Annotated in this window: 101 protein-coding genes and 2 pseudogenes (1 of these 103 only partly in view); 70 read left to right on the top strand and 33 right to left on the bottom strand. The window is 72.2% G+C overall.

What is annotated here, in order from left to right; all coding sequences use genetic code 11:
- Positions 1–157: the 5' end (the start) of an acyl-CoA synthetase gene (locus ACLZOT_RS07495; RefSeq protein ID WP_416967959.1), read on the bottom strand. The gene continues 1373 nt to the left of window position 1, outside the view; only the first 157 of its 1530 coding nucleotides appear in the window; its start codon is at positions 155–157; its stop codon lies beyond the left edge, outside the window.
- Positions 158–423: 266 nt separating this feature from the next.
- Here ACLZOT_RS07495 and ACLZOT_RS07490 point away from each other — a divergent pair, with 266 nt between their 5' ends.
- From ACLZOT_RS07490 to ACLZOT_RS07480, 3 genes are read left to right on the top strand one after another with little or no spacing between them, the layout of a single operon-like run.
- Positions 424–1128, top strand: a complete 705-nt coding sequence (locus ACLZOT_RS07490) for an enoyl-CoA hydratase/isomerase family protein (protein ID WP_416968313.1) — start codon at positions 424–426, stop codon at positions 1126–1128.
- A gap of 14 nt (positions 1129–1142) precedes the next feature.
- Positions 1143–2201, top strand: coding sequence for an alcohol dehydrogenase catalytic domain-containing protein (locus ACLZOT_RS07485; RefSeq protein ID WP_416967958.1), 1059 nt, complete (start codon positions 1143–1145; stop codon positions 2199–2201).
- A 1-nt stretch (position 2202) separates the two neighbouring features.
- The gene (locus ACLZOT_RS07480; protein ID WP_416967957.1) at positions 2203–3357 is read left to right on the top strand and encodes an acyl-CoA dehydrogenase family protein; all 1155 of its coding nucleotides are present in this window, start codon (positions 2203–2205) and stop codon (positions 3355–3357) included.
- Here the strand turns inward: ACLZOT_RS07480 and ACLZOT_RS07475 are convergent.
- Entirely contained in the window at positions 3326–4057 is a 732-nt protein-coding gene (locus ACLZOT_RS07475) for a TetR/AcrR family transcriptional regulator (protein ID WP_416967956.1), read from the bottom strand. The genes ACLZOT_RS07480 and ACLZOT_RS07475 overlap by 32 nt on opposite strands.
- 104 nt (positions 4058–4161) lie before the next feature.
- Between ACLZOT_RS07475 and ACLZOT_RS07470 the strand changes: the two genes are divergently transcribed.
- On the top strand, positions 4162–6159 hold the full coding sequence (locus ACLZOT_RS07470; RefSeq protein ID WP_416967955.1) for an alpha-ketoacid dehydrogenase subunit alpha/beta: 1998 nt from the start codon (positions 4162–4164) through the stop codon (positions 6157–6159).
- 131 nt (positions 6160–6290) lie between these two features.
- Here the strand turns inward: ACLZOT_RS07470 and ACLZOT_RS07465 are convergent, their stop codons facing one another.
- The gene (locus ACLZOT_RS07465) at positions 6291–7337 is read right to left on the bottom strand and encodes a cyclase family protein (RefSeq protein ID WP_416967954.1); all 1047 of its coding nucleotides are present in this window, start codon (positions 7335–7337) and stop codon (positions 6291–6293) included.
- Between the two features lie 184 nt (positions 7338–7521).
- Here ACLZOT_RS07465 and ACLZOT_RS07460 point away from each other — a divergent pair, with 184 nt between their 5' ends.
- Positions 7522–7920: a nuclear transport factor 2 family protein gene (locus ACLZOT_RS07460; RefSeq protein ID WP_416967953.1), complete on the top strand. Its 399-nt coding sequence runs from the start codon at positions 7522–7524 to the stop codon at positions 7918–7920.
- A 26-nt stretch (positions 7921–7946) separates the two neighbouring features.
- Positions 7947–8339: a nuclear transport factor 2 family protein gene (locus ACLZOT_RS07455; RefSeq protein WP_416967952.1), complete on the top strand. Its 393-nt coding sequence runs from the start codon at positions 7947–7949 to the stop codon at positions 8337–8339.
- Between the two features lie 68 nt (positions 8340–8407).
- Here ACLZOT_RS07455 and ACLZOT_RS07450 read toward each other — a convergent pair whose 3' ends face one another.
- The gene (locus ACLZOT_RS07450) at positions 8408–10048 is read right to left on the bottom strand and encodes a flavin-containing monooxygenase (RefSeq protein ID WP_416967951.1); all 1641 of its coding nucleotides are present in this window, start codon (positions 10046–10048) and stop codon (positions 8408–8410) included.
- 181 nt (positions 10049–10229) lie between these two features.
- On the opposite strand from ACLZOT_RS07450, the gene ACLZOT_RS07445 reads away from it, so the two are divergent.
- From ACLZOT_RS07445 to ACLZOT_RS07420, 6 genes are all read left to right on the top strand, one after another.
- Entirely contained in the window at positions 10230–10619 is a 390-nt protein-coding gene (locus ACLZOT_RS07445) for a carboxymuconolactone decarboxylase family protein (protein WP_416967950.1), read from the top strand.
- A gap of 81 nt (positions 10620–10700) precedes the next feature.
- Positions 10701–11441: an SDR family NAD(P)-dependent oxidoreductase gene (locus tag ACLZOT_RS07440; protein WP_416967949.1), complete on the top strand. Its 741-nt coding sequence runs from the start codon at positions 10701–10703 to the stop codon at positions 11439–11441.
- Positions 11438–12622 carry an NAD(P)/FAD-dependent oxidoreductase gene (locus ACLZOT_RS07435; protein WP_416967948.1) on the top strand — a complete coding sequence of 395 codons (1185 nt, stop codon included), beginning with the start codon at positions 11438–11440 and terminating at the stop codon, positions 12620–12622. Before ACLZOT_RS07440 ends, ACLZOT_RS07435 begins: the two co-directional genes overlap by 4 nt.
- A 20-nt stretch (positions 12623–12642) precedes the next feature.
- The gene (locus tag ACLZOT_RS07430; protein ID WP_416967947.1) at positions 12643–12837 is read left to right on the top strand and encodes a ferredoxin; all 195 of its coding nucleotides are present in this window, start codon (positions 12643–12645) and stop codon (positions 12835–12837) included.
- Positions 12838–12864: 27 nt separating this feature from the next.
- The gene (locus ACLZOT_RS07425; protein WP_416967946.1) at positions 12865–14076 is read left to right on the top strand and encodes a cytochrome P450; all 1212 of its coding nucleotides are present in this window, start codon (positions 12865–12867) and stop codon (positions 14074–14076) included.
- 103 nt (positions 14077–14179) lie between these two features.
- On the top strand, positions 14180–15082 hold the full coding sequence (locus ACLZOT_RS07420) for an SDR family NAD(P)-dependent oxidoreductase (RefSeq protein WP_416967945.1): 903 nt from the start codon (positions 14180–14182) through the stop codon (positions 15080–15082).
- A 56-nt stretch (positions 15083–15138) separates the two neighbouring features.
- Here the strand turns inward: ACLZOT_RS07420 and ACLZOT_RS07415 are convergent, their stop codons facing one another.
- Entirely contained in the window at positions 15139–16581 is a 1443-nt protein-coding gene (locus ACLZOT_RS07415) for an MFS transporter (protein WP_416967944.1), read from the bottom strand.
- Positions 16582–16804: 223 nt separating this feature from the next.
- Here ACLZOT_RS07415 and ACLZOT_RS07410 point away from each other — a divergent pair, with 223 nt between their 5' ends.
- From ACLZOT_RS07410 to ACLZOT_RS07370, 9 genes are all read left to right on the top strand, one after another.
- On the top strand, positions 16805–18211 hold the full coding sequence (locus tag ACLZOT_RS07410) for a carboxylesterase/lipase family protein (protein WP_416967943.1): 1407 nt from the start codon (positions 16805–16807) through the stop codon (positions 18209–18211).
- Between the two features lie 143 nt (positions 18212–18354).
- Positions 18355–19014, top strand: coding sequence for a cupin domain-containing protein (locus tag ACLZOT_RS07405; protein ID WP_416967942.1), 660 nt, complete (start codon positions 18355–18357; stop codon positions 19012–19014).
- Positions 19011–20024: a hypothetical protein gene (locus ACLZOT_RS07400; RefSeq protein ID WP_416967941.1), complete on the top strand. Its 1014-nt coding sequence runs from the start codon at positions 19011–19013 to the stop codon at positions 20022–20024. Before ACLZOT_RS07405 ends, ACLZOT_RS07400 begins: the two co-directional genes overlap by 4 nt.
- Positions 20021–21157: a hypothetical protein gene (locus tag ACLZOT_RS07395; protein ID WP_416967940.1), complete on the top strand. Its 1137-nt coding sequence runs from the start codon at positions 20021–20023 to the stop codon at positions 21155–21157. Before ACLZOT_RS07400 ends, ACLZOT_RS07395 begins: the two co-directional genes overlap by 4 nt.
- 1 nt (position 21158) lies before the next feature.
- Positions 21159–21980: a hypothetical protein gene (locus tag ACLZOT_RS07390; protein ID WP_416967939.1), complete on the top strand. Its 822-nt coding sequence runs from the start codon at positions 21159–21161 to the stop codon at positions 21978–21980.
- A gap of 28 nt (positions 21981–22008) precedes the next feature.
- Positions 22009–22530 (top strand): hypothetical protein, encoded by a 522-nt coding sequence (locus ACLZOT_RS07385; protein WP_416967938.1) that lies wholly within the window; start codon positions 22009–22011, stop codon positions 22528–22530.
- A 45-nt stretch (positions 22531–22575) separates the two neighbouring features.
- A complete protein-coding gene (locus tag ACLZOT_RS07380; protein WP_416967937.1) occupies positions 22576–24270 on the top strand; it encodes an asparagine synthetase B family protein in 1695 nt (564 codons plus the stop codon).
- 15 nt (positions 24271–24285) lie between these two features.
- Entirely contained in the window at positions 24286–25635 is a 1350-nt protein-coding gene (locus tag ACLZOT_RS07375; RefSeq protein ID WP_416967936.1) for an aldehyde dehydrogenase family protein, read from the top strand.
- The gene (locus tag ACLZOT_RS07370) at positions 25632–25808 is read left to right on the top strand and encodes a hypothetical protein (protein WP_416967935.1); all 177 of its coding nucleotides are present in this window, start codon (positions 25632–25634) and stop codon (positions 25806–25808) included. The genes ACLZOT_RS07375 and ACLZOT_RS07370 overlap by 4 nt, the downstream gene beginning before the upstream one ends.
- Before the next feature lie 28 nt (positions 25809–25836).
- Here the strand turns inward: ACLZOT_RS07370 and ACLZOT_RS07365 are convergent, their stop codons facing one another.
- Positions 25837–27852 carry a caspase, EACC1-associated type gene (locus ACLZOT_RS07365; protein ID WP_416967934.1) on the bottom strand — a complete coding sequence of 672 codons (2016 nt, stop codon included), beginning with the start codon at positions 27850–27852 and terminating at the stop codon, positions 25837–25839.
- Positions 27849–28298 (bottom strand): effector-associated constant component EACC1, encoded by a 450-nt coding sequence (locus tag ACLZOT_RS07360; protein WP_416967933.1) that lies wholly within the window; start codon positions 28296–28298, stop codon positions 27849–27851. The genes ACLZOT_RS07365 and ACLZOT_RS07360 overlap by 4 nt, the downstream gene beginning before the upstream one ends.
- Positions 28299–28837: 539 nt before the next feature.
- Here ACLZOT_RS07360 and ACLZOT_RS07355 point away from each other — a divergent pair.
- The 4 genes from ACLZOT_RS07355 (at position 28838) to ACLZOT_RS07340 (ending at position 32732) form a co-directional block, all read left to right on the top strand.
- Positions 28838–29950 carry a hypothetical protein gene (locus ACLZOT_RS07355; RefSeq protein WP_416967932.1) on the top strand — a complete coding sequence of 371 codons (1113 nt, stop codon included), beginning with the start codon at positions 28838–28840 and terminating at the stop codon, positions 29948–29950.
- A gap of 47 nt (positions 29951–29997) precedes the next feature.
- Positions 29998–31356 (top strand): sensor histidine kinase, encoded by a 1359-nt coding sequence (locus ACLZOT_RS07350; RefSeq protein ID WP_416967931.1) that lies wholly within the window; start codon positions 29998–30000, stop codon positions 31354–31356.
- A gap of 93 nt (positions 31357–31449) precedes the next feature.
- Positions 31450–32103, top strand: coding sequence for a response regulator (locus ACLZOT_RS07345; RefSeq protein WP_416967930.1), 654 nt, complete (start codon positions 31450–31452; stop codon positions 32101–32103).
- A 119-nt stretch (positions 32104–32222) separates the two neighbouring features.
- Positions 32223–32732, top strand: coding sequence for a MarR family winged helix-turn-helix transcriptional regulator (locus tag ACLZOT_RS07340; protein WP_416967929.1), 510 nt, complete (start codon positions 32223–32225; stop codon positions 32730–32732).
- Positions 32733–32751: 19 nt separating this feature from the next.
- On the opposite strand, the gene ACLZOT_RS07335 is transcribed toward ACLZOT_RS07340, so the two are convergent.
- Positions 32752–33420, bottom strand: a complete 669-nt coding sequence (locus tag ACLZOT_RS07335) for a response regulator (protein WP_416967928.1) — start codon at positions 33418–33420, stop codon at positions 32752–32754.
- Positions 33417–35018: an ATP-binding protein gene (locus tag ACLZOT_RS07330; RefSeq protein ID WP_416967927.1), complete on the bottom strand. Its 1602-nt coding sequence runs from the start codon at positions 35016–35018 to the stop codon at positions 33417–33419. The genes ACLZOT_RS07335 and ACLZOT_RS07330 overlap by 4 nt, the downstream gene beginning before the upstream one ends.
- A 75-nt stretch (positions 35019–35093) precedes the next feature.
- On the opposite strand from ACLZOT_RS07330, the gene ACLZOT_RS07325 reads away from it, so the two are divergent.
- From ACLZOT_RS07325 to rox, 5 genes are all read left to right on the top strand, one after another.
- Complete coding sequence (locus ACLZOT_RS07325) at positions 35094–36050, top strand: Bug family tripartite tricarboxylate transporter substrate binding protein (protein ID WP_416967926.1); 957 nt, start codon at positions 35094–35096, stop codon at positions 36048–36050.
- A gap of 158 nt (positions 36051–36208) precedes the next feature.
- Positions 36209–37192: a Bug family tripartite tricarboxylate transporter substrate binding protein gene (locus ACLZOT_RS07320; protein WP_416968312.1), complete on the top strand. Its 984-nt coding sequence runs from the start codon at positions 36209–36211 to the stop codon at positions 37190–37192.
- The gene (locus tag ACLZOT_RS07315) at positions 37192–37689 is read left to right on the top strand and encodes a tripartite tricarboxylate transporter TctB family protein (RefSeq protein WP_416967925.1); all 498 of its coding nucleotides are present in this window, start codon (positions 37192–37194) and stop codon (positions 37687–37689) included. Before ACLZOT_RS07320 ends, ACLZOT_RS07315 begins: the two co-directional genes overlap by 1 nt.
- Position 37690: 1 nt before the next feature.
- Positions 37691–39172 carry a tripartite tricarboxylate transporter permease gene (locus tag ACLZOT_RS07310; RefSeq protein ID WP_416967924.1) on the top strand — a complete coding sequence of 494 codons (1482 nt, stop codon included), beginning with the start codon at positions 37691–37693 and terminating at the stop codon, positions 39170–39172.
- A 95-nt stretch (positions 39173–39267) separates the two neighbouring features.
- A complete protein-coding gene (gene rox / locus ACLZOT_RS07305) occupies positions 39268–40686 on the top strand; it encodes a rifampin monooxygenase (protein WP_416967923.1) in 1419 nt (472 codons plus the stop codon).
- 65 nt (positions 40687–40751) lie between these two features.
- Here the strand turns inward: rox and ACLZOT_RS07300 are convergent, their stop codons facing one another.
- On the bottom strand, positions 40752–42089 hold the full coding sequence (locus ACLZOT_RS07300) for a jacalin-like lectin (RefSeq protein WP_416967922.1): 1338 nt from the start codon (positions 42087–42089) through the stop codon (positions 40752–40754).
- 234 nt (positions 42090–42323) lie between these two features.
- On the opposite strand from ACLZOT_RS07300, the gene ACLZOT_RS07295 reads away from it, so the two are divergent.
- A complete protein-coding gene (locus ACLZOT_RS07295; RefSeq protein WP_416968311.1) occupies positions 42324–43091 on the top strand; it encodes a GNAT family N-acetyltransferase in 768 nt (255 codons plus the stop codon).
- Here the strand turns inward: ACLZOT_RS07295 and ACLZOT_RS07290 are convergent.
- Together ACLZOT_RS07290 and ACLZOT_RS07285 are read right to left on the bottom strand one after the other, a co-directional pair.
- Complete coding sequence (locus ACLZOT_RS07290) at positions 43063–44118, bottom strand: tartrate dehydrogenase (RefSeq protein WP_416967921.1); 1056 nt, start codon at positions 44116–44118, stop codon at positions 43063–43065. The genes ACLZOT_RS07295 and ACLZOT_RS07290 overlap by 29 nt on opposite strands.
- A 57-nt stretch (positions 44119–44175) precedes the next feature.
- Positions 44176–45075: a LysR family transcriptional regulator gene (locus ACLZOT_RS07285; protein WP_416967920.1), complete on the bottom strand. Its 900-nt coding sequence runs from the start codon at positions 45073–45075 to the stop codon at positions 44176–44178.
- Between the two features lie 197 nt (positions 45076–45272).
- Between ACLZOT_RS07285 and ACLZOT_RS07280 the strand changes: the two genes are divergently transcribed.
- Complete coding sequence (locus ACLZOT_RS07280; protein ID WP_416967919.1) at positions 45273–46661, top strand: glycosyltransferase 87 family protein; 1389 nt, start codon at positions 45273–45275, stop codon at positions 46659–46661.
- On the opposite strand, the gene ACLZOT_RS07275 is transcribed toward ACLZOT_RS07280, so the two are convergent.
- Entirely contained in the window at positions 46646–49864 is a 3219-nt protein-coding gene (locus ACLZOT_RS07275; RefSeq protein WP_416967918.1) for a S8 family serine peptidase, read from the bottom strand. The two genes, ACLZOT_RS07280 and ACLZOT_RS07275, sit on opposite strands and share 16 nt — an antisense overlap.
- A gap of 216 nt (positions 49865–50080) precedes the next feature.
- Complete coding sequence (locus ACLZOT_RS07270; RefSeq protein ID WP_416967917.1) at positions 50081–50779, bottom strand: LuxR C-terminal-related transcriptional regulator; 699 nt, start codon at positions 50777–50779, stop codon at positions 50081–50083.
- 401 nt (positions 50780–51180) lie between these two features.
- Here ACLZOT_RS07270 and ACLZOT_RS07265 point away from each other — a divergent pair, with 401 nt between their 5' ends.
- Positions 51181–53454, top strand: a complete 2274-nt coding sequence (locus ACLZOT_RS07265; RefSeq protein ID WP_416967916.1) for an ATP-binding protein — start codon at positions 51181–51183, stop codon at positions 53452–53454.
- Positions 53455–53518: 64 nt separating this feature from the next.
- The gene (locus ACLZOT_RS07260; protein ID WP_416967915.1) at positions 53519–54808 is read left to right on the top strand and encodes a UDP-glucose dehydrogenase family protein; all 1290 of its coding nucleotides are present in this window, start codon (positions 53519–53521) and stop codon (positions 54806–54808) included.
- Between the two features lie 9 nt (positions 54809–54817).
- Here ACLZOT_RS07260 and ACLZOT_RS07255 read toward each other — a convergent pair whose 3' ends face one another.
- Positions 54818–55801 carry a UDP-glucuronic acid decarboxylase family protein gene (locus ACLZOT_RS07255; RefSeq protein WP_416967914.1) on the bottom strand — a complete coding sequence of 328 codons (984 nt, stop codon included), beginning with the start codon at positions 55799–55801 and terminating at the stop codon, positions 54818–54820.
- Between the two features lie 406 nt (positions 55802–56207).
- Between ACLZOT_RS07255 and ACLZOT_RS07250 the strand changes: the two genes are divergently transcribed.
- The 4 genes from ACLZOT_RS07250 (at position 56208) to ACLZOT_RS07235 (ending at position 61870) form a co-directional block, all read left to right on the top strand.
- Positions 56208–59060 (top strand): AAA family ATPase, encoded by a 2853-nt coding sequence (locus tag ACLZOT_RS07250; protein WP_416967913.1) that lies wholly within the window; start codon positions 56208–56210, stop codon positions 59058–59060.
- A gap of 43 nt (positions 59061–59103) precedes the next feature.
- On the top strand, positions 59104–60063 hold the full coding sequence (locus ACLZOT_RS07245) for an alpha/beta hydrolase (RefSeq protein WP_416967912.1): 960 nt from the start codon (positions 59104–59106) through the stop codon (positions 60061–60063).
- A 61-nt stretch (positions 60064–60124) separates the two neighbouring features.
- Complete coding sequence (locus ACLZOT_RS07240) at positions 60125–61087, top strand: alpha/beta hydrolase (protein ID WP_416967911.1); 963 nt, start codon at positions 60125–60127, stop codon at positions 61085–61087.
- A gap of 69 nt (positions 61088–61156) precedes the next feature.
- Positions 61157–61870 (top strand): alpha/beta fold hydrolase, encoded by a 714-nt coding sequence (locus ACLZOT_RS07235; RefSeq protein WP_416967910.1) that lies wholly within the window; start codon positions 61157–61159, stop codon positions 61868–61870.
- 178 nt (positions 61871–62048) lie between these two features.
- On the opposite strand, the gene ACLZOT_RS07230 is transcribed toward ACLZOT_RS07235, so the two are convergent.
- Positions 62049–62753 carry an SDR family oxidoreductase gene (locus ACLZOT_RS07230; RefSeq protein WP_416967909.1) on the bottom strand — a complete coding sequence of 235 codons (705 nt, stop codon included), beginning with the start codon at positions 62751–62753 and terminating at the stop codon, positions 62049–62051.
- A gap of 128 nt (positions 62754–62881) precedes the next feature.
- Here ACLZOT_RS07230 and ACLZOT_RS07225 point away from each other — a divergent pair, with 128 nt between their 5' ends.
- Positions 62882–63673, top strand: a complete 792-nt coding sequence (locus ACLZOT_RS07225; protein ID WP_416967908.1) for a helix-turn-helix transcriptional regulator — start codon at positions 62882–62884, stop codon at positions 63671–63673.
- Here ACLZOT_RS07225 and ACLZOT_RS07220 read toward each other — a convergent pair.
- Positions 63639–64262: a TetR/AcrR family transcriptional regulator gene (locus ACLZOT_RS07220; RefSeq protein WP_416967907.1), complete on the bottom strand. Its 624-nt coding sequence runs from the start codon at positions 64260–64262 to the stop codon at positions 63639–63641. The genes ACLZOT_RS07225 and ACLZOT_RS07220 overlap by 35 nt on opposite strands.
- A 48-nt stretch (positions 64263–64310) precedes the next feature.
- Between ACLZOT_RS07220 and ACLZOT_RS07215 the strand changes: the two genes are divergently transcribed.
- Positions 64311–64868: an ABC transporter ATP-binding protein gene (locus ACLZOT_RS07215; protein WP_416967906.1), complete on the top strand. Its 558-nt coding sequence runs from the start codon at positions 64311–64313 to the stop codon at positions 64866–64868.
- A gap of 92 nt (positions 64869–64960) precedes the next feature.
- On the opposite strand, the gene tnpA is transcribed toward ACLZOT_RS07215, so the two are convergent.
- Entirely contained in the window at positions 64961–65392 is a 432-nt protein-coding gene (tnpA, locus tag ACLZOT_RS07210) for an IS200/IS605 family transposase (RefSeq protein ID WP_416967905.1), read from the bottom strand.
- Between the two features lie 23 nt (positions 65393–65415).
- On the opposite strand from tnpA, the gene ACLZOT_RS07205 reads away from it, so the two are divergent.
- The 6 genes from ACLZOT_RS07205 (at position 65416) to ACLZOT_RS07180 (ending at position 72320) form a co-directional block, all read left to right on the top strand.
- Entirely contained in the window at positions 65416–66741 is a 1326-nt protein-coding gene (locus ACLZOT_RS07205) for an RNA-guided endonuclease InsQ/TnpB family protein (RefSeq protein WP_416967904.1), read from the top strand.
- Between the two features lie 88 nt (positions 66742–66829).
- Positions 66830–67066: a hypothetical protein gene (locus ACLZOT_RS07200; protein WP_416967903.1), complete on the top strand. Its 237-nt coding sequence runs from the start codon at positions 66830–66832 to the stop codon at positions 67064–67066.
- Positions 67063–67566: an ABC transporter permease gene (locus ACLZOT_RS07195; RefSeq protein ID WP_416967902.1), complete on the top strand. Its 504-nt coding sequence runs from the start codon at positions 67063–67065 to the stop codon at positions 67564–67566. The genes ACLZOT_RS07200 and ACLZOT_RS07195 overlap by 4 nt, the downstream gene beginning before the upstream one ends.
- Positions 67553–68382 (top strand): IS5 family transposase gene (locus ACLZOT_RS07190; RefSeq protein WP_416968310.1). Its coding sequence is split into 2 segments (ribosomal slippage): positions 67553–67889 and positions 67889–68382, totalling 831 coding nucleotides; the frame shifts between segments, so codons are not numbered across the junction. Before ACLZOT_RS07195 ends, ACLZOT_RS07190 begins: the two co-directional genes overlap by 14 nt.
- A gap of 207 nt (positions 68383–68589) precedes the next feature.
- Entirely contained in the window at positions 68590–70506 is a 1917-nt protein-coding gene (locus ACLZOT_RS07185; protein WP_416967901.1) for a hypothetical protein, read from the top strand.
- Positions 70507–70634: 128 nt separating this feature from the next.
- A complete protein-coding gene (locus ACLZOT_RS07180) occupies positions 70635–72320 on the top strand; it encodes a sugar-binding protein (protein ID WP_416967900.1) in 1686 nt (561 codons plus the stop codon).
- Here ACLZOT_RS07180 and ACLZOT_RS07175 read toward each other — a convergent pair.
- Both ACLZOT_RS07175 and ACLZOT_RS07170 read right to left on the bottom strand, forming a co-directional pair.
- Positions 72317–74551: a zinc-dependent metalloprotease gene (locus ACLZOT_RS07175; protein WP_416967899.1), complete on the bottom strand. Its 2235-nt coding sequence runs from the start codon at positions 74549–74551 to the stop codon at positions 72317–72319. The genes ACLZOT_RS07180 and ACLZOT_RS07175 overlap by 4 nt on opposite strands.
- Positions 74552–74647: 96 nt before the next feature.
- Positions 74648–75037, bottom strand: a complete 390-nt coding sequence (locus tag ACLZOT_RS07170) for a MerR family transcriptional regulator (RefSeq protein WP_416967898.1) — start codon at positions 75035–75037, stop codon at positions 74648–74650.
- A 91-nt stretch (positions 75038–75128) separates the two neighbouring features.
- Here ACLZOT_RS07170 and ACLZOT_RS07165 point away from each other — a divergent pair, with 91 nt between their 5' ends.
- Positions 75129–76007, top strand: coding sequence for an NADP-dependent oxidoreductase (locus ACLZOT_RS07165; protein WP_416967897.1), 879 nt, complete (start codon positions 75129–75131; stop codon positions 76005–76007).
- Between the two features lie 23 nt (positions 76008–76030).
- Here the strand turns inward: ACLZOT_RS07165 and ACLZOT_RS07160 are convergent, their stop codons facing one another.
- Positions 76031–76768 (bottom strand): TioE family transcriptional regulator, encoded by a 738-nt coding sequence (locus ACLZOT_RS07160; RefSeq protein WP_416967896.1) that lies wholly within the window; start codon positions 76766–76768, stop codon positions 76031–76033.
- A gap of 58 nt (positions 76769–76826) precedes the next feature.
- Between ACLZOT_RS07160 and ACLZOT_RS07155 the strand changes: the two are divergent.
- From ACLZOT_RS07155 to ACLZOT_RS07145, 3 genes and pseudogenes are all read left to right on the top strand, one after another.
- Positions 76827–77964, top strand: a pseudogene (locus tag ACLZOT_RS07155) (erythromycin esterase family protein).
- 68 nt (positions 77965–78032) lie between these two features.
- Positions 78033–78932 carry a hypothetical protein gene (locus tag ACLZOT_RS07150; protein ID WP_416967895.1) on the top strand — a complete coding sequence of 300 codons (900 nt, stop codon included), beginning with the start codon at positions 78033–78035 and terminating at the stop codon, positions 78930–78932.
- 70 nt (positions 78933–79002) lie between these two features.
- Positions 79003–79413, top strand: a complete 411-nt coding sequence (locus ACLZOT_RS07145; RefSeq protein ID WP_416967894.1) for a VOC family protein — start codon at positions 79003–79005, stop codon at positions 79411–79413.
- Here the strand turns inward: ACLZOT_RS07145 and ACLZOT_RS07140 are convergent.
- On the bottom strand, positions 79396–80817 hold the full coding sequence (locus ACLZOT_RS07140; protein ID WP_416967893.1) for a hypothetical protein: 1422 nt from the start codon (positions 80815–80817) through the stop codon (positions 79396–79398). The two genes, ACLZOT_RS07145 and ACLZOT_RS07140, sit on opposite strands and share 18 nt — an antisense overlap.
- 172 nt (positions 80818–80989) lie before the next feature.
- Here ACLZOT_RS07140 and ACLZOT_RS07135 point away from each other — a divergent pair, with 172 nt between their 5' ends.
- The 3 genes from ACLZOT_RS07135 to meaB are packed head-to-tail and all read left to right on the top strand — an operon-like array spanning position 80990 to position 85928.
- Entirely contained in the window at positions 80990–82780 is a 1791-nt protein-coding gene (locus ACLZOT_RS07135) for a methylmalonyl-CoA mutase family protein (protein ID WP_416967892.1), read from the top strand.
- Positions 82780–84954 carry a methylmalonyl-CoA mutase gene (scpA, locus tag ACLZOT_RS07130; RefSeq protein ID WP_416967891.1) on the top strand — a complete coding sequence of 725 codons (2175 nt, stop codon included), beginning with the start codon at positions 82780–82782 and terminating at the stop codon, positions 84952–84954. The genes ACLZOT_RS07135 and scpA overlap by 1 nt, the downstream gene beginning before the upstream one ends.
- Positions 84951–85928, top strand: coding sequence for a methylmalonyl Co-A mutase-associated GTPase MeaB (gene meaB / locus ACLZOT_RS07125; RefSeq protein ID WP_416967890.1), 978 nt, complete (start codon positions 84951–84953; stop codon positions 85926–85928). The genes scpA and meaB overlap by 4 nt, the downstream gene beginning before the upstream one ends.
- Here meaB and ACLZOT_RS07120 read toward each other — a convergent pair.
- Positions 85922–86737: a class I SAM-dependent methyltransferase gene (locus tag ACLZOT_RS07120; RefSeq protein WP_416967889.1), complete on the bottom strand. Its 816-nt coding sequence runs from the start codon at positions 86735–86737 to the stop codon at positions 85922–85924. The genes meaB and ACLZOT_RS07120 overlap by 7 nt on opposite strands.
- 153 nt (positions 86738–86890) lie before the next feature.
- Here ACLZOT_RS07120 and ACLZOT_RS07115 point away from each other — a divergent pair, with 153 nt between their 5' ends.
- From ACLZOT_RS07115 to ACLZOT_RS07070, 10 genes are read left to right on the top strand one after another with little or no spacing between them, the layout of a single operon-like run.
- On the top strand, positions 86891–88612 hold the full coding sequence (locus tag ACLZOT_RS07115) for a fatty acyl-AMP ligase (RefSeq protein ID WP_416967888.1): 1722 nt from the start codon (positions 86891–86893) through the stop codon (positions 88610–88612).
- A 14-nt stretch (positions 88613–88626) separates the two neighbouring features.
- Entirely contained in the window at positions 88627–89544 is a 918-nt protein-coding gene (locus ACLZOT_RS07110; RefSeq protein WP_416967887.1) for an acyl-CoA desaturase, read from the top strand.
- A 4-nt stretch (positions 89545–89548) separates the two neighbouring features.
- Entirely contained in the window at positions 89549–90505 is a 957-nt protein-coding gene (locus ACLZOT_RS07105) for an acyl-CoA desaturase (protein ID WP_416967886.1), read from the top strand.
- Between the two features lie 25 nt (positions 90506–90530).
- A complete protein-coding gene (locus ACLZOT_RS07100; protein ID WP_416967885.1) occupies positions 90531–90830 on the top strand; it encodes an acyl carrier protein in 300 nt (99 codons plus the stop codon).
- A gap of 2 nt (positions 90831–90832) precedes the next feature.
- On the top strand, positions 90833–91924 hold the full coding sequence (locus tag ACLZOT_RS07095; protein ID WP_416967884.1) for a fatty acid desaturase: 1092 nt from the start codon (positions 90833–90835) through the stop codon (positions 91922–91924).
- Complete coding sequence (locus ACLZOT_RS07090; RefSeq protein ID WP_416967883.1) at positions 91921–92757, top strand: alpha/beta fold hydrolase; 837 nt, start codon at positions 91921–91923, stop codon at positions 92755–92757. Before ACLZOT_RS07095 ends, ACLZOT_RS07090 begins: the two co-directional genes overlap by 4 nt.
- Positions 92754–92942: a rubredoxin gene (locus ACLZOT_RS07085; RefSeq protein ID WP_416967882.1), complete on the top strand. Its 189-nt coding sequence runs from the start codon at positions 92754–92756 to the stop codon at positions 92940–92942. Before ACLZOT_RS07090 ends, ACLZOT_RS07085 begins: the two co-directional genes overlap by 4 nt.
- A 30-nt stretch (positions 92943–92972) precedes the next feature.
- Complete coding sequence (locus tag ACLZOT_RS07080; protein WP_416967881.1) at positions 92973–94208, top strand: cytochrome P450; 1236 nt, start codon at positions 92973–92975, stop codon at positions 94206–94208.
- Positions 94209–94220: 12 nt separating this feature from the next.
- Complete coding sequence (locus ACLZOT_RS07075) at positions 94221–95111, top strand: alpha/beta fold hydrolase (RefSeq protein WP_416967880.1); 891 nt, start codon at positions 94221–94223, stop codon at positions 95109–95111.
- 17 nt (positions 95112–95128) lie between these two features.
- The gene (locus ACLZOT_RS07070; RefSeq protein WP_416967879.1) at positions 95129–96142 is read left to right on the top strand and encodes a methyltransferase; all 1014 of its coding nucleotides are present in this window, start codon (positions 95129–95131) and stop codon (positions 96140–96142) included.
- 51 nt (positions 96143–96193) lie between these two features.
- Here the strand turns inward: ACLZOT_RS07070 and ACLZOT_RS07065 are convergent, their stop codons facing one another.
- Positions 96194–97006, bottom strand: a complete 813-nt coding sequence (locus tag ACLZOT_RS07065; protein ID WP_416967878.1) for a thioesterase family protein — start codon at positions 97004–97006, stop codon at positions 96194–96196.
- Positions 97007–97207: 201 nt separating this feature from the next.
- Here ACLZOT_RS07065 and ACLZOT_RS07060 point away from each other — a divergent pair, with 201 nt between their 5' ends.
- On the top strand, positions 97208–98611 hold the full coding sequence (locus tag ACLZOT_RS07060; protein WP_416967877.1) for an MFS transporter: 1404 nt from the start codon (positions 97208–97210) through the stop codon (positions 98609–98611).
- Positions 98612–98629: 18 nt separating this feature from the next.
- On the opposite strand, the gene ACLZOT_RS07055 is transcribed toward ACLZOT_RS07060, so the two are convergent.
- From ACLZOT_RS07055 to ACLZOT_RS07035, 5 genes are all read right to left on the bottom strand, one after another.
- Entirely contained in the window at positions 98630–99145 is a 516-nt protein-coding gene (locus tag ACLZOT_RS07055) for a winged helix-turn-helix transcriptional regulator (protein WP_416967876.1), read from the bottom strand.
- Positions 99146–99184: 39 nt separating this feature from the next.
- Positions 99185–100396 carry a PucR family transcriptional regulator gene (locus ACLZOT_RS07050; protein WP_416967875.1) on the bottom strand — a complete coding sequence of 404 codons (1212 nt, stop codon included), beginning with the start codon at positions 100394–100396 and terminating at the stop codon, positions 99185–99187.
- 377 nt (positions 100397–100773) lie between these two features.
- Positions 100774–101379, bottom strand: coding sequence for a lytic polysaccharide monooxygenase auxiliary activity family 9 protein (locus ACLZOT_RS07045; RefSeq protein WP_416968309.1), 606 nt, complete (start codon positions 101377–101379; stop codon positions 100774–100776).
- Positions 101380–101805: 426 nt separating this feature from the next.
- Positions 101806–102924 carry a fatty acid desaturase family protein gene (locus tag ACLZOT_RS07040; protein ID WP_416967874.1) on the bottom strand — a complete coding sequence of 373 codons (1119 nt, stop codon included), beginning with the start codon at positions 102922–102924 and terminating at the stop codon, positions 101806–101808.
- A 9-nt stretch (positions 102925–102933) separates the two neighbouring features.
- Positions 102934–103992 (bottom strand): ferredoxin reductase, encoded by a 1059-nt coding sequence (locus tag ACLZOT_RS07035; RefSeq protein ID WP_416967873.1) that lies wholly within the window; start codon positions 103990–103992, stop codon positions 102934–102936.
- Positions 103993–104102: 110 nt separating this feature from the next.
- Between ACLZOT_RS07035 and ACLZOT_RS07030 the strand changes: the two genes are divergently transcribed.
- The 3 genes from ACLZOT_RS07030 to ACLZOT_RS07020 all read left to right on the top strand — a co-directional run bounded on the left by ACLZOT_RS07030 (position 104103) and on the right by ACLZOT_RS07020 (position 106630).
- On the top strand, positions 104103–105242 hold the full coding sequence (locus tag ACLZOT_RS07030; protein WP_416967872.1) for a helix-turn-helix domain-containing protein: 1140 nt from the start codon (positions 104103–104105) through the stop codon (positions 105240–105242).
- 257 nt (positions 105243–105499) lie between these two features.
- Positions 105500–105946 carry a hypothetical protein gene (locus ACLZOT_RS07025; protein WP_416967871.1) on the top strand — a complete coding sequence of 149 codons (447 nt, stop codon included), beginning with the start codon at positions 105500–105502 and terminating at the stop codon, positions 105944–105946.
- A gap of 246 nt (positions 105947–106192) precedes the next feature.
- Entirely contained in the window at positions 106193–106630 is a 438-nt protein-coding gene (locus ACLZOT_RS07020; RefSeq protein WP_416967870.1) for a pyridoxamine 5'-phosphate oxidase family protein, read from the top strand.
- Positions 106631–107242: 612 nt separating this feature from the next.
- Here ACLZOT_RS07020 and ACLZOT_RS07015 read toward each other — a convergent pair.
- From ACLZOT_RS07015 to ACLZOT_RS07005, 3 genes are all read right to left on the bottom strand, one after another.
- A complete protein-coding gene (locus tag ACLZOT_RS07015; protein WP_416967869.1) occupies positions 107243–108637 on the bottom strand; it encodes a zinc ribbon domain-containing protein in 1395 nt (464 codons plus the stop codon).
- A 202-nt stretch (positions 108638–108839) separates the two neighbouring features.
- Positions 108840–109379: a YbhB/YbcL family Raf kinase inhibitor-like protein gene (locus ACLZOT_RS07010; protein ID WP_416967868.1), complete on the bottom strand. Its 540-nt coding sequence runs from the start codon at positions 109377–109379 to the stop codon at positions 108840–108842.
- Positions 109380–109502: 123 nt separating this feature from the next.
- Complete coding sequence (locus ACLZOT_RS07005) at positions 109503–110171, bottom strand: YbhB/YbcL family Raf kinase inhibitor-like protein (RefSeq protein ID WP_416967867.1); 669 nt, start codon at positions 110169–110171, stop codon at positions 109503–109505.
- Positions 110172–110299: 128 nt separating this feature from the next.
- On the opposite strand from ACLZOT_RS07005, the gene ACLZOT_RS07000 reads away from it, so the two are divergent.
- Together ACLZOT_RS07000 and ACLZOT_RS06995 are read left to right on the top strand one after the other, a co-directional pair.
- Positions 110300–110983 (top strand): GntR family transcriptional regulator, encoded by a 684-nt coding sequence (locus tag ACLZOT_RS07000; RefSeq protein ID WP_416967866.1) that lies wholly within the window; start codon positions 110300–110302, stop codon positions 110981–110983.
- 581 nt (positions 110984–111564) lie between these two features.
- Positions 111565–112683, top strand: a complete 1119-nt coding sequence (locus ACLZOT_RS06995) for a transposase (protein WP_416967865.1) — start codon at positions 111565–111567, stop codon at positions 112681–112683.
- Here the strand turns inward: ACLZOT_RS06995 and ACLZOT_RS06990 are convergent.
- On the bottom strand, positions 112677–113081 hold the full coding sequence (locus ACLZOT_RS06990) for an SH3 domain-containing protein (protein WP_416967864.1): 405 nt from the start codon (positions 113079–113081) through the stop codon (positions 112677–112679). The genes ACLZOT_RS06995 and ACLZOT_RS06990 overlap by 7 nt on opposite strands.
- A 222-nt stretch (positions 113082–113303) precedes the next feature.
- On the opposite strand from ACLZOT_RS06990, the pseudogene ACLZOT_RS06985 reads away from it, so the two are divergent.
- Positions 113304–113631, top strand: a pseudogene (locus ACLZOT_RS06985) (hypothetical protein); the annotation flags it as partial.

The raw sequence follows: 113631 nt of genomic DNA, 5'->3' as shown, positions 1-113631 counted from the left end.
CGCCGCGCCCGACGCCCAGGTCCGCGAGGCCCGCGGCGAGCCGGTCGACCCGGTCGTGCAGCTCCCGCACCGTCAGACGGCGGTCGTCCTGGGTCACGGCCACGGCGTCGGGCCGCTGGGCCAGGTGGTAATCGAGGATGCTCGCGAAATTGTGCACGGCTCACTCTCGGCTCTGTGGCGGGAATGTCCCGACCGGTCGGTTGCCTGCTCCCAAGATTTAGTGTACCTCTTGGTCTATAAAACTTGTGCCGAACTGTACGACGGTGTGTACGCATCGACAACCGTCCTCGCAGCGATCGGTGACCCGTCCCCGCAGCATCCGACGCGGACCGCTTCTCCGCAGACGAGGAGGCCCCTGTGCCACCACGCATCCGCCTCGGCACCGAGGCGGGCGTCGCCATCCTCCGCCTCGACCACCCGCCGATGAACGCCTTCGACACCCTCCAGCGCAAGGAACTCGCCGCCCGCGTACGCGAATTGGCCGACACCCGGGACGTCCGGGCCGTCGTCCTGTACGGCGGGGAGCGGCTCTTCGCCGCCGGCGCGGACGTCAAGGCGCTCGCCGCGATGAGCCCCGATGAGGTCCGCGGCTGGAACCGAGCCCTCCAGCGGACCTTCGAGGAGGTCGCCCGCCTCCCCATGCCGGTCGTCGCCGCGATCACCGGGTACGCCCTCGGCGGCGGCTTCGAACTCGCCCTCGCCGCCGACTACCGCGTCGCCGCCGACGACGCCGTGCTCGGCCAGCCCGAGGTGCAGCTCGGCATCCTCCCCGGCTCCGGCGGCACCCAGCGCCTGACCCGGCTGATCGGCCCGGCGCGGGCCAAGAACCTCCTGATGACCGGCCGCCGGGTGAGCGCCGCCGAAGCCCTGCGCCTCGGCCTGGTCGACGAGGTGGCCCCCGCCCCCGAGGTGTACGAGGCCGCCCTCGCCTATGCCCGGCAGCTCGCCCAGGGCCCGCCCGCCGCGCTGGAGGCGATCAAGGAGGCCGTCGACCACGCCGACGCCGGCATGACCGCCGGGCTCGCCCTCGAACGGTCCCTGTTCACCGGGGTGTTCGCGACCGCCGACGCCGCGCACGGCATCCGGTCCTTCCTGGAGCACGGGCCCGGGAAGGCGCGGTTCGAATGAGAGGGGTGGAGTCCATGCGGGCACTGCGCTGGCACGGCGCGCGCGACCTGCGCTTCGAGGAGGTGGCCGCACCGCCCGAACCCGGGCCGCACGAGGCCGTGGTGGAGGTCGCCTGGTGCGGGGTCTGCGGAACCGACCTCCACGAGTTCCTGGAGGGCCCGCACATGATCCGTACGGGGCCGCATCCGCTGACCGGCGCCCGGCCGCCGCTGGCACTCGGGCACGAACTCAGCGGCACCGTCGTCGCGTTGGGCGCCGAGGTGCCCGGCGTCGCGGTGGGTGACCGGGTCGCCGCCGATCCCGTCTGGCGGTGCGGCGTCTGCTACTGGTGCGTGCGCGGCGAGTACCACATCTGCCCCAAGAGCGGTTCCGTGGGCCTGGCTTCACCCGGCGGCTTCGCCGACCGCGTCACCGTACCCATCGCCGGGCTCACCAGGCTCCCCGGCAACGTCACCGACGAACTCGCCGCCGTCGCCGAGCCGATGGCCGTCGGCCTGCACGCCGTCACCCGCGCCGGGGTCCGCCCCGGAGACAACGTTCTCGTCGTCGGCGGCGGCCCCATCGGCGTCGCCGTCGTCCTCGCCGCGAGGCTCGCGGGCGCCGCCGGGCTGTTCGTCAGCGAACCCCTCGCCGCGCGCCGCGAGACGCTGCTCGGCATCGGCGTCACCGAGGCGTACGACCCGCGCGAGAGCGACGTACGCCGTGAAGTCTTCCTGCGCACCGGGCGCATCGGACCCGACGTCGTCATCGACGCGACCGGCATTCCCGCGCTCGCCGCGCAGGCCGTCTCCACCGTGCGCCGGGGCGGGCGGGTCGTGCTCGCCGGGGTCGGACACGGGAACGTGGAGATCGACCTCGGCCAACTCGTGTTCTACGAGCGGTCCGTGCTCGGCACGCTCGGCTACAACTTCGACATCCCCCGCGTGATCGACCTGATGAGCACCGGGCGCCTCGACGCCTCGCCCCTGATCACCGGACGCCTGCCGCTGGCGGACGGCGCGGAGGTCTTCGCCGACCTCGCCGCCGACCGCGCGAAGCACCTCAAGGTGCTGCTGACCCCGAAGGGACTGTGACATGGATTTCGACCTGCCCGAGGAGACCCGGGACCTCCAGGACATGGTCCGGGAGTTCGCGGCCAAGGAGATCACCCCGAACGCCGCCGAGTGGTCCGAGAACGAGTACTTCCCCACCCACGTCTTCACCAAGCTCGGCGACCTCGGCCTGATGGGCATGCTCGTCCCCGAGGAGTACGACGGCGCCGGCTCCGACACCGTCTCCTACGTCGCCGTCATGGAGGAACTCGGCGCCGCCGACCAGTCCGTGGCCTCCTCCTGGAACGCGCACTCCACCATCGCCACCCTGCCGCTGCTCGCCTACGGCACCGAGGAGCAGAAGCGGCGCTGGCTCGCGCCCCTCGCGCGGGGCGAGGCCATCGGCGCGTTCGGGCTGACCGAGCCCGGCGCCGGGTCCGACGCGGCCGGGATCACCACCACCGCCCGCCGCGCGGACGGCGGCTGGCTGATCAACGGCACGAAGATGTTCATCACCAACGCCGGCACCGACATCAGCCAGGGTGTCACCCTCCTCGCCACCACCGGCAAGGGGGAGGACGGGCGGAAACGGTTCGCCACGTTCTACGTGCCGACCGGGACGCCCGGCTACACCTGCGGCGCGAAGCTCAGGAAGCTCGGCTGGCACGCCATGGACACGCGCGAACTCGTCTTCGAGGACTGCTGGGTCTCCGACGACCACCTCATCGGGGAGGAGGGCAACGGGCTGCGGCAGTTCCTCTCCGTCCTCGACAAGGGGCGCATCAGCGTCGCCGCGCTCGGGCTCTCCCTCGCCAAGGCGGCCCTGTCCCTCGCCGTCAAACACGCCACGGAACGCCACCAGTTCGGGCGCCCGCTCGCCGACTTCCAGGCCGTCGCGCACAAGATCGCCGACATCGGCACCGAGTTCGAGGCGGCCCGCTGGATGGTCTACCGCGCCGCCTGGCTCGCCGACCGGGGCCGCCCGTACAGCACCGAGGCCGCCATGGCCAAGCTGTACGCCTCCGAGGTCGCCAACCGGGCCGCGTCGCAGGCCGTCCAGATCCACGGGGGGTACGGGTACGTGCGGGAGTCGGAGGTGTCGCGGTTCTACGCCGACGCGAAGATCCTGGAGATCGGGGAGGGGACGAACGAGATCCAACGGGATGTCATCGCGCGGGCGTTGGTGCGGCGGGGGTAGAGGCGTCGGGTTCCTGCCAGCAGGACTCGGGGTCGAGCGGCAGTCCCGGATGGGCCCGCTTGAACGCCGCCGCCTCCCGCTCCACGTCGGGCAGGAGCGCGCCCGGGGTGCCGAAGCCGCGCATCAGCGTCTCGCAGTACTCGCGGGACAGATACGCGGCGTCCCAGCGGCCCCCGGGCTTGACCCACTGGTAGGTGTGGTTGTGCAGGTTGAGGAACTGGAGGGTCGCCACCCTCGGGTCGACCGGCCGGAACCCGCCCCGCCCGACCGCCTCCTCGATCAGCCCCCGCACCAGCCGTTCGAACTCGGCCCGCTGCCCGAGCAGCGTCTCCAGCGCCTCCCCCGAGAGGCTGCGGTAGTCGTGCTCGTACACCCAGATGTGGTCCAGGCGCCGGAAGATGATCGTCAGCAGCGCCTCGGACAGCAGCCGCAGCCGCACCAGCGGGTCGGCGTCGAGGGACGCGATCTCCCGGGCCCGGGCCAGCAGCGGGTTCATCACCCGGGCCTGGATCTCGATCAGCAGGTTCTCCTTGGAGTCGATGTAGTAGTACAGCGCCCCCTTCGCGAGCCCCACCGCGCGGCCCAGGTCGTTGACGGAGGTCGCCGCGTAGCCCCGGCGGGCGAACAGCTCCGCCGCCGTATCGATGATCTTCTGGCGCCGGACCTCGAACCCCGGCCCGTGCCCCGGTGGTCTGGGCATGAATTCCCCTCCGTCGCAACAGTTTGCTAGACCAGACGGTACATTAAAAGAACGACTCAGGCGGAGCGGTATGTACCGCCCGCGCGAGCATTGCGAGGACGCGTATGACGACCGAGGCACCGCGGCGCACGACGGCGGAATTCGCCCCCCGCCCCGACGAACTCCTGGAGATGTACCGCCGGATGCGCCGCGTCCGCCGGTTCGAGGAACGGGCGGCCCAGCTCTACAAGGCGACGGAGATCCCCGGCTTCGTCCACCTCTCCATCGGCCAGGAGGCCAGCGCGGTCGGCGCCTGCTGGCCGCTCGGAGCGGCCGACGGCATCACCTCCACCCACCGGGGCCACGGCCACGTCCTGGCCAAGGGCCTCGACACCGCGTCGATGATGGCCGAACTGATGGGCAAGGAGGCCGGCACCAACCACGGCCGGGGCGGCTCCATGCACATCGCCGACCCGAACCTCGGCATCTACGGCGCCAACGGCATCGTCGGCGCCGGCCTGCCCATCGCCGCCGGCGTCGCGACCGCCTTCCGCCTGCGCGGCACCGGCGACGTCGTGGTCGCGTTCTTCGGGGACGGCGCGGTCGCGCAGGGCATGTTCCACGAGGCCGTCAACCTGGCCGCCGTCTGGGACCTCCCGGTCGTCTTCCTCTGCGAGAACAACCACTATTCGGAGTTCTCACCCGCCGAGAAGCAGCACCGCGCCCCCTTGTCCGCCCGCGCCGCCGGGTACGGCATCGGCTACGAGTACGTCGACGGGAACGACGTCGTCGCCGTCGCCCGCACGGTCTCCGGCGTCGTGGAGCGGCTGCGCCGGGGCGAGGGCCCGGTACTGGTCGAGGCGGAGACGTACCGCTGGCACGGCCACTACGAGGGCGACCCCGAGCGCTACCGCGACGAGGCCGAGGTCGCCGCCGCGAAGGAACGCGACCCGCTGATCGTCGCCCGCCGCCACCTCGCCGCAGCGGGCGTCCCGGAGACGGCCGTCACCGCCGTGGACACCGAGATCGACCGTGAGATCGACGCGGCCGTCGACCGCGCCAGGGCCCTCCCCGACCCGGCGCCCGAGACCCTCCACGCGTACGTCACGGCCCCCCGCCCCGCCCTGCCCGAACCGGCCGCCCCGACGGGCGAGGTGTTCCGCACCATGGACGCCGTACGCCTCGCCCTGGAGCACGAACTCGCCGCCGACCCGGCCGTGTTCGTCGCCGGGATCGACGTCGGTGAGGGCGGCAACGTCTTCGGGCTGACCCGGGGGCTCGCGCAGGCGTTCCCGGGGCGGGTGCGGGACACGCCGATCAGTGAGAGCGCGATCGTGGGGACGGCCGTGGGGGCGGCGATGGCCGGGATGAAGCCGGTCGTCGAGGTCATGTACATGGACTTCATCGGCGTCTGCTTCGACATGCTCCTCAACCAGGCGGCGAAACTCCGCTTCATGACCGGCGGCCGGGCCTCGATGCCGCTCGTCGTCCGCACCCAGTTCGGCGCCGGCCGCTCCTCGGGCAGCCAGCACTCCCAGAGCCTGGAGGCGCTCCTCGCGCACATCCCCGGCCTGACGGTCGTGATGCCGTCCAACCCCGCCGACACGTACGGCCTCCTGCGCGCCGCGATCCAGGACCCGAACCCGGTCGTGTTCGTCGAGAACCGCCTCCAGTACGGCTTCAAGGGCCCCCGGCCGCCCGTCGACCACCTGGTGCCGCTCGGCAAGGCGAAGGTCGTGCGCGAGGGCACCGACGTCACCCTCGTCTCCTGGTCGCGGATGGTCCAGGACAGCCTGGCGGCGGCCGAGTTGCTCGCGGCGGAGGGCGTCAGCGTCGAGGTGATCGACCTGCGCACGATCGCCCCGCTGGACCGGGACACCGTCCTCGCCTCCCTGGCCAAGACGAACCGCCTGGTCATCGCGCACGAGGCGGTACGGGACTTCGGCGTCGGCGCGGAGCTGTCCGCGCTGGCCGTGGACGAGGGCTTCTGGCACCTCGACGCGCCGGTCACCCGCGTCGCCGCGCCCCCGGTGCCGGCGCCGTACGCGCCCGCGCTGGAGAAGCTGTGGCTGCCGTCGAGGGACACGATCGCGGACACGGTACGGCGGATCGCGGCGGTGTGAGAGCGCGCCCGGAAACAGAAGGGGTGCCCCCGGGATGCAGTTTCCGGGGGCACCCCTCGGTGCGGTCCGCCGTCGGGTCGACCAGGTCGGCAGGACAGGGTGTGGTCCGACGGCGGACCGGTCCGGTGACGTCAGACGGTCGCCACCGGAGTCAGCGGACTGCCCTGCGTACCGGGCAGGTTCAGCGGGGGAGCGGTCAGCAGGAAGCGGCTGCGGTTGTGCTCGCGCAGCCACGCCGCGAGGGGTCCGAGGTTCCACATCTCGCCCATCGGCACGCCCAGCTTGAACAGGCACAGGTGGTGCAGGGGGAGCAGCGTGTGCGGGCCCTGGGCCTGGGTGACGCCCACCCCCTCGATCGCGTAGTTGTCGGAGGCGATTGCGGAGATCTGCGAGTCGGCGATCCACTTGAGGAGGTCCGGGTCGTCCGCGTCGAGGTAGGCGGCGGTCCGGTGGATCGCGACCGGGTCGGGGTTCTTCTCCCAGGCGAGGACCTGCGTCGCGAACCCGGTGTGGATCAGCAGGATGTCGCCGGGCTCCACGACGACGTCGTCGGCCGCCATGATCTCCTGGAGCTGCTGGAGGTTCACGCCCTGGTAGCCGGTGCCCAGGTGGTGCGCGATGTCGATCAGGACGCCCCGGCCCTGTACGCCGTGCTCCGCCATGTGCTCCAGGCCCAGGTGGCGCGCGAAGCTGAGGCTTCCGCTGCCGTCGCCCTTCGCGTCGTCCTGGGGGCCGACGAGGTCGGCGCCCGGGCGGAACCCGTTGTAGTAGACCGCCTCGGCCACGCCGTCGCCGTCCGCGTCGAACTCGGCGCCCTGGTGGGCGAGGGCGTCCCACTGGGTCGAGTACTGGAGCCACAGCGTCACCACGTCGTCCGACCAGACGTCGATCAGGTCGGGGGAGAAGTGCTCGCTGGCCTTGATGTTGTAGAAGACGTCCTGCTGGTGCTGGAGGTCCTCGGTGGGCCGCAGGACCGGCGGGTAGCGGCGCTGGTTGAGCGAGGTCCCGCCGGGATAGTCGAGCGGCAGGCTCAGGCTGAACGTGATGCCGTGCTCGACCTCGCGCACGCCCTGGAGGACCTTCTCGGGGGTCAGCAGGTTGATCCGCCCCAGCTCGTCGTCCTCGCCGAAGTCGCCCCAGGTCGAGCCGGGCGGCCGTTGCTTCCAACGCTTGGTCATGAAAAACGCCTCCTCAGGCGGACCGGTCTCCGTCGACTGGTCGACAGCAATCGCAGACTATTTGGATTGGACCGATCGGTCAACAAGCGAGGAAGGCTGTGAACGAGCCTTCAGATTGACGCCTTCGAAGTAATAGACTGACTGGTCGAAACGACTGCTTCGAACCACCACCTCTGGAGAGACGATGAGCGAATCCACACCGGCGTGGGTCGCCGCAGGCGTCCGCGCCGTGATCGGCGCGCACACCCAGGCCCAGGACGCCGGCCGCACCGACGAGATCGTCGCCCTGTACACCCCCGACGGCACGCTGGAGCTGCCCGGCACGGACCCCGTCCAGGGCCACGACGCCCTCCGCAAGGCGTTCGAGGGCTGGGCGCCGGAGAAACCGCAGCTCCACCTGGTCGCCAACACGACGGTCACCGTCCGCTCGGAGACCGAGGCGGACGCCGCGAGCGACGTCCTCTTCCTCCAGCGCGGCGACGACGGCTGGGCACCCCAGGTCGTCGGCCACTACGAGGACACCTTCCACCGCGTCGACGGCACCTGGCTGCTGCACCGCCGCACGACGACGTACCAGGTCTGACCCCCAACCCCGAGGAGCACCACGACATGACCGTCTCCGCCGAAGCCGCCCTCGCGGGCGTACAGAGCGCCATCGCCGCCTACACCCGGGCCCTCGACGCCGGCCGCACCGAGGAGATCCCCCCGCTGTTCACCGAGGACGGCGTCGCCGAGATCGTCGGCCAGGGCACCTTCGAGGGCCGCGAGGCCATCGGCAAGGCGTACGGCGCCTTCACCCCGCAGGTCCCCCAACTGCACCTCGTCGGCAACACGATCCTCACCTCCCCGCCCGGCGAGGAGGTCACCGCCCGCAGCAACCTCGTCTTCCTCGCGCGCGGCGAGCAGGGCTGGGCCGTCCAGCTCGTCGGCGCCTACGACGACACGCTCGTCCTCAGGGACGGCGCGTGGCTGTTCAGCAAGCGGGTCACGACGTTCGTGTAACCGCCGACTCCGGGAACCCGGAACGCCCGTACCGCAGGCGCGCGGTACGGGCGTTCCCCCTGTCGCCCTCAGCCCTCGGACTTCGTGAACCCGAACGCCGGGAAGCCGCCCTCGGCCGACTCCCGGATCAGCTCCTGGAGCTTCATGCGCCCCGTCGGGTTGAGGAGCTGGCGGATCGGCTTGCCGGGGATGTTCGCGCCGTAGAAGTAGCTGCTGCGCAGGAACGAGGACTGGCCCGCGTTGTCGTTGACCAGGTCCGTCCACTCGTCCTCGGCGTCGAGGGTGACCTCGACGACGTCGTGGCCGGTGTCACGCGCGTGGACGATCAGGTCCGTCACGTAGTCGACCTGGTCGCCGGAGTAGCGCGGGTTGTTGCCCAGCGCGCCGTGCGGGCCGCCGGGGAACCAGAAGTTGGGGAAGTGGGCGGTCGTCACGCCCAGGTAGGTGGAGGGGCCCGCCGCCCAGTGCTGCTCCAGGGCGAGCCCGTCACGGCCGCGCACGCCGAGGCGGTTGAGGGCGCCGGTGCCGAAGTCGTAGCCGGTCGCCCAGATGAGGATGTCGTACTCCTGGAGACCCTCGGAGGTCTCGATGCCGGTCTCCGTGATCCGGGTGATCGGGGTCTCGTTGAGGTCGACCAGCTCGACGTTCGGGTTGTTGTACGCCTCGTAGTAGCCGGTGCCGAAAGGAGGGCGCCGGCCGCCGTAGCCGTGGCCCTTGGGGATCAGCTTCTCGGCGGTCGCCGGGTCCTTCACGATGGAGCGGATCTTGTCGGCGATGAACGCGCACCACTCGTCGTTGACCTCGGTGTTCGTGGTCATGTCGTAGTAGTGCTCGGAGAGCTTGGTGAAGCCGGGGCCGTTCCACTTCTCCTCGAAGAAGTCCTGGCGCTGCTCCGGGGAGTCCTCCAGGCCCGAGCGCATCGTGATCTGGTGGAGGAACCCGCTGGGCGAGGTGTTCAGGGTCTCGCGGATCGACTCGAAGTCGGCCTTCAGGCGGGCCTGTTCCTCGGCGGTGATCGGGCGGTTGTTCAGCGGCGTCAGCCAGTCGGCGACCTTCTGGTACACCGTCAGATGCGCGACCTGGCCGGCGATGGCGGGCACGATCTGGACGCCGCTGGAGCCCGTGCCGATCTGCGCGACGCGCTTGCCGGTGAAGTCGACGGGCTCCTTGGGCCAGCGGCCGGTGTGGTACTGCTCGCCCCGGAACGTCTCGCTGCCGGGCGTCTCGGGGATGAACGGCACGGACAGGATGCCGGTCGCCGCGACGACGTGCCGGGCGCGGTGCGCGGCGCCGTCCTCGCCGGTCACGGTCCAGGTGCCGGACGTCCCGTCCCACACGGCGGAGGTGACCTTCGCGCCGAACACGATGTGTTTGCGCAGGTCGAAGCGGTCCACGACGTGGTTGAAGTACCGCTCGATCTCCGGCTGCCCGGCGAAGTGCTCGCTCCACTCCCACTCCTCCCACAGCTCCTTGGAGAAGAGGTAGCCGTAGGTGTAGCTCTCGGAGTCGAAGCGGGCCTCGGGGTAGCGGTTCCAGAACCAGGTGCCGCCGACGCCGTCCCCCGCCTCCAGGAGTCGCACCGAGAACCCGGCCTCCCGGGCCTGGTGGAGCTGGTAGATGCCGGTGACCCCGGCGCCGATGACCAGTATGTCGACGAGGTCGAGGTCGAGGCCCTGGTCCGCACGGTTCTGCTTGGTCGTCTCGCTCATGGTGCTCTCCCGCTGAGCCTGGATTGATTTGATCGACCGGTCGATCGAATATTGAGGGCGAGGGTAGAGGAGTGCGCGCATTCCTTCAACGCACGGGAAACTCTCACCCGGAGATTGATTGTACCGACCGTCTGGTCTAACTTTCCCTTCAGGGACGCGACGACGCTGACAGGAGTCAGGCATGAGCGACGAAGAAGTCGACACCACCGATCTGCGGGCCGCCGGCTGGAAGGCCATGCGCGCCGCACTGCCGGGCGTCTTCCCGGACGGTGACCTGGACCTGCGCGACGGCCGCCTCGGCGAGGACCTCGTCGACATCGGCCTCACCAGCGTCTGGGGAGCGCTGTGGGGCCGCGAAGGGCTCGCCCCGCGCGACCGCAGCCTGGTCACCCTCGGCATCCTCATCGCCCTCGGGGCGGAGACCGAGCTGAAGACCCACGTCAGGATCGCCCTGACCAACGGACTGACCGAGGATGAGATCGCCGAGGTCATCTACCACTCCAGCGGCTACACCGGCTTCCCCCGGGCCGTCGCCGCCCGGACCGCCGCCCGCGAGGCGCTGGAGGGCTGAAGCCCTGAACACGGGGGTCCGGGATCCCCGCAGCCGGCGCCTCGGGCACCGGCTCCCCCTGAGCACAACGAGGAGCACACCATGTCACTTGAGGGAAAGGTCGCCGTCGTCACCGGCGGCGCACGGGGAATCGGCGAGGGCATCGCACGAATCCTCGCGGCCAAGGGCGCCGCAGTCGCCGTCTGGGACCTCAACACCGAGGGCGCGGAGAAGACCGCCGCCGAGATCGTCGCGGCGGGCGGCGTTGCCATCGCCGTCGGCGGGGACGCCGCGAACGCCACCGAGGTCGCCAAGGCTGCGGCCCGCACCCGCGAGGAACTCGGCCCCGTCACCATCCTCGTCAACAACGCGGGCACCACCGCCTACCAGCCGTTCACCGACATCAGCGAGGACGCCTGGGACCGCATGATCGGCATCAACCTCAAGGGGCCCTTCCTGGTCACCAAGGAGATCGTGCCCGACATGCTCGCCGCCGGCTGGGGCCGGATCGTCAACATCTCCTCCTCGTCCGCGCAGACCGGCGCCCCCTACATGGCCCACTACGCCTCCTCCAAGGGCGGCGTCATCGGCCTCACCCGGGCGCTGGCGATCGAGTACATAGAGAAGGGCATCACCGTCAACCACGTCCCGCCCGGCTTCATCGACACCCCCCTCGTCCGCCAGGGCCCGGTCGACGTCGACGCGGTCGCCGCCACGATGCCGATGAAACGCGCCGGCACCCCCGAGGACGTCGCCCACGCCGTCGCCTACCTCGCCTCCGAGGAAGCCGGCTACGTCACCGGCCAGACACTGAGCACGAACGGCGGGCGCTACCTCGTATGAGCACCCAGCACGTCCTGGTCGTCGGCGCCTCGGCGGCCGGACTCACCACCGCCGAGACCCTGCGCCGCAAGGGCCACACGGGCCGGATCACCGTCCTGGGCGACGAACCGCACGCCCCCTACGACCGGCCCCCGCTCTCCAAGCAGGTCCTCTCCGGAGCCTGGGAACCCCAGCGGGCCCGACTCCGGCCCCAGGAAGCCCTGGCCGCCCTCGACGCCGAGTTCCTCCTCGGGGACCCGGCCGTCGGCCTCGACCCCGGCACCCGTACCGTCCTGACCGCGTCCGGCAAGGAGCTGTCGGCCGACGCCGTCGTCGTCGCCACCGGCGTACGGATCCGGTGTCTGCCCGGGCAGGCGGAGCTGGCCGGGGTGCACGGGCTGCGGACCCTGGACGACGCGCTCGCTCTGCGTGCCGAACTGCGGCCCGGCGTACGGCTGGTCGTCGTCGGTGAGGGCGTCCTCGGGTCCGAGATCGCTGCGACCGCGCGCACCCTCGGCCTGGACGTGACCCTCGTGGGGCCGCTGCCCGCGCCGATGGCGCTCCAGGTCGGCCCGCTGGTCTCCGCCGCCCTCGCCGACCTGCACACCGAACACGGCGTCACCCTGCGGCTCGGCGTCGGCGTCGCCGGGCTCACCGGGGACGGCGGCCGCGTCACCGGCGTCCGGCTCGCCACCGGCGAGGTGCTCCCCGCCGACGCCGTGGTCGTCGCCATCGGCGCCACCCCGGCGACCGCCTGGCTCGACGGCAGCGGACTCACCCTCGACAACGGCGTGGTGTGCGACTCCCGCTGCCGGGCCGCCGAAGGGATCTACGCCGTCGGCGACGTCGCCCGCTGGCACCACGAACACCTCGGCCACGCCGTACGCCTGGAGAACCGCACCAACGCCACCGAACAGGCGATGGCCGTCGCCGGGAACATCCTCGGCGACGACCTGCCGTACACCCCGGTCCCCTACTTCTGGACCGACCAGTACGACGCGAAGCTCCAGGTCCACGGCTTCGTGCCGGCGGACGCCGAGACCGAGACCGTCGAGGGCGACCCGGCGGCCGGCCGGTTCGTCGTCCGCTACCGCAGCGAGGGACGCACCACCGGCGTCCTCGGCTGGAACATGCCCAAGCAGGCCCGCCTGCGCCGCCGGGAGATCGTGGACGGCCTCGGCTCTCCCGCCCCCGTCCACTAGAACCACCAGGAGAGTCCGCCATGAAAGTTGTCGTCGACGAGGAGAAGTGCGTCGCCGCCGGACAGTGTGTGGCCGCCGCCATGGACGTCTTCGACCAGCGCGAGGACGACGGCATCGTCGTCCTGCTCGACGCGCACCCCTCCGACGAGCTGGCCGAGGACGTGCGCAACGCCGCCGCCGTCTGCCCCGCGCTCGCCATCCGCATCGAGGAATAGCACCCCCTTCCCCGGAGGTATCCCCCCATGACCGAGCAGCTGTACTTCTACCAGGACGACCGCGACACGAAGTGTCCCTTCGCCCCGCCACCCGGACTGCGCGCCCTCAACGAGAAGGCCCCCGTCACGAAGGCCCGCATCTGGGACGGCTCCACCCCCTGGCTCGTCACCGGCCACGCCGCGCAGCGCGCCATCCTCTCCGACCCGCGCGTCAGCTCCGACGACAAACGGGCCGGATTCCCCTACCCCAACAAGGCGATGGCGGACACCGCGCACCACCATCCGCTGACCATCTTCAACGCGGACGGCGCCGACCACACCCGGATCCGCCGCATGATGACCCGCCCCTTCACCCGGCCCCGGATGGAGGCGCTGCGCCCGCAGATCCAGCGGTTCACCGACGAGCTGATCGACGAGATGCTGGCCGGCCCCAAGCCGGTCGACCTCATGACCGCGCTCTCCCTGCCGCTGCCCTCGCTGATGATCTGCGCCCTGCTCGGCGTCCCCTACGAGGACCACGGCTTCTTCCAGGAGCACGCCTCCTTCGCCACCCGCAGCGACAAGACCGCCGAACAGCAGAACAACGCCAACCAGGCGCTCGGCGGCTACCTCGCGGGCCTGCTCCAGAAGAAGATGGACGACCCCGCCGAGGACGTCCTCTCCGACTTCGCGGCCCGTATCAAGGACGGCGACCTCACCCTCCCCGAAGCGACCCTCCTGTCGATGATCCTGCTGATCGCGGGACACGAGACCAGCGCCAACATGATCACGCTGGGCACCGCCCTCCTCTTCGACAACCCCGAGCAGATGGAGCGGCTGCGGGGCATCGAGGACACCCGGGACGCGGCCGGGGCGGTCGAGGAGATCCTGCGCTACCTGACCGTCGCCACCTTCGGCCAACGCCGCATCGCCGCCGAGGACTTCGACTTCGAGGGCGTCCAGATCAAGGCCGGCGACGGCATCGTCGTCCCCCTGCCCGCCGGGAACTGGGACCCCGACGCGTTCCCCGAGCCCGAGAAGCTCGACCTCACCCGCAAGGCGACCCACCACCACGCCTTCGGCTGGGGCATCCACCAGTGCCTCGGCCAGCAGCTCGCCCGCATCGAACTCCAGGTCGTGTACGGCACGCTCTACCGGCGCGTGCCGACCCTGCGCCTTGCCGTCGACCGCGACGACCTGGCGTTCCGTCCGGCCGACTCGCTCGCCTTCGGCATCGGTGAGCTGCCGGTCACCTGGTAGTCCGGCTCGTTCCGGGGGCGCTCGCCGCAGCAGTGCGCCCCCTTCCACCGGCCCCGCTGAAGGGCCGCCAGCATCCGCATCCGCAGTGCAACAGGAGTCAGGCATGAGTCAGTTCAGCTTCGAGGGACGCGTCGCGGTCGTCACCGGCGCGGGCCGGGGGATCGGCCGGGCCCACGCCCTGCTCCTCGCGGAGCGCGGTGCGCGGGTCGTCGTCAACGACCTCGGCGGCTCGATGGAGGGCGACGGCTCCGACGCGGGGCCCGCGCAGAAGGTCGTCGACGAGATCACGGCGGCGGGGGGACAGGCCGTCGCCGATACGCACGACGTGTCGAGCACCGAGGGCGGCGAGGCCATCGTCGCCACCGCGCTGGAGCACTTCGGCCGCATCGACGTCCTCGTCAACAACGCGGGCATCATCCGGTACGCCGGACTCCCCGAGATCGACGCCGAGAACCTGGAACGGCACCTGGCCGTCCACCTCCTCGGCTCCTTCCACACGCTGCGCGCGGCCTGGCCGCACTTCGTCGAGCAGTCCTACGGCCGTGTCGTCCTCACCACGTCCAGCGGCATGCTGGGCCTCGACAACAACCTGGCGTACGCCGCCGCCAAGGCAGGCACCGTCGGCATGGCCCGCAGCGCCAAGATCGCCGGGGAACCCCACAACATCAAGGTCAACCTCATCGCCCCCGCCGCCATGACCCGCATGGGCGGCGGCTCCGACACCGACGACCCGGTGATGCCGTCCTCGGCGGTCGCCCCGATGGTCGCCTACCTCGCCCACGAGAACTGCCCCGTCAACGGCGAGATCTACACGGCCGGCGCGGGCCGCTTCGCCCGCTTCTTCATCGGCTCGACCGAGGGCTACCTCCACGAGGACGGCCCCGCCACGATCGAGGACGTCGCCGCGAACTGGGACGCCGTCAACGACGAGAAGGGCTACTACGTCCCGGCCGACCTGATGGGCTGGTCGGGCGCCTTCCTGAAGCACCGGTTCGAGGGCGCGTAGGGGCATGCGTACGAAGGAACCGGCGGCCGGTGCTCACCGGCCGCCGGTTCCTCATGTCACAGGGCCTTGGTGAGCCGTGCCGCCCTCGGGATCAGCGGCACCAGCAGCGCCCCGAGCGCACAGCACCCCACCACCAGCCACAGCCCGTTCGTGAACCCTTCGTCGAGATAGAACTGCGTCCCCTTCAGGACCGCCCCGTGCTGGGCCATCACCACGAACGCCAGCTGCGACACGACGATCTGCGCGACCCCCTGCCCCAGGGTCTGCGCCCCGTTCGCGAGGGCCTGTTCCTCCGGGGTGACCACCTCGATCACCATGATGGGCACCACCGCGACGACCATCCCGGTGCCGATCCCCGCGATGAGCCCCATCTCGATGATGTCGGCGGCGCTGTGGTGGAGCTGCGTGCCGATGCCGTAGCCGAGGACGGTGAGCGCGGACCCGGTGCCCAGCAGGATGCGCGCGTCGACCCGCCGGGCGAGCAGGCCGGTCGCGACGGCGGCGACGAGGATCGCGGCGCTGATGGGGCTGGTGACGATCGCGTTGTGCGTGCCGGACCAGCCGAGCCCCTCGGAGACGTGCGGGATGGCCGGCATGAGGACGAGGAGCTGGATGACGACCCCGACCGCGCTCAGCGACCCGGCCGCGATCGACGTCGCCAGCAGCACGCTCCACACGGGCCGCCGCCTCGTCATCGACGGCGGGAACAGCGGCTCGGCGACCCGCCGTTCGACCAGGACGAACACGACGAGCGCGACGACGGCCCCGGCGACGTACGCCAGGAACTGACCGCTGGACCAGCCCCAGTGCGAGCCCTGCCCGACGGCGTACACAAGGGCGGTGATGCCGCCGCCGAGGAGCAGCCCGCCGAGCCAGTCCATCCGCCCGCCGGGCGTGCGCACCGGGCTCTCCGGCACGAACAGGGTGACCAGCGCGAAGCTCACGGCGGTGCTGGCCGCCATGAACCACAGGACCCCGCGGAAACCGTGGTCGTCGAGGAGCCAGCCGGACAGGAAGGGCCCGCCGAAGGCGACCAGGCCGACGCCCCCGGCGAGGATGCCGCTGGCCGGACCGACCCAGCGGCGCGGGAAGATGTCGCGGGTGATGGCGTAGGCGAGCGGCGCGGTGGCCGCGTACACACCGGCGATGCCACGCCCGATCAGCAGGGTGCGGTAGTCGGTGGCGAGGGCCGCGACCAGGTCGCCGACGAAGCCGAGGCCCGTCGCGGCCAGCAGGACCTTCTTCTTGCCGAACAGGGCTGCGGCCTTCACCGCGAACGGCAGGAAGAACGTCCCCGTGAGCAGCGTCATCAGGGTGAACCAGGCGATCTCCCTGGTCCGGAAGTGGATCGCCACCTCGGCCTGCGCGATACCGGACAGCGCGGCGACGAGCGAGACGAGCTGGACGGTCCACACGAGCGCGACGACGGCGAGTACGTGGCGCGTCGTCGAGGCGGATCTCTCTGGGGTCTGGGGTGCGGCGGTCTGGGTGTCGGACATGACGGCCTTCCGGAGGGGAGCGGGGAAAGGGCCGGAACGGGGAGGCCCGCCGGTAAAATAGACCTGACGGTCGGTACAATCAACGATTCGCGCAGGAGCAGTAGCTGTGGCCTCCTGACCAGCGCCTTCGAGGCCGGATCTTGACCGTCGCCGTCCCGTTCAGCGGGATTCCGGCCGCTAACCTCGACCCGGTACGGCAGCGGAACGCGTCCGGAGGGCCCTCATGGCGAAGATCATCGAAACCGGCGGCGGGAAGGTCCGGGGCGTCGAGACCGGCGACGGCGTCCTGTCCTGGCGCGGCATCCCCTACGCCGCCCCGCCGGTCGGCGAACTGCGCTGGCGCCTCCCTCTGCCCGCCGAACCCTGGACCGGCGTACGCGACGGCGCACTCCCCGGCAACCTCGCGATCCAGCCACCGCCCCTCATGCCCCCGCTCCCGGGCGCCCTGGAACTCCCGCCGCCCTCCGAGGACTGCCTCCACCTCAACGTCACCGCCCCCGCCGGCGCCGAGCGTGCCCCCGTCCTCGTCTGGCTGCACGGCGGCGGCTACCACGTCGGCAACGGCCACGACCTCGCCGGCGACGGCGCCGCCTTCGCCCGGGACTTCGGCACCGTCGTCGTCAGCCTCAACTACCGCCTCGGCGCCCTCGGCTTCCTCTCCCTGCCGGACGAGGAGCACACCGGCGCGTACGGCACCCACGACCAGATCGCCGCCCTGCGCTGGATCCACCACAACATCGCGGCCTTCGGCGGCGACCCCGGCCGGGTCACCGTGTACGGCGTGTCCGCCGGAGCCAAGTCCGTCTCCAACCTCATCGCCTCCCCCCTCACCCGCGGCCTCGTCCACGCCGCCGCCACCAGCAGCGGCGGCGACCACGTGGCGACCCCGGACCAGAGCCGCGCCCTCGCCGCCCGCTTCCGCAAGGAACTGGGCGCCGACGACGCCCGGCGCGCGCCCGCCGAAGCCGTCCTCGACGCCCAGAACGCCATCGCCCAGGGCCTGGAGGCGACCTGGCTCTGGCGCCCCGCCATCGACGGACACGCCATCCCGCGCCGCCCCACCGACGCCATCGCCGCAGGCGCCGCCGCCGGCATCCCCCTCCTCGCCCAGCACTGCCTGAGCGAATGCCTCCTCTTCGACCTCGGCGCCCCCGGCACCGCCACCCACGCCGACCGGATCCTCACCGACGCCTTCGGCCCCACCGGACGCGACGAGATCCTCGCCGCCTACCCCGAGGGCGACCGGGTGGCCGTCATGACCGACGAGCGCTACGCCGTCCCCACCACCCGCCTCGCCGACGCCCAGAGCGCCCACGCCCCCGTCTGGCGCTCCCGCTACGACGGCCCCCTCACCGAGTACGGCGGCCTCCCCGCCTTCCACGGCTCCGACTGCCTGCCCATCTGGACCGGTGGCCCCGGCGCGGGGGCCGAACTCCACGCCGCCTGGGGCGAGTTCGTCACCACCGGCCGGGCCGGCTGGACGCCGTACACCCTGCCCGGACGGGCGACGATGCTCTTCGCCGCCGACGGGGCCCGCCTGTCGTGGGACCCCGACGCCGGGCGGCGCACGGCGTGGGAGGGGCGGGAGTGGCGGGCGGGGACCTGGTACGACCTCGGCGAAGGGCTGTGAACTCGGTCTGAGAGTGGGAGAGGCCCCAGTCGTTCACCCACCGTTCGCTCAGACGTAGGAAGTTGGTCCGTCCGGCACCTCGTCGCGTTCTGGATCATCGGCTTACGATGCGCATAAGTGAGCGGCACATGGGGGAGGCGCGCTTGTCCAGCGGTATGCGTGAAGATGTCGTGGAAGCGGGCCGACTGCCGTCCGGCGTACGGCTCTACCGGCTCGGCGCGGACGGCACCGTCCTGCTCGCCGACCGCGACGGCGCCCGCGAACTCGGCTCCGACCGGGACCTGTTGAAGTTCATCGACGACGGACAGTTCGCCCACTACCTCGTCGGCGACGCCAAGACCTCACCCGAACGCCCCTCCAACGCCACCGTCAAACTCGGCATCGTCGCCCCGCGCAGCGCCTTCACCCCGCACGCCCACGGCGGCGAGCACTACGTCCTCAGCCTCGGCTACGCCGCCTGCGGACTCTACGACCCCGACCGCGACCGCGTCACCGAAGTCCCCCTGACCCCCGGCGAGTTGATCCGCATCCCCGAGATGATGCCGCACTCCTTCGCCAACCGCGGCACCGAGCCGCTCACCATCCTCGCCGCCAACACCGGCTACGGCATCGACCACGAGGACTACGCGATCACCGCCGACGAAGCCGAACGCCGGGGGGACACGGAATTCCTGCAACTCGCCGCCGCGCTGCGGGACATCGAACGCCACCAGGGCGCCCACGGCACCGGCGCCACCACCGTCCGCGAACGCCTCGCCGCACGGCTGCGGCGCATCGCACGAGGACTGGAGGGCCGGCCATGATCTGCCCGCACTGCGCCCAGTCCCTCCTGCTCAAGGAACGCCCCGGCAACCGGTGCAGCAAATGCGGGCGCCTGTACGCCTTCGACCCCAAGACCAACCCCCTCGGACTCAACGACCTCCGTGTCGTCAGGATCGCGTCGGCCCTCACCGATCGCGGCCAACTCTCCTGCACCGCCGGGCAGTTGTGGTACGCCCTCGCGCGCCGCTCGCTGCGGGAGTCCCACGGCAAACTCGGGTGCGCGGTCGCCCTGATCTTCCTCGGGACCGTCGTCGGCATCCTCGGACTCGGCACCGGTGTGGGTATCGCCCAGGCCGGCGGGCTGCTCGCGCTCCTTGCCGCGGCCGGTTTCGTCGTCGCGCACGTCATGGGGGTGGGGCGGGGGAAGCCCCGGATCGAGCGGTCGTCCTTCTGCACCGTCTCGCTGGCCCGCTGGCAGATCGTCTACGGCTCTCTGCCGTCCGGCATCCTCGACGACGCCCGCTACCCTCCGCGCCGCGAGGGGGCCGCGCAGCGGACCCTCGTGCTCTGCCGCGACCGGTCCATCGCCGTCTTCCTGCACAACGCGGGCCTGGACGTCGTCTCCGAACCGTCCCAGCTGTCCGGTGACGGGCCCGTCCTGGTCCTCCACGACGCCGACGCCGCCGGGGTGCTGTTCGCCCACTGGGCCCGCGGCGCCTATCCCGGGCGGGTCGTCATCGACGTCGGGGTGCCGGTGGGCGCCGTGTTCGGGGTGCGCAAGGCCGTACCCGTGCGGGGGGAGCGGCCGGGGGCCGACGTCGTCACATCCCTCAAGTCGCTCGCCGCGAGCGGGGAGTTGAGCGCCGGGCAGGTCAAGTGGCTGGAGCGGGGCTGGGGGTTCCCACTCGTGGGGGTGCCGCCCGCGAAACTCCTCGCCGTCGTGACGCGGGCCGTCCAGCAGGCCGAAGCCCGACAGGACGCCGCCGCCGTCGGGTTCCTCACCTGGCCCGACCAGCCCGGGGACCAGACCGCGCCCGGGGGCCGCCGATGATCTGCCCCAACTGCCGGGAATCACTGCGGCGTACGGAACGCGCCGGCAGTATCTGCGTCAAGTGCACGCGGCCCTTCGCCCTCGACCCCAAGGTGCACGGCCCCGGCATGCACGACCTGCGCATCCGCCGCATCGCCGAACGCGCCACCGACTCCGGCCGCCGCAAGGTCACCCTCACCCAGCTCGGCTACCTCGCCCGCACCGCCCACCGCACCTGGCCCGGCGCACCCGAACGGGGACGCAAACGCTGGATCGGTTGCAGCACCGGCCTCCTCCTGGCCGCCGGGCTCGTCCCTCTCGCCGTCGCCGTCCGGGATCTGCCCGCAGGGGGGCTCGTCTGGGTCGTCGGGCTCGTGCTCGTGGTCGTCGGGTACCGGATCGCCCGGGGGCAGCCGTACCAGCCCGCACAGAGCGCGGGCGCCGGCATCACGCCGACGACCGCCGCGTTCGGGCCGATGATGCGGTACCGGTGGATCCAGGCGTACGGGGCCTTGCCGGCCGGGATCGTGGACGAGGAGAGGTACGCGGCCCGCCGCAAGGCCGGTCCCGGCGCGGTCCAACTCCTCTGCACCGACCTGGCGGTCCGGGTGTTCCTCGCCGCGAACGGGGTTCCCGGGCGGTGGGGGTTCACCCTCGTCGCCGACCTCGACCAGGTGAGCGGGCGGGTGCCGGTCGTCGTGCTGCACGATGCCGGGGCGCGGGGGCTGCGGCTCGTCGCGGAGGTGCGGGAGCGGTGGCCGGGGCAGGTGGTGGTGGATGCGGGGATGCCGGTGCGGGCGGTCAGGGGGAATCGGCGGGCGGTGGTGCTGCATGAGGCGGTGGATGAGTGGTTCAGCCACTTGGCCACTGAGAGGCTGGGCCACTCATCCACCGCAGTGGCCGACAGGCTCAGCCACTCCGCCACCCGAGAGGGCGAGAGGCCCAGCCACTCAGCCACCTCACCCCCCACCCCCGACTGGCTCAGCCACCTGACCACCGAAGAGGTCCAGTGGCTCAGCCAAGGCTGGTACAGCCCCCTCGCCGCCGCACCCCCCGCCCTCCTGGAGTCCGCAGTGGTCCGCGCCGTACGACAGGCCGGCCTCAGCCCCCTGGGCTTCATGAGCTGGCCGGCCTCCGAGAAGGACGGGAACTGACATGCCGAGGCCCCTCCTGAGCCGGGCGATCACCGTGGCCGCGCGCCGGGCCGCCGCCCCCGGGAACCTGCGTTTCACGCAACGCCAGCTGTACTACGAGACCTGCCGCGTCCTGCGCCCCCGCCCGGCCCCGCTGCGCAGCGTCCCGTACAGCCCGCCCCCACCCGTCCGCCTGCCCCACTTCACCGAGGCCCTCCACACCCTCGACCTCCCCGGACTCCTCCCGGCCACCACCCCCGCCCCGACGACCGGCGGCCCGGCACGGGAACCCGACCTGTACGACTACGGCGTACCGCGTCTGCTGATCTGCCAGCACCGCGAGATCGCCGGCATGCTGCTCGCCAACCACGTCCACCTGGAAGCGGCGTGCCCGATCCTCGCCGCACCCGACGACCTCCCCCTCGACCCCCGCCTGACCCGCGCCCTGGGCCAGGCGGGCGACGCCACCGTGCACGTCCTGCACGACGCCAGCCCCACCGGCATCACCCTCCCCGTGAAGGTGCGCGAGTCCCTCGGCCCGGTCCCCGGCGTCCGGGTCGTCTCGCTGGGCCTTGTCCCCCGGCACGCGCAGACCCTGCACCTCGTGCACGGCCGCAGACCGGGTCGCGTACCGCCGATAGGCCCGCTGCCGCACGGCCTGAAGGCGGCGGAGGTGGACTGGCTCGCGGCGGGCCGCTTCGCGGAGGTCGCGGCCGTACCGCCGGCCAGGCTCGTCCGGGCGGTGCTGCGCCTGACCCGCGGCCCCCGCCCCGTCCGCGCCTCCGTCTGGAGCGAGCTGCGTGACCTGCGTACCGCAGGGTTCATGACCTGGCCCGATGCCTGACCCGACCCCGAACCGAGGACCCACACGCATGATCCGCCCACGTGAGACCGGCTACACCGACGAACTCCTCGCCGACGGCACCGTCCACCGCACCTACGAGGACGGCGGCCAGGAGTGGCGTCGCCGCTGGCCGGACGGCGTGGTGCGGTGGCGCGACCAGCGGGGCAACACCGGCACCGACGAACTCCTCGGCGACAAGATCGTCAAACGCGTCCTCGCCGACGGGACGGTCACCTACGGGCGGGACATCGGCTACGGCCGCACCCTGTGGGGCAGCGGCGAGCGCCTCACCGTCAACCGGACGTCGTTCGGCGGGCGGATGGGCGCCGTGCTCGCCGGGATCGGCGTCGCCGGGCTCGCGGTGACGGCCGCCCACCTGCCGCCGCTGTCGCTGACGCCGGAGGAGGAAGAGGAGCTGCGGCAGCAGGCGCAGAGCTCGTCGTCCGGAGGCGGCGGGGGCGGCGACGGCGGCGGTGGCGGCGACGCCGGGTGGGACGGCGGGGACTGGGGCGACGACGACGGGAGCTGGAGCGACGACGACTTCGGGTGACGGGGCACCGCACCGGTCGTAGCTCTCTCAGGAAAGGACACCCCGATGGCGCGCTTCTGCGTCTGCGCGGCACCCGGCGCCGCGCACCTCACCGCGATGGGCGTGCCGCCCCTCGCCCCGGGCCTGGGCCTCGTACCCGGCGAACCGGGCCACGCCGACGGCCCGTTCGAGGCGGACGGCCGACGCGCCCTCGGCGAGGTCACCCTCCACAACCGCGCCGAACTCCGCGCCGCCCTGGACGTCCCCGTCCCACCGGACATCACCGACGGCGAACTCCTCCTGCGCTGCTGGACCCGCCTCGGCGCCCGGGGCGTCGCGCTCGCCGAGGGCATGTTCGCGCTGGCGGTCCAGGACGGCGACGACATCGTCCTGATCCGCGACCACGTCGGCGCCCGCACCCTCTTCTACGCCCGCGCCGCCGGCACCTGGGCCGCCGCGACCTCCCTGCGCGCCCTGCGCCGCTGGCCAGCGCTCGCCACCCGCGTGAACCTCTCCGCCGTACGCTCCTTCCTCACCTTCGCCTACCTGCCGGGCGACGAGACGCTCCTGGAGGGCGTACGGGAGGTGCTGCCCGGGCGGGTGCTGCGGCTCGCGGCCGACGGGAGCAGCACGGAGACGGTGTTCTGGGAGCCGCAGGAGCGGATCGACGACGGCGACCCCGTACTGACGCTGCGCACCCTCCTGGAGGAGGCCACCGCACGCCGCCTGCCCGACGCCGAGGCCGTCGCCGTCCTGCTCTCGGGCGGCGTCGACAGCTCCCTCGTGACCGCGCTCGCCGCGAAGCTGCACAGCCACCCCGTGCACACCTACTCGATCAGCTTCGGCGGCGAACTCCCCAACGAACTGGGCTACTCGGGCCTCGTCGCCGCCCACTGCCACACCCGCCACCGGGTGCTGACGGTCTCCGGTACGGCCGTGGCGGCCCGCCTCGCCGACACCGCCGCCCTCCTCGACAGCCCGGTCGGCGACCCGCTCACCGTCCCGAACCTGCTGCTCGCCGAGGCGGTCGCCGGCGACGGGCACACGGTCGTCCTCAACGGGGAGGGCGGCGACCCGGTGTTCGGCGGGCCGAAGAACCTCCCCATGCTGGTCCAGGAGATGCACGCGCGTACGCCCTGGTCGGAGGAGCGCGCCACCGCCTACCTGCGCTCGTACCGCAAGTGCTGGACGGACCTCCCGGACCTGCTCACCGCCGACGCGCTGGCCGCCCTCGACGACGCGCCGCGCCCCCAGCGCTTCGTCGAGCCCTACCTCACCGCCCCCGACCGCATGCCCCACCTCCTCAACCAGCTCCTCCACTGCAACCTCCGCACCAAAGGCGCCCACCACATCCTCACCAAGGTCGAACGCCTCACCGCCTCCCAAGGGCTCCAGGGCCGCGCCCCCCTCTTCGACCGGCGCGTCGTCGACCACGCCTTCGCCGTCCCGCCCACCCTCAAACTCCGTGGCACGGCGGAGAAGTGGGTCCTCAAGGAGGCGGTGCGGGACCTGCTGCCCGAGACCGTCGTGGACCGGCCCAAGAGCGGTATGCGGGTGCCCGTGCAGCAGTGGCTCGGCGGCCCCCTGCGCGACCTCGGCGGCGACCTGCTCCTCGGCCGGGAGGCCCGGCAGCGGGGACTGTTCCGCGCCGACACCGTACGGACCTGGCTGCGCGGTGAAGGCACGCTCCTGCCCCGGCAGGGCGGCAAGTTGTGGCTCGTCCTCACCCTGGAGCTGTGGCTCCGGGCCTACGACCTGTAAGGGAGAACAGCGCACGTGAACACCACTCTGACGGACCCCCGCACCGGCCGCCCCCGAGGCACCTCGCCGATCGGGCGGGAGAGCGAGGTGGGCGAGGCGGTCACCAACGCCCGTACGGCCCTGGCGAGTTGGCGGGCGCTCACTCCCAAGGAACGCTCGCGGCGCCTGGAACGGCTCGCCGCGCTGGTGGAGGACAACGCGGGGGAGTACGTCGCCCGGGAGAACGCCGGCACCGGCAAGCCGTCGAGTGAGACCGCCGGTGAAGTGGAGCAGGTCGCCGACCTGTTCCGGTTCTACGCGTCGGCCGTGCGCGCCCAGGCCGCGCCCGCCGCCGGGCAGTTGATCAACGGGCATGAGAGCTGGGTGCGTTGGGAGCCGCTGGGCGTCGTCGGGGTCGTCGTGCCCTGGAACTACCCGCTCATGATGGCCGCCTGGCGCTGCGCACCCGCCCTCGCCGCAGGGAACGTCGTCGTCGCCAAGCCCGCCGAGACCACGCCGGACACGCTGGAGCTGCTGGCCGAACACGCCGCCGAGGCACTGGGACCGGGGGTCCTGACGACGGTTCCCGGTGACCGTGAGACGGGGCGGCTGCTCGTCGCGGCGGACGTCGACATGGTCGCGTTCACCGGCAGCGCCCGCGCCGGCGCCGACGTCGCCGCACGGGCCGGCGGACGCCGGGTGAGCCTCGAACTCGGCGGCAACGCCCCCGCGTTGGTCCTCCCCGACGCGCCCGCCGACACCTGGACCCAGCTCGTCGCGGCCTGCGCCTACAACGCCGGACAGAGCTGCGCCGCCCCCGCCCGGGTCATCACCCTCCCCGAGAACTATGAACAGACGGTCGCCGAACTCGCCGAAGCGGCACGGCGATGCGTCGCGGGCCGGGACTTCGGCCCCCTCAACAACGCGGACCAGGCGGCCCGTTACGACGGGATCGTCAAGTCCTCGGCGGCCGGACGCGATCTCACGGGCGAACTCGCCCTCGCGGCAGGCGAGGAGAACGGCCACTGGCGTCCCGTCCGGATCCTCGCCGACCTGCCCGACGACGACCCGGCGATCGTCGAGGAGGTGTTCGGGCCGCTGCTGACGGTCCAGCAGGCACCGGACCTGGACACGGCGGTACGCCTCGCGAACGGGGTTCCCCAGGCCCTCGCGGCAAGCGTGTGGACCCAGGACCTCACGACGGGGCTGGAGCTGGCCGGGCGCCTGAACGCGGGGGAGACCTGGCTGAACTGCCACCTCGCCCAGACAGCCGAACTGCCGCACGGAGGGCGGGGGGCATCGGGGCACGGGACGGACCTGAGCGTGCTGGCGCTGCACGAGTACCAGCGGCCGAAGACGGTGACGGTGAGGCTGGTACGGGGGTGAGGAAGGCCCTGATCGCCGGGGCGCAGACCGCCTGCGGACTGACCATCGCGGGCCTGGGCCTGTTCGGGACGATCACCGAAGAGCCGTACGTGTACCTGGCGCCGATGGTCGGGGCCGGGCTGGCGGTCGACGGCTGCCGGGGGCTGTGGGCGCTGCGGTCCCGGCAGAAGTGAGCGAGAGAATCGAGGTTTTCTTCGGCGCTCACACCGTGACGGCGTACAGCCTGTTCTGATCACTCGTCACATAGGCGACTCCGCCCGTCACCAGGACCGTACCGGCGCCTCGCAGCTCGAACGTCCACACCTCGGAGCCGGTCTTCTCTTCCAGGGCGTGCAGACGGTCGGAGCCGGCCACGTACACCAGGCCGTCGGCGACCGCGACGCGGCCGACGTCGGCCAGCGGGGCCGTCCAGCGACCCCGGCCCGTTTTGACGTCGACCGCGTGCAGGCCGCTCGGGCCACCGAAGTAGGCGGTCTCGCCGCCGAGTGTGACGGGACCGGTGGCGCCCGGGCTCTTCATGGAATAGGTCCACTTCGGTCTGCCGCTGGCCGCGTCGAACGCCGTGAGCCCGACATCCCAGGTGCTGACCAGGAGCGTGTCGCCGTGCACGGCGGGGTACGCGTGGGTGGGCACAGGGTCGGTGCTTCGCCACAGCGGCTCTCCGTCACGCGCCCGCACCGCCAGCAGGGGGCCTCCTCCCGCACTCGCGTCCGCCTGGGTGACGAAGGCCCGTCCGTCGGCCGCCGTGCACGGGAACGTGGAGGTGGTGCTGAACCGGCGCGACCACCTGCGGGTCCCGTTCGCCGCGTTCACCGCGTGCAGGGTGCCGTTGAAACAGGTGACGAAAACCGTGCCGTCACTGACGGCGGGTTCGGAGTTGACGTAGCCGTCCGCTTCGTAGGTCCATTTCCGGCGGGTGGTGCTGCCGTTGACGGCGAAGAGCTGAGGGCCGAGCTGTGCCCCCACATAGACGACGTCGCCCGACACGGCCGGTTGGGGAAGCACGGTGTCGGATCCCGTCTCGAAGTAACCGGTCTGCTTTCCCGTCGCAGCGGCTGTCGGGAACATACGCCCGCGTCCTCCCGCGATCCATAGGGTGCTGCCCACCGCTACCGGCGTGGTGACGACCCCGTCGTCGAAGGTGGACGTCCATTTCAGCGTGGGCTTGTGGTGGACCCGCGCCGTACTGGGGGTCGGTGACGCGGCTGTGGGGCTCGTGGAGGGGGAGGCCGAGGACGTGCCGGACGCGTGCGGTGTGTTCTCCGGGGTCCCGTGGGGCGAGCCGGCGGTCCCGGTTGCGGCGTCCCGGTCACCGCGCAGGGCCAGCCAGGACGAGGTACCCGCACCGCCCAGCAGGAGTCCGCCGACGGCCAGCAGCACCGTCCGCCGCGCGGCTCGGCCATCCTCGGGTGCCCGTGGCGCGGCAAGTGCCGACAGTGCGTCGTCGGGTGGGACGGGCGTGACGGCGCGGTTGCGGGCCAGCGCGATGGAGGCGCCGAAGTTGCGGTTGCGCTGCTGGGGAAGTGGGCGCCCGCGGGCCGCGAGCCGGGCGTGCAGATGCTGGTAGAGGGTGGTCATGTCCAGGTGCGGAGGTCCTCCCGGGACGCCCGTGACGAGGGTGGCGATCAGTTCGCCGGTGAAAGCCGTGTACGGCTCACCGGGCAGGGAGACGGCCTTACGGGTCTCCGCCGTGGCCGTGAGGAGGAAGGTTCCCTCGATACGCGCGTGATCCGCTATCTGTTCGCCTGCGGGTGCGGCCCCGGCCATCTCCCCCGCGAGGGCACGACCGCTGAAGCAGCAGTCCAGGACGACAACCTTCCTGCGGGCGGTACAGCGCGGGCCGCCGATCACCCGGCGCAGATACGTGTAGGGCAGTGCGGTGTCCGGCCGCTGCTGGCGGGAGCCCGGAAGTGCCAGGACCAGTTCGTCGTTGTGCTGGTCGATCAGACCGTGGCCCGCGTAGTAGACGAGGAGGGTGTCGGTGGCGCTCCCGGCCGCGTCCGTGAGGGCGTCGAGAACGGTGTCCGCGTTCTCCGGCTGGGAGACCACACGGCAGTTCTGGGGCCGCAGCCCCCAGACGTCCGGGTGACGGAGCACCTCGGCGAGCGTCGACAGGCTGCGCTCGACAGCGGGCAGGCGCGGGAGGTGCCGGTATTCGTGGGTGCCGATGAGGACCGCGCGAGAGGCGGCCGGATCGGACAGCCCGGCACCGGTCATCGCTGGCCCGGCCGGGCGTCCGCCCGCCGCCCGGGGGCGCCGGGAGCAGTGTCCGGCGCGGCGCCACCATCCTGCCCGGGCTCGGTCCGAGCACCTGCGCGGGCGGCTTCGGACAGGGCGTGGGTGATCCTCGCGATGGTCTCCGGGGAGTCGTCGTCGACCTCGACGACCACTCCTGCGCACTGGATCCGCACCGTCGGCCGCGGGGCGCGTGTCTCCCGCCACGAGGCCGCCGCGATGGCGACGCCGCTCAAGGCGAGGCTGTTGGCGACCACCGCGTTGATGATCTCGAATGCGCCGCCCATGTCCCCGACCCGCTCCTGCGCCGGCATCAGGGCCAGTTGCGCGGTCGAGCGCACATCCGGGTCCTGCGCGAGCCAGCGGAACAGTCCCGCGGGATCTCCCCCGTCGCCGTCCGGCGTCCCGACCGTGATCCGACACTCCACCTGAACTCCCCCCTCGGGAACGGGCTCGGCATCTGTGCCTGTGCATGACCATCCTGACAGGGTGCAGCTCGCTTTGAGGGGGTACTGATTTTCTCGGTGGGGGCGGTCCTGCCGGTGCAGTTGTGGTTCGGGGACACCGATGGAGCGGCCGTGGGCCTGTGCCGCGTACCGGCCTTCGGCCATCTGCTCCGCCAGTGGTTCGGCATGGTCTTCCTCGGCTACGAAGCCGAGCAGTCGCTTCGTCTGCTGCCGGTACATCACCCGCATCGAACTCGTCCGAGCAGCTCTTCATGACCCGGCTGCCCGACGGCTCGCGCGGTCTCGCCGTCCGCTGCGCCGGCAACCCTCAAAGCCACCAGGCCGGAACCGAATGGTGCGCCGGCCCCCTCTGGATCCGGCATCTCGGATCACAACTCCACACAGACCCTGGCCCGTTCGGGCCGATCGGCTCGGGGGCCTGGCCGATCGGCCGATGCGGCGGCCGGCCGGCGGTCCGTAGCGTCTGCGGTGGACGAGGACGCGAGGGACGGGAGACGCAGATGGGGCAGCGGGCCGACGGGATGACGACGGAGTTCGGCACGGACGTCGTGGAGGCGTTGGGGCGGGCACTGAAGGTGGCGGTACGGATCGAACTGACGGCCGTCGGCACGGACACGGTGCTCGAAGCCCTGGTGGGGGAGACGGACGCCGGCGAGGCGATCACCCCGGGCATGCGCGCGGCCGGTTCGCTCGGCGGGCACATCAGGGCACTCGCCGGGAGCGGCAGGTGGGTGAGCGAGGACGACGCCGAGGCCGTCGAGGACCGCGAGGTGGACGCCGTGTGGCGCGAGGTCCGCTGGCGTTACCACCTCGCGAAGCGCGAACCCGCCGAACTCCCCGGCACGACCGGGGCGTTGCGCGCCTGCCTGCACCACGCCCTGGAATCGGCCCGCGCCGAAGGAGCACTCGCGGTACGCCACCGCCACGTGGCCCGAGCCCTGCTGGAGATCCCCGGCACCCGCGCACGGGAGGCGATGACGCTGGAGCGCGTCGACACCACCGCCGCGCTGGACAGGCTCGCCGCCCTCGAACCGGACGAGGCCCCGGAGTCGTCCGGCATCCACGTGCTCCGGATGGGCGGGGCGTTCGGCAGGCGGAGGAACCCCGTGATGCGCGTACTGGGCTCCCTGGTCTCGGGCAGCGGCGTGAACGGCTCACCGGTCATGGGCGCGGTCAACGCCGAGGCCCAGCGACAGGCGGCCCGCCACGGCCGGGGCACCGCACGACCGGCGGACCAACTCCTGGGCGTCCTCGCCCTCGACCGCGCCCTGAGCGTCGCCGGCCTCGCACTCCCCGACGACCTCAAGGCCGCCAACTCCGGCGCGGCGGTGCTGCGTCGGCACGGCGTACGGCAGGACACGCTGACCGCCGCCCTCGGCACCACGGGCGAGGACGAGGCGGCCACCACCACCGAGGACGCCACCATCGCCCTGACCCCCGCGGCCCAGCGCGTCACCGACGTCGCCCGCCTCTGTGCCGCCGAGCACGGCGCCCCCACGACCGGCACAGTGCACCTGCTGGCCGCGCTCCTCGACGACGAGACGATCGTGGGCCTCCTCGGCCTGGACGTCGCCGCACTGCGGGCCGACCTGACTCCCCTGCTGGGCGCGTGACCCCCGACGGCTACCGTTCCCCCCAGGAGAACGGCGGAGGGGAGAACATGCGTCACCTGCTCGCGGACGCACGGATGTCGAGGGTGCGCGACGAGGCCGAGGCGATCAGGTCCGCCGTACGCGGCGCGGACCGGCAAACGGTCCGCCGCGAGGTGCTCCTGTGCGTCCTCGCCGCCGTCACCTCCCTGCTGCCCCTCCTGCTCGCACCCCCGGTGTGGCTGGTGCCGGCGCTCCTCGAAGCGGTCGTGGCCGTCCTCCTCGTGCCCGCCCGCCGCCTGAGGCCCACCGCCGCGGTGCTGGGGGCGTCGGTGCTGGTCGTCGGGGAGAACGTGTGGACGGTGGCGGTCGCCCCGCTCGTCGTGCTCGCCGCCGCGCGCCGGATCGCACGGCCCTGGCGGACCGTCGGGACCGCCTGCGCCGTCGCCTGTGCCATCGCCCTCGCCAAGACGCTCGTCCAGCCCGGCAGCCTGCTCATCGGCGTCGGCGGGAGCCTGCTCTCGGCGGTGATCCTCATCGCGCTGCCCGCCCTCGCGGGGACGCTGCTCGGCAGGCGACGGCCGCTGGTCCGCCTCCTCAGGGAGCGCAACGCCTACCTGGAACAGGCCCGGGTCCTCACCGACGAGGCCGCCCGCATGCAGGAGCGCAACCGGATAGCCGGCGAGATGCACGACCTCCTGGGCCACCGTCTCAGCCTCATCTCCGTGCACGCCGGAGCCCTCGAACTCGCCGCCGGACGCCAGGCACCCGCCCTCACCGGACAGGCCGAACTCCTGCGCACCACCGCCGGCACGGCCCTCCAGGAACTCCGCGAGATCCTCGGCGTCCTGCGCCACACGGACCTCGCGGGCGAGGAGCGCGGCACCCGCGAGGACATCGCCGCGCTGGTGACCGAGTCACGGCAGGCGGGCAGCGCCGTCGGCCTGGACTGGTCGGTGCCGGACACGGCCGAGGTGGGGTTCCGGACGCGGCAGGCGATCCACCGGGTCGTGCGGGAGGGGCTGACCAACGCGCTGAAACACGCGGCGGGGGCGCCGGCCGAGGTGGTCGTGCGGGACGCGGGCGGGGCCGTCGAGGTGTCCGTGACGAACGAGGCGCCGGGCACGGCGGTGCGGTCGCAGGGCGGCACCAGCAGCGGGCTCGTCGGATGCGAGGAGCGGGTCGCGCTGCTCGGGGGGAGGTTCGAGGCGGGAGCGCTGCCCGGCGGCGGGTTCCGGATCGCGGCGTGGCTGCCGGGGGAGGGGGCGGGGACGCCGTTCGACGCGGGCGCGCGGGCGGTGTGGTCCCCGGCGCCGGACGAGATCCTGACCTGGCCCCGGGTGCTCGGGTCGGGCTGCCTCGCGGTGACGGTCGTACTGCCGACGGTCGTGTTCCTGCTGATCCTGGTGGTCGCGGAGTTCGTCAAGTGAGCGAGGAACCGGCCGACTTGCCGGCAGACACCCGGCTCCCCCGGGACCGGCCGCCGTCCTCGGGGCCCGCGCCGCATCTCCTAGACTGACCCGATGATCCGAGTCCTGGTCGCCGACGACGAAGCGCTGATGCGGGCCGGGATCCGGCTCATCCTGGAGAACGCCGACGACATCAAGGTGGTCGCCGAAGCGGGCGACGGCCGCGAGGCCGCCGAGGCGTGCCGCACGCAGGAGATCGACGTGGCCCTCCTCGACATCCAGATGCCGGGCCGCGACGGCATCACGGCCGCGGCCGACATCACCCGCCTCTCGCCCCGCACCTGCGTCGTCATGCTGACCGCGTTCGGCGAGGAGGCCGGCGTGACCCGCGCCCTGCGGGCCGGCGCCAGCGGCTTCCTGCTCAAGGACACCGGCCCCGCCGACCTGATCCGCGCGGTACAGCTCGCGGCGCGCGGCGAACCGGTCCTGGCCCCCCGGATCACCCGCCGACTCCTCGACCGGCACGTCCGCTCGGGCCGCGACACCGAGACGGCACGGGCCCGCCTCGCCGCCCTCACCCCCGCCGAACTCGACGTCCTGCGCCTCCTCGCGGCCGGCCTGTCCAACGCGGAGATCGCCGACCGCCTCTACCTGAGCGCCGGCACGGTCAAGGCCCACATCAGCCGCATCCTCACCCGCACCGACTGCGCGAACCGCGTCCAGGCGGCGGTACTGGCCCACGACGCGGGCCTGGCCGACGAGAGCTGAACCCCACCGCCAGGCAGAGGTGTTCGGGCCCCGTACCCCGGAGAAGACGACCGCGTCACCCTGACCGAAAGCTGCCGAGAAAGCTATCGGAACAGCGGACGTCGTATACAGTGCCCAAGGTGACGACGACACCCGACCCCGTGGACACCTGGATCGACTCCTGGCGCACGGAACTCCCCGAGTCCGTGCTCACCTCGACCGAACTCATCAAGCGGATCCTGTGCCTCTCCGCCGGACTGGAAGCCGCGATGCGCCGGACCCTCGCCGAATTCCAGCTCACCCCCGCCGAGTTCGACGTCCTGACCGCGCTGCGCCGCTCCGGCGAGCCGTACCGCATGAAGCCCAACCGCCTCGCCCGCCTCCTCATGCTCTCCACCGGCGGCACCACCAACGTCACCCACCGCCTCGTCGCCCGCGGCTACGTCGTCCGCGTCGCCGACCCCGACGACGCCCGCAGCGCCTGGCTCCACCTCACCCCCGAGGGCGTCGACATCGCCGGACGCGCCGTCCTCACCGTCGGCCGCGCGGTGGAGACCGACCTCTTCGAAGGCGCCCCCACCGACCTCGTCGACCAGGCCACCCACGCCCTGCGCGCCCTGTTCGCCGAGGCACCCGGACTGCGCCGGTAGCGGCTCACCCCCCGCACGTTCACACCCGCCACCCGTACCGCCGCTCCGGCCGCCCCGTCACCCCGTACCGCAGCGACACATCCGCCCGGCCCACCGTGTGGAAGTACTCCAGATACCGCCGCGCACTCACCCGCGAGATCCCCGTCAGCGCCGCGCACTCGGTCGCCGACAGCACCCCGTCGGCGTCCCGCAGCGTACGCTCCACCAGCTCGGCCGTCTCCACACTCATCCCCTTGGGAAGCGCGCTGCTGGGCGCCGAGGACCCCGCGAGGACCCGGTCCACGTCCGCCTGACCGCGCACGACGGCCGTCAGGAGACGGGTACGGCGGGCCGCGTACCGTTCGAGACGCGACCGCAGATCCTCGTACTCGAACGGCTTGAGCAGATAGTCGACGACCCCCTGCCGCACCGCCCCGCGCACCGTCTCCGCCTCGCGGGCCGCGCTGATGACCATCACGTCGCAGTCGTGACCGGCGGCGCGCAGCCGGGAGATCACGTCCAGGCCGAAGACGTCCGGCAGATACAGGTCGAGGAGGACCAGGTCGGGGCGGAGCGCCCCCACGGCCCGCACCGCCTCCTCACCGCTGCCGACCGCGCCGACCACCCGGAACGGCTCGACGCGCTCCACGAACGTACGGTGGACCTTCGCCACCATGAAGTCGTCGTCGACCACGAGGACATCGATCACCGGCTCGCTCCCTCCGCCGCCCGGACCGTCAGCCGGGCGGTGAACACCGCCCCGTCCACCTGGATCTCCCCGCCGTGCCGCTCGCACACGAGCCGCGTCAGCGCGAGCCCGATCCCGCGCTCACCGCCCTCGGCGGCCTTCGTGGTGAACCCGTGCGTGAACACCTCCCGCGCCAGCTCCGGCGCCACCCCCGGACCCGAGTCCCGCACCACGATCTCCACCCCGGTCGCGTCCTGCCGCACCTCGACCTCCACCCACGGATCGTCACCGCCGGAAACCGCCGAGGCCGCCGCGTCGACCGCGTTGTCCACGAGGTTCCCCACGACGGTGGCGACATCGGCGGCGTCCTCGGGCGCCAGCCGCTCCAGCGACGTCCGCTCCGACACCCGCAGAGTGACGCGGCGTTCGGCCGCCAGCGAGGCCTTCGCCGTCAGCAGCGCCGCGACGGCCGTGTCCCGCACCCGGCGGCTCAGCGTCACGTCCAGCGACTGGCGGCGCTGGTTCAACGCCCGGATGTAGTGGACGACTTCCTCCTGCTCCCCGATCTGGATCAGCCCGGAGATGGTGTGCAGCTGGTTCGCGAACTCGTGCGCCTGCGCCCGCAGCAGCTCCGACGTACTGCGAAAGGCCCCGATCTCCCGCTCCAGCCGGGCAAGTTCCGTACGGTCCCTGAGCGTCGTCACCGACCCCAGCAGCCGCCCGTCCTTCGACACCGCCATCCGGTTCAGCACCAGCACCCGCCCCCGGCGTACGACGACCTCGTCCCGCCGGTCGGCACCCTCGGCGAGGACGTCCCGGAGGCGCCCCTCCACGCCGAGTTCGGCGAGGCTCTGGCCCACACAGTCCTCGGGCAGGTCCAGCAGCCGCCGCCCCACCTCGTTCACCAGCGTCAGCCGCCCCTGCGGATCCAGCGCGACGACCCCCTCCGCGATCCCGTACAGCATCGCCTCCCGGTGCTCGGCGAGCCCGGCGATCTCCCGGGGCTCCAGACCCAGCGTCTGCCGCTTCACGCGCCGCGCGAGCAGCCAGGACCCGGCGAGTCCGAGAACCCCCGCGACCCCGAGATAGGCCAGCAGATACGACGACGCGCCGCTCAGGCGCTGCCACGCCGTCGGGGACGCCTCGCCGACCATCACCGTACCCAGGTGCTCCCCGACGTCGCTGCGCGTCTCCGCGAGGACCGGGACCTGCGCGACCAGCTCACGGCTGCCGTCGAGGGCCAGCGACCCCGACCAGCCCCGCCCCTCGCGGGCCTTCGGCATCGCCTCGCCGACCAGCGTCGGGTCCGTCGCGGCGACGATCCGGCCGTCCGCGTCGGCCACCGTCACCGAGGTGACACCGGACTGCGCCTGCGTGGAGTGCACCAGCGCGGCCAGCGCCTCCTGGGGCGCCGGGCGCGAAAGACGGCTGCGGACCAGGGGATTGGCGCCGAGCTGCTCGGCGAGCGCTCCGACCCGGCGACCCTCCACGCGGTGGAACGTCGCCTCCGACTGGGTGAGCGAGATCGCGGCGACCGCCAGCAGGACGACCACCACAATCGCCATCTGGAGCACCAGCATCTCGCCCGCGAGGGTCTGACGACGAAACGTGGTACCCACCGTCCACTCGATCTCACCGGCTGCTGTGGCGCACAATCATGGCGCTCGCCCGGCCGGTTGCGGAAGAGAGGTGCCATGAGGAATCGCCTGCGCCTGGCCCTGCCCGCGCTCCTGCTGACCGGCGCCTGCGGCGACGGCTCCCGTGACGGGCTGCGCATCATGGTCCCCAACACGCCCGGCGGCGGCTACGACACCACCGCCCGCGTCATGGCCCGCGTCATGGACAGGACCGGCATCGCCTCCGACGTCCAGGTCTTCAACCTGCCCGGCGCCGGCGGCACCGTCGGCCTGCGGCGCACCGTCAACGAACGCGGCAACGGACGCCTCGCCCTCCAGATGGGCCTCGGCGTCGTCGGCGCCTCCCACCTCGCCCGGCCCGAGGCGACCGTCGCCGACACCACACCGCTGGCCCGCCTGATCGAGGAGGCCAGCGCCGTCGTCGTACCGAAGGACTCGCCGTACCGCACGGTCGGGGAACTGGTCGCGGCCTGGCGTGCCGATCCCACCGGGGTGACTGTGGGCGGGGGCTCGTCTCCCGGCGGGCCCGACCACCTGCTGCCGATGCGGCTCGCGAAGACGGTCGGGATCGTGCCGCGCCAGGTGCGGTACGTGTCCTACGACGGGGGAGGGGGCGAACTGCTGCCCGCGCTGCTCGACGGGAAGGTCGCGTTCGGTACGAGCGGGTTCGGGGAGTTCCTCGACCAGATCGAGGCCGGACAGCTGCGGGTGCTCGCGGTGACCGGCGCCGCTCGGGTCGCCGCGCTGCCCGGGGTGCCGACGCTCAAGTCCTCCGGCATCGACCTGGAGTTCACCAACTGGCGGGGGATCGTGGCCCCGCCCGGGATCAGTGCCGGGGACCGCCGCAGGTGGGTGGCGGCACTGACCGCACTGCACGACACACCGCAGTGGCAGGGGGAGCTGGCGCGGCGGGGGTGGACCGACGCGTTCTTGACGGGGGAGGCGTTCGGGGCGTTCCTTCAGGAGCAGGACGCGTTCGTGGCCCGGCTGGTCGTCCAACTCGGCCTGGGCTGAACCCGCGTACCGACCACAAAGACCAGAACGTCCATTGCTTGCGCAAGCACGACGGACGTCCGGCGCACGGGCACCCTATGGACACCCCGCACCCCAACTCCCCTTGACTCCCCGTAACTCCCCGTAACTCCCCGTACGACGAACAGGTGGTGGCACCCGTGCGCCTGCGCACCCCGCTCGCCCTGCTCGGGGCCGCGATCCTGCTGCTCCTCGGACCGCCGCTGCTGGCCACCGGCAGCGGCGCCGAGACCGGCACCCAGATCCCGGGCCTGCGCTTCATGGTCCCCAACTCGCCCGGCGGCGGCTACGACATCACCGCCCGCACCGCCGCCCGCAACGCCGAGGACGCCGGACTCACCCACAACATCGAGGTGTTCAACCTCCCCGGCGCCGGCGGCACCGTCGGCCTCGCCCGCCTCGTCAGCGAACACGGCAACGGCCGCCTCGCGATGTCCATGGGCCTCGGCGTCGTCGGCGCGGCCCGCTCCAACGACGCGCCCAAGACGCTGGCCGACACGACACCGATCGCCCGCCTCACCGAGGAACAGGACGTCGTCGTGGTCGCAGCGGACTCGCCGTACAGGACGATCCGCGAACTGATCGACGCCTGGCGCAAGGACCCCGGCAAACTCCCCGTCGGCGGCGGCTCCTCGCCCGGCGGACCCGACCACCTCGCGCCGATGCTGATGGCGCGCGCCGCCGGCATCACCCCGAAGGACGTCAACTACATCCCCTTCGACGGCGGCGGCGAACTCCTCGCCTCCATCCTCGGCAGCAAGGTCGCCTTCGGGGTGTCCGGCGTCGGCGAGTACCTCGACCAGATCAAGTCCGGCGAACTGCGCCTGCTCGCCGTCACCGGCACCGAACGCGTCGCCGGCCTCGACGCCCCGACCCTCCAAGAGGCCGGGTACGACGTCGAGTTCACCAACTGGCGTGGTGTGGTGGCCCCGCCGGGCATCTCCGACGCCCAGCGCGGCAAACTCGTCGCGTTCTTCGAGGAGTTGCACGCCTCGAAGGAGTGGCAGGAGTCCCTCGAACGCAACGGCTGGGACGACGCCTTCCTCACCGGCGACGCCTTCGGGACGTTCCTCGACGAGCAGGACGCGCGCGTCGTGTCCGTACTGAAGGAGCTGGGCCTGTGATGAACCGTGCCTGGTGGCGGGAACGCTCCGAACTCGGCGTCTGCGCCCTCCTGCTGGCGCTCGGCGTCCTCGTCCTCACCGACGCCCTCACGATGGACATCGACATCGGCCAGCGCGGCCCCGTCGGCCCCCGCACCGTACCGCTCGCCGTCGGCGCCGGACTCCTGCTGATCGCCGTCCTCCTGGCCGTGGACGTCCTGCGCGGCGGCCGGGGCGAGGCCGAGTCCGGCGAGGACATCGACCTCTCCGAACCCGCCGACTGGCGTGCCGTGTCGGGCCTGGCCGGGGTGTTCCTCGCCGCAGCCGTCCTCATCGAACCCGTCGGTTTCCCCGTCGCGGGCGCGCTGCTGTTCTGGGGCGCCGCGTTCGTCCTCGGCAGCCGCCGCTTCGACCGCGACCCGCTGATCGCGGCCGTCCTCTCCTTCGTCACCTACATCCTCTTCGACCACCTGCTCGGCGTGCCGCTGCCCGGCGGCCCCCTCATGGGAGTGCTGTGACGTGAATTCCCTCAACTCCCTTGTGGACGGCTTCGGTACGGCCCTCACGCCGGTCAACCTCCTGTGGGCCGCGCTCGGTGTCCTCCTCGGCACCGCGATCGGCGTCCTGCCCGGCATCGGCCCCGCGATGGCGGTCGCGCTGCTCCTGCCGGTGACGTACGGCCTCGAACCCACGGGCGCGTTCATCATGTTCGCCGGGATCTACTACGGCGCGATGTTCGGCGGCTCGACCACGTCGATCCTGCTCAACACGCCCGGCGAGAGCGCCGCCGTGGTCGCGGCCATGGAGGGCAACCCCATGGCCAAGTCGGGGCGCGGCGCGCAGGCCCTCGCCGCCGCTGCCGTCGGCCACTTCGCGGGCGGGATGATCGGCACGATCCTCCTGGTCGTCCTCGCGCCCACGGTCGCCGACCTCGCCGTCGACATCGGTGCCCCCGACTACTTCGCCATCATGGTCCTCGCGTTCATCGCCGTGACCTCCGTCCTCGGCGCCTCCCGCCTGCGCGGCCTCGCCTCCCTGCTGATCGGCCTGACCCTCGGCCTCGTCGGCCTCGACCAGATGACCGGCCAGCAGCGTCTGACCTTCGGCTCCCTCCAACTCGCCGACGGCATCGACGTGGTGATCGTCGCGGTCGGCCTCTTCGCGATCGGTGAAGCGCTGTGGGTCGCCGCCCACCTGCGGCGTACGACGGGGAAGGCGATCCCCGTCGGAAGACCCTGGCTCGGCCGTGACGACGTCAAACGGACCTGGAAGTCCTGGCTGCGCGGCCCGTTCATCGGCTTCCCCTTCGGGGCGATCCCGGCGGGCGGCGCCGAGATCCCCACCTTCCTGTCGTACGTCACGGAGAAACGCCTCTCGAAGCACCCGGACGACTGGGGCAAGGGCGCCATCGAGGGCGTCGCCGGACCCGAGTCGGCGGCCTCCGCCTCCGCCGCCGGAACCCTCGTGTCCATGCTGACGCTGGGCCTGCCGACCACCGCCGTCGCCGCCGTCATGCTGGCCGCGTTCCAGCAGTACGGCATCCAGCCGGGCCCGCTCCTCTTCGAGAACGAACCCGACCTGGTATGGGGCCTCATCGCGTCCCTGTTCGTCGGCATGGTCCTCCTGCTCGCCCTGAACCTGCCGCTCGCGCCGGTGTGGGCGAAGCTCCTGCGCATCCCCCGGCCCTACCTCTACGCGGGCATCCTGTTCTTCGCGGCCGTCGGCGCGTACGCGGTCGGCGGCGAGGTCATCGACCTGGTGATCCTGCTGATCATCGGGCTGATCGGGTTCGGGATGCGGCGCTACGGGCTGCCGGTGCTGCCCGCCGTGATCGGCGTCATCCTCGGCCCCAACGCCGAGCAACAGCTCAGGCGGGCGCTACAGATCAGCGACGGGAGCGTGTCCGGGCTCGTCAACACACCGTTCTCGGTGACCGTCTACGCCGTCGTCCTGATCCTGCTGCTGTGGCCGGCGCTGAAACGGCTCGCGAAACGCGGATGATCTTCCCGCCCTTCACAAGATACAGCTGATGGGGGGCCTTGCCACAAGGCCCCCGTGACGCCGCAGAATCCCCCCTGTTCTCAAGGGGGGTACCCATGTTTGACGTGATCGTGGCCGGCGCCGGACCGACCGGCCTCATGCTCGCCGCCGAACTGCGCCTGCACGGCGTACGCGTGCTCGTGCTGGAGAGGGACCCGGCGCCCAGCGGACAGTCCCGCGCGCTCGGACTGCACGTGCGCAGTATCGAAGTCCTCGACCAGCGCGGCCTGTTGGACCGCTTCCTGCCCTTGGGACAGCGGTTCGCGGTGGGCGGCATCTTCGCCGCCATCCGCACTCCCTGGCCCGAGCGGCTCGACACCGCCCACTCGTACATCCTGGCCGTCCCGCAGACCACCACCGAACGCCTCCTGGCCGAACACGCCGCCGAGGCGGGCGCGGAGGTCCGGCGCGGTGCCGAACTGGTCGGCCTCACGCAGGACTCGGGTGGCGTCACCGTCGAACTCGCCGACGGGAGCCGCGTCCAGGCCCGGTACCTGGTGGGCTGCGACGGCGGACGCAGCACCGTCCGCAGACTCCTCGGCGTCGGCTTCCCCGGCGAACCCGCCGTCTCCGAGACGATGCTCGGCGAGTTCGAAGTCGGAGTGTCGCCCGAGGAGTTGGCGGCCGTCGTCGCCGAAGTCCGGCACAGGAGCGAGCGGTTCGGCACCATGCCGCTCGGGGGCGGCGTGTACCGCGTCATCGTCCCCGCCGAGGGGTTCAGCAAGACTCCGCCGACCCTGGAGGAGTTCAAGCAGCGGCTGCGCGAGTTCGCCGGCACCGACCTCGGCGTCCACTCGCCCCGCTGGATCTCCCGCTTCGGCGACGGCACCCGGCTCGCCGAACGCTACCGGGTGGGACGGGTACTGCTCGCCGGGGACGCCGCGCACGTCCACCCGCCGACCGGCGGCCAGGGACTCAACCTCGGCCTCCAGGACGCGTTCAACCTGGGCTGGAAGCTCGCCGCCGAGGTCAACGGGTGGGCGCCGCAAGGGCTGTTGGACACCTACCACGCCGAACGGCACCCGGTCGCGGCGGCGGTCCTCGACAACACGCGGGCCCAGAGCGAGCTGCTGTCCTCGGAGCCGGGAGCGCGCGCCGTGCGCCGGCTCGTCGCCGAGCTGATGGAGTTCGAGGAGGTCAACCGCCATCTCATCGAGAAGGTCACCGCGATCGGGGTGCGCTACGACTTCGGCGCCGGGCACGAGCTGGCCGGGAAGCGGCTGCGGGACATCGGGCTCAAACGGGGGCGGCTGTACGAGCTGACGCGCACCGGACGCGGCGTCCTGCTGGACCAGAACGGCGCGCTCTCGGCGCGGGGCTGGGCCGACCGCGTGGACCACGTCGTCGACGTCAGCGAGGAACTCGACGTACCCGCCGTGCTGTTGAGGCCCGACGGGCACGTGGCGTGGGCCGGGGAGGGCCAGGAGGATCTGCGCGGGCATCTGGAGCGCTGGTTCGGCGCACCGGGCGCGTGAGGCCGCACCCGGCGCGTGAGGCCGAACCGGGCGGGACCGGTCAACCGGCCCGCCCGGTAAGGGTGTCAGCGCTTCGTGTACAGGAAGCCGACCTTGTCCAGCTCGTCGGCCGCGCGCCCGTGGAAGCCCGCGATCTGCCAGCCGGCGGGCGCGGTGCGGGTGACGCAGTCGGAGGTGGTGGTGCCACCGGCGAGGGTGCGCCCCAGGTTGGTGGTGAACTTGACGGAGAAGATCCGCGTGTGGTCGTCCTTGACGCCCTGGCAGAGGTCGGCCGTCGTCACGTACTCGCCGGAGCCCAGCGTCAGGGACGACGCCGTACCGCCCGTACCGCCGTGCGTGAGGACCGTGCCGTCGGACAGGGTGATGCCGACCTGGTCCACGCGGGTGCCCGCGCGCAGGGAGATCGTCGTGGCGCGGGCGCCCGCCGCGACCTTCGGCAGGTCCTGGTAGTAGTCGCCGTGCGGCCCGCCGAACTGCTCGCTCGCCTGGAAGGCGGGGTTCTGCGACCAGGTGAAGCCGACCGTGACCGGGTCGTGGTCGGAGAGCATCTTGCCGTCGGAGGTGAGGAACTTGGCGTGCTCGTTGTTGTACGAGGTCGCGTTCAGCGTCACCAGCTTGCTGCCCCGGTACAGGACCTTGTCGACGACCTCGCACGTGTTCGGCACGGTCGCCCCGGTCTGGTCGCACACCAGCGCGTCGCTGCCCTTCGCGGGCGGCGTCCCGCCGCGCACCAGCTGCACCCACGCGTCGGTGAGGCCGTTGGCGGCGGCGAACTCGCCGATGGTGTCGGCGGCGCGCGTGTACCGGGTGTTGGTGTCGCCCATGACGACGACCGCGTTGCCCGCGGAGTGGCTGTTGATGAACGCGGTGAGCTGGCTCAGGTTGCTCGCGCGGGACGCCTGGTCACCGTCGTTCGTGCCCGCGTTGGTGTGCAGGTTGTAGAAGTCGACGTACACCCCCTCGGCGAGCCGCTCCCGCATGAAGCTGAAGCCCTTCGGGGTGAGGCAGTCGCCCGAGTCGATCTGGCAGGAGGTCCACCGCACCCGCTCGAAGTCGTCCCCGTCCCACGCGTAGTCGGAGACGGTGTTGAGCCCGCTGCCGATCCCCGCGCCCCCGCTGGTCGCGGTGCGGTAGGCGTGCGTGTCGGTCGAGTACAGGTACGCGTGGTAGTTGAAGTCCTCCTGCACGTTCACGATGTCGTACGGCGCGATACGGCGCCCGATCTCGGTCGTGCTCGTGTCACGCGGCGTCGAGGCGCTGGAGAGCGACTCCGGCAGACCGGCGACGTTGTACGTGAGCACGTTGAAGCTGCCGGACGTCGCGGCCGACGCCGGTGCGGTGGTCGCGGTGAGCGCGCCCACGGCCGCGGCGGCGGTCGCGAGACAGGCGAGGAGTCTGCGCATGGGAAAGGGCCTCCTGGGGGGTGACGAACTAGCACAGTGTCGAGGTCATGTCAGAACGGCGCGACAAGATCGGGTGTCCAACAAGTCCGAGGTCTGTGAAGCGCAGGTTTCCTGACGGACAGCCGGTGCGGAAGTGGTACGGCACGTCAATTGACGTGCGCTTTACCGTCCGCCGTGCTGTGATCGTCCGTCATGGACGCCCCCCTCGCCCCGCCCGCCGACCTGCTCGACCGCATGGCCCGCAACCTCGCCGAACACGCCTGCCACCGCCACCGCACGCTGCCCGGCGCCCACGTCACCGACACCGGCGACCTTTTGATCGCCGACAGCGGCCTGCCCGACGACACCTTCAACCTCGTCACCTCGGCCCGCTTCACCGGGGCGAACGCCGACCGGCGCATCGCCGAAACCACCGCCTCCCTCCCGGCGGACCGCCCGTTCTCCTGGTGGGTGGGGCCCACCTCGACCCCGTACGACCTCAGCGCCCGCCTGACTGCGGCCGGGCATCCGGCGTCCGAGCACGAGACGGCGATGTGGGCGCGACCGGCCGACACCCCGCCCCCGTCCACCACCCTGGACATCCGCCCCGTCACCACCCCCGACCGGCTCGCCGACTACGCTCGGATCCTCGCCGCCAACTGGACCCCGCCCTCGGCCACCGTCCCCCGCTTCCACGCCGGCGCCCTCACCCCCGGCTCCCCGGCCCACTACCTCGTCGGCTACAGCGACGGCACCCCCGTCTGCACCGCCGAGGTCTTCCTGCACGCCGGCGTCGCCGGCCTCTACAACATCGCCACCCTCGCCGCCCACCGCAGGCAGGGCCACGGCGGCGCCATCACCCACGCCGCCCTGCGCACCGCCCTCGCCCACGGCCACCGCACCGTCGTCCTCCAGGCGTCCCCCGAGGGCGAACCCGTGTACCGGCGCCTGGGCTTCCGCCCCTGCGGCCGGTACACGGAACACGCCGTGCGGGTCAGAGCAGTTCGAGGAACCGGTCGGTGAACTCCTCGGTGCTCGCACCGCCGCCCAGATCCGGCGTCCGTACGTCCGTGCGCGCCAGCAGCGCCGCCATCGCGTCGGTGACCTCCCGGGCCGCCTCGGGATGCCCGAGGTGCTCCAGCATCAGCGCCGCCGACCAGATCGCGCCCAGCGGATTGGCGACACCCCGGCCCGCGATGTCGGGGGCGGAACCGTGCACCGGCTCGAACATCGAGGGGTACTCCCGCTCGGGGTTCAGGTTCGCGGACGGCGCGATCCCGATGGACCCGGCGACAGCGGCGGCCAGGTCGCTGAGGATGTCACCGAAGAGGTTGGAGGCCACGACGACGTCGTAACGCTCCGGTACCAGCACGAACTTGGCGGCCAGCGCGTCGATGTGCTCCTGCTCCCACACGACCTGGGGGAAACGCTCGGCCCGCTCCGCGACGAGCTGGTCCCAGAACGGCATGGTGTGCACGATCCCGTTCGACTTCGTCGCGGACGTCAGCCGGCCGCCCCGCCGCGCCGCCAGCCCGAAGGCGTGGTCCAGGACACGCGTCACGCCCGCCCGCGTGAACACGGCTTCCTGCACGGCGAGTTCCTCCGGGAAACCGGCGTTCATCCGGCCCCCGACCTCGCTGTACTCGCCCTCGTTGTTCTCCCGCACCACCACGAAGTCCACCGCCCCGGGCCGCGCCCCGCGCACCGGGCTCTCGACGCCCTCGAAGACGCGGATCGGCCGCAGGTTGACGTACTGGCGCAAGCCCCGCCGGATCGGGATCAGCAGCCCCCACAGCGACACGTGATCGGGAACCCCGGGACACCCCACGGCCCCCAGCAGGATCGCGTCCTTGTCCCGGAGCTGGTCGAGCCCGTCGTCCGGCATCATCGCGCCCTCGCGCACATAGCGCTCGCAGGACCAGTCGTACGAGGTGTAGGTGAGCCCGAAGCCGTGCCGGCGGCCGAGGAGGTCCAGGACCCGCTGGGCCGGGGGCAGCACTTCGGCGCCGATGCCGTCGCCGGGGATGAGGGCGATGTGGTGGTTCGTCATGGCGTCGATTTCAGCAACAGGGCTGGTGGGGCGTCCAAGACGGAGATCGGATCGGCCTTATAGGGAGCGCTTATCAGCGGCGTCGATGTCCGCCGCGATCCCCAGGAACGCCGAAGCCGCCGGAGACACCGCACCCCGACGGCACACCAACGCGATCTCCAAAGCGGTCTCCGGCTCGATGTCCATCACGTGCGCGCCCGTCTGCCGGGCGATCCCCCGCCACGCCTCGGTGACGACGGCCGCGCCGACCCCGGCGAGCACCAACGGCAGCAGCGCCACCCGGTGTTCGGTCTCCACGGCCACGGTGAAATCGACGCCCCGCGCGCGCAGTGCGTCGACGTAGGCGCGCAGCCCGGTGCCGGGCTGCCCCACGATCAGCCGCTGACCCGCCAGTTCCTCGCAGCGCACAGCGGTACGCCCGGCCAGCGGACTGTCCGGCGGGACCATCAGCAGCAGCCGCTGCCGGCCCAGCGCCCGTACGGCGACCTCGCTGTCCGGCAGCGGTCCGACGGACGCCAGGATCCCCAGCTCCACCGCGCCCGTGCGCACCAGGTCGATCACCTCGCGCGGCGTGAACGCGGCCCTGACCGCCACGGTCACCCCGGGGTGCAGCCGGCTGAACGCGGCGGTCAACGTGCTCAGCGGCTCCACCGCCTGCGACGGCGAACACGCGAGATCCAGCCGCCCCGTCCGCAGCTCGTGCACGGCCTCGACACTCGACCGCGCCGTCTGGAGACTCCGTACGGCCTCCCGCGCCGGGCCGATGAGCGCCCGCCCCGCCTCCGTCAGGACGGCCCGCCGCCCGATCCGGTGGAAGAGGTCCGTCCCGAGGTCCCGCTCCAGCGCCCGCACGGCCTGCGACAGCGACGGCTGCGAGACGTACGACGCGGTCGCGGCGCGGTGGAAGCCGCCGTGGTCGACGATCGCGAGGAAGTACTCCAACTGCCTGATGTCCACGCACACCCCTTCGGCCGGGCGCTCGTACCTGAGTACCTGAGTGGTCCGTCATACCTGAGTGGTCGGTCATTCGGCCGAGGCAGGGCCCGAGAACGGCTGCGGAGTGTGACCGTTCGGCCGATCCGCGGTGACGTGCTGTGACGGGACAGTGAAGGTGCAACGCCTCACCCGCCTCGCCTCGCCACAGGAGTACGGCCATGTCGATCCCGTCGCTCGAAGCCTTGCCGGTACGGCCCGGAGCCCGCCTGCTGCCGGCCGCGTCGTACTGGTGGGCGTGCGCCGGGTTCGCGCTGGCGCTGGCGTCGGTCACGACGCTCACCTCCCACCGGGTGTGGGGGCTGTGCGCGGCGGTCGGGTACGGGACCGCGGCGCTGGTGGCGCGCAGGACCGGCAGCCCGTGGGCGTGGGCCGCCGCGAGGCCGGCGCTGGCCGGGGCGGTGGCGGTGCCGCTCGTCGTGCTGATGGTGATGGGGGTGGCGCAGTCCGAGGTGGGGGTCGTGGAGCACTCGGGAAGCCTGCTGCTGAGCGGCGGGAGCCCCTATGTCTCCCACCCGGTCGAGGTCGGTGACTACAACCCGTATCTGCCGGGGATGGCACTGTTCGGGCTGCCGCACGCGCTGCTGGGCGAAGTGCCCCTCGCCGACGCCCGGCTGTGGTTCGCGGTGGTGTTCCTGGCGTCGCTGGGCCTGGCCGCGCGGCTCGGGCCCGGCTCCCGGCAGGGCGAGGGCCGCGCGGGCACGGCGGTCGTGCCGCTGCTCGCCGCGTTCCCCGCGGTCGCTCTGCTGCTCGCCGTCGGCGGGGTGGATCTGCCGGTCATCGGGCTCATGTGCCTCGCGTTGACCCTCGCGGGCCGACGCGGGACGGGCACCTGGGCCGGGGTGGCGACAGGGGCCGCGGCGGCGCTGAAGTGGACGGCCTGGCCGCTGCTGCCGGTGGCGCTCGTGCTGGTCGCGGCGGTGTCGGGACGGCGGGCCGCCGTGCGGGCCGGGTGGGTGGCACTGGTGGTGGCCTGCGCGGTCGTGCTGCCGTCGGCCCTGGTCGACCCGAGGGCGTTCGTCGAACAGGTGGTGCTGTTCCCGCTGGGCGCGGGACACGCCGGATCGCCCGCGACGAGTCCGCTGCCGGGGTACCTGCTGGCCACCCACGTGCCGGGCGGCAGGACCCTCGCGGTGGCCGCGCTCGCGGCGAGCGCCGTGGCGATCGGGGTGTCCCTGACGGTGCGCCCGCCGCGCACGCTCGTCGCCGCCGCGGACCGGCTGGCGCTCGGACTGGGCCTCGCGATGTGCCTGATGCCGGCGACGCGGTTCGGCTACCTCGTCTACCCCATGGTGCTGCTGGTGTGGTTCCGGCGGGAGACGTGGACGCGGTGGGCGGCGAAGACGACGGGGCGGGTGGTGGCCGGGCGGGGAACGGTCGTGGTCACAGGCGGGGCGGGCCGTGCGGTGGTTGAGGCGCTCGCCTTCACGGGCCGTGCGGAGGCCGAGACGCCTGCCGTCACGGGCCGGGCCCGCCGCGGAGAGAAAGAGGGGCCCGCCCCTTCGGAAGAGGCGGGCCGGGGGGTGAGGGAATGTCAGCCGACGGTGTAGGTGTACGGGATGCCGGTCAGGACGGAACCGGTGCGTTCGGCGAACGCGGGGGTGTACGTCTCGACGTACAGGGTGCCGTGGACCACCGTCCCGGCCGGCGCGGTCGGCTTGACCGTGGCCTTGAGGGTGACGGTGCCGTCCGCCGCGACGAACACCGGGGCGAGTGTCGAACCGGGCTGCCACAGGTCGCCGGTGGCCGGTTCGACGGCCGGGTCGAAGGCCCTGGTGCGGGCGGTGAGCGTGAGGTGACCGGTGCCCTTGGGTGCCTGGGCGGTGCCGAAGGGGCCGGCCGGGGTCAGCTCCGTGTACCAGTCGCCGGGGGTGACCTCGGCGGCGGACAGCGAGGCGGTCACGGTGCCGTCGGTGCGCGCGAAGCCGACGACGTCCGGTGCGACCGTGGTGTGGGCCATCTCCACGTCCACCGGGGAGTCGGCGGTGGCGACGGCGGTGAGCGCGCTGGTGTGCCGGGGCACCCGCCAGTTCGCCGGGTCGGGGAACGGCAACTGCGCGGTCGCCGAACCGCTCGTCGGGGTCAGCACCAGGTCGGTGTCGGCGGCGAGGCGGGGATCGAGGAAGAGGTAGCGCCCGGCGGACCCGGTGTTCTTCACCCGCACCGTCACCTCCTGCGCGACACCGCGCGCGAGCTTCTGCGCCGGGTCGCCCGGCAGCCCGGAGGCGGTGACGTCGACGGTGTCGTAGCGGACGTGCCCGGTGACCCGGTCGGTGAAGTCCTTGCCGCTGACCGGGTTCGGCAGGACGACGAGCAGCCGCCAGCGCCCGGCGGCGGGGGAGTCGGCGGTGAGGGACGCGGCGGTCGTCGGCGTCGTGCCGTCCGCGCCGGTCAGGTTGGTGTCGGAGGCGGCGATCTGGCCCTCGGGGTCGACGAGGTAGTACGCGAGCGTGGTGTCCGGGTCCTGTGCGGCGAGGTCGACGCTCAGGTTCCGGTGACCGGCCGGGACGTCCAGGTCGTAGCCGAGGACCTGACCGACGACCCGGCCCACCCCTCCGGTGACCGTCGCGGTGAACGACTCGCCGAGCAGGGTCCGCCGGGAGACGGGCACCGACAGCCGGGTGCCGTCCGTCGCCGCGAACTGGAGGGACGCGGGCGCGTCACCGGCCTCGGCGGGCAGCGTCACGCGCACGGGGAAGTCGGCGGTGGCCCCCGGCGCGATGGTCCGGGTGACCTCGGGAACCCCGGCGGAGGCGAACGCGTGCCCGCTGAACCGGAGTTTCACGGCACCCCGGTAGGAGCCGGGCTTGATCGGCGGGTCCGCGAGATGGGCCCGCCCGTTGTTCCACACGACCTTCGCCGTCCAGGTCCCCGCGACCGGGTGATGGACGTCGACGTGCTGGTAGTTCGGATAGCTGCCGTAGCCGTCGTAGTCGTACGACATCTGCGTGAGCCGGCCCTCGGGGTCCACGAGGAACAGCGCGAGCGTGCCCGAGTCGCCGGTGCCCGGCCAGACCATCTGGGCGTCGAGCAGCGGGGTCCCGGCCGGGACGTCGAAGGTGACCGGCGGCGCGGCCAGGGCCCCTTCGGGTGCCCCGGTGTCCAGCGGGTCGCCGACGGTCGCGGTGCGGTCGGTGCGGAACGTCTCGGCGCCGACCGCCCGCGAGCCCATGGTGACCTGGCGGGACACCGTGCCGGTGTTGGTGAGGGAGACGGTCGTGTCGTGGGCGCTGCCGGGTGCGCCGGTGACGTTCACCTGGCTCACCGACGGCAGGAGCCCGCCGTCGCCCCGGGCGGCCCGCACCGCGGCCTCGGTGTCCAGGAGTCCCGCGCCCTGGTCGTCGGCGGGGGAGTCCAGGTCGGTCGCGGTGCCGGTGAGGATGCGCTTGACCAGGCCGGGCGCGGGCCGCGCGCCGCCGTGGGCGTGCTCGTACGCCTCGATCACCAGCGCGGCGGCGCCCGCGACGAAGGGGGCCGCCTGGCTGGTGCCGCCCCAGACGAGGGTGTCCCCGGTGCAGCCTGTGTAGTGCGGGTCGGCCGTGCACGGCGCCATGCCGGCCTGCGCGGGGGCGACCAGGTCGACGAGCTTGCCGCCCTGGGTGGTGCCGCCGGAGGACAGGGCCGCGATGTCGCCGCTGGTGTACTTCGGGTAGCCGTACGCCTGGGCGACCAGCCGGAAGGCGTTGGTGCCGCCGACGGTGATCGTGTCCGGGTCGCTCGCCGGGGCACCGATCGTGCCGGAGGTCCCGGAGTCGCCGCTGCCGTGGACGACGGTCACCCCGGCGGCGACCGCCGCGCGGATCGCGATGCGCAACGGGTCGTCGGGGGTGTCGGGGAGGGCGCCGTAGTCGGTGGAGACGTTGATGACGTCGGCCTTCTCGTTCCACACGGCGTCGTCGATGGCGCGGGCCATCTGCGACAGCCAGCCGCCCGAGTGCTCGCCCCACACCTTCAGGGCGACGAGGTCGGCGTCCGGGGCGAAGCCGCGGATGTGGAACGTGCAGCCCTTCGGGAGCCCGGCGTGCGGAAGCTCCGTCGCCAGGTCGTAGGTCCGGGCGCCCTGCGCCGCGATGGCCCCGGCGTCGCCGAACGCCTCGCCGCCGTCGGTGTGGTCGGCGGTGCCGTCGCCGGTGAAGTCCCGGACGGCGGAGATGACATGGCTGCCGTCGGGCCGCACGAACTCGGGGTTGTCGACGTCGACGCCCTCGCTGAAGAACGCGACCTTCACGCCCTTGCCGGTAGCCAGGTGCTGCGCCGAGTCGGCCCGGGTGAGGTGCAGCGCCTCGGGCTCCACGAGGGGCGTCGCGGGATCCGCCGGACACGGCCCGGACGCCGGGGTCGCCGTGGGGGAGACGGAGGCGGCGTTCGCGGTGCGGTGGGGGGCGGGGATCCAGCGGTCCGGTACGACGGCGGCGACGGCGGGGTCCGCCGCGAGCCGGGACCGTTCGGCGGGGGAGACGGTCGCGGCGACGGCGTTGACCGAGGCCAGGCGCTGGACGTGCGTCGCGCCGCTGTCCTTGAGGGCGTGCAGCAGGGGGAGTTGGTCGTGGTCGAGGGCGTGCGCGCGCTGGGTCGCGCGGGCGCGTGGGAGGAGGTTCTGATGCTGGTCGCGCATCACGACGACGACGCGCTGTGTGGGGGAGGCGGAGGCGGCTGCCCGCGCCGGAGTGGGGGGTATCTCGCCGGCTGCCGTCAGGCAGGACAGGACGACGGCCGCGACGGCGCCGCCGGCGAGTGCTCTTTTCGTGCTCACCTGACGATCGTCGATCGGCAAGTTGACGGTCGCCCCATCAGAACGCCAGATTTTGACAAAGAGATGGGCCTCGGGAGGACGGACGGCCGTATTCCGCCCGGCGTTCCGCAGGTTTTTCTCCCAGCACCCCGACTGATATGTCAGCTGACAATTCAGGGAGTGATTCCGAGGACCTCTTTCCGGGCCGGAGCCGGGCCGGGGCGAGTGGGGCGGCCGTCAGCAGGTCGGGGTCGGGCAGGGGGCGGGGACGGCCGAGGTGCGGGTCGTGTACTGGGGGCGGACCTGGGGTGGCCAGCAGTTGGGGACGAGGATGCCCAGGGCGTAGGCGCGGGCGACGAGCGCCGACCGGTTGGGGGCCTTGAGCTTCCGGAGCATCGCGCTGACGTGGTACTCGACGCCGTGGCTGCTGAGGCCGAGACAGGAGGCGAGCTGCTGGGTGGAGAGACCGGCCGCGAGCCCTTCGAGGATGTGCGCGGGCACCTCGGCGAGCGCCGGGGGTGCCGGGAGCAGCGGCGTCGGAAGTCCGAAGGGGGTGTCGAGGCGGATCGAGGCGAGCGCGATGTACTCGGTGCGGGACAGGTGGGGGGTCATGGACATCGCGACGCAGGACACGAGACAGTCGACGACCTCGCCCTGCGCGGTGACCATCGGCAGCGGTGCGCTGAACTGCGGCTGGGCACCCGCGAGCAGATGGGTCAGATGCTCGCGCAGGTGCGGCTGGGCCGGCTCGTGGAAGAACAGCGGGAACGGCCGGCCCCCCGGCTCGGGGGAGTCCGCCAGGAACAGGTCGGTGAACGGCTTGTTCGCGGCCACGACACGCAGCCGGGAGTCGACATGGACGACGCTCATGGCGGACGCCGCGTTGTCGTCGCCGAGATGAGCGGTGGTGTACCTGCCTTTGGGAGCGGTCGGCAAGGCGGTACCTCTTTCGTGGTGCAGTTGTTTGGCCGGTATGGTCGCACGGCCGACGGGCGTCAAAAAAGCCGCACGACGGATTTCTGGGACCCCTTTTCACTGAGTGGAACAACAGGCACGTTTCAGCGGGGGTATTTAGTGCCTTTGGGGCGATTTATCACCACGCACTACGGGTTCCCGTAGTGGAGTGCCGTTACTTGAATCCTGTAGGAAAAAACCAGGACGGACACCTGGGGAATTACTTCGGGCGAGAATATTAAATTCCCCGGATCGCTGGGCAGGAATTACTCGGAGGGGGAGGGATTCGCAAGAATTCATGGAGCGGGCAGGGATTTCTTGCCCCTGGACCACTTCCGGCCCGCAACTGACGCGTTAGCCCCTCACGGTCAGGGCACAGCCCGGTGTCACAGTTGGGGGTGCCGATGCTCGGGGAGTTGCTGCGCGGTCACCGGCGTCGGCTGGGGCTTTCCCAGGAGGAACTGGCCGACCGCTCGGGTGTCAGCGTGCGCACGATCAGCCACGTGGAGACGGGCCGTATCGCGAGGCCACGCCCGGCGACGGTACGGCACTTGGCCGACGCCCTGGGCCTCGCCGCAGCGCACCGCGAGGAGTTCCAGGAAGCGGCGACCGGCACACGACTCGCCCGAGTCCCCAACCAACTCCCGCCCGCCCACCTCCTGTTCACCGGCAGAGCCGAACAACTCGCCCGCCTGGACGCCGTCCTCGACAACGACCTGGCGATTTCGGCCATCATCGGCACCGCGGGCGTGGGCAAGACGGCCCTGGCCGTCCACTGGGCCCACAGCGTCGCCGACCGCTTCCCCGACGGCCGCCTCTACGTGAACCTGCGAGGCTTCCACCCCACCGCCGCCGCCGTCACCACCGAGGAAGCCGTCCGCGGTTTCCTGACCGCCCTCGACGTCCCCGCCGAACGCATCGCCCGCGACCCCGAGGCCCAGGTCGGGCTGTACCGCAGCCTCCTGACCGGCAAACGCGTCCTGCTCCTGCTGGACAACGCCCGCGACGCCGAACAGGTCAGACCCCTCCTGCCCGGCGCTCCCGGCTGCCTCGCCCTCGTCACCAGCCGCAACCACCTCACCGGCCTCGTCGCCACGGAGGGCGCCCACCCCGTCGTCCTCGGCCTGCTCGCCGAGGACGAGGCCCGCCACCTCCTCGCCCGCCGCCTCGGACCCGCCCGCGTCCTGGACGCGCCGGACGCCGTCGGCGAGATCGTCACCCGGTGCGCCCGCCTCCCCCTGGCCCTGTCGGTGGTGGCCGCACGGGCCGCCATGACACCGCAGTTCCCGCTCGCCACGTACGCCCGCGAACTGCGCGACGCGGGCGCCCGCCTCGACCCGTTCGCGGGCGACGACCCCGTGACGGACATCCGGGGCGTCTTCTCCTGGTCGTACCGCAGGGTCAGCCCCGAAGCGGCCCGCCTGTTCCGCCTGTTCGGCCTGCACCCCGGCCCCGACCTGACCGTGCCCGCCGCCGCGAGCCTGGCCGGCACCGACCGGGACACCGCCCGCGCCCTGCTCGCCGAACTGACCCGCGCCCACCTCCTCGACCAGCCCGCCCCCGGCCGCCGGGGCGCCCACGACCTGCTGCGCGCGTACGCCGCCGAACTCACCCGCGGCCACGACCCGGACCCTGACCGCCGCGCCGCCCTGCGCCGGCTCCTCGACCACCACCTGCACAGCGCCGCGGCCGCCTCCGAGGCCCTGAGCTGGTACCGCGACCCCGTCGCCCTGCCCGTCCCCGACCCGGCCGTCACCCCCGAGACACCCACCGGCTACGACCAGGCCCTCGGCTGGTTCGCGACCGAACTGCCGAACCTCACAGCGGCCGTCCACACCGCCGCCCGCACCGGCTTCGAGACCCACGCCTGGCAACTCGCCTGGACCCTGGTCAGCTACTTCGACCTCACGGGCCACTGGGCCGAATGGGCCGACACCCACGAGACGGCGCTGAGAGCCGCCCGCGCGAGCGGCGACACCGTCGGCGAGGCCCGCACCTGCCGCAACCTCGGCCGCGTCCGCTGCCGGCAGGGCCGCTACGAGGAGGCCACCGCACGCCTGCGCCACTCCCTGCACCTGTCCCGCGACCTCGGCGACCGAGTCGGCCAGGCCCAGGCGCTGCGCAACCTCGGCGGCGTCGAAGGACGCCTGGGCCGCTTCCCCGAGGCCCTCGACCAGGTCCGCCGGGCCCTCGGCCTGTTCCGCGCCGCCGGACACCGTGTGGGGGAGGGCCGCGCCCTCAACCAGGTCGCCTGGTGGGAGTCCCACCTCGGCGACCACCGGGCCGCCGTCGAACACGGCCGGCAGGCCCTGCGCATCCTCCAGGACCTCGGCGACCGCGACGGCGAGGGCGCCACCTGGGACACCCTCGGCCACGCCCACCACCACCTCGGCGACCACCAGGAGGCCATCACCGGCTTCCGGCACGCCGTACGCCTGCGCCGCGAACGCGGCGACCTCGCCGAGATCGCCGAGTCCCTCGACCACCTCGCCGCCACCCACCGCGCCGCCGGCGACCCCGGCACCGCCGCCCTCCTGTGGCGCGAGGCCCTGGAGTTCCTGGACCGCCTCGACCACCCCGACGCCCACCGCGTCCGCGCCCTCCTGAACGAGTTCACCGGCCCACTGCCCGACCCGGGCCCGGCTGCCGCCCGGTGAACTCGCCCCCACGCAGGCGCGGTACGCTCCCAGCCGAGGACGAGGCGGAGAGGAAGGGCCTGCCATGCGCGTGGCCGTATTCGGCGCCGGCTACATCGGTCTGGTGACCGGTGCCTGCCTGGCCGCGCTGGGGCACCGGGTCGTCGTACGGGACATCGTCCCCGAGCGGGTCGACATGCTCGACGCCGGACAGGTCCCCATCTACGAACCCGGCCTGGAGGAACTGATCCGCGAGCACCGCGAGCGGCTGACGTTCACCCTGGACGCCGCCGGCGCCCTGGAGGGGGCCGACGTCGCCTACATCTGCGTCGACACCCCGCCCACCGCCTCCGGGGACGCCGACCTCTCCCGGGTCTGGTCCGTCGTCGCCGACCTCGAAGAGGCCGCGCACCTGCGGGCCGTTGTCCTCAAGTCGACCGTCCCCGTCGGCACCGGCGCGAAGGTCCGCCGCGCCCTCGACGCGGCGGGCCTCGTGCACGTCGGCTACGCCGCGAACCCCGAGTTCACCGCCGAGGGCCGCGCCGTCGAGGACTTCCTGCGCCCCGACCGGGTCGTCGTCGGCTCCGACGACGAGGCCACCGCACAGCTCGTCGCCGACCTCCACCGAGGAGTCGAAGGCCCGGTCGAGCTCATGACTGTCCCCTCCGCCGAGATGGTCAAACTCGCCGCGAACGCCCTCCTCGCCACGAAGATCACGTTCATCAACGAGATCGCCGCCGTCTGCGAGCAGACCGGCGCCGACGTCGTCGAGGTCGCCCGCGCCGTCGGCATGGACCACCGCCTCGGCCCGCACTTCCTGGGCGCGGGCCTCGGCTACGGCGGCTCCTGCTTCCCCAAGGACTCCCGCGCCCTGCGCGCCATGGCCTCCAACAGCGGCTACCCCTTCCAGATGCTGTCGGCCGTCATCGAGGTCAACGACCTCCAGCCCCGCCGCGCCGTCCAGCGGATCAAGCAGGAACTCGGCACCCTCGACGGACGCCGCATCGCCCTGCTCGGCCTCACCTTCAAACCGGACACGGACGACATGCGCGAGGCCCCCTCCGCCGTCATCGCCGCCCGCCTCCTCGCCGAGGGCTGCGAGGTCACCGGCTGGGACCCCATGGCCCGCCTCGCCGCCACCGACCCCTGGACCCGGGTGCGCCGCGCGAAGACCGTCACCGAGGCCGCCGAGGGCTGCGACGCCCTGATCGTCGTCACCGAATGGGCCGACCTCCAGGACGTCGACTGGCAGGAGGTCGTCGCGGGAATGCGCGGCCGGCTCCTGTACGACGGCCGCAACGCCCTCGACCGGGACCGCCTGAGCGCCCTCGGCCTCACCTGCATGGGCGTGGGCCGGGCCACCGTCCGGCCTTGAGCGCCTGGATCACCGGGCAGGAGCCTCGGCCTGCGTGAACCACTCGACGGTCCGCTTCAGCCCGTCGGACAGGGCGACCCGCGGCTCCCAGCCCAGCAGGGCACGGGCCCGCCCGATGTCCGGCCGGCGGCGCCGGGGATCGTCCGGATGCGGCGCGACGTACGTCATGGGGGAGCGGCTGCCGGTGATCTCCACGATCAGCTCGGCCAGTTCGAGGACGGTGATCTCGTTCGGGTTGCCCAGGTTGACCGGGCCCGCCTCGGCGCTGTTCAGCAGCGCCACCAGGCCGTCGACCGTGTCGTCCACGTAGCACAGGGACCGCGTCTGCCGCCCGTCGCTCATCACCGACAGCGGCTCACCCCGTAACGCCTGCGTGATGAACGTCGGTACGACCCTGCCGTCGTCGGCGCGCATGAAGGGGCCGTACGAGTTGAAGATCCGGGCGATCGCCGTGTCGACCCCGAACTCGCCCCGGAACGCGACCGCCATCGCCTCCGAGAACCGCTTCGACTCGTCGTACACGGCCCGAGGTCCGACCGGGTTGACGTTCCCCCAGTACTCCTCGGTCTGCGGATGGACCAGGGGATCGCCGTACACCTCGGACGTGGACGCCAGCAGGAAACGCGCGCCCTTCTCGCGGGCCAGGACCAGCATGTTGTACGTGCCGTGGCCGCCGGCGCGCAGCGTGGCGACGGGCAGGTCGAAGTAGTCGACGGGGGACGCCGCGCACGCCAGGTGCGCGATCGCCGACACCGGCCCGTCGACCGTGAACGGCTCGGTGACGTCCGCCTCGACGAACCGGAACCGGGGATGCCCGGCCAGACCGGCGACGTTCGCCGGGCGGCCGGTGCACAGATTGTCGACACACACCACCTCGCTGCCCGCCCCCAGCAAGGCACGGCACAGATGCGAGCCGAGGAAACCGGCACCGCCGGTCACCACGACCCGCCCGGCCCCGGGCGAGGAAACCGTCGGTCTGCCAACGTCGCTCATGGCCCCAACTCCTTACGATCCGATGGGAAGCCTGGGGTCGGCCGAGGCGTACGGGCGCGGCCGGCCCGAGGAGTCCTGGATCCCGACGTCGGAGCACCCCGGTGCGCGGGGCAGGGCTGAGGTCAGCCCGCCCGGGCCGCCGTCCCCCGACGACCCTCGCGCCCGCCCGGTCGGCAAGCTCCGTCTCCCCCCGGAAGACCATCCCCCCGACACTGCCGCTCCCCACGCGACAGGCCGCACATCAGCCGATTCTGGCCCATAGTCACGCCCCGGTCCAGATCGTCGTACCGACCGATGACGTCCCGCCCGCACCACGCTTCCCCGCCGTCGCACGGCATGCCCACCGCCACAGCCCCGGCAGCCCGACAGCGGTCGTTCCCGTCGGGGAACAGGCGATGATGGAGGGGTGGCTGAGAACACCGAAGCGCAGTTGACGGGCCGTGACCCCGAACTCGCCGACCTCCAGGACGCCGTGGCGAACGGCACGACCCTGCTCCTGCTCGGCGAGCCCGGCACCGGCAAGACCCGCCTCCTGGCGACCGCCGCGGACCGCGCCCGCGCGCAGGGACACCTGGTCCTGACCGCACAGGGCAGCGAGGCCGAGGCCCACCACTCCTTCGCCTCGCTGCACCAGCTCCTGCTGCCCCTCCTGCACCGCACGGCCACCCTCCCCGCCCACCAGCGCACCGCCCTGGACACCGCGCTCGGCACGGCCCCCGCCGACACCCCCGCCGACCCCATGCTCCTGCGCCTGGCCGTCCTGACCCTCCTGACCGAGGCCGACACCGAGACCCGGACCAGGACCGAGACGGAGACCGGGACCAGGGCCGGAGCCACGACCGGCGTCACGACCACGACCGAGGCCGGAGCCGAGACCCCACCCGCCCCCAGCACCTCCCCCCGCACCGGCCTCCTCCTCACCGCCGACGACGTCCAGCACTTCGACCGCGACTCCCTCGACGTCCTCGCCTTCGTCCTGCGCCGCACCCACCGCATCCCCGCCCTCCTCGCCGCCCGAGGCCAGACACCCCCCGACGGCGTCCCCGCCGACCTCCGGACGACGCTCCTGGGCCCCCTGCCCGACCAGGCCGCCGCCGACCTCCTGGACGCCCAGCCGCACGCCCCCACCGGCAGAGCGCGCAGCGAACTCCTCGGGCAGGCCCACGGCAACCCCCTGGCCCTCATCGAACTGGCCCGCGCGGCCCGTCAGGGCGTCCTCCCCGGCGGCGGCCTCCCCCAGACGGAACGCCTCCAACGCCTGTACGCGGCACGGCTCCCCGCCCTCCCCGACACCACCCGCCGCCTCCTGCTGTACGCGGCGGCCTCCCAGTACGAGGACCTCGTCACCGTCATGGCCGCGGCCGGCGCCGGGGACGACCTCACGGCCTGGGCCCCGGCCGAGGAAGCCGGCCTCGTGACGATCGCCGACGGCCGCGTCCTGTTCCGCCACCCCCTCGCCCGGGCCGGCTGCTACCAGGCCGCCCCCGCCCACCGGCGCCGCGAGGCCCACCACGACCTCGCCGCCGCCCTCACCGACGACCCCTCCCGCCGAGCCTGGCACCTCGCCGCCGCCTGCCCCGGCCGCGACGAGTCCGTGGCCGCGGCCCTGGAGGACACCGCCCGCCTCGCCGAACGCTGCGGCGGCTTCCATGCGGCGGCCCGCGCCCTGCAACGCGCCGCCGAATGCAGCCCCGCCCCCGCCGACCGCGCCCGCCGCTACACCAAGGCCCTGCACGCCGCCACCAACGCCGCCGACCCCGCCTGGGTGCGCGAGCTGTACGACCAGGTCACCGCCCTCACCGACGACCCCGACGTCCTGTCCGTGGCGGCCTGCGGCGTCGCGATGGCCCTGTCCCTGCACGGCCACCAGCGCCAGGCGTCCCAGATCCTCGCCGGCGCCCTCGCCCCCACCCCGCCCACCTCGGGCATGACGGCGTTCGCTCTGGCCAGCGTCCTGGGCGCGGTCGCCTACCAGTCCGGCCTGCCCGAACCCCGCCGCCCCGTCGCCGCCCTCCTCGCCGGCGCCGGCACCCGCGACGGCGACACCCCGTACGCCGAACTGTCCAGCAACGGCAGCTGGGCCGCCGTACGCGCCACCACCCTCGCCGCCGCCGACCCCACCCACGCCCCCGCCCTCCTGCGCGACATCCGCCGCCCCGCCACCGGCCCCGCCCCCGCCGACCGGGTCGCCGACATGACCTGGACCCTCGGCATCGGCGGTACCGCCTGGTACGCCGACGAGTCCGACCAGTGCGTGGAGACGTTCCGCCAGGCGTACGCGGGCCTTCGCGCGTACGGCGCGATGGGCCCCGCCGTCCCCACGCTCACCGCGATGGCGGGCGCCCTCCTCGACACCGGCCGCTGGGCCGAGGCCGACGAACACCTGGAACGCACCGCCGCCCTCGCCGCCGTCCACGCCCTGCGGTTCCTGCGCGTCGACGTCGAGGCGCTGCGCGCGACGCTCCGGGCCCTGCGCGGCGAACCCGCGGGCCCCGGCCTCGCCTGGACGGCCGTCGACCTGGACGAGAACCGCGCCACCCACGCCCGCCTGCTGCGTGCGGAGGGCGCCGCCGCGACGGCAGCCGGCGACCACGAGGGCGCCTACCGGCACCTGCGCCGCCTGTTCGGCGAGGACGGCACCCCGCTGCACTACTTCCTGTCGCCCCGCTCGGTCGCCGACCTCGCCGCGGCCGCCCACCGCACCGGCCGCCAGGCGCGGACGGCCCCGGTCGTCGACGCCGTACGCACCGCTCTCGGACCCCGCCCCACGACCCGGACGACCCTGCTCCTGCACCACGCCGCCGCCCTCACCGGACCCGCGAAGGACGCCGAGCACCACTTCCGGCTCGCCACCGTCAACCCGGCCGCCGACCAGTGGCCGCTGGCCCGCGCCCAGGCGAGGCTGCACTACGCGCAGTGGCTGCGCAGACGCCGCCGCCCCCTCGACGCCCGCCCCCTGCTGGCCGTCGCGCTGGAGACGTTCACCCGGCTCGGCGCGGCCGGCCTCGCCGACGAGGCGCGCGTCGAACTGCGCGCCAGCGGCGTGGGCACGACACCGGCGGGCGGCGACCCGCTGGCCGACCTCACCGCCCAGCAGCGTGAGATCGTCCGGCTCGCGGCGAAGGGGCTGCGCAACCGGGAGATCGCGGAACATTTGATGGTCTCGCCGCGCACCGTCAGTTCCCACCTGTACCAGGTGTATCCGAAACTGGGGGTGAGCAGCCGCAACCAGCTCCGGGACCTCGTCGAGGACCTGTGAGAGCCTGCGCTCCGAACCCCACCGGCACGCCGCAAGGAGGCGCGTGAACCCGGACCGTGTAGTCCTCGACCCCCTCGTCCGACGGCTCGTCGACGCCTCGGCCGGCCCGCCCTACCTGCACCGCATCGGCCCCGTCGACGGCCGCCAGGCCCTGCTGGAGATGCAGGGCCACCCGGACGACGACCTCGACGCCGAGTTCCGCGTCGCCCCCGTCGGCCCCTCCGGGCTCGTCGGCTTCTGGCTCTTCCGCCCCCGCCGCACGCCCGGCCCGCACCCGGTCGTCGTCTACCTGCACGGCGGCCGGTGGATGCTCGGCGACGCCCGCACCCACGCCCGCCTCGCCGGCGAACTCGCCGACCTCAGCGGCGCCGCCCTCGTCGTCCCCGAGTACACCCGCACCCCCGAGGCCCGCTACCCGGTCGCCCTGGAGGAGTCGTACGCCACCCTCACCTGGATCGCCGCCCAGGCCCCCGGCCTCGGCCTCGACGGCCGCCGCATCGCCGTCGCCGGGGACTGCGCCGGGGCCACCCTCGCGACCGCCCTCACCCTGACCGCCAAACAGCGCGGCGGCCCCCGCCTGCGCGCCCAGCTCCTGTACTGCCCGATGACCGACCCCGACGCCGACACCGACTCGGCACGCCGCTTCGCGTCCGGCTACTTCCTCACCCGCGAGGCCGTCGCCTGGTACTGGCAGGAGTACGCCGACCACCCCGACGACCTCACCGAACCCACCGCCGCCCCCCTGCGCGCCACCGAGGCCGACCTCGCGGGACTGCCCGCCGCCCTGATCGTCTCCGCCGAGGCCGACGTCGTGCGCGACGAGGGCGAGGCGTACGCGCGCCTGCTGCGCCGCGCGGGCGTCCCCGTGACCGCCGTCCGCTACCTGGGCACGGTCCACGACTTCGTCTCCCTGAACTCCCTGCGCGACAGCCCGCCCACCCGCGCCGCGATCCGGCAGGGAGCCCGGTTCCTGGCCTCGGCCCTCACACAGTCAACTTACTGATGCGCCGGACCCGGACCCTTGCGAGGCTGGGGGACACCACCCCACGACCAGGGAGAACCCCATGTCCGAGCCCGTAGACCCGGTACTGGAACCCGCCGCCCGCGCCTTCGCCGAGGCCACCGCGAACCCGCCCTACCTCTTCGACCTCCCCCCGGCCGAGGGCCGCAAGGCCGTCGACGACGTCCAGTCCGGCGAGATCGACAAGCCCGACGTCGACGAGGAGTGGGTGACCGTCTCCGGCGGCCCCACCGGCAGCGTCCGCGCCCGCATCGTCAAGCCCGCCGGTACCGACGGCACCCTGCCCGTCATCGTGTACATCCACGGCGCCGGCTGGGTGTTCGGCAACGCCCACACCCACGACCGGCTCGTGCGCGAACTCGCCGTCGGCGCGGGCGCCGCGGTCGTCTTCCCCGAGTACGACCTCTCGCCCGAGGCCCGCTACCCGGTCGCCGTCGAGCAGAACCACGCCGTCGCCCGCTGGATCGTCGAGCAGGGCGCCGGGCACGGCCTCGACGCCACGCGCATCGCCGTCGCCGGGGACTCCGTCGGCGGCAACATGGCCGCCGCCCTCACCCTGCTCGCCAAGGAGCGCGGGGACGTCCCGCTGGTCCAGCAGGTGCTGTTCTACCCGGTCACCGACGCCGCCTTCGACACCCCGTCCTACCACCAGTTCGCCACCGGCTACTTCCTGCGCCGCGACGGCATGCAGTGGTTCTGGGACCAGTACACGACCGACGAGGCCGACCGCGCCCGGATCACCGTGTCCCCGCTGCGCGCCACCACCGAGCAGCTCACCGGCCTGCCCCCGGCCCTCGTGATCACCGCCGAGGCCGACGTCCTGCGCGACGAGGGCGAGGCGTACGCCGCGAAACTCCGCGCGGCCGGCGTCCCCGTCACCGCCGTCCGCTTCCAGGGCGCCATCCACGACTTCGTGATGCTCAACGCCCTGCGCGGCACGCAGGCCGCCGGGGCGGCCATCACCCTGGCCACGGACACGCTGCGCACCGCCCTGCACCCCGCCTGAGCCCGGGGCCGTGACCACACCGGCCACCGGCACGCCGTACCCCGCTCGACCTCCAGGAGAGACATCACCATGTCCACCCCCACCGCCGTCCTCGTCCACGGTGCCTTCGCCGACGCGGCGAGCTGGTCCGGCGTCGTCGCCGAGCTGCGCGGCCACGGCATCCCCGTGATCGCGCCGCCCAACCCCCTGCGCGGCCTCGCCTCCGACGCGGCGTACATCGCGTCCGTGGCCGCCCAGACCGACGGCCCCGTCGTCCTCGTCGGCCACTCCTACGGCGGCGCGGTCATCACCGTCGCGGGGGCCGGCGAGAACGTCGTCGGCCTTGTGTACGTCGCCGCGTACGTCCCCGAGCAGGGCGAGAGCCTCGGCGAACTCCAGGGGCGCTTCCCGCTCGCGCCGCTGGTGAGCAACCTGCGGGAATGGTCGTACCCGACGGGGGACGGGGCCACCGCGACCGAGGTCACCATCCAGGCCGACGCCTTCCCGGAGATCTTCGCCGCCGACGTCCCGGCCGCCACGACGTCGGTCCTCGCCGTGTCCCAACGCCCGCTGGCCGCTGCCGTCTTCGACGAGAAGGCGACGACCGCCGCCTGGCACACCAAGCCCTCCTGGGCCGTCGTCGCCGACGCCGACCAGGCCATCAACCCCGACGTCCAGCGCTTCGGCGCGGACCGCGCGGGCGCGAGGACCACGGAACTCACCGGAGCTTCCCACGCGGTCGCGGTGTCACGGCCGGCGGAGATCGCGGCGGTGATCCGCGAGGCGGTCGAGGCGACTGGCTGAGCCACTGAGCGACTGAGCCACTGGGCCGGTGGTGGTGGGGATTGGCTGAGCCACTTTGCCTGATGCGGTGGTGAAGTGGCTCAGCCACTCTGCCTGCGGCCGTGGCGAAATGGCTCAGCCACTGCGCCAGTCGTGCGCACGACACCGCGTGCACCACCGGCCCCACCGGCCCCCCGCCTCACCCCACCACCCGAGGCCGCACCACGAGTTCGTTCACATCCACCCCCTCCGGCTGCGACACGGCGTACGCGACGGCCTCCGCGATCGCCGACGCGGGCAGCGCCACCGCCCGGTACGTCCGCATCGCCTCCCGCGCGACCGGATCCGCGATCCCGTCGGCGAGTTCGGACTCGGTCACCCCGGGGGAGACGAGGGTTACCCGCACACCCCCGGCACTCTCCTGCCGCAGCCCCTCGGAGATCGCGCGGACGGCGAACTTTGTCGCGCAGTACACGGCGGCGGTGGGGGACACCTCGTACGCCCCGACGGACGCGACGTTCACGAAGTGCCCGCCCCCCTGCTCCCGCATCACCGGCAGCGCGGCGGCGATCCCGTGCAGCACACCGCGCACGTTGACGTCGATCATCCGGTCCCACTCCGCGACCCGCAGCGCGTCCAGCGGTGACAGCGGCATCACCCCCGCGTTGTTGACGACGACGTCGACCCGCCCGTACCGCTCCCGGGCGGCGTCCACGAACTCCCGTACGTCGTCCAGGGATGTCACGTCGAGCCGCCGGTACGCGGCCCCGATCTCCTTGCCGAGCGCTTCGAGCCGGTCCACGCGCCGCGCCCCGAGGAACACCCGGTGCCCGTCGGCGGCGAGCCGCCGCGCGCTCGCCTCCCCGATCCCGCTGCTGGCGCCGGTGACCAGTACGACCTTCATGCCCATGACTCCTGTCCGGTGGGGTACGCCGACGACTCTGGACGGTGTGAACAGGGCGAACCAGGACGGCCGTTGCCTGGGTACGGCACACCCAGGCACGCGCCCGCGCCGCGCCCTAACCTGGAGGCATGACCGGCAACCACCTGGGGGAGTTCCTCCGCGCGCGCAGAGCGGCCCTCGGCCCCGGCGACGTCGGCATGGCGAGCCACGGCATGCGCCGGGTCGCGGGGCTGCGCCGCGAGGAGGTCGCCGTGCTGGCCGGGATGAACGCGGACTACTACACCCGCCTCGAACAGGGCCGCGAACGCCGCCCCTCGCCCCAGGTCGTCGAGGCGCTCGGCAGCGCCCTGCATCTCGCCCCCGAGGCCCGCACCCACCTGCACCGCCTCGCCGGAACCACCCCGAACACCCTCACCCCCACCACGGACCGGGTCAGCCCCGCCCTGCGCCGCCTGCTGGACGCCCACCTGGACACCCCGGCGTTCGTCGTCAACCGCACCCTGGACGTCCTCGCGGCGAACGCCCTGACCAGGGCCCTCTACTCACCCTTCGAGCGCCTCGACAACCTGGCCCGCATGACGTTCCTCGACCCGGCGGCCCGGCAGGTGCACACGCGGTGGCAGAGCACGGCCGAGTCCGTCGTCGGCCACCTCCGCGAGGCGGCGGGCCCTGACCCCGGCAACCCGCGCCTGCGCGAACTCGCCGGCACGCTCGGCGAGGACTTCGCCCGCCTGTGGCGCACCCACACCGTGCGCGGCAAGACGTCCGGCACGAAGCACCTCCACCACCCGGACACCGGCCCCCTCACCCTGACCTACCAGTCCTTCGACGTACGCGAGGCCCCGGGCCAGCAACTCGTCGTCTACCAGGCCGAACCCGATAGCGTCACCGCCCTGCGACGGCTTCGACCAGCCCTCTGATGTCCGCGAGGTCCGCCTCGAACTCGGCCGTCAGGTCCAGCGGCAGGTCCAGCCAGGGCGCGAGCCTGCCGTGCGCGGGAAGGTCGCCCTCGGGAAGCTGACCCCGCCGCCCGCGCGGGTCGACGCTGCCGGGGGAGAAGCGCCCGGACGCCTCCGACGCCGCGAACCCGATCACGAACGTACTGATCAGCCGCTCCAGCCGGGGCACCTCCGGCTCCGGCACCCCCGCCTCGATGAGGGCCGCGTAGATGAGGTCCACCGCGCGCACGGCGTCCGGGGTGACGGCGGGCCGGGAGAAGAGGAGCTGCGCGGCCCACGGATGACGCCGGGTCACCTCCCGGACGGCGTGCGCGAGGGCGGCGAGCCGCTCGTCCCAGGGTCGCTCCTCGACCGCGCCCGACGGCAGCGCGACGAGCAGCCGCCCGAGCATGCCGTCCAGCAGCGCCGCCTTGTCCTTGACATGCCGGTACAACGCCATCGGCGTCACCCCGACCCGCTCCGCCAGCGCCCGCATCGACACCGCTTCGAGGCCGCGCTCGTCGGCGATCGCCAGCGCCGCGTCCAGGATCTCTTCCCGCCTGCCCGTCATGGGTCTACAGTGTAGACGTATACGGCGTATACGTCCTTGGAGGCAGACATGCTCACCGCGACCGGCCTGGTGAAGTCCTACGGCCCGTGCCGCGCCCTCGACGGCTTCGACCTGACCGTCGCCCCCGGCGAGATCGTCGGCCTGATCGGCCACAACGGCGCCGGCAAGACCACCTTCGTCGAGACCGTCACCGGCCTGACCGAGCCCGACGCGGGCCACCTCCGCATCGGCCCGCACGCCACCCCGCGTGCGGCCCGGCACCTGATCGGCGCGGCTCCCCAGGAACTGGCCCTCTACGGCACCGTCAGCCCCCGGGAGAACGTCCGCCTCCTCGCGGGCCTCGCCGGCCTGCGCGGCCGCCGCCGGGACGCCGAGATCACCCGCGTCCTGGAGGAACTCCACCTCACGGCCGTCGCCGACCGCCCCACCGCCACCCTCTCCGGCGGCCAGCGCCGCCGCGTCCAGGCAGCCACCGCGATGGTCGGCTCACCCCCGCTCCTCCTCCTGGACGAACCGACCGCGGGCGCTGACCCCGAAACACGTGCGGCCCTGCTGGACGCGGTGAAGGCACGCGCCGCCGCCGGGGCCGCCGTCGTCTACCTCTGATATTGGCCAGTGCTCCGGCGTTTACGCCGGGGGTGAAGGCCATCTCAAAACTGCTCTGACCCGCGCTGTTGCACGGGCCGGCACTGTTTGCCTCACCTCACGGGACGCTTCTGGTTTTCGATGTACTGGCGGACGACGGTCAGCGGTGCGCCGCCGCATGATCCGGCGAAGTAGGAGCCGGACCAGAAGTGTCCGCCCCACAGGTACCTGCGGACGTGGGCGTCGTACTCCTTGCGCAGGATGCGGGAGCTGACGCCCTTGAGGGAGTTGACCAGCTTGGAGAGCTGGACCTTGGGCGGGTAGTGCACGAGCAGGTGGACGTGGTCTTCCTCGCCGTTGAACTGCTTCAACTCGGCCTCGAAGTCCGCGCACACCTCCCGCATGATCTCTTCACAGCGCGTCAGCATCTCGTCGGTGAACGCCCCGCGCCGGTACTTGGTGACGAAAACCAAGTGGGCGTGAAGGTTGTAGACGACGTGTCTTCCCGTGCGCACGTCGGGATTCGGGTTCCATCTCGGTGACATAAGCCGAATGATAGGCTGTGCTCGTGAGCAGCCGACCTGTATGGGAAAAGCGGCAGTTCGGGCACCGTGCCCGCCTGGCGCTGACCCCTGCACAGGAACAGGCCATCGACGCGCAGGCCCACGCCGCACGAGCGGCATGGAACCTGCTGCACAACCTGTGGTCGATGACGCCGAAGTGCACCAGGTCTCTGACCCGCATGGATCAGACACTCCGGCAGGCCCGCAAGGACATCGACTGGCTCGGCGTGCTCCCGGCGCAGGCCACGCAGGCGGTACTCAAGACGTACATGCGGGCGTGGAGGAACTGCTGGGAAGGCCGAGCCGAGGAGCCCGCGTTCAAGTCCCGTGTCCGGTCGGTGATGTCCGTGGACATCCCCCAGGGCCGGGACCTGCACATCAAGCGGGTGCACCGCCGGTGGGGCATGGTCAACATTCCCAGGGTCGGACGCATCCGGTTCCGCTGGACCAGGGATCTCCCGGTCGGGAAAGCCGCGAACAGTGACAACCGGATCACCGGCGCCCGACTCGTCAAGGACTCCCTGGGCTGGCACATCGCCTTCCGTGTTACCGCCCTGGAGCGCAAGCCTGCCGAGCACACCGGCCCCGAGGTCGGCATCGACGCCGGAGTCAACATCTCCCTCGCCCTCTCGGACGGCAACCACCAGGACCACGGCCGACCGCCCCGCCTCCCGGACGGCAGCGCCGACCGGGACAAGTGGCTGAACAAGGAGGAGAAGGCCAAGCTGCTCCGCCTGGAGCAGCGGGCCGCGCACCGCAAGAGCTTCCGCAAGCCCAAGGAGCGGACCTCCAACCGGCTGCACCGCTCCTACGACCAGATCCGGCAGCTCCGCGCAAGAGCCACGCGCCGAGCCACCGACTGGCAGCACCGGACCACGACGAGCCTCGCCCGTCAGTACGGCGTGATCGTGGTGGAAGACCTGCACATCACGAACATGACCAGGTCCGCCAAGGGCAGCGTCGAGAATCCCGGGAAGAACGTCGCGCAGAAGTCCGGCCTGAACCGGTCCATTGCCCAAGAGGCGTGGGGCCGTACCGTGACCATGCTGACGTACAAGACCGCCCGCCATGGCGGAACTCTCATCAAGGTCCCCGCCCCGTACACCTCCCAGCGATGCTCAGCCTGCGGGTTCATTACCTCCGGCAGCCGGGAGACCCAGGAACTGTTCGTGTGCAAGAACCCCGACTGCGGATGGACCGGCAACGCTGACCACAACGGAGCCCGGAACGTCTTGCACCTGTACCGGATCGGCCACACCATGGAGATCCCGGCTGCCGGGAGGGCAGTCGTAAGGCGCACCCGTGGCGTCAAGCCCGCCACCGCAAGGTAGACGGGAACCTCCTTCCTGAGCTTGCGAAGGGAGGAGAGCACTCCAAACGACCCACTACCTCCCCGAACTCGTCGACCTGAACGCCACTTTGGCCCTCGCCCGCGAAGGGCGCGTCATCGCCCGGGGCACTCAGGAGGCCCTCACCCGCGGCCTCCCCGGCGCACTCCGCGTCACCTTCGTCACCGGCCCCGACCACAGCGCCCCCCGGACCCCCGCCGCCGACCTCGTGGCCCTCCTCGCCACCGGCCGCACCCCTGTCACCGTCGACATCCGCCGCCCGAGCCTCGACGACCTCTACCGCTCCCTGGAAGCGACGGCCCGATGACCCGCCTCGTCGTCCTCGTCCGCCACAAGACCCTCCTGATGCTCCGCGAAACCGGCCCGCTCCTCAGCCGCCTGATCCTCCCCCTGGTCTTCCTCACCCTCCTCCGCCCCCTCTACGTCTCCGCGCAAGGCCCGCAGGCAGGCACCGAACAAGCCGTCATCAGCACCCTCGTCACCTTCTCCTTCCTCGCCCTCAGCCTCTCCGGCAGCGCCATCCTCACCGAACGCCTCGCCCGCACCTGGGACCGCCTGCGCAGCACCCCCCTGCACCCCGCCGAACTCCTGGCCGGTAAATCCCTCCCGGTCCTGGCCGCCCTCCTGACCCAACAAATCTTGATCATCGCCGCGGCCGTCTACTTCTTCGCCCTCCACATCCCCCACCCTCCTCCCGGCCGTCCTCCTCACCTGGAGCACCACCCTCCTGCCCCTCGGCGCCCTCCTAGGGCGTGTCTTCAAATGATCTTGAGTAGTGGATCATGGTCGGGTGATACGTCGTCATGAACTGACCGATGCCGAGTGGGAGTTCGTCCGGCCGCTGCTGCCTGGGTCCTTGCAGGGGCGGAAGCGGCTGGATGACCGCACCGTGCTCAACGGGATTGTGTGGAAGTTCCGCACCGGCACGGCCTGGCGGGATGTGCCCGAGCGGTACGGCCCGTGGGCCACGCTGCAAACGCGTTTCCGGCGCTGGGCGCTGGACGGCACCTTCGAGCGGATGCTCCGGGCCGCCCAGGCTCGCGCGGATGCGGCCGGGGACATCGACTGGCTGGTGTCGGTCGACTCCACCGTCGTGCGGGCCCACCAGCATGCCGCAGGGGCCCGAAAAGGGGGCTTCGCAGCCCCGCCCTCGGGCGATCCCGGGGCGGTCTGACCAGCAAGATCCACCTGGCCTGCGACTCCCTGGGGCGTCCGCTCGCCTTCACCGTCACGGGCGGCAACACCAACGACTGCACCCAGTTCACCGCCGTGATGGAAGCGATACGGGTGCCCCGCCCCGGCCCGGGCCGGCCCCGCACGCGGCCCGCCCATGTCCTCGGCGACAAGGGCTACTGCTCCAGGGCCATCCGGACCTGGCTCAGGCGGCGAGGCATCGGACACACCATCCCCGAACGGGCCGACCAGGTCCGCAACCGGCTCCGACGCGGCAGCTGCGGCGGGCGTCCGCCGGCGTTCGACAAGCAGCTCTACAAACGGCGCAACGTGGTGGAACGGTGCTTCAACCGAATGAAGCAGTGGCGCGGCATCGCGACCCGCTACGACAAGACCGCCGAGTCCTACCAAGCAGCCGTCACCCTCGCATCGCTCCTGATGTGGGCGTGACATTTGAAGACAACTCCTAGGCGTCTTGGCCCGCACCATGAGCGTACTGGTCTTCCCAGGGCCTCAAAGCCGCCCTCTCCGGCAACACCCACACAGTCCTCACTACCCGCACAGCCCTCCTCGCGATGACAGCGGCCTTCGGCGCCCTCGCCTCGGTCCGGCTCCGGGGCCGCAGCGGGCGGATGGTCGCCCTGTAGGGTCCCCCGCATGGGGGAAGAGATCGACTGGGCGGCACTGGAACACAACTACGGATCCGCCGAGGACGTACCGGACCTCCTGCGCCGATGCGCGGGACCGGACGGCGAGCAAGCGGCGGACGACCTGCTCAACCTGCTCTTCCACCAAGGCGGCTGGATCTGCCCGGCCGCCCCGGCAGCCCTCCCGTTCCTAGTACGCCTCGCGGCCGACCCGGACGTCTCCTGCCGCCTGACGATCCTCGAAGTAATCGGGTTGCTGGCCGCCGAGGCGGGCCGGGTCGCCGGACGCTTCCTGGCCCCTGCCTGGCCACCGGCCTGGGACCAGGCACTGCCCGACATCCTGGCCCTGCTCGCCGCCCCCGAACCGGAGATCCGCCGTGCCGCGGCCGACGTCATCGGCGCGTGCACCACCCCAGGAGCCGCCCTCCTCCCCGCCCTCCTGCACAGCCGCCAGACCGAGACCGACCTCGGGGCCGGCCTCGAACTCACCCTCGCCCTCGGCCGGGCGATCCGTCGCGCCCCGACCGGCGACCACCACGACGAAGCCGAAACCCTCCTACGGGAACAACTCGACGCGCCCCACCCTCAATTCCGCCTGGCGGCTCTGCACGCTCTGGCGCCCGGCACCCCGGACCTCGCCGCGAACCGCCTGCCCCAGGTACTGGAAGCCGTACGCGATCCCGGCGTGGAACTCTGGCGGCAGACCTCCTCGATCGCCATCGGTGCCCGGGGCGTCCAGAGCTGGACGGCCGACCTGTTCCCCGGCGCGTCCCCCGCCTACGCCCTGGGTCTTCTCGCCGACCACCCCGACGACGAGCAGCGCATCGGCGGCCTCGCCCAGACGGGCGACCTGCTCTCCCAGTGGCGCTCACCGACGGCCGCACTGCTCCCGGCGATCGCACGACGACTCGACGACCCCGTCACCGAAGTCCGCTACCGCGCCGTGGACCTGCTCGCCTGCCTCGGCCCGGCAGCCACGGGGTACGCCGACGACATCGCCGACCTCCTCGACGACACCGCCGCCCGCACCACCCGCACCGCGGAGACCGTCAGCGGCGCGGCCGTGTGGGCGCTGGCCCGCATGAACGACCCACGCTGCCTGCCGGCCCTGACCGAGTACATCACCGGCACGAGACGGGGCTTGACCTGGAGAGGCGGCATGCACTTCTCGGGTCTGCGCCACCAGCCCACTCTCCCCTCCCTCCAGGAAGTCCTCACACGACTCCCGGACCACGCCGACCACTTGCTGTCGGCGATCACCACCCGACTCGCGACGGCGGACGACCCACGCGGCCTGTGCGACGTACTCGCCTCCTGGGGCCCCGCCGCACACCCGGCCCTGCCCCACCTCCTCCCTCTCCTGGACGACGGCCACCGCTGGACCTCGGCGGCAACAGCCCTGGCGGCGATGGGAGAACACGCCCGCGAAGCAAGCGCGCGCCTGCTGTCGCGCACGCGCACCGGGGACGACCCCGAACTGGCGGCCTGGGCCTACTGGAAGACATCCGGAGACCCGACCCCCCTCCTGGAAACGGCGGAGAACCTCACGAACCCCACCCTCCGTAGGCTCGCCGACCTGGGCCCTCACGCAGCCCCCCTCGCAGACCGCTTCCGTCCCCTGGTCACCGCCACCGATACCTGGATCCAGGTGGAGGCCGCCCACGCCCTGTGGTCCGCGACGGGCGACACGGACAACACGGTCCCCGTACTCGCGGCAGTCGTACGGGACTTGCCGGACGGGACCTACTTCCCCGTCATGCTCGCCGCGGTACGCCACCTGACCCGCATGGGCCACACCCCGGACTTCCTCGACACCGTTCCCACGAACGACCACCGCCTTCACTACTTCTCCGGCTGGCGCTCCTTCACCGAGGACGAAGCGATCCGCGACGCGGTCACCGAACTCCTTGAGACAGGGCAACGCTGACCGTCCCATCCGCGGAAGCCCTGGGGTCGCTTTTCTGCATGTTTCACGTGAAACAACGTAAAGTGCGGCCTTCCGCACCATAAGGGCGCTACCGTGCGGGTCCGCCCCCACCCGCACACAGGACCCCTATGCGCTCCGTACGACGCCGAACCCTTCTCGCCGCGGCCCTGGCCACAGGTGCCCTGGCCGCCATCCCTCGCAAGGACCCCGCCCACACCGACATCCTCTTCATCGGCGCCCACCCCGACGACGAAGCCCAGAACCTCTCCACGTTCGGCCAATGGCGAGAACGTCATGGCCTCTCCACCGCCATCCTCACGGTCACCCGAGGAGAGGGCGGCGGAAACGCGACAGGCCCGGAGGAGGGCGCGGAGCTGGGCCTGCTCAGGGAGACCGAGGAGCGCACGGCAACCGCGTACGCGGGCATCGAGAACGTCTACTACCTCGACAAGCCCGACTTCTGGTACACGCTCTCGGCCCCCCTGACTGCCAGGATCTGGAACGAACAGGACACCCTCCAAGGCATCGTCCACCTGATCCGCCGAACCACTCCCCACACCGTCGTCACCATGGACCCCCGCCCCTTCGGCCAGCACGGCGCCCACCAGCTCTCCGCCCGCCTCGCCATCGAGGCGTTCTGGAAGGCGGCCGACCCGACGGCGTTCCCCACCCCGGACCTCGCCCCCTGGCAACCTCGCCGCCTCCTCACCCAGAACGCGAACTTCCAGCACCTCCTGGGCCCCGACACCCCCAGAACCCCGCGCACGGACCCCGCCACCGGCCTCCCCGTGATCGGCGTCTGGTCCGGCACCCCCTCCCGCGAACACGGCACGACCTGGGCCCAGGCCGAACGCCATGCCTCCCGCGCCTACCGCACCCAGGGCTGGACCACCCTGCCCCCCGAGGTCCCCTCCGACCCCGCCCACCTCGACTCGGACTGGTTCACGGTCCTGGCCGAGGATGCGAAGCCCATCGAGGCGCCGGTCCACCGGCAGCCCGAACTCCGCCCCCTGTACGCCGAGTTCCGCGACTGGACCCACCGCATCGGCCTGCCCTGGCTCGCGAACAACGCCCAACCCGCCTACCCGCGACGCCCGTCGACCACGATCCCTGCAGTCACCCACCCCCCGACCCTGAACGGCGGAGAGACCGAATACCCCGGCCCGGAACTCCGCCTCACCCACTGGCAGGGCGACACCACCACCGCGAACGACTGCTCCGCGACCGCGAAACTCGCCCGCCACGGCGACGACCTGTACGTCCTGATCCGCGTCCACGACGACCGCCCGGGCGCCGCCCTCGCGGAGAACGACGTCAAACGCCACTGGCGCACCGACTCCGTGGAGATCGCCATCGACCCCCGAGGCGACGCCGACGACACCTCGACGACCTTCAAGACCGGCATCGTCCCCCGCACCTCCCCGCACGGACACCCGTCAGCGGAACGGGACGCCGACAACCACCAGGGCCCGGCACCCCTCCGACTGGCCGCGCACACAACCCCCCACGGCTACACGATCGAGGCGAGGATCCCCCTCACCGACCTCCCCGCACCCCCCGACCCGGACCGCTTCGCCCTCAACATCCTCGTCTACGACTCCGACACGGCCGACCGCACCGGCCAGACCCGTCTGGCCTGGTCCCCGTACGGCAGCCCCCAGGCCGACCCGTACGTGTGGGGAACGGCCCGCCTCCCCGGCTACACCCCACCGCCGATGCCCCGGACACCCCCGCGCATCCCCACGGAGGCCGCCCGCAGCACCGACTCCCCGGCATCCCTGGCCCAGGCCCGACGGCTCGCCGAAAGAGGCTAGTTGGGCGCCCCCGGCGGCACCCGGGGCAGGGGATCGAGCCGCACGGAAGCGGGATCCGCCAGGAACGACGCCGTCAACTCGGCGGCGTCCCGCAGGCGTTCGTCCCCCTGCCCCCACTCCACGACCGACCGCCGCAGCACGGACCGCACCTCGGCCCGGACGGCCGCATGCAGCCCGTCCCCGGCAAGGACATGCAGGACGTGCTGAAGGACGGTCCAGTCGGCGGTGTCCTGCACGGCCGCCCCCGCGAACACGTCCACGGACACGGCGTCCGTACGCCCCCAGGTGGCCGACAGGACGGCACCGACGACCTCGGCCACCCCCGGCACCCCGGGATCGGCCGCATGCTGCCAGGCCACCCGATTCAGCCGCGCCGGGTCCAGCAGGGCTCCGGTCACGAGCGTCGCCGCGACGCGCACGGCGGTGAAGGGGTCGAAGACCCGCCCGGCGGCCGTGTCGTAGTACTGGCTGGTCCGCTCGTACCGGATCGCGGGCGGCGTCAGCGCACCCAACACGCTCTGCGGCACGGCGAGTTCCTCGGCCCGCAACAACCGCGCGAGCCGCCCCAACGCCTCCCGCTGCACCCCCGCCTCCACCGCATGGGTCCCCGCCCCGCGGTCGCCGGCCACCCCGTACGAGTACCGCACCCCGCCGACGAGCCGCGCGACGGCGGTCATCTCGTGCCGGTGCAGCAGATGCAGCAGCACGGCCCGCTCCTCCAGCTCCCCGGTCTGCCGGTCGGGCGGCAGCACACCCCGCGAGAACCCGGCGAGCGCGATCCGCCGGACCCGCAGGATGTGCTCCAGCGCGGGGAGGGCGTCCCCCGAGGTGACCCACGGAACCCCGTCGGCGTGCGCGGCACCGGGCTCGTGCCCGTCCTCGTCGGTGACGTACGCGAGATGCCGGAACTCCTCCCGCAGCCCGGCGAGCTGACCGTCCGTGAGGTCGCCGTACGCGTGCCGCACCAGGTAGTGGTCCCACGTCCCGAGACCGGTCGCGTAGGCGTCGCCCAGATCGAGGGTGCCGTCCGCGTTCACGCCGATACGGGCGTGCGGATAGTCCATCACCGACGGACGGAAGTGCGTCGTGCTCGCGTAGTTGTGCATGAAGCCGAGCGCGTGCCCGATCTCGTGCGCCGCGAGCTGCCGGATCCGCGCGAGCACCAACTCCTCGACGGCGGCGAGTCGTTCGGCCTCGTCGGGACGCCCGTACGGCGCGAGCAGCGCCTCGCCGAGCGCCCGCACCTGCTCCACCCGCTGCGACCCGAGCCGTACCCGCGCGTGCAGCACCTCCCCGGTCCGCGGGTCGGTGAGCCCCTGCCCGAGCGACCACCCGCGCCCGGCGCGGTGCACCCACACCACCCCGTTCACCCCGGGCTCGTACGGATCGAAGTCCGCGCCCCCGACCTCCACCCGGTACGCCTCCGGCAGCCCGATCCCCGCGAACCCCTCCCGCCACCAGTTCCCGCCCTCGACGACCGCCGACCGCAGCGGCTCCGGCACGGCGGGATCCACCTGGAACACGACCGGCGCTGCCCCCTCGCCCACCCGGAACCGGGGCTGCACCTTCACCTGCCGTCCGCCGAGCCCGTGATCGACGTAGCCGACGCCGTACCCGCCGGACGCCGGGTGATAGCTCCGCGCGGGCAGCGGCGAGGCGGGCAGCGGCACGAGGTTGAGCTGCTGGACGACGCTCAGGGCCCGCGGATCGGCGGCCACCGCCCGCACCGCCGCACCCCGGCCCGGCCCCCGGAACGTCAGCAGCGCCGGCAGCCGCACCCCGCCCGGCGACCCGGAGGGGGCCAGGACGACGCTGGTCGGCGCGTCGAGGACGTACTCGCCCTGCTCCCGCTCGGCGAGATGCTCGGCGACCCGGTCGTGGTCGTACAGCGCGAGCCCCGTGACATCCACGACGACGAGCCCGCCCTCCTCCCGCAGCACCGGCCCGCTCCACACGACGGACACCGCGAACGACTCCGCCCCGGCCCGCACGGCGGCGGCATCCCCCGTACTGAGGAAATGCTTGTTGCGTACGGCGAACAGGACCCGGTCCCCGACCCGCCGGAACTCCACGAGCCGCGCCTTGCCCGCCCGCCCCCGGTCGAGCCACAGCTCACTGGAGCCGAGCCCCTGCGACAGGGACACGGTCAGCAGGAACGGCTCGTCGAACCGGCGGATGCCCAGCAGCACACGCCCCTCGGGGTCGGGGACGAGATCGAGGAAGCCGGACATGGAGGAAACCCTTCTGCGAAGAAACGCCCGGCGGTGGAAAGCACCGGGCGCCATAACACGTGCACCTGAAAGACGCCCAGCGCCGTACGGCCCCGCTCACCCGCCGAGCGCGGCCAGCGCCCGGCGCGTGACCTCCGGCGGCGCCGCCGCGATGACCCGCTCCAACGCCCCCAAAGACGCCTGGAGTTCGGCGATCGACCCCGCGATCCGCTCCCGCTCCCGGTGCAGATCGGCCACCAGATCCGAACACGTCGGCACCAGCCCGCCGGGCGTGTCCCGCAGACACGGCAGGATCGCCCCGATCGTCGAGGTGCTGAGCCCGGCGGCGAGCAGGGAGCGGATCCGGCGGACGGTGTCGACGTCGTCGTCCGTGTACTCCCGGTACCCGCTGGGACGGCGCGCGGGACACAGCAGCCCCTGCTCCTCGTAGTACCGCAGCAGCCGCTCGTGGACCCCGGTCCTGCGGGACAACTCCCCGATACGCACCGGCGTTCCCCCTCCGCTTGACTCTCACACCGATGTCAGAGTCTAGCGTCGGGGCCGAGCCACACCGACCCCACCCCGAGGAGTACGCACCATGCGCGCAGTACGGATCGACCGCCACGGCGGCCCCGAAGTCCTCACCGTCCGCGAGGTCCCCGACCCGGTCCCGGCCCCCGGCGAGGTCCTGGTCCGCACGGCCGCGAGCAGCCTCAACCCGGTCGACTGGAAGACCCGGGCCCTCGACATCGGCCCCGCCCTCCCCGCCACCCTCGGCTGGGACCTCGCCGGCACGGTCGTCACCGCCGACGGCACCCCCTTCGGTCCGGGGGACGAGGTCATCGCCCTGTCCGCCCAGATCGCCACCGCGCGCGGCACCTGGTCCGAACTCGTCGCCCTCCCCGCCCACCTGATCACCCACGCCCCCACCAGCATCCCCCTCACCGACGCCGCCGCCCTCCCGCTCGCCGGGGTCACCGCACTCCAGGCCCTCGACAAGACGGCCCTCACCCCCGGCGCCCGCCTCCTGGTCATCGGCGCGACCGGAGCCGTCGGCGGCCTCGCCGTCCAGCTCGCACGCCTGGCCGGCGCCGAGGTCGACGCCCTGGTCTCCCGCCCCGCCCACCACGCCGAGGCCCACGCACTCGGCGCCGTACACGTCACCCACACCCTCGACGGTCTGCCGGCCACCCCCTACGACGCGGTCCTCGACACCGCGGGGGTCGACGCGGGGCACCTCCTCGCCGACGGCGGCCGCTACATCTCGATCGCCGACGAACCCCTGCCCGACGTCCCCGGCGCCGCCAAGAGCTACGTCCAGGAGAACGCCGCCCACCTCGCCCACCTCGCCGCCCTGATCGACAAGGGCGACCTGCGGCTGCGCATCGCCGCCCGCCATCCCCTCGACCAGGTCCGCGCGGCGCACGAGCGGTTCGAGGCCGGGGGAGTGCTGGGCAAGGTCCTGCTCACCTTCTGAGCCGGCCGGTGCCCGGGGGTGACTTATTCCGCCGCGTGCTGGAGGCCCGCCCGGTCCTCCAGCACCCGCAGATACCCCTCCAACTCCGCCGCCCCCGCCAGCAACGCCCGCCCCCGCACCCCCAGCCGCCCCCGCCACTCCCGCAGCAGCTCCCCGAGCGGCTCCACCCCGCCCGCCGCCCGCACCTGCTCCATCACCGGCGCGATCCGCTCCAACAGATAACCCCCGCGCCGCAGTTGATGCACCAGCCGCGCATCCCGCACCGCGCCCGCGTCGTACACCCGGTACCCGGTCACCGCGTCCCGCACCGGCAGCACGAGCCCGGCCCGCTCCCACTTGCGCAACGTCGCCGCCCGCACCCCGAGCCGCCCGGCCAGGACCCCGATGAACACCCCGCCGGACTCGGCGACCGGCGTGAGGTCCCCGAGCGCCCCCTCCACGGCCTCCAGCGTGGACCGGTCCTCCAGCAACTGCGCATGACTCCCGTCGACGAGCCGCAGCGCCTCGTCGACCGCGCCCGAGTTCACGGCCCGCATGATCGCCGTGGCCGTCCGATGCCCGTGCCCCGGCACCAGCGCGAGAAACGCCCCCAGCGCCCGCGCGTGCGTGGCCGTATAGATCCGGTACCCGTGAACCGTCCGCCCGGCGGCCGGCAGGATCCCCTCCTCCTCGTAGTTGCGGACCGCCTGCGTGGACAGCCCGTGCGCCCGCGCCAGATCGACCGGCCGCAGCTGCCCACCCGTTTGAAGGTCCCGTCCCATATCCCCGCCTGTATCTCGCAGAAGTCTCCACTGAAAGTTCAAAGATACCGTTGAAGGCATGGTCACCGACATCGAGGACGCCGCCCGTCCCGTCGAGGCGCGAGCCCTCATGAACCTCCTCCCCACCCGCCCCAGAGTCCTCGCCCTCGGCGAACCCACCCACGGCGAGGACACCCTCCTCGACCTGCGCAACGACGTCTTCCGTCAGCTCGTCGAGGCAGAGGGCTACCGCACGATCGCGATCGAGAGCGACTGCCTCAAGGCCCTCCTGGTCGACGACCACATCACGACCGGCGCCGGCACCCTCGACGACGTCCTGGCGCACGGCTTCAGCCACGGCTGGGGCGCCGCCCGCGCCAACCGCGACCTCGTCCGGTGGATGCGCGCCCGCAACGCGACCCGCCCCGCCCCCGAACACGTCCGCTTCGCCGGCATCGACGGCCCCTTCGAGATCACCCACGCGCAGAGCCCCCGCGAACCGCTCACCGCCCTCCACGCCCACCTCGCCCTGGAAACCGACGACCTCGACCACCTCCTCGGCCCCGACGACCGATGGACCGACCAGGCCGCGATGCCGGACCCGGGCGCATCGACAGGCCGTTCACCCGAAGCCCGGCAACTGCGCCTGCTCGCCGACGAGATGACCGCCCTCCTCCACCACCGGCCCCACTGCGAGCGCGCCCACCTGTACGCCCGCACCGCCACCGCCCTCCTGCGCTACCACCACTGGATGGCCGACCCCACCCCCGCCCGCATGACCCGCCTGTGCGCCGAGCGCGACGCGACGATGGCCCACAACCTCCTCGCCCTCGCCGACCGGGGCCCGGTCCTCGTCCACGCCCACAACTCCCACCTCCAGCGCGCGAAGAGCTCGATGGACACCTGGCACGGCAGGGCCGAGTGGTGGAGCGCGGGCGCCCTCACCGCCGCCCGCCTCGGCGACGCCTACGCCTTCGCGGCGACCGCCCTCGGCACCCTCCACCACCAGGGCGTCGGCACCCCGCCCCCGGACACCCTGGAAGGCATCCTGTACGACGTCCCCCACGACCAGTACGTCATCGCGCCCGCCCACGTCACCGGCACCCGCACCCGCCGAGTCTCCCCGTGGTTCGGCTACGCCCCCCCTGGACCCGGCCCACCTGCCGGACATCGACGCCCTCGTGTACGTCAAGGACGTCCCTCGAACTCCCCGCTGAAACAAGGCGGTCGCGGTACGTACTGTGGTCGGGCGCCCCCACCCGCCCGACCAGCAGGAGCCGCAGCAGTGAACGTCGAGATCCCCCCGTCCGTCATCGAGAGCGCCGCCCGGCACGGCGCCGGCGTCCCCTACGCCCTCAAAGCCGTCGCCGGCCGCCTGGCGGACGACCCGGACCTCGGCACCCCCTCGGACCTCCCCGGCATCCTCACCGTCCACCTCGACGACGGCATGATCGAGGACTGCCCCGCCCTCGCCATCGGCTACCTCCGCGAACCCGACCGCATAGAGATCCGCCACGTCACCCCGGCCACACCCCCCGCCGAACCCCCCACCCCCGCACCGCACCCCGCGACCCCGCCCACCGACCCCGCCGCCGACGCCCTCACCGCCCGCCAGATCGCCGACGCCTGGCACCGCATCACCACCTGGCTCCGGCACAACGCCCCCGACTCGTACGCCGCCCTGCGCCCCGGCGCCGTCCTCGACACGGACCTCGGCACCCGCGTCCCCGTCGAACTCCAGACCCTGTGGCTGCTCACCGCGGGCGACGACGCGGGCTGCCTCCCGCACAACATGGCCCTGATGCCCCTGGACGCAGTGGTCACCCACCACCGGCGACGGATGCAGACCCAGGCCCAGGAGGACGCCCACAACACCGGCCGCGCCGAGGACGACCGCGTCACCGTGTGGAAGCCGACCTGGATCCCCGTCGTCTCCCACGGCCCGCACGACACCACGTCCGGCATGTACCTGGACACGGAGACGGGCTTCCTGCGCAGCTGGTCCCTCTACAACGACGTGTACGACGAGGAACTCGACACCCTGGTCACGTACTTGGAGGAAACCGCCGACATGCTGGAGAACCCCGCCCTCGCCACCCGCGACCGCCCCGGCCTGATCGGCGGCACCCTGTTCTGGCGCAGCGGCCTGATCCCCGGCCAGGAGAACGCCTGGCGCCCCCTCTAGGCCACAACCTGACCTAGACGCGAACTACCTTCTCCGGCACGGCCACAGAAACCCGACCGAAGGAGCCCCCATGCTGCGCGGCGTCACCACCGTCCGCTTCCACACCCCCGACCTCGACGCCGCCAAGCGCTGGTACACCGAACTCCTCGGCACAGCCCCCTACTTCGACCGCCCGGGGTACGCCGAGTACCGCTTCGGTGACCACCAGCACGAACTGGGCCTCCTGGACACCCGGTTCACGTCGACCCTCGGCGCCCACACCGGCACCCCGGCCGCCGGCGCCGTCACGTACTGGCACGTCGACGACCCCGCCGCCGCCCTCACCCGCCTCCTCGCCCTCGGCGCCACCCTCCACGAACCCCTCCGCGAGTTCGGCGACGGCTTCACCGGCGCCTCGGTCGTCGACCCCTTCGGCAACGTCCTCGGCATCATGCACAACCGCCACTACCTGGACGTCCTCACCTCACGCCGGCAGCCGTAGCATCACGTCGACCGGCAGCGAGGGATTGGCAGCCGCCGCCTCCACCACATCCGGATCCTCATGCCCGAGCAGCCCCACGACGACGTCCACGGGCAGAGCGGGATGCGCGGCGGCGACCCGCCGCGCCCGCACCTCCCCGAGACACGCCATCAGCGCCGTCGGCGTCGCATCGCCGCGCGCCGCCACCACCCGCAGCACCTTCGCCACCGGGGTCGCCCGGAGCGCCAGCTCCTCCAGCAGCCCCCACGGCACATCGGGATTGACCGCCACCCGCGCGGCGACCCGCACCCCGTGCCGCTCGACCATCCCCCTCAACTGCCCCTCGGACAACCCCGGATGCGGAGCGACGGCCTTCACCACCTTCGCGTCCGGATCGACGGCCAACGCGTCCCGCACCACGGCCGGCAGATCCGTCCGGTGAGCCACCAGCACCCGCACCGACGCGTCCGCCGACGCCGCCAGCTCCACCACCTCGGCAGGACTCGCGGCGGCGATCCTCGGCAGCAGCTCCTTGCCCACCTTGGCGATCCCGGCGAGCGGGACGAGCACGTCGAGCGGCACAGCCGGGTTGTGCGCGAGATCCCGCCGCACCGAGACATCGGCGTCCCCGGCCAGCACCCGGGCCACCGCCTCCCCGATCGCCGGATTCAGCGCGACCGCGCCGCGCACACCCGCGTACGCGTCCCCCGCGAGCCGCGCGTACACCTCCTGCGGCATGTCGCCCCGCTCGGCCATCCGCCACCGGACCGACAAGTCCGGATGACCGGCGAACCCGACCACAGCGTCGGCGGGCGTACTCGGATTGCCGACGACCGAGTGCAGGATCTGCCGGAGGGACGACTGGTGGGTCCCGTCGCAAGCGGCCCCGGGCGACAGCTCGCAGTCGGGCCGTGGACAGTCGGCGGGATGGACGTACGGCGTCTCCTCCCGCTCGCAGACCTCGCACCACCGCAACGCCGGCAACCCCACCCCCGTGACCAGCATCGTCAGCTCCTCCACCGGCGTCCGCGGATTCCGCGCCACCGCGATCCGCACATCGGCGTGGGGATGCCGGGCGAGCCCGGCCGCCACCTCCGCTGATGCCTCCCACGCCAGCTCGGCGACGACGCACACATCGGCGTCCCCGGCGAGCCGCGCGGCTTCCTCCTCCGGCACCTCCGAAGCGCGCGACATCCGTTTCCGGTGCCGCCAGAAGGGCTCATCGGCAAATTTCCGCGCCCACCGCGCCGAGTCCCGCGCGGCCAGGATGTCCGCCTGAGCCCGGCTCAGATCGTCCCGCTCGGCGAGGATCTCGGCGAGGTCGTCGTCCCGCGCCCGCTCGATCAACCGTTCCAGCAGCTCGCCCGGCAACGCGGGATTCGCCGCGAGCCCCCGCATCACAGCATCGTCGTCCACGGAACGCATCGTGCCCCACTCCCACCTGCGGATCACCCGGTTTTTCCCCGCCCGGACCGCCTCGGTGACGCCCCGTCAGAGCCCCGAGCCCCCGAAGAGACCGCGATCACAAAGACACCGAGGGAAAGGTCACAGCCGTGCCCTCTGCTGCGGCTTCAGCCCTGTGTCCTAGCATCCGACCATGACGGTCCTGCCTGACGACGGGCTCGAACTGGCCGGTGAGTTCCCTGACGTACCCCATGAACAGTGGCAGCGCCTCGTGGCGGGTGTCCTGCGCAAGACGGGCAAGGACGTAGAGGGAACCGCCGCCGAGGAAGCCCTGTCCACCGCGCTGGAGGACGGGCTGCGCACCCGCCCCCTCTACACCGCGCACGACACAGCCCCCGACCCCGGCCTGCCCGGCTTCGCCCCCTTCACGAGGGGAGCCCGCGCCGAGGGCAACGCGGTGGGCGGCTGGGACGTACGCCAGCGCCACACGGCAGCCGACAAGGACGCGGTCCTCACGGACCTGGAGAACGGCGTCACGTCCCTGTGGCTGACCGGCATCGCGCCGCAGGACCTCGCGGCCACCCTGGACGGCGTCTACCTCGACCTGGCCCCCGTGATCCTCGACGCGGGAGCGGACACGGCCGCCTCCGCCCGGGAACTGCTGCGCCTGTACGAGGAACGCGGCGTCACCGGCGACGCCGCCCGCGGCAACCTGGGCGCCGACCCCCTGGGCCACGAGGCCCGCACCGGCGAGGCCGCCCAGATCCCCGCCGCCGACCTCGCCCGCCGGTGCACCGCGCACCACCCCGGCCTGCGCGCCCTCACCGTCGACGCCCTCCCGTACCACGAGGCGGGCGGCTCGGCCGCCCAGGAGCTCGCCTGCTCCCTCGCCACGGCCGTCACCTACCTCCGCGACCTCACGGAGTCCGGCCTCACCGTCCAACAGGCGTGCGCGCAACTGGAGTTCCGCTACGCGGCGAGTGCCGACCAGTTCCTCACGATCGCGAAACTGCGGGCCGCCCGCCGCCTGTGGTCCCGCGTCACGGAGGTCTGCGGCGCCCCCCGCGCGGGCGCCCAGCTCCAGCACGCGGTCACCTCCCCGGTGATGATGACCCGCCGCGACCCCTGGGTGAACATGCTCCGCACCACGATCGCGGCCCTCGCGGCCGGCACCGCCGGCGCCGACGCCGTGACCGTCCTCCCCTTCGACGAGGCCCTCGGCCTCCCCGACGCGTTCGCGCGCCGCGTGGCCCGCAACACCTCCACGATCCTCATCGAGGAGTCGAACCTGGCGAAGGTCATCGACCCGGCGGGCGGCTCCTGGTACGTGGAGCGCCTCACCGACGAACTCGCCCACGCCGCCTGGGAGTTCTTCCAGGGCATCGAAGGCGACGGCGGCATGACCACGGTCCTGCGCTCGGGCCGCCTCGCCGACGACCTCGCCGCGACCTGGCAGCAGCGCTCCAGGAACCTGGCGAAACGCCGCGAACCCATCACCGGCGTCAGCGAGTTCCCGCACCTCGCCGAGAAGCCCGTCACCCGCGCCCCCGCCCCGGCGCCCCCGTCCGGCGGCCTCCCGCGCGTGCGCCGCGACGAGGCGTTCGAGGCCCTGCGCGCCCGCTCCGACGCCCACCTCGCCGCGACCGGCGCCCGCCCCCGCGTCTACCTCGCGGCCCTCGGCACCGCCGCCGCGCACACCGCCCGCCTCACCTTCGCCGCGAGCCTGTTCCAGGCGGGCGGCATCGAACCCGTCACCGAGGGCACCTTCGAGGAGAGCGGCACCCGCGAGGCATGCCTGTGCTCCAGCGACGCGGTGTACGAGGAACAGGCGGCCGAGACGGCCGCAACCCTCAGGTCCGGGGGCGCCACGCACGTGTCCCTGGCGGGCCGGGGCGCGTACCCCGGCGTCGACTCGTACGTCTTCGCGGGCTGCGACGCGGTCGCTGCCCTGTCGGCTGTTCTCGACCGTTTGGGAGTGTCGTGATGGGGATCCCCGACTTCTCCGGGATCGCTCTGGGTGAGCCGTCCCCGGACGGCGGCCCGGCGGAATGGGACGCGGCGCTCAAACGCGCCTCCGACGGCGGCGGCCTGGTGTGGGAGACCCCCGAGGGCATCCCGGTCAAACCGCTGTACACGGCCCACGACCTGGAGGGCCTGGACTTCCTGTCCACCTACCCGGGCGCGGCCCCCTTCCTGCGCGGCCCCTACCCGACGATGTACGTCAACCAGCCGTGGACGGTCCGCCAGTACGCCGGCTTCTCCACGGCCGAGGAGTCGAACGCGTTCTACCGCCGCAACCTCGCGGCGGGACAGAAGGGCCTGTCCGTCGCCTTCGACCTGCCCACCCACCGCGGCTACGACAGCGACCACCCGCGCGTCACCGGCGACGTCGGCATGGCGGGCGTCGCGATCGACTCCATCTACGACATGCGCCAGCTCTTCGACGGCATCCCGCTCGACCGGATGAGCGTGTCGATGACGATGAACGGTGCCGTCCTGCCGGTGCTGGCCCTCTACATCGTCGCGGCGGAGGAGCAGGGCGTAGCGGCGGAGAAACTCGCGGGGACCATCCAGAACGACATCCTCAAGGAGTTCATGGTCCGCAACACGTACATCTACCCGCCGAAGCCGTCGATGCGGATCATCTCCGACATCTTCGCCTTCACCTCGCGGAACATGCCCCGCTACAACTCGATCTCCATCTCCGGCTACCACATCCAGGAAGCGGGCGCGACGGCCGACCTGGAACTCGCCTACACCCTCGCCGACGGCGTCGAGTACATCCGCGCGGGCCGCGAAGCCGGCCTGGACGTCGACGCGTTCGCGCCCCGCCTGTCGTTCTTCTGGGCGATCGGCATGAACTTCTTCATGGAGATCGCGAAACTGCGCGCAGCCCGCCTCCTGTGGGCGAAACTCGTCAGGCAGTTCGACCCGCAGAACAGCAAGTCCCTCTCCCTGCGCACTCATTCGCAGACCTCCGGCTGGTCACTGACCGCGCAGGACGTCTTCAACAACGTCACCCGCACCTGCGTCGAGGCGATGGCCGCCACCCAGGGCCACACCCAGTCCCTGCACACCAACGCCCTCGACGAGGCCCTCGCCCTGCCCACCGACTTCTCCGCCCGCATCGCCCGCAACACCCAGCTCCTCATCCAGCAGGAGTCCGGCACCACCCGGGTCATCGACCCCTGGGGCGGCAGCGCCTACGTCGAACGCCTCACCCACGACCTCGCCCGCCGCGCCTGGCAGCACATCCAGGAGGTCGAGCAGGCCGGCGGCATGGCACGGGCCATCGACGAGGGCATCCCCAAACTCCGCGTCGAAGAGGCCGCCGCCCGCACCCAGGCCCGCATCGACTCCGGCCGCCAGCCCGTCATCGGCGTCAACAAGTACCGGGTCGCCTCGGACGAGGACATCGAGGTCCTGCGCGTAGACAACTCCGCCGTCCGCACCCGCCAGCTCGACAAACTCCGCCGCCTGCGCGCCGAACGCGACGAACAGGCGTGCCGCCACGCCCTCGACGACCTCACCCGCGCCGCCGGCGGCGAGGGCAACCTCCTCGAACTCGCCGTACGCGCCGCCCGCGCCAAGGCCACGGTCGGCGAGATCTCGGACGCCCTGGAGAAGGTGTACGGCCGCCACGCGGGCCGCATCCGTACGATCTCCGGTGTGTACCGCAACGAGGCAGGGGAGTCCGCGAACGTGGAACGCACCCGCACCCTGGTCGACGCCTTCGCCGAGGCGGAGGGCCGCCGCCCCCGCATCCTGGTCGCCAAGATGGGCCAGGACGGCCACGACCGGGGCCAGAAGGTCATCGCGACGGCGTTCGCCGACCTCGGTTTCGACGTCGACGTCGGCCCCCTCTTCCAGACCCCCGCCGAGGTCGCCCGCCAGGCCGTCGAGGCGGACGTCCACATCGTCGGCGTGTCCTCCCTCGCGGCCGGCCACCTCACCCTCGTCCCCGCCCTGCGCGAGGAACTCGCCGCGGAGGGCCGCGAGGACATCATGATCGTGGTCGGCGGAGTGATCCCCCCGCAGGACGTCCCCACACTCCTGGAGATGGGCGCGGCGGCCGTCTTCCCGCCGGGCACGGTCATCCCGGACGCGGCCCACGACCTGGTCCAGCGGCTGGCGGCGGGCCTGGGACACACGCTGTGACGGACGTCGACGCCTACGTCAAGGGCGTCCTGGAGGGGCGGCGGGCGGTGATCGCCCGCGCGATCACCCTGGTCGAGTCCGTGCACCCCCGCCACCGCGCCCCCGCACAGGAACTCCTCACCGCCCTCCTCCCGCACAGCGGCCGCTCCCGCCGCATCGGCGTCAGCGGCGTCCCCGGGGTGGGGAAGTCGACGTTCATCGACGCGTTCGGCACCCTGCTCACCGGCAGGGGCCACCGCGTCGCCGTCCTCGCCGTCGACCCCTCCTCGACCCGCACCGGAGGCTCGATCCTCGGCGACAAGACCCGCATGGAACGCCTCGCGGTCGACCCCGCCGCCTTCGTCCGCCCCTCCCCGACCTCGGGCACGCTCGGCGGGGTGGCGCGGGCGACCCGCGAGTCGATGGTGGTGATGGAGGCAGCCGGGTACGACGTCGTCCTCGTCGAGACCGTCGGCGTCGGCCAGTCCGAGACGGCCGTCGCCGACATGACGGACTCCTTCCTGCTGCTGACCCTGGCCCGCACGGGCGACCAGCTCCAGGGCATCAAGAAGGGCGTCCTGGAACTCGCGGACGTCATCGCCGTCAACAAGGCCGACGGCCCCCACGAACAGGACGCCCGCACCGCCGCCCGCGAACTGACCGGCGCCCTGCGCCTGATCCACGGCCGCGACGCCCCCTGGACCCCACCCGTCCTCAGCTGCAGCGCCCGCGAGCAGACTGGCCTGGACACCCTGTGGGAGCGCCTCGAACAGCACCGCACCCTGCTCGACTCCACCGGCCGCCTCACCGCACGCCGCCAGGAGCAGCAGGTCGCCTGGGCCTGGTCGATGGCCCACGACGAACTCCTCACCCGCCTGCACACCCACCCCGCGGTCCGCGCCCTGACCCCCACCCTGGAGAAACAGATCCGCACCGGCACCCTGACCCCGGCGACGGCCGCCGAACAGCTCCTGGAGGCGTTCCGGAGTCAGTAGCCGGCGACCGGCCTGCGGGCCAGGTCGTAGGCGAAGCCCACCGTCTCCACCAGCCGCCCGCCGACCGTGTGGGGGCCGAGCACGGCCCGCAGTTCGGCGTCGAACGCGGGGCCACGGTCCCCGAGCACGGCCGGCGGCAGGAACGACGTCGACCGGACATGCCCGGCCAGCTCGTCGACCGTCCACCGGTGCTCGACCGCGAACACGTACCGCTCGACGGGCCCGAACCCCGCACGGGCCAGCACCTCCCGATCGGGATCCGCCTCCCGCCGCTTCCCGGCCCCTGAAGGAACCCGCCCCACCGCCCCCAGCTCCTCCTGCCACCGCAGCAGCAGACCCCAGAAGTCCCGCTGCCACTCCCGCTCACCGGCCCACGGACTCGTCGACCAGCACAGCGCCAGATGACCACCGGGTTCGAGCCACTCCAGCACCCGCCGGGCGACCACATCACGGCGCAGCCGGTGAAAGGCGTTCCCGACGACGACGAGCTCCACGCTCCCCGCCGCCACCTCCACCTCCTCGGCCGCCGCGGTGACCGCCCGCACCCGCACCGCACCGACAGCCGCCGCCTTGGCCTCGACCACCCGCGTCATGCCGGCCTCGGCGTCCACTGCCCACACCTCCGCGAACCGCTCGCGCAGCGGAAAGGCGAGCTGCCCGGTCCCACAGGCCAGATCCACCAGCCGCCCCCGCCCGGAGGGGGCCGTACGGCGCAGGAGATCGGCGAGCAGCACCTCCGGGTAGGGCAGCCGGAAACGCTCGTAGTGACCGGCGGTGCCCTGATACAGATCGGATCGGAACTCGGCCATCCGGCCACCCTCCCACACCGGCCCCGCACCCCGTGCAGGCCAACAACGCCTGTACGGGGCTTTGTGCACCGGAACAGAGAACACCGGGCAGCCGTTGACCAGCCCGCGCCGGCGGCATCTTCTGGGGACCGACCTTCCCCGAAGGGACTGCTGATGCGCCTGATGACGCTCCCCGACATCCTGCGTGAGCGGCTGACCGAGCCGCCCGCGCTCGCCTACCGGTTCCTCGCCGACGGCACCGCGGACAGCGCCGTCGACTGGACCTACCACGACCTCGCCCGGCACGCGGCCCAGGTCGCCGAGCGGCTGGGGGACCGCACCGGGCAGCGGGTGGTCCTCGCCCTGGACCCCGGACTGCCGTACATCGCGGCCCTGTTCGGCATCTTCCAGGCCGGCGCGGTCGCCGTCCCGTCCTTCCCCCCGTTCGGCCGCAAGGCGTCCAGCCGCTTCGTGTCGATCATCGAGGACTGCCGCCCCGACACGGTCATCATGGCGGGCCACCACCTCCAGAGCGAGGCCATGGCCGCGCCGCCGCTGTCCGGCGTCCGCGTCCTCACCCTGGACGACATCGACGCCGCCGACCCGTCCGCGAGCGCCCCGTACCACCCGGTGGGAGCCGACGAACCCGCGCTGATCCAGTACACCTCCGGCTCCACCGGCGACCCGAAGGGCATCGTGCTGACGCACGAGAACCTCGTCAGCAACTGCCGCGCCCTGGAAGCCAACATGGGCGAAGTGCCGGACCGCCTCGGAGTCAGCTGGCTGCCGCCCTACCACGACATGGGCCTGATGGGCACGATCATGCTGTCCCTGCACGGCGGCTGGCCCCTGGTCCTGCTGTCCCCGGTGCACTTCGTGCAACGCCCCTACCGCTGGCTCAAAGCGGTCAGCGACCACCGGGCCACCATCTCCGTCGCACCGAACTTCGCCTTCGACCTGTGCGCCGACTCGATCACCGACGAGGAACTCGCCGGCCTCGACCTGAGCACCCTGCGCCAGCTCTACTGCGGCAGCGAACCCGTCTTCAAGGCGACCCTCGACCGCTTCCGCGACCGCTTCGGCCCGGCCGGCTACGACGAGGAGTGCGTCATCCCCTGCTACGGCATGGCCGAAGCCACCCTCTTCGTCTCCGGCAAACCCGACCGCACCCCCGTCACGACCCGCTGGCTCGGCAGGGCCGGGCTCGAACAGGGGCGCGTGGTCGCCGGCACCCCCTGGGCGGACGACGCCGTCGAGGTGGTGAGCTGCGGCGCCGTCGCCGAGAGCCACGACGTCCTCGTCGTCGACCCGCACACCCTGCTCCCCGCCCCGCACGGACACATCGGCGAGATCTGGGTCAGCGGCCCCAGCGTGGCCCACGGCTACTTCCGGCGCCCCGAACTCACCGCCGCCACCTTCGGCGCCCGCACCGCGGACGGCGCCCCCGAGGGCCGGCTGCGCACCGGAGACCTCGGCTTCCTCCACGACGGCGAGCTGTACATCACCGGCCGGATCAAGGACCTCATCGTCATCGCCGGCCGCAACCTCTACCCGCAGGACATCGAACTGTCCACGCTCACCGCCTGCGACTGGCTGCGCCGGGCCGCCGCCTTCAGCGTCGTACGCCCCGGCGCGGCCACCGAAGAGCTCGTCGTCGTCGCCGAGCTGACCCCCACCGCCGTCCGCACGGACGACGAACTCGCCCGCGCCGCACGGGAGATCACCGCCGCCGTGACCGCCGACCACGGCATCGCGCCCGGCACCGTCCACCTCGGCCCGCCCGGCACCGTCCCCGTCACCACCAGCGGCAAGGTGCGGCGCGGCGCGGTCCGCGAGGCCCACCTCGCCGGGAAGCACGAGCGCCCCCGCCCGGCCGCCACCCCCGTCGTGCCCTGACCCCAGGAGGTCCGATGACCACCTCGCCGCTCGCGGCCGCCCGGTCCGACACCGACCACCTGGCCCGCCGCCTGGCCTATCTGACCGTCTGCGTCCCCGCGGCCGGCTTCGTCGCCGCCGTCGTCTTCTCCTGGCAGCACGGGTTCACCGTGACCGACGGCGCCCTGCTGGCCGGCATGTACCTGTTCACGGCGCTCGGCGTGGAGGGCGGCCTGCACCGCTTCTTCTCGCACAAGTCGTTCGCCGCGGGACCCGTCGTCACCACCCTGTGGGGCATCGCCGGCAGCATGGCCGCCCAGGGGCCGATCCTCTTCTGGGTCGCCACCCACCGCATGCACCACGCCCACACCGACACCGACGGCGACCCGCACTCCCCGCGCCCCATCGGCACGGACCGCCTCGCCCGGCTGCGCGGACTGTGGCACGGCCACGTCGGCTGGCTGTTCACCGTCCGGCGCAGCGGCTGGAGCGGCCACGTCCCCGACCTGATGGCCCACCGCACCGTGATGCGCCTCAACCGCCACTACTTCACCTGGGTGGCCCTCGGCCTCGCCCTGCCCGCCGCCGTGGGCGGCCTCGTCAGCGGCACCGCGGCCGGCGCCCTCAGCGGCCTGCTCTGGGGCGGCCTGGCCCGGATCTTCCTCCTCGACCAGGTCACCTGGGGCGTCAACTCCATCGGCCACACCCTCGGCAACCGCCCCTACCGGACCCGGGACAACAGCCGCAACGTCGCCGCGCTCGCCCCCTTCTCCGTCGGCGGCTCCTGGCACAACAACCACCACGCCCAGCCCGCCCTGGCCGTCACCCGGCGCACCTTCTGGCAGCTCGACATCACCGGCACCGTGATCAGACTCGCCGACCGCGCCGGACTGATCACGAACGTCCGCTACCCGAACCGAGGCAGGCGCCCCGCCGAGAACACAAGGAGGTAGTCCCATGTCGACCACCACCGGTCCGGCCCTGGAGCCGGCCATCGTCAAACTCGACCCGGCGAGCCGAAGGATCAAGTGGGTGACGGCGTTCACCCTGATGACGCTCCCCGCGATCGGCTTCGCCGCCGCCCTGTACCTGCTGTGGGCGGGCCGGGTCACCGCACTGGACTGGACGCTCTTCGGCGTCATGTACGCCGTCCACATGGCCGGGATCACCATCGGCTTCCACCGCTACCTCGCCCACAAGTCCTTCAAGACGTCCCGCTTCTTCGAGGGCGCCCTCATGATCGCCGGATCCATGGGCGGCCAGGGCCCCATCATGTTCTGGGTCACCACGCACCGCCGCCACCACCGCTTCAGCGACCACGAGGGCGACCCGCACTCCCCGAACCTCCACGGCCCCGGCGTGCTGGGCAAACTCCGCGGACTGTGGCACGCCCACATGCCCTGGATGCTCAGCGACGAGACCTCCCGCTGGACCGTGTTCGCCCCCGACGTCCTGCGCGACCGGCGCCTGATGTTCTACCACCGCACCTACCTGTACTGGCTGGGCCTCGGCCTGCTGATCCCCGCCCTCGTCGGCCTCGTCGTCGGCGGCAGCCTCAGCGCGGCCCTCAGCGCGTTCCTGTTCGGCGGCCTGGCCCGCATCTTCGTCGCCAACCAGGCCGCCTGGTGCGTCGGCTCCCTCTCGCACATGTGGGGCGGCCGCCCCTTCGACAACGGCGACCGCAGCGCCAACAACTGGCCGGTCGCCATCTTCACCTTCGGCGAGGGACTGCAGAACAACCACCACGCCTTCCCCGGCTCGTACAAGCACGCGGTACGCCCCTGGGAGCCGGACCTCTCCGGCTGGGTGCTGACGGCCCTCGGCAAGGTCCGCGTCGTGCGCGAGCTGCGCCAGCCGGACAAGGCCACCATCGCCGCCCGCCGCCGCGGGCACGCCCGTACTCCGCAGGCATGACCCCGCAGGCATGAAGGAGATCCCGATGTTCAAACGCAGCCGCAAGCAGTCCCTGCCCGAAGGCCCCGTCACCGAGGACGTGCTGCGCACCTGGCTCGTCGAACACCTCGCGGGCCGGGTCGGCATCACCCCCGCCGAGGTCGACACCACCGCCTCCTTCGAGTCCTACGGGCTCGACTCACGGGTCGCCGTCCAGGTCTCCGGCGCCCTGGAGAAGCTCGTGGAGCGCCGCCTGTCACCCGCGCTGCTCTACGAGCACCCCACCATCGACGCGCTCAGCGGCTACCTGGCCAAGGAGCTGCGGCTCACCGGACAGGCGGGCTGACCGTGGCCGCCTACTCCTTCCCCACCGCGCCCGGCCCCGAGTTCAGCGAGTTCATGCGCAAGTCGGACCAGCTGAAGGGGGAGCGGCTCCAGGAGGCCGTACCCAGCGAGTACCTGAAGCCGAACGTCACCCGCGGCCTGCTCGGCTTCGCGCTGAGCTGGCTGCTGTACCTGGGCGGCGCGTTCGGCACCGCGTTCACCCCCGCCTACCTGTGGCCGCTGCTGTGGGTGGTCGCCGGACTCGGCGGCTGGGGCCTGCACTGCATCGCCCACGACTGCGGACACGGCTCGTTCTCCCGCAACCGCCGCCTCAACTCGGTGATCGGACACGCGGCGCTCCTGCCGCTGGTCTACCCCTTCCACGCGTGGCGGCACGTGCACAACCTGCACCACGCGCACACCAACAACCTGGAACTCGACACCGACTGGCGGCCCCTGCCGGGACGCATGTACGACGGCATGCCCCTGCGCCAGAAGATCGTCTACAAGGGCACCCGGACCTTCGCCTTCTGGTTCGGCACGATCAACTACTGGCGGGTCTCGGGCTTCCGCCCCGGCTTCTTCCCCAAGAAGGCGATGCGCCGCGACGTGGCCCGCTCGATCGTCGTGGTCGCCGTCGTCTGCGCCCTCTACCTCCCCGCACTCGGCTACTTCTTCGGCGTCCAGGGCCTGCTGACGATGTTCCTGGCCCCCTGGCTGTTCATCCACGCCTGGTTCAGCGCCACCACCCTCATGCACCACAGCACCAGCGACATCCCCTACCTGTCCGGGGAGCACTGGACCCGCAACGCCGGCCGCCTCCTGGTGACCACCGACTACACCTACCCGCGCTGGCTGCTCTTCCTCACCCACAACATCTCCATCCACACCGCCCACCACGTCATCCCGGCGGTGCCGTATTACCACCTGCCCAAGGCGCAGGAAGCCCTCAAGAAGGCGTACCCGGGCATGGTCCGCGAACGCCGCTTCACCTTCGGCGAACTCTGGCGCATCCTGCGCGACTGCCACTTCTACGACACGGAGTCCGGCTTCTACACCGACTTCGGCAACCGTCCCGTACCGGCGCGGGACCGCTCCAAGGCGCCCACCGCGTGATCCGGCGCCTCGCGTACGCGGCGGCCGGCGCCCTGGCCCCCGGGCCGGCCGGCCGCCGGGCCACCGACGCGTTCAGCACCACCCGCGCCTTCGGCATCCACCCCGACGACCTGCCCCCGCTGGGCGCCCGCACCTTCCCCGTACCGGGAGCGCCCCGCGTCCGCGAGGGCTACCTCTGGGGCCCCGACGACGCCCCCACCGCGCTGCTCGTGCACGGCTGGGGCGCCGACTCCAGCAGCATGCACAGCCTGATCGGCCCGCTGCGCGCCCTCGGCTACCGGGTCGCCGCCTTCGACGCCCCCGGGCACGGCGTGTCGGCGGGGACCCAGGCCACCATGACCGAGTACGTCGACGCCCTGGGCGCGGTCCTGGACACGCTCGGCCCCGTCCGGGCGGCCGTGGCGCACTCCCTCGGCTCCATCGTCACCGCCGCCGCCCTCGCGGGCCGCCCCCACCAGCGGATCGACAGCCTCACCCTGGTCGCCCCCACCCGCACCCTCGGCGGAGTCCTGGACCGGTGGGCGACCGGCCGGCTCCCGACCAGGACCGCCGACCTGATCCGCGCCGAACTGCACCGGCGCAACGGCGTCCCCGTCACCCACTGGGACCTGCTCCCGCACGGCCGCAGACTCACCGCACCCGTCCTGGTCGTCGCCGACCCCCACGACCCGGTCGTCCCGTTCGCGGAGGCCGAGACGATCGCCGCCGGACTGCCCCGCGCCCGGCTGCGCAGCGTCCCCGGCAGCGGACACCTGGGAATCCTGATGGCCGCCGAGACCAAGGAGACGACGGCGGCGTTCGTCGCCGAGCACGCTGAGGAGAACGTCCTGTGAACAGCACGAAGGAAGTCGTGGGCCGCGCCTGGATGTGCCTGATCTGCGGCTGGGTCTACTACGAGGACCTCGGCCTGCCCGAGGAGGGCATCCCGCCCGGCACCGCCTGGGAGGACATCCCCGACGACTGGACCTGCCCCGACTGCGGCGTGAGCAAAGAGGACTTCGTCGTCGCCCCCCTGTGACCCGCTCCGCCCCTGAGACCAGGAGTGCCCATGGACGGTACGACCACCCTGCGCGACCCGCTGGACATCATGATCCGGCTGCTGTCGTACGAGGGGAAACAGAACCCCTACCCGCTGTACGAGGAGATGCGGGCGCACGGCCCGCTGGTGGACATCGGCGGCACCCACGTCTTCGTCACCGGCCACGCCGAATGCGCCAAGGCCCTGCGCGAACCCGCCCTCCTGCTCTCCACCGACGACGCCGTCCAGGACCAGCGCCTGCCCGGCTGGCGCGAGCACGCCTCCTGGCGCTGGCTCACCCGGAACATGCTGTTCAGCAACGACCCGAGGCACGAGCGCCTGCGCCGCTTCTTCGGCAACGCCTTCTCCGCCCAGCGCGTCGTCGCCCTGCGCACGACGGTCGACCGGCTCGCCGGCGACGCCGTGGACCACCTCGCCCGGGCGGGCGCCGACGGCGGCACCGTCGACCTGGTCGGCGAGTTCTCCTACCGCTACGCGATCGGCGTCATCGGCGAACTCCTCGGGATCCCGCCCGAGGACCAGCCCGGCATGCGCGAGGACATCGGCGCGATCACCCTCGCCCTCGACCCGATCGGCGACCTGAACGTCCTGGTCCCCGGCGACCGGGCGATGGAACGCTTCGCCGAGTACTTCTACGCCCTCGTGGCCCGCCTGCGCGCCGCCCCCGGCCCCGACATGACGAGCGGCTGGATCCGGGCGTTGGACGAGGGCGGACAGATCACGGAAGAGGAACTGGTCGCCAACCTCATGCTGCTCATCGTCGCGGCCACCGAGGCCCCCATGGACCTGATCAGCAACACCGTACGGCTGGCGATCGAGCACCCCGGCCACCACGAACGGCTGCGCACCGACCCGGAGTTCACCGCGGGCTTCGTCGACGAGTCCTTCCGCTTCGACCCCGCCGTCCAGGCCCTGAACCGGGTGGCGTCACGGGACTTCGAGTTCTTCGGCCTGCCGGTGGCGAAGGGCACCCCGCTGACCCTGCTCATCGCGGCGGGCAACCGCGACCCCCGGCGCTTCACCGACCCCGCCGTCTTCGACCCCACCCGCCGCGACAACCAGCCGCTGACCCTCAGCGCCGGCAGCCACTACTGCCTGGGCGCGGCGCTGGCCCGGATGTCCGTCGAGTCGGTGCTGCCGCGCCTGTTCGACCGGCTTCCGGGTCTGGCCCTCGCCAAGGGCGCCTCCTTCCGCGACCAGATCGTCCAGCGCGGCCACGAACGGCTGCCCGTCACCGTCAAGTAGCAGGGAGTGCAGATGTCCACGGACCGCACGATCACCGACCAGGAGCTGGCCTCCTCGCTCGGCTCCTTCACCAGCGCGTTCGCCGAGGTCAACGGAGTCCGCCTGCACTACGTCAGCGGGGGAGAGGGCCCGCCGCTGGTGCTTCTGCCGGGCTGGCCGGAGACCTGGTGGGAGTACCGCAAGCTGATGCCCACGCTCGCCGAACGCCACCAGGTGATCGCCGTCGACATCCGCGGCATGGGCGCCTCCTCGAAACCGGACTCCGGCTTCGAGAAGAAGACGATGGCCCGCGACATCAAGGAACTGATCCACCACCTCGGCCACGAGAAGGCCGCGATCGCCGGCCACGGCATCGGCGCCATGGTCGCCCACGCCTGCGCCGCCAACCACCCCGAGGCCGTCGAGAAGGCGGCGATCCTCAACACCACCCACATCGACGAGAGCTACTACGACTTCCCGATGGTGCCCCGCCCCGGCGACGCCCCGCCGCACCGCTGGTGGCTCGCCTTCAACCAGGTCAAAGACCTGCCGGAGCAGCTCCTCGCCGGCCGCTCCCGGCACATCATCGACTACATGTTCGGCATCAGCCTGGTCAACCCGGACGCGATCACGGACTTCGACCGGCGGGTCTACGCCCAGGCGTACGACGCCCCCGGCGCGGTCCGCGCCAGCACCGGCTGGTTCCAGACCTACCAGCAGGACATCGCCGACTTCCTCTCCTACCCGAAGGTCACCGTGGAACTCCTGGGCCTCGCCTACGGCCCCTTTCACGCCTACATGGAGAAGGCACTGACCGCCTCGGGCACCAACGTGCGGGTCGCCGAGATCAAGGACTCGCGCAACTACCTCGTCGAGGAGCAGCCCGAGGCCGTGCTCGCCGCGTTCGCCGACTTCTTCAACTGAGAGCCAGGGAGCCACACATGGCGCGCTCACCACTGACCGACATCGCCTGGGAGTACATGTCGGCGCAGATCCTGCACGTGGCGACGGACCTGGACCTCATCGACCGGCTCGCCGAGGGCCCGAGGTCCAGCGGACAGCTCGCCGAGGAGACCGGCACGCACGGCCCGTCCGTCCTGCGCCTGCTGAGGGTCCTCGCGACCCTGGGCGTCGTGACCCAGACCGGGCCGGACCGCTTCGAACTCACCGCACTCGGCGGCGACCTGCGCACCGGCACCCCCGGCAGCGTCCGGGACGTGTTCCGGTTCCTGTGCTCGGCCGGCGCCTGGTCCTCCTGGGGCGACGTCGCCCACTCCCTGCGGACCGGCGACACCGCCTTCGAGCACAACTACGGCATGCCCGCCTTCGCCTACCTGGGCCGGCACCCCGAGGAGGCCGCGAAACTCAACGGGGCGATGGGCAGGATGACCAGCGAGACCGCGGCCTCCCTCATCACCGGCTGCGACTTCACCCGCTTCCACACGGTCGTCGACGTCGGCGGAGGCAGCGGTGTCTTCCTCGCCGAGATCCTCCGCTCCGCCCCCGGCACGGCCGGCGTCGTCTACGACATGCCGACCGGCGTCACGGAGGCCGCCGCGACCCTGGAGGCCGCCGGCGTCGCCGACCGCGCCACCGTACGGGCGGGCAACTTCTTCGAATCGGTGCCGGAAGGCGCGGACGCGTACGTCATGAAACTGATCCTGCACGACTGGGACGACGACAAGTCGCTGCGCATCCTGCGCGGCATCCGCGCCTCGATCAAACCGGACGGCCGCCTGATCGTCTTCGAGCGCGTGATCCCCGACGTCGTCGACGCGGAACACCGCCGCGCCCTCCTCGCCGACATGCTGATGCTCGTCCTGACCGGCGGCCGTGAACGCACCGAGGACGAGTACCGGGATCTGTTCGCCCGGGCCGGCTTCACGCTCGCCTCGGTCAGCGGCCCGCTCGGAGAGCTGGGCTTCACCCGGCTGGAAGCGGTCCCGGCCGCCTGACGGACCGCCGGGAGCGGGCGTTCCCCGCTCCCGGCGTGCCTTCCGCGCCGCTCAGGTGCCCGACGGCGGGCGCACGAGCCGCAGTTGATACCCGGAGCCCAGGTGCGTGCCCGTCTCGTCCCAGGCGTCGATGTGCTCGTCGACCCAGCCCCCGGCGTCGGCCCGGTGGGTCCGGGCGTGCAGCAGGATCCAGGGCGAGGACGCCTGGGCCAGTCCCGGCGCGGGACGGACGGTGAGCTCCAGCGTGGGGACGTGCCGCAGATCGGTGAGGACGGCGGCGTAGGACGGCGCGAGCGCGTCCATCAGGGTCAGGAAGCGGCTGGTGTCCGGCGGCAGGTCGTCCTCGGTGAACCGGATCCAGGCGGTCAGTTCGGGTTCCGTACAGCCCGTGTAGGGCCGGTTGGGGCCGACGGGCCGGATCTCCATGAACGTGGAGATGGGCACGAACTCGGGCGGGATGGTGAAGAGTTCGCAGGCCGACGGCGGCGGCGCGCTCGGCGGCGCGGGACTCACCGGCGCGGCCCCGGCCGGGCGCCGGGGCGCGAAGGTCGCCGTCGCGTCGGCCTCCGGCCCTGTCCCGCCGTCCGCCCGCAGGGCTCGGGCGGTGAGCGTGGTCACCGTGCCGGGCCGCAGCACCGACGTCTCCACGTCGAAGCGTTCGGTGAGCGGGCGGTGGAAGCGGGCCGTCACGGTACGCAGCTCGGCGCCGGCCGGCACCGACCCGCGCATCGACGACGTCAGCAGGGCCAGTGCCAGCCCGCCGTGCAGCCCGCCGAAACCCCACAGATGGGGCGCGGCCTCGACGGGGCCGTCGAATCCGTGCGCGAGCAGGCGGCCGGGAGACTCCGCCGGTGCGGTCGTCACGGCCCGGTCCTCGTCAGTTGGAACATGCGACCGACCGTAGGCACCACACGCCTCCTGCGCAATGGCGCATCGTCACATCCCGTCTGGTGTGGGGAAGTTCACGACGCGCCGGGTTGGTTGCCATGTCCAACGAACCCTGGCTAGCATCATCGGCGACCCAGTTAGTTGGACATCCCAACCCACTGCCGACTGCGAGGCACCGTGACACTCCAGGACTCCGCCACCGAGCGGGCAGCACCTCGACCGGCCGGCTTCGGGCTCGTGTTCGCCGTCGTGGCGGCAGGGGTCCTCATGGCCAATCTCGACCTCTTCATCGTCAACGTCGCCCTGCCCCAGATCGGCAGCGACCTCGACAACGCCCCCCTCTCCTCCGTCTCCTGGGTGCTCAACGCCTACGCGGTGGTCTTCGCCGCCCTCCTGGTCCCGGCGGGCAACTTCGCCGACCGCTTCGGCGCCCGGGCCACCTACCTGGCCGGCACCGCCGTCTTCACCCTCGCCTCCCTCGCCTGCACCCTCGCACCGAACATCTGGACCCTGGTGGCCCTGCGCGGACTCCAGGCCGCAGGCGCCGCCGCCCTCATCCCGGCCTCCCTCGGCCTGCTCCTGGCGGCGGCGCCCCCGGAGAAGCGCCTGGGCGCCATCCGCGGCTGGACGGCCGTCAGCGGCATCGCCACCCTGGGACCCGCCGCCGGCGGACTGCTCACCGAGATCAACTGGCGCTGGGTCTTCCTCGTGAACGTCCCGATCGGCCTCGCCGTCCTGATCGCCGGCCCCCGCATGCTCCCGCGCACCCCGCGCCGGACCAAGGCCGACCTGCCCGACCTGCTCGGAGCGGCACTCTTCACGGCGGCGATCGGCGTCCTCGCCCTCGGCCTGGTCAAGAGCCCCGAGTGGGGATGGGCCTCGGCCGAGGTGATCGGCTCGCTGGTCGGCGGCATCCTCCTGCTCGCCCTGTTCGTGCTGCGCTCCGCACGAGCCGCGTCCCCGGTGCTCCCGCTGGAACTGCTGCGGCTGCCGACCTTCGCCACCGCCTCCCTCGCCAGCCTCCTGTTCGCCGTCCCGTTCGCCGCCCTGCTGCTGTCCTGCGTGCTGTGGCTGCAGAACGTCTGGGACTGGTCGCCGCTCGCCACCGGCCTCGGGCTCGCGCCCGGACCCCTCATGGTGCCCATCCTCGCCCTCAGCGCGGCCGGCATCGTCCGCCGCTTCGGAGCGGCCCTCGTCTCCTTCGCCGGCTGCGTCGTCTTCGTCGCCGGCATCGCCTGGTGGCTCGCCGCGATGCACACGGACTCCGGCTACGCGACAGGAATGCTGCCCGGCATGATGCTCACCGGCATCGGCGTCGGCCTGACCATGCCCACCCTGATCGGCGCGGGCGTCACCGCCGTCCCCCCGCAGAGCTTCTCCACCGGCTCCGGAGTGGTCACGATGGCCCGCCAGCTCGGCTCCGTCCTGGGCGTGGCGCTCCTGGTGGCGATCCTGGACGCCGACGCGTCCGCGACCGAGAGCGCCTTCGACCGCGGCTGGTGGTTCACCGGGGGATGCGCCGCACTCACCGGCCTGGCCTGCCTGTGCGTCGGCCGGACCTTCCGCCGCCGTGCGGACTGAACGCCCCGGCCCCGCCGGTCAGCCCTCGACGGGCCCCGACACCGTCCAGCCGGGAGCCTGGAAACGCGCCACCGACGGGCCGCCCCGGGCATCGAGCCGGCCACCGCAGTGCTCGCACGCCGACACGACCCGCAACTCGTGGCCGCAGGTGTGCTCGACGACGGTCGGCTTCTCCTCGACCAGCCAGCGGTTCCCCCAGTCCCGCAGCGCCGCCAGCACCGGGAACAGATCACGCCCCGCCTCGGTGAGGTGGTACTGATAGCGCGGCGGGCGCTCGTTGTACAGGCTCCGGTAGATGACACCGGCAGCCTCCAACGAGCGCAGACGCGCGGTGAGGATGTCCCGGGACGCACCGGTGTTGGTCGCGAGCTGATCGAAACGGTGATTGCCGAACCCGATCTCCCGCACCGCGAGCAGCGCCCAGCGCTCCCCGACGATCTTCAACGCCTCGGCGATCGAGCACGGCCTGCCGGGCCCGCTCGGGCTGTCGACCCGTGCCGGAAGCCGCTTCTGAGGAAGCTCACCAGTTCCCATAGGGACAGGTTGTCATATCCAACTGACCCAAGGAAACGGTCACGCCCCCGTTCCCCGGCGCACCGACCCCACACCGTGCGCCAGTTCGAACGCCTCCGCCGCCAGCACGATCTCGATCATGTCGTGCGGCGACGACAGGGAACGCCGGGTCAGCCGCTCAAGCTTGCGCAACCGGTACAGGATGGTGTTCCGATGACAGTAGAGAGCCTTGGCGGCCTCCGCCATCGACCCCTCGGCCGTACGCCAGGCACGCAGCGTCTCCAGCAGCACGTCCCGCGTCGCCTCGTCCAGCTCCAGCACCGGAGCGAGCACCTGGGACTGCATCTGCAGAGCCACATCCGGCGCCATGGCGAGCATCGCCTGCGTCAGACGCTCCTCGAACAGCGCCACACCGGTCCCACGGCCCAGCGTCCGCTCCGCCAGCTCGGCCTGGCGGCGAGCCCGGCCGAGCTCGGTGAGACCGAACACCGCGGCACTGATCCCGACCCGCACACCCGCGGCCGACAGACCGTCGTCCAGCACCCCGGGGGCGGCGTCCTTCAGCACCACGACACCGAAGGTGACATCGTGATGCGACTGCCACACGGCACGCAGACCCGAGATCCACGTCGGCAGCTCGGCCAAGGGCAACGTCGGCCCACCCGGCAGCCCCGGACGCAACGCGATCACCGCATACCGGCCACTCTCCGGCAACGCCAGCTCCCGCCCCAGCTCACTCGCCACCACGGCACTGGTCTCACCGTTCAGCAGAGCGTGCAGCAGAGTCCCCGCAGCCGAGACGGTCGGCGAAGAACGCCGCAACTCCTGATGCGCATTGATCGCGGCGAGACTGTGCTGCTCCGCGACCCTCAGCACGGTGTCCACGAAGGCGGCCGACTGCTCCGCCGCCAACCCCTGCTCCGCGGCCCACTGAGCGACCGTCGAATTGATCAGACGCCCACCGACGTGATAAGCGCGGGTGAGCGCGGTGATCGGCACTCCCTGCCGAGCCCGCCGCGCCCCCGTCGTCCGGGCCACGGCCAGCGTCCCGGTGATCTCCTCCGCCGACTCCAGGGACATGGCATCGAGCGCGGCACCCACCGACCTGCTGATCCACATGGGCGGCTCGACCGGCGGAATGGTGCCGTCCCGATAGGAGAGTTCAGTGGCCCGTAATTCACTGAGAACGGACTCGGTCAGATAGGTCAGCCGACCGGCGAGGGCCTGCCGACATTCCTCGGGAACGGGTACATACGGATGCTGATCAGGCATCGATTCCCCCTGGCGTCATTCCGAATCACTGGATGCGTCCGGTACACGACTCCCTCAAGAATGGCAGATTCTCAGCCGTCTGACGTCTGTCATTTTTGCTCCGCGACAGGATTTGACTCATAGGCATCTCTTCATGATGTCAACCTGACAAAGTCGAGATCCGGATCATTTGATCGGCTGGACAACCCGACCGCCACTGTGCCGGCCCGGACGGCACCGTCGGGATGAATACCGCTGATCGAGGATCAACGTCTGAAGGTGTACAGGGCTGGGGAGTTCGGCGCACTCATCCGATCAGGCCCCGCCGGGTCAGCGTGACCACCTGGGTCCGCTGCCCTGACGGGGCCTGGCCGGTGCCGTGTGCGGTGCTGTGCGGCTCAGCCGAAGTTCACGTCACTGCACCACATGTACGCCTGGTCGAGGTGAGACGCCTGCCAGATCACGAACAGGATGTGGTGTCCGGTGTAGCCGGAGGTCTGGACGGGGAACGTGATGTCGTTCGCCGGGGCGAAGCGACCGGTCTGCGTGATGAAGTCGAGGTTGCCCCAGCCCAGGTTCTGGGTCTTGGGGTTGAAGCCCTGCTTGCTGACGTAGACCTTGAAGTAGTCGGCACCGTGGGACGCCTGGTCGTACAGGTGGACCGAGAAGTTGCTGCCGACGGTGGTGGTCCTCCACGCTCCGGGCCTGTCCAGGCTGGCGTTCCTGGAGAGGTTGTTGCTGCAGAGTGTCCCGTCGGGGGTCCGTGCCTGGAACTGGCCTCCGAGGCCGTCGCGGAGCGCGCTCATCCAGTTCCACATGGTGTCGGGGTTGGCCTGGAACGCCTGCCAGCACATGGGGTCCTGGGTCTGCATGGCCGGATTGAGGTGGTCGTTGCCCCACGTCTTCCAGCACTGGTACGCACGGGTGGCGGGGCCGACGATGGTGCCGTGGGCCTGGGCGGGGGCCGACCAGGCGAGAGCGCCGGCCACCACGGCGAACAGCATGACGAGCGCCTGGAGAGGCCGGCGGTGAGACGCCTGCGAACGCCCGGTCAGCGGACTCTTCTTACGCATGTGGGGGGACTCCTTCCAGTTGCGAAAGCTGCTATGGGAGCGCTCCCAACGTAGAACTGCTGAGCGGGATGTCAATGAAGCGGGCGGGCTTGGTTACAGAGGCGGACGGCGAACAGGGAATCCGACGTGAACCGGGAGCCGGAGTTGTTCATGAGACCGGAAACGAGGGCACGGCCCGGACCGGTGCGCCTGGCCGGCGAGGCCGCCCTCTCCCGGCGTGACCAGGTGTCCGAGCCGGATGAGACATCGGGAGGAGGCGGCCCGTGAAGCCCCACCGGGCAAGGCGCTGGAGGTCTGCCTGCCCGGGGGAGTGTCAGGGCGCACCAGCCCGTGCCGCCGGTGCAGCCGTACCGGGCGTCAGGCGGCGACGAGTTCCTGCTCGCGGTCCGGCGTCCCGGTCCTGGGCTTCTTGTTCGGCAGCGAGAGCCGGACGACCTTGCGCCACGCGGAGAACACCTGCTTGGGCAGCGGCCCGGTGACGTACTCCAGCTCGTACTTCTCGAACAGCGCGCGCACCTTCACCGCGACCTCGGCGTACCGGTTGCTCGGCAGGTCCGGGAAGAGGTGGTGCTCGATCTGGTGGGAGAGGTTGCCGGTCATGAAGTGCATGGCCTTGCTGCCGCTGATGTTCGCCGAACCCATCATCTGCCGCAGGTACCACTGGCCCCGGGTCTCGCCCTTGATCGACCGGCGCTCGAAGACCTGCACGCCCTCGGGGAAGTGCCCGCACATGATCACCGAGTGGGACCAGACGTTGCGGACCAGGTTCGCGGTGAACGTGGCGGCGAGCGTGGTGAGGAACGACGGCCCCGACAGCAGCGGGTGGATCACGTAGTCCTTGAGCACCTGCTTGCGGATCTTGCGGCCCACGGCCCTGGCCCGCGCGCGGAACTCCGGGTTCTTGCGGCGGCTCTTGCGCAGGTTCTTGCCGAGCTCCAGGTCGTACGCCGCGATGCCGTACTCGAAGAAACAGGCGTTGACGAAGTTCCACAGCGGCTGGCCCAGGTGGAACGGGTGCCACCGCTGGTCCTCGTCGACGCGCATGATGCCGTAGCCGAGGTCGTTGTCCTTGCCGATCACGTTGGTGTACGTGTGGTGCAGCTCGTTGTGCGAGTGCTTCCACTGCTCGGCCGGCGAGACGTGATCCCACTCCCAGGTGGTGGAGTGGATCTTCGGGTCGCGCATCCAGTCCCACTGGCCGTGCAGGATGTTGTGCCCGATCTCCATGTTGTCCATGATCTTCGCCACGGACAGCCCCGCGGTGCCGATCACCCACGCGGGCGGGAAGAACGAGAACAGCAGCACACCCCGGCTGACCAGCTCCAGCTTGCGCTGCGCCGCGATCACCTTGCGGATGTAGGCGGCGTCCTTCTCGCCGCGGTCGGCGATCACCTCGTCGCGGATCGCGTCCAGCTCGCGGCCGAGCTCCTCGATCTGCTCCGCGGTCAGGTGGGCGGTGGGGTCGATAGCGGTCAAGGTGTACGCCTACCGTTCGATGTCGCAGGGGCCCGCCGCGGCGGACACACAGGTCTGGATGAGGACGCCCGGCTCGGCCTCGGTGATCTCGCCGGTGCGCAGGTCGCGGACGGCGCCCGCCTTGAGCGGCGTGACACACCCGAAGCAGATGCCCATACGGCACCCGGACGGCATGAGTACGCCCGCCTCCTCGCCGACGTCCAGCAACGGCGTGGCGCCGTCCGCGTCGACGGTCTTGCCGGTGGTGCTGAAGGTGACCTCACCACCACCGTCGCCGGTGACGACGACGGCGGGACGGAAGCGCTCGATGTGCAGGCGCTCGCGGACGCCGTGCTCGGCCCAGTGCTTCTCGGCGGCGTCGAGCAGGCCCGCGGGCCCACAGGCCCAGGTCTCGCGCTCGGCCCAGTCGGGTACGAGTTCGTCGAGACGGGCGATGTCGAGCCTGCCGTCGGTGTCGGTGTGCACCTCGGTGAGCCGCAGCTTCTCGCCCGCGACCAGGTCGTGCAGTTCGCTGCGGAAGATCACGTCGTGCGGCCGCGGCGCGCAGTGGACCATGACGACGTCGTCGAACTCGGTGTCGCGCAGCATGCCCATCACGGGCGTGATGCCGCTGCCGGCCGTCAGGTAGAGCACCTTGGCGGGCTTGGCCTGCGGCAGCACGAAGTCACCGCTCGCCTGCTCCAGCTGGACCAGTGCACCCGGCTTCACCCTGTGGACCAGGTGGTTGCTGACCTTGCCGTCCGGGACGGCCTTCACCGTGATCGTGACGCGGCCGTCCGGGCGGCCGGTCGGCGAGGTGATGGAGTAGGCACGCCACAGGCGCACCCCGTCGACGTCGACCCCGACGCGCACGTACTGACCGGCGGTGTGGCCGCGCCAGCCCCGCCCCGGCCTGATCACGACGGTCGCGGCATCACCCGTCTCGGGGCGCACGGCCTCGACGCGCCCACGCAGGTCGGCGCCCGCACGCAACGGACTGGCCAGGTCGAGGTAGTCCGACGGCAGCAGCGGCGTCGTGACCATCTCCAGCAGTTTCCACGCCCTGCTGCGAAGGGCTGCACTCGTCATGGCTCAAGCTTGCTGTGCCCTCAGGCGTAAAATCCTGACCGCAGGATGTGAATCTTGCCGACTGTTTTGTTCGCAGAGAACAAAAAACGGACCGGGGCAGAGGACGAAGCATGAGTGAAGCGATCCGGAAGGCCGGCGAACTGACCCTGGACGAGACGACGGTCACCGCGCTTCGGGCCGTGCTGAGGACCACCGCCGACGAAGTGGTCCAGGCGATCATCGACGAGGTTCCCCCCTACGCGGGCGCCCTTTCGGGCCGCATGGGCGGCACCATCCGCGGAGCTGTCCGTACCGCTCTGGGCCACTACCTGGACCTCGCGAGCGGCAACGCCACGGGCGGCGACGGCGGCGACGCGGCCTACGAACTGGGGCGCGGCGAGGTCCGGGACGGCCGTTCGATGGACGCCCTGCTCAGCGCCTACCGCGTCGGCGCCCGCGTGGCCTGGCGATGCCTGGCGGCGGGCGCCGTACCCGCGGGTCTGCCCGCCGCCGAGGTCGCCAAGTTCGCCGAGCTGACGTTCGCCTACATCGACGAGCTCTCCGCCGCGAGCGCCGCGGGCCACGCCGACGAACTGGCCGCCCGGGGCCGGGCCCGCGAGCGCTACCTGGAACACCTGGCCCGCGACCTCCTCGCCGGCGCCAGCCCCGACGTACTGCTGGCCTCCGCCCAACGGGCCGGATGGCAGCCCCCGGCCTCGCTTACCGCGGTCCTGCTGCCCGCCGCCCAGGCCCGGCCCGCCTACCGCGCGCTCGACCCGGGCACCCTCGTCCTCGACGACCTGCCGGACGCCACCGGCGTCCTGCTCGTGCCCGACGCGGACCGACCACACCTCCTGCGTCTGCTGACCGGCCGCACCGCCGTGGTCGGCCCGGCCCGGCCATGGACCCGCGCCTGCGCCTCGTACGCCCGCGCCGCCCGCGCCCGCTCCCTCTCCTCCGACATCCGCGACACCGAGGACCACCTCCCCGAACTGGTGCTGAGCGCCGACGTGGACGCACTCGCAGACCTGCGCACCCGAGCCCTCGCCCCGCTGCAGAGCCTGCCCACCGCGACCGCGCGCCGACTGGAGGAGACGCTGCGGGAATGGCTCCTCAACCAGGGCAGACGAGAAGACGTGGCGACAGCACTGTTCGTCCATCCCCAGACCGTCCGCTACCGCATGTCACAACTCCGGGAACTGTTCCCGGACCTCGCATCACCGCACCGGGTCCTCGAACTGACACTGGCGATCGGCCTGCGGGCCGACTGACACGCTCCTCGCCCGCCCACAACCGCTTGCCGACAGTCCCCGGATCCATGGATTCGGCGCGGGCTGGGCGATGAAGAGGCGTGCGGCGAGGCGATCGAAGTGAAGTCCCTTCCCTCGACAAGGGATACCCCATCGAGGGAACACGGATACTCGCTCTTGTGAATACAGGGAACCGGAACGCGGGCGTGCATTTGTTTCCCCGTCGCCGTGGACCGGGGGGAACCGGTCCATTCACCACTCGACCTGTGGAGTTTTCGATGAGTATCTTCCGTACAGCAGCGGGCGTTCTCGCCACCGTCGCTCTCACCGCTTCCTTCACTGTTTCGAGCGCGCAAGCGCAAACAGCTGCTCCCTCGGCTCATGCCGTCGCGCAGGACGATTGCAAGAACGGGAGCCACAACATCGGCGGCGGCCAGAACACGGTGTGGGTCTGCGGATCCAGCACACACGTGTACCGGGCCAGCGGAAAGTTCGAGGTCGCGCTCCTGGGCACCGCGAACCCCGTCACCGGGCACGTTCACGTCTGGAGCAAGTGGGGCCACATCAACTTCGACGGGCCGACGGTCACCCTGCGTTCGGGCGAGTCCTCGCACCTCGACTGGAACGGCAGCTGGGACCTGCCGGACGGAGACTCGGTCTGCTCCGCGTGGATCCATGCGGACGGTGCGGCGACCAGCCCCGCCTGCCTGAACATCAGGCGGTGAGCGCTCTGCTCCGGGGCCGCTGTATGGCGCGGAACGGCCTGGAACGGCGATGAAGGCGATCCGACCGGTGCCACCTCGGCGCCGGTCGGAAGGCCCGCCTGGCCGAGCCGATCAGATGAACCCTCCTCCAGGCACCGGCTCGACAGGCTCGGCACGCTCAGGGCGACGACACCGAGTGCGGGTTGTGCCGGGCGACCGAGGCGGATCAGGCGGCGAGTACACCCAGGGGTGGCTAATCTGTCGGTTATGCGTCCGATGACCCGAGCGGAACGAGAAGCCTTCCTCGCGGAACCGTATGTCGGAATCCTGAGCGTTACGGCCGAGCCGGAACGCGCCCCCCTGACCACCCCGATCTGGTACGAGTACCAGCCGGGCGGGTTGGTCAAGGTGATCACTTCCCCCGGCGCACGCAAGACCCGGCTCATCAAGCAGGCGGGCCGGTTCGCGTTGTGCGCGCAGGTGGCCGAAGTCGAGGACTACCGGTATGCGTCGGTGGAAGGCCCGGTGACCGAGATCAGACCGACCTCCAAGCAAGAGCGTTTCGACATGGCTGCGCGCTACATGGGCGACACCGCCGCCACCGACTACGTGAACGCGACGGAGGAGTCCGCGACCGACAACGTCGCGATCTACATGCGCCCCGAACAGTGGAACACCTTCGACTTCCGCAGGACGCTCGACTAGTGCCGGATTCCTCTTTCGCTGGGTGTATCTCCTGGTGGCGGAGTAGTTGACGGTGCTCGGGGGCGGGTGCTGAAGGACGGTTCTACGAGCATGGCCGGGCCGTCGTCGGCGCCGTACCCGGTCCTGGACGCGGACGTGGGTGGACCGTCCATGGTCTTCCGACCTGCGCATCGGGCCCTGCTGTCTGACCGGGAAACCCTCCCGAGTGCGCGAGCCCTGATACGGGCTTCACTGCCTTGAGTGTGTCTGCATGAACTGCCTGGCACGCGACGCCGGCGTCCGTCTGACTGTCGGCTGCCGCTACCTCCACGAAGGCGTCGATGTCCTCGCCCGAAGGTCCCGGCCCGTGCGAGGAGTTGGACCACTGTCGGCGCGGAGGATGGCACACGTCGTCCCGGGCCGGGGCAGCCACTGCGGCAGGGCGAGTACCTCGACACCATCGTTCCCGGGGGTGTTGACCCGCTGTGGTCACGGCCACTCAAGGAACTGTTCGATCGCGTCGGCGGCGAGTTGCACGGCGATGAAGCGGTTGTCCACCAAGGCGAAGCGCTTGAGTGTCTTGGTCGTGACACCGGTGTCCTCGTCTTTTTCGCTGTACCGGAGCGTCTCTGGTCAGCTGAGCGAGCCTGTGCGAACTGTAGGGTTTGGCGCGGTTTCTGCCCATCGTGGAGGGGTGGCGTGGGCGTGGAGGTGGAAGCCCGCGCCCAGCGTTGTCCCTCGTGGCCGGTGTCGGTCGGTGATGGGTGTGCTGATCGTGGTCACGTTCTGGTGCCGGTGGGCTGCGCGGGGCAGTGTTCTCCGGTCCGTTGACGCGTGTCCCTCCGGACGCTTGCCCGCCGGACCTTGCGTCCTGCGTCGCCTGGGCGCGGGGCGCGGGGCGCGGGGCGTGGGGTCGGGTGCCGGGTGGGTCCGGTCTTCGACCGGTCCTTCCGGCTGGTTGCGGGGGTGGTCGGGGTGACCACGGCTCCGGCTTCGAGGCTGTCCACGACCGACCGGATGACGAGGGTGTTGCTGGTGCGGTCGGTGACGGTTCTGGTCTGGTGGGTGAGGCCGCGTGCGGCGATGCTCCCCCAGAGGGGGCACCCCCAGCCAGGCCCCGTGGTCGCGGTCGCCCTGCCAGCCGCATTCCCGGCGGGGACAGAGGGCCCATTTCCATCCGGGGGTGGTGGGCCGGTCGGGGGCTTTGCGGTGCCGCAGCGGGGTCAGGCAGCGCGGGCAGTGCCGGGAGGTGTTGCGGGCGGGGACGGTGACGACGGCGATCCCCGCCTCGGCGGCCACATGCCGCATCCGGTCGGTGATCCGGCCGCGTATCTGCTGGGAGAGGCGGGTGTTCATGGTCCGGCCCATGCCCCGGGCCTCCATGGACCGCAGATCCTCGACGTAGATGACGCTCGCCCCGGCGGTGATGGCCTGGTCGACCGTCCAGCGGGCCGCCGACCACGCCAGAGCGTCGTTGAGGTTCGATCGGCGTGCAGAGACGTACCGGATCTCTTCAGTCAGGACCGCATGCCGAGCGGTGAGCGGATGCCGCTCGTCACCACCGGTGAGCCGCTGGTACTGATCGGCCTTGGCGTGCAGGTGCTGCGACAGGCGCCGCAGCCGGTGCTGCTTCGCGAGGACTCCGGCGGCCCGGAACTGCGCCCCCGTGCCGAGTTCGGTGATCCGTCCGTCAGGGTGGAGGCGTACGGCACCCGCGCTGAGGAGGGTGTTGAGGCCCCAGTCGACGCCGAGGGCGATGGTGTGTCCGGTGCGGGCGGTCTTCGGTACGGCGTGCGTGTAGGCGAGGTCGGCGCGTACCCGGCCCTGGTGGACCCGGAGGGTGGGCAGGTGCAGGACGGCACCGGCCGGGACGGTCGGCGGCAGGCTGATCGGGCAGGCGACCCACGTCCAGTCCCGGTAGGACTGAGGGTCGGGGCGGGTGGGGAGTTGCAGGCGTAGGAGGGCGTGGGCGGGGTGGCTGGTGCGTTCGATGGTGGCCTGCTGTCCGTCGCACGCCGACAGCAGCATTCGTGTGGTGTGGTTGTTGTTGTGGGGTTGGTGTGGATTTGGTGGGGTGGGGGGGCGGGGTGGGATTGTTTGCGGTGTGTCTGGGTGGTTGTGTGTTTCCTGGAATGGTGTGTTCGGTGTCGGGTGGAGCGGCGTGGGCGGGGGCGGGGGTGTTGGGCCGGGGGCGCTGTGGTCGGGGGTGTGTGGTTGTGCTTGCGGGGTGTCAGGCGGGTGTTTTGGTGGTGACGGTCAGGGTTGCTCGGGCGAGGGTGTGGCCTGTCATGGTGATGCCGAGGTAGGCGGGGGTGCTGTCGGCGGGGACGTCGATGTGGTCCACGTCGAGGGCGTGCACGACGACGAGGTAGCGGTGCGGGTTGTGGCCGGGGGGTGGGGCGGCGCCCACGAAGCGGGCGAGTCGGGTGTCGTTGGGCAGTTGGAAAGCGTCTTCGGGCAGGCCGGGGCCGGTGTCGTCGCCGGCTCCTTCGGGCAGTTCGGTGATGGTGGCGGGGATGTCGGCCACGGCCCAGTGCCAGAATCCTGAGCCGGTCGGGGCGTCCGGGTCGTGGACGGTGACGGCGTAGCTCCGGGTGCCTTCGGGGGCGCCGTTCCACGACAGGTGCGGGGAGATGTCTTTGCCGCCGGGGATGCCGGCGATGCCGGAGAGTTGCGCGGTGGGCCAGGTGCCGCCGTCGTCGACGGTGGTGCTGGTGACGGTGAAGCCCGGTACGTCGGGGAGCTCGGCAAGGGGGTCGTTGACGCTCATCGTGTCGCTTTCCTTCTCGGATGGAGGGACGGGTTTCTGGGACCGCCGTGCCTGATGGTTCGGAGCGGCAGCCCGGTCAGGGGCCGGGCCGGGCCGGGTGGGGTCGGTCCGGTCCGGTCCGGGTCAGCGTTGGGCGGTGGCGGTGGCGGTGGCGGTGGCGGTGGTGGCGGTGGCGGTGATGCGGCCGTAGCCGATGATGTGGCTGCTCAGCGTGAAGGCGGCCACGGCCGGCGTGCTGGTGGCCGGCAGGTTCAGGCTCGGGGTGTCCAGGGCGTAGACGGTGATCCGGTGGCGGTGGGTGATGTCCCCGGCCGGCGGGCGCGGGCCCGCGTAGCGGGCGCGGCGGCCGTCGTTGGTGCGGGATGTCGCGCCGGCCGGCGGGGTACGGCCCGGGCCGGTGGTGTTCGCCGGGATGTCCCGGGCCATCCGGTGCCGGAAGCTGCTGCCGGTGGAGGCGTCCGGGTCCTGCATGGACACCGCGTAGCCGCGCGCGGTCTTCGGCGCTGTCTTCCGCCGCGGTCGTATCGGCTGGTTGCCGCCGGTGCAGCCGAAGCCGTCCGCCCGGGCGGTCCCGGGGATGCGGCTCCGGCTGCGCACGTCCGGGCTGGAGAGCCGGGACCGTTCGGCGGTCACCGGAATCCTGCGGCGGATCCCGGTGCGGCCGTGGCTGTCGTGGTGCGAGCGGTGAGCTGGGCTGTTCCCGGTCCCGGCGGCTGTCGTAGCGCCGAGGCCCGCCACGGGGGCGGTTGTGGTGGCGGCCGGTGTGGCGCGTGCGCGAAGGGACTTTCTCACGGGGTCTCCCTGGAGTGATCTGCAAAAAACAGGGCGGTGCGGGCGTTCGCCGCAACGGCGCAGCCCCTCTTCTTCATCGACGATAACACGAATAATCGATTATTGATCGGGTTGTCTATACTGGGCGTATGGTTCACACTTCCGAAGATCCTCCTGCCTCCGGAAAGCAGATGCTGTCCGAGCAGGTCTACGGCCGGCTGCGGGAGGCGATCCTGCGTGGCGGGTTCGAGCCTGGTGAGCCACTGAAACCCCAGGAACTGGCCGGCCGGTACGGGGTGAGTCTCGCGGTGGTGCGCGAGGCTCTGGTGCGTGTGGTGGGTGAGGGCCTCGCCGAGCGGCTGCCCAACCGCGGCTTCGCCGTCCCCGCCTTCTCCGACCGTCGCTGGCAGGAGATCGCCGAGGCCCGTCGCGCGGTCGAACCCGTCGTGCTGAGGCTGGCGGTCGAGCGCGGGAACCTCGACTGGGAGGCACGCGTACGTGCCGCTCACCACCGCCTCGCCCGCACCCCTCTGTACGTGCCGGAGGAGGGCGGATACCTCAGCGCCGCGTGGTCCGAAGCCCACCGCGCCTTCCACCGCACCCTGCTGGAGGGGTGTGGCAATCCCGTGCTGCTGGACACCTTCGACCGTATGTGGACCGCCAGTGAACTGGGCCGCCGCTGGTCGGCCCATCACACGCCCGGTCGTGACGCCGCCGACGAGCATCGTCAGCTGGAGGAGGCTGCCCTGGCCCGCGACGCCGGCACGGCGGCCGGCGTACTCACCCGGCACCTGACGGTGACCGCCGCCGTCCTGGCCGGCCCCCCGGTGTGACACGCCCGTGGGCGGAGCGCATCGACCGGAAGATCAACGACCGGGTGGTGCGCCCCGCGATGTCGGTGGCGGTGCGTCCCGGACAGCGGCTTTCCCCTGACGGATCCTTCACGGAGGGGAGCGTTGAGGTACGTCGACAACGGCCGCTGTCTTGATCGGAGGTTCAGCAGGTGTGCTGTGCTGAGGTGTGCGATGCGTTTGAGGTCGGCATGAAAGGAGGGTGGCTTCGTACGTGTGAACGGGCTCTGGTCCATTTCTTGGGCTCTGTCTCTGATTCCGGGGTGCGTGACGATCACGAGCAGGGGGGGGCATCACCTCGGTGTGGGGGAGGTGGTTCGCCTCGCTGACCTCCTCCTTCCGGCTGCGGGCACGTCGTCTCGTCCGCGGCGACGGCAGTTGCGGGCGGCGGACGTCCGCCGGGCAGACACCGGACCTGACCCGTCGACACGCACGCCGTACGGATGCCCTCACCGCCCAGCTCACGGACATCGCCCTGTTTCTGGGCGGACGTGCCGGGCACGCTGCTTTGGCTCATTGGCGCACGGCCCGTCCCGCAGCCGGAGCCTGTCCCGTGTCCGGACGTGGACGAGTTCGGCGTGCGGCGCGGCCGTCCCTGCGCGGCGGTCCTCGCCGGCATGACCACCTGCCGCCCTGGCGATGTCCTTGCGGACCGCACTGCGCACACCTTCGCCGGCCGGCTGCGCAGACATGCTGAGGTGAGGGTCGTCTGCCGCGACGGTGCCGGCTCCTTCCGCGACGGCGCCCGCGCCGGTGCACCACAGGCCCGCCGGGCTGCCGATGCCTGGCACCTGCTGCACAGCCCCGCCGCCCCGGGCGAACTCGACGTGCACGGGCGGCTGCGGCCGCTGGTCGCCTGCACCCGCGAACGCCACCGGCACATCCACGAACGCATCGAACGCGGCGGCAGTCTGCGAGCCATCGCCCGTGAACTCCGCCTCAGCCGAGGCACCGTCACACGCTTCGCCCGGGCCGCCGACGCCGGGCAGCTTCTCGGCGCGGCAACCGACCGCCCGAGCGCGGTCGACGACCATCGGCTCTGTCTGCATCGCCGGTGGACGGAGGGCTGCACCCGTGCTGCCGCGCTCACCCGGGAGATCCAGCAGCTGGGCCACCGCGGCGACGTCAGCACCGTCCGTCGGCATCTGCGGCTCTACCGCGCCGGGACGATCCCCACGGACGCTCCGCTGCCCCAACCGACCGTCCGTCGGGTCACCGACTGGATCATGCGTCGGCCCGGGCACCTCACCGAGACCGGGCGCCAGTGCCTCGGCGAGCTGTGCGAACGCAGTCCCGCCCTGACCACGACCACCGAATGCGCCCGGCGCCTGGCCGCGATGGTGCGTGAACGCCGCAGCGAGCATCTTGCCCTCGGCGTCTGGCTCGCCGGCATCCGCCTCGGCGGACAGTGCGAGCTCCGCACCCTCGACCGCGCAGCCGTACCCGCCGCCCTGACCGTCACCTTCACCTCGGGAGCAGTCGAGGGCAACGTCACCATGATCAACCGGCTGACACCCCCGGATCAGAGACGGAGCCCCGAACTCATCGACCAGCGACACTCGTTGACAGCTACGCAGCCGGCCCGGCTCGTTCTGGTCGTCGGAGACCGGTCGCGTCCTGTCGGACGGTGTCCCGCCACGTGGTGGGACACCACCTTGTCCCTGGGGTCTTCGGGTCAGTAGGCGGGGCACCGGACGTTGGAACCGGGGACGCCGTCGCGGACGGGAAGCAGGGAGTCGCTCACCCATCCGTACGTTCCGTCGGTAACGTTCCTGAGGTACGTCCAGGTGGCGGTCATGGTCGAGTTGTAGGTCCAGCAGTGGTAGTCCATGCGGTCCTGGTTGTCGACCCAGCCGACGATGGGGCAGCTTGTGCCGGAGCCGTTGCGCATGTTCGCGCTGACGCCCGCTGTCTGGTTCACGTATGCGCGGTTGTCGTTGTCGGCGGGACGAGCAGAGCCGCAGGGCGCGTTGGCGGACGCGGGCGCTGCCGTTGCGACTACCGTCAACGGAACAACGAGCGCGGCCACAGCCGCAGACGCGAGCCCGTACCTCGTCAGCACGGACCGGTAGTTCGCCATCACGTTTCCTCCTCTGAGTGACGTATCGCTGCAACTCCCTGAACTGTGGCAGTGACCGCGAAGCCCGCCCAGGAAAGGCGCACGCAACTGACACGCAACTGACCTGACGCCGCCTTCACGGCGGGTGCTGCTGGCTGGCCGAGGCCGCGGACCGGCTGCTGGCGGTGAGATTTACGCGAAGGCCGCAACGGGTGCTCTCCTTTCTCGATCTGATGTGTCTGTGTGCTGATCTTCACCGTCTTCCTGCCGACCACGGTGGTGATCGCGCTGGGGGCGACGGACCGGGTGCGGTGGAAGTGGCTGGTGACGGCTGGGGCGTTGACGTATCCGCTGTATCTGATGCACTACTTCGCGGGTACGACGCTGATCAACCGGCTCCGGGACACGAAGAATCCGGACGGGCTGCTGGTCGTCGCGTCGGCGGCGGTCCTGGTGGCGGCCGTTGTCGGTGTTCTGGTGACCATGCTGGCGGCCTGGCGGCCTGGCGGCCTGGCGGCCTGGCGGCCTGGCGGCCTGGCGGCCTGGCGGCCTGGCGGCCTGGCGGCCTGGC

Origin of the sequence: Streptomyces sp. 4F14 (assembly GCF_048159485.1) — a bacterium.
In the GTDB taxonomy this organism is placed as follows: Bacteria; Actinomycetota; Actinomycetes; order Streptomycetales; family Streptomycetaceae; genus Streptomyces.
This window is presented reverse-complemented; position numbering and strand designations above follow the sequence as displayed.

What these genes read in the sequence shown, in the direction of transcription:
- rox (WP_416967923.1), top strand. Translation starts at nt 39,268, where the DNA reads ATGTTTGACGTGATCGTGGCCGGCGCCGGACCGACCGGCCTCATGCTC.
- ACLZOT_RS07015 (WP_416967869.1), bottom strand. Translation starts at nt 108,637, where the DNA reads ATGCTGCTGTCGGCGTGCGACGGACAGCAGGCCACCATCGAACGCACC.
- ACLZOT_RS07300 (WP_416967922.1), bottom strand. Translation starts at nt 42,089, where the DNA reads ATGCGCAGACTCCTCGCCTGTCTCGCGACCGCCGCCGCGGCCGTGGGC.
- ACLZOT_RS07355 (WP_416967932.1), top strand. Translation starts at nt 28,838, where the DNA reads ATGGGGCAGCGGGCCGACGGGATGACGACGGAGTTCGGCACGGACGTC.
- ACLZOT_RS07035 (WP_416967873.1), bottom strand. Translation starts at nt 103,992, where the DNA reads ATGACGAGTGCAGCCCTTCGCAGCAGGGCGTGGAAACTGCTGGAGATG.
- ACLZOT_RS07465 (WP_416967954.1), bottom strand. Translation starts at nt 7,337, where the DNA reads ATGACCAAGCGTTGGAAGCAACGGCCGCCCGGCTCGACCTGGGGCGAC.
- ACLZOT_RS07235 (WP_416967910.1), top strand. Translation starts at nt 61,157, where the DNA reads ATGTCCACCCCCACCGCCGTCCTCGTCCACGGTGCCTTCGCCGACGCG.
- ACLZOT_RS07020 (WP_416967870.1), top strand. Translation starts at nt 106,193, where the DNA reads ATGCGTCCGATGACCCGAGCGGAACGAGAAGCCTTCCTCGCGGAACCG.
- ACLZOT_RS07045 (WP_416968309.1), bottom strand. Translation starts at nt 101,379, where the DNA reads ATGCTGTTCGCCGTGGTGGCCGGCGCTCTCGCCTGGTCGGCCCCCGCC.
- ACLZOT_RS07365 (WP_416967934.1), bottom strand. Translation starts at nt 27,852, where the DNA reads ATGACCGGTGCCGGGCTGTCCGATCCGGCCGCCTCTCGCGCGGTCCTC.
- ACLZOT_RS06990 (WP_416967864.1), bottom strand. Translation starts at nt 113,081, where the DNA reads ATGGCGAACTACCGGTCCGTGCTGACGAGGTACGGGCTCGCGTCTGCG.
- ACLZOT_RS07080 (WP_416967881.1), top strand. Translation starts at nt 92,973, where the DNA reads ATGGACGGTACGACCACCCTGCGCGACCCGCTGGACATCATGATCCGG.
- ACLZOT_RS07475 (WP_416967956.1), bottom strand. Translation starts at nt 4,057, where the DNA reads ATGCCCAGACCACCGGGGCACGGGCCGGGGTTCGAGGTCCGGCGCCAG.
- ACLZOT_RS07400 (WP_416967941.1), top strand. Translation starts at nt 19,011, where the DNA reads ATGATCTGCCCGCACTGCGCCCAGTCCCTCCTGCTCAAGGAACGCCCC.
- ACLZOT_RS07385 (WP_416967938.1), top strand. Translation starts at nt 22,009, where the DNA reads ATGATCCGCCCACGTGAGACCGGCTACACCGACGAACTCCTCGCCGAC.
- ACLZOT_RS07050 (WP_416967875.1), bottom strand. Translation starts at nt 100,396, where the DNA reads ATGCCTGATCAGCATCCGTATGTACCCGTTCCCGAGGAATGTCGGCAG.
- ACLZOT_RS07225 (WP_416967908.1), top strand. Translation starts at nt 62,882, where the DNA reads ATGACCGGCAACCACCTGGGGGAGTTCCTCCGCGCGCGCAGAGCGGCC.
- ACLZOT_RS07420 (WP_416967945.1), top strand. Translation starts at nt 14,180, where the DNA reads ATGAGTCAGTTCAGCTTCGAGGGACGCGTCGCGGTCGTCACCGGCGCG.
- ACLZOT_RS07240 (WP_416967911.1), top strand. Translation starts at nt 60,125, where the DNA reads ATGTCCGAGCCCGTAGACCCGGTACTGGAACCCGCCGCCCGCGCCTTC.
- ACLZOT_RS07455 (WP_416967952.1), top strand. Translation starts at nt 7,947, where the DNA reads ATGACCGTCTCCGCCGAAGCCGCCCTCGCGGGCGTACAGAGCGCCATC.
- ACLZOT_RS07110 (WP_416967887.1), top strand. Translation starts at nt 88,627, where the DNA reads ATGACCACCTCGCCGCTCGCGGCCGCCCGGTCCGACACCGACCACCTG.
- ACLZOT_RS07345 (WP_416967930.1), top strand. Translation starts at nt 31,450, where the DNA reads ATGATCCGAGTCCTGGTCGCCGACGACGAAGCGCTGATGCGGGCCGGG.
- ACLZOT_RS07490 (WP_416968313.1), top strand. Translation starts at nt 424, where the DNA reads ATGAACGCCTTCGACACCCTCCAGCGCAAGGAACTCGCCGCCCGCGTA.
- ACLZOT_RS07255 (WP_416967914.1), bottom strand. Translation starts at nt 55,801, where the DNA reads ATGAGCGACGTTGGCAGACCGACGGTTTCCTCGCCCGGGGCCGGGCGG.
- ACLZOT_RS07220 (WP_416967907.1), bottom strand. Translation starts at nt 64,262, where the DNA reads ATGACGGGCAGGCGGGAAGAGATCCTGGACGCGGCGCTGGCGATCGCC.
- ACLZOT_RS07260 (WP_416967915.1), top strand. Translation starts at nt 53,519, where the DNA reads ATGCGCGTGGCCGTATTCGGCGCCGGCTACATCGGTCTGGTGACCGGT.
- ACLZOT_RS07120 (WP_416967889.1), bottom strand. Translation starts at nt 86,737, where the DNA reads ATGGCCGAGTTCCGATCCGATCTGTATCAGGGCACCGCCGGTCACTAC.
- ACLZOT_RS07290 (WP_416967921.1), bottom strand. Translation starts at nt 44,118, where the DNA reads ATGACGAACCACCACATCGCCCTCATCCCCGGCGACGGCATCGGCGCC.
- ACLZOT_RS07280 (WP_416967919.1), top strand. Translation starts at nt 45,273, where the DNA reads ATGTCGATCCCGTCGCTCGAAGCCTTGCCGGTACGGCCCGGAGCCCGC.
- ACLZOT_RS07195 (WP_416967902.1), top strand. Translation starts at nt 67,063, where the DNA reads ATGACCCGCCTCGTCGTCCTCGTCCGCCACAAGACCCTCCTGATGCTC.
- ACLZOT_RS07000 (WP_416967866.1), top strand. Translation starts at nt 110,300, where the DNA reads ATGGTTCACACTTCCGAAGATCCTCCTGCCTCCGGAAAGCAGATGCTG.
- ACLZOT_RS07390 (WP_416967939.1), top strand. Translation starts at nt 21,159, where the DNA reads ATGCCGAGGCCCCTCCTGAGCCGGGCGATCACCGTGGCCGCGCGCCGG.
- ACLZOT_RS07435 (WP_416967948.1), top strand. Translation starts at nt 11,438, where the DNA reads ATGAGCACCCAGCACGTCCTGGTCGTCGGCGCCTCGGCGGCCGGACTC.
- ACLZOT_RS07325 (WP_416967926.1), top strand. Translation starts at nt 35,094, where the DNA reads ATGAGGAATCGCCTGCGCCTGGCCCTGCCCGCGCTCCTGCTGACCGGC.
- ACLZOT_RS07025 (WP_416967871.1), top strand. Translation starts at nt 105,500, where the DNA reads ATGAGTATCTTCCGTACAGCAGCGGGCGTTCTCGCCACCGTCGCTCTC.
- tnpA (WP_416967905.1), bottom strand. Translation starts at nt 65,392, where the DNA reads ATGTCACCGAGATGGAACCCGAATCCCGACGTGCGCACGGGAAGACAC.
- ACLZOT_RS07145 (WP_416967894.1), top strand. Translation starts at nt 79,003, where the DNA reads ATGCTGCGCGGCGTCACCACCGTCCGCTTCCACACCCCCGACCTCGAC.
- ACLZOT_RS07395 (WP_416967940.1), top strand. Translation starts at nt 20,021, where the DNA reads ATGATCTGCCCCAACTGCCGGGAATCACTGCGGCGTACGGAACGCGCC.
- ACLZOT_RS07450 (WP_416967951.1), bottom strand. Translation starts at nt 10,048, where the DNA reads ATGAGCGAGACGACCAAGCAGAACCGTGCGGACCAGGGCCTCGACCTC.
- ACLZOT_RS07415 (WP_416967944.1), bottom strand. Translation starts at nt 16,581, where the DNA reads ATGTCCGACACCCAGACCGCCGCACCCCAGACCCCAGAGAGATCCGCC.
- ACLZOT_RS07430 (WP_416967947.1), top strand. Translation starts at nt 12,643, where the DNA reads ATGAAAGTTGTCGTCGACGAGGAGAAGTGCGTCGCCGCCGGACAGTGT.
- ACLZOT_RS07470 (WP_416967955.1), top strand. Translation starts at nt 4,162, where the DNA reads ATGACGACCGAGGCACCGCGGCGCACGACGGCGGAATTCGCCCCCCGC.
- scpA (WP_416967891.1), top strand. Translation starts at nt 82,780, where the DNA reads ATGGGGATCCCCGACTTCTCCGGGATCGCTCTGGGTGAGCCGTCCCCG.
- ACLZOT_RS07425 (WP_416967946.1), top strand. Translation starts at nt 12,865, where the DNA reads ATGACCGAGCAGCTGTACTTCTACCAGGACGACCGCGACACGAAGTGT.
- ACLZOT_RS07135 (WP_416967892.1), top strand. Translation starts at nt 80,990, where the DNA reads ATGACGGTCCTGCCTGACGACGGGCTCGAACTGGCCGGTGAGTTCCCT.
- ACLZOT_RS07350 (WP_416967931.1), top strand. Translation starts at nt 29,998, where the DNA reads ATGCGTCACCTGCTCGCGGACGCACGGATGTCGAGGGTGCGCGACGAG.
- ACLZOT_RS07105 (WP_416967886.1), top strand. Translation starts at nt 89,549, where the DNA reads ATGTCGACCACCACCGGTCCGGCCCTGGAGCCGGCCATCGTCAAACTC.
- ACLZOT_RS07165 (WP_416967897.1), top strand. Translation starts at nt 75,129, where the DNA reads ATGCGCGCAGTACGGATCGACCGCCACGGCGGCCCCGAAGTCCTCACC.
- ACLZOT_RS07180 (WP_416967900.1), top strand. Translation starts at nt 70,635, where the DNA reads ATGCGCTCCGTACGACGCCGAACCCTTCTCGCCGCGGCCCTGGCCACA.
- ACLZOT_RS07230 (WP_416967909.1), bottom strand. Translation starts at nt 62,753, where the DNA reads ATGAAGGTCGTACTGGTCACCGGCGCCAGCAGCGGGATCGGGGAGGCG.
- ACLZOT_RS07070 (WP_416967879.1), top strand. Translation starts at nt 95,129, where the DNA reads ATGGCGCGCTCACCACTGACCGACATCGCCTGGGAGTACATGTCGGCG.
- ACLZOT_RS07410 (WP_416967943.1), top strand. Translation starts at nt 16,805, where the DNA reads ATGGCGAAGATCATCGAAACCGGCGGCGGGAAGGTCCGGGGCGTCGAG.
- ACLZOT_RS07140 (WP_416967893.1), bottom strand. Translation starts at nt 80,817, where the DNA reads ATGCGTTCCGTGGACGACGATGCTGTGATGCGGGGGCTCGCGGCGAAT.
- ACLZOT_RS07460 (WP_416967953.1), top strand. Translation starts at nt 7,522, where the DNA reads ATGAGCGAATCCACACCGGCGTGGGTCGCCGCAGGCGTCCGCGCCGTG.
- ACLZOT_RS07480 (WP_416967957.1), top strand. Translation starts at nt 2,203, where the DNA reads ATGGATTTCGACCTGCCCGAGGAGACCCGGGACCTCCAGGACATGGTC.
- ACLZOT_RS07055 (WP_416967876.1), bottom strand. Translation starts at nt 99,145, where the DNA reads ATGGGAACTGGTGAGCTTCCTCAGAAGCGGCTTCCGGCACGGGTCGAC.
- ACLZOT_RS07215 (WP_416967906.1), top strand. Translation starts at nt 64,311, where the DNA reads ATGCTCACCGCGACCGGCCTGGTGAAGTCCTACGGCCCGTGCCGCGCC.
- ACLZOT_RS07010 (WP_416967868.1), bottom strand. Translation starts at nt 109,379, where the DNA reads ATGAGCGTCAACGACCCCCTTGCCGAGCTCCCCGACGTACCGGGCTTC.
- ACLZOT_RS07030 (WP_416967872.1), top strand. Translation starts at nt 104,103, where the DNA reads ATGAGTGAAGCGATCCGGAAGGCCGGCGAACTGACCCTGGACGAGACG.
- ACLZOT_RS07485 (WP_416967958.1), top strand. Translation starts at nt 1,143, where the DNA reads ATGCGGGCACTGCGCTGGCACGGCGCGCGCGACCTGCGCTTCGAGGAG.
- ACLZOT_RS07175 (WP_416967899.1), bottom strand. Translation starts at nt 74,551, where the DNA reads ATGTCCGGCTTCCTCGATCTCGTCCCCGACCCCGAGGGGCGTGTGCTG.
- ACLZOT_RS07160 (WP_416967896.1), bottom strand. Translation starts at nt 76,768, where the DNA reads ATGGGACGGGACCTTCAAACGGGTGGGCAGCTGCGGCCGGTCGATCTG.
- ACLZOT_RS07315 (WP_416967925.1), top strand. Translation starts at nt 37,192, where the DNA reads ATGAACCGTGCCTGGTGGCGGGAACGCTCCGAACTCGGCGTCTGCGCC.
- ACLZOT_RS07115 (WP_416967888.1), top strand. Translation starts at nt 86,891, where the DNA reads ATGCGCCTGATGACGCTCCCCGACATCCTGCGTGAGCGGCTGACCGAG.
- ACLZOT_RS07380 (WP_416967937.1), top strand. Translation starts at nt 22,576, where the DNA reads ATGGCGCGCTTCTGCGTCTGCGCGGCACCCGGCGCCGCGCACCTCACC.
- ACLZOT_RS07295 (WP_416968311.1), top strand. Translation starts at nt 42,324, where the DNA reads ATGGCCCGCAACCTCGCCGAACACGCCTGCCACCGCCACCGCACGCTG.
- ACLZOT_RS07185 (WP_416967901.1), top strand. Translation starts at nt 68,590, where the DNA reads ATGGGGGAAGAGATCGACTGGGCGGCACTGGAACACAACTACGGATCC.
- ACLZOT_RS07440 (WP_416967949.1), top strand. Translation starts at nt 10,701, where the DNA reads ATGTCACTTGAGGGAAAGGTCGCCGTCGTCACCGGCGGCGCACGGGGA.
- ACLZOT_RS07100 (WP_416967885.1), top strand. Translation starts at nt 90,531, where the DNA reads ATGTTCAAACGCAGCCGCAAGCAGTCCCTGCCCGAAGGCCCCGTCACC.
- ACLZOT_RS07075 (WP_416967880.1), top strand. Translation starts at nt 94,221, where the DNA reads ATGTCCACGGACCGCACGATCACCGACCAGGAGCTGGCCTCCTCGCTC.
- ACLZOT_RS07445 (WP_416967950.1), top strand. Translation starts at nt 10,230, where the DNA reads ATGAGCGACGAAGAAGTCGACACCACCGATCTGCGGGCCGCCGGCTGG.